Origin of the sequence: Acinetobacter sp. YH12145 (assembly GCF_013418335.1) — a bacterium.
GTDB lineage: Bacteria > Pseudomonadota > Gammaproteobacteria > Pseudomonadales > Moraxellaceae > Acinetobacter > Acinetobacter amyesii.
Window position 1 is genome coordinate 1 of record NZ_VPCE01000008.1, and the last position, 115,343, is coordinate 115,343.

Here is a 115,343-nt window from a genome sequence, read left to right on the forward strand (position 1 = left end):
TCCATGCACGTGTAGCAGTTCTTAACAGATTTACGGAATTAGGTCGACCACTTACCCAAGTTACGCCTTAAATTTGGCTCAATTAGGGGCGCTTTGCATTTCAAATCTTTGTGCAACAAAGCCGTTTGTCATCCTCATATTTGGTTTGTAGATTCAATTGATTTAAAACAAGATATAAAAAATAAAACAAACGAATTTGAAATTCTAAGACAGGATGAAGGTGATTTTGAATATTTTAATGATGGTTTCACATACACTATAACTGGGCCTGAAATAAGCACTAAAACTATATTATGGAAAGATATTCAAAGTATAGATGTCGTACGCCAAGATCTTGGAACCATTGATGAGATTCAACTCTATATATTGTGTTCAAATACAATCATTTATATTACGGAAAATACACCAGGTTATTACTATTTCATTGATCAACTGCATCAGAATTTTCCAGAAATAGATGAAATTTGGCAAATTTCAATCATTGCAGATGATTCAGGGCAACCATTCAATATCTTAAAAAAAGGCAATGGTCATTGATATGAAAAGCTATTTAGCCGTCTACGACATTGGCGCATAATTTGCTTGTTTCTAACTAATTTTTTACTGTTTGATATAACAAATTAGGAAGTTGAAGTGACTACAGGCTACTTACGCGGGCAAGACTTAATTGACCAGATCCAACAACAGGATTATTCCAGAGACCTAATTGGATATCATGGCGATGTACCTCAAGTCGTATGGCCTAATCAGGCACGTATCGCAGTGCAGTTCGTGTTGAACTATGAAGAAGGTGGAGAAAACCACATCGAACATGGGGATGCAGGATCAGAACAATTCTTATCCGATATTATTGGAGCGGCCAGTTTTCCTGCCAAACATATGTCGATGGACTCGATGTATGAATATGGCTCCAGAGCCGGTTTTTGGCGGATTCATGCAGAATTTAAAAAACGTGATTTACCCATGACGATCTTTGGCGTTGGTATGGCTCTAGCGCGCAATCCTTATATCGTCGATGCGATCAAACAATCCAACTATGATGTGGTTTCACATGGTCAACGCTGGTTACATTATCAAGATATGCCGATAGAGCTAGAACGTCAGCACATGGATCAAGCGATTAGTGTGCTTGAAGCTTTATTTGGAAAGACACCTATTGGCTGGTACACAGGGCGTGACAGTCCCAACACACGTCAGCTATTGGCTGAATTTCCGCAAATCAAATATGACTGCGATCACTATGGTGATGACCTGCCTTTTTGGAGTCGTTTGACAAATGAAAATGGTCGAACCCGTCCACATTTAATTATTCCTTATACACTTGAAAGCAATGATATGAAGTTTTGTTCACCGGGTGGTTTCAACAGTGGTGAACAATTTTATCAATACCTTAAAGACGCATTTGATGTGCTATATGAAGAAGGTGAAAGCGCGCCAAAAATGTTATCGATTGGGATGCATTGTCGTATTTTAGGGCGACCAGGCCGTTTTAAAGCACTACAACGATTCTTAGATTATGTGCAATCACATGAAAAAGTGTGGATCTGTCGCCGTGGTGATATCGCGGAACATTGGTATACACATCATGCAGTCTAATAAAAAAATATTTGGATAAAGAGGAGCTTAGCTCCTCTTTTTTTAGGCCTGTACTTAGGTAACTGACATCATAGACCTAGGTTGGCACTGATATTGCAAAACTAAATTTGAACAATCATTCAATAATTTTAGGCGATTTTATAGTGCAACTTGTTGAATTTAATAAAGCATCCGAAGCAGATGTAAAAACTTTTTTAAAGCACTGTGTGCAAATTGAAGGCTGGGCAGAACACATTGTAGCGCAGCGTCCTTATACCTCTGTCACGCAAATCACAGAGCAAGCAGTAAAAGCCGCAAATGCTTGGACTTGGGATGAAATCAAAAATGCTCTAGATAACCATCCACGGATTGGTGAAAAAAAGGCACAGGCTGAATTAAGTAGTTTGGAGCAACAATTTTCAAATCGAGAACAGTCTGAAATTTCAGCAGATGAAGAAACTCAGTTTGCATTGCTCAAAGGCAATATCGCGTATGAGAAAAAGTACGGATATCTCTTTTTAATCAAAGCTTCTGGCCTCAGTAGTGAAGATGTACTACAGGCGCTGCAATATCGATTATTGAATGATCCTGAAACCGAAAAACGAATTGTTCATCATCAACTGGCTGAAATTGCCTTATTAAGATTAAAACAGGAGCTTAGCGCATGATTAGCTCACATATTTTAGATACCAATCTAGGCAAACCCGCAGCGAATGTCAGCATTCAATTATTTAATGCGGAAGGTAAGTTACTAGGTTCAGCCCAAACCAATGCGGATGGTCGCGTTAATGATTTTGCGCTGAAGGACTTTACAGCAGGTGCTTATAGCCTTGAATTTGCGACAGCTGAATATTTTCAGACTTTAAATACCGAAACCTTTTTTCCAAAAGCTGTGATTCATTTTTATGTAAAAGATGCCTCGCAGCATTTTCATATTCCTTTACTCATCAGCCCATTTGCATATTCAACGTATCGTGGCAGTTAAGAGCAAAGTTAAAAAAATAGGGGATATAAAAATGACAGAACAAGATAAAACAGTTTCACCAGAACATGAATATTTAGGCGCAGCAAAAAGCCTTGCCTATGGTCTACAGCATGTATTAACCATGTATGGTGGTATTATTGCTCCACCATTGATTATTGGTACAGCCGCGGGACTTGAACCTGCGCAAATCGGTTTATTGATTGCGGCAGCGCTTTTTGTCGGTGGCTTGGCGACCATACTACAAACTGTAGGTGTGAAATATATCGGTGCAAAATTACCCTTAGTTCAAGGGGTTTCATTTGCAGGTGTGGCGACGATGATTGCCATAGTAACCGCAGGCGGTGGGCTTTCTGCTGTTTATGGTGCGGTGATTGTTGCATCTCTAATTGGCTTTTTCCTAGCACCTTATTTTTCAAAAATTATTCGTTTTTTCCCACCGATTGTGACTGGCTGTGTGATCACTGTGATTGGTCTTTCATTGCTGCCTGTAGCGGTACGCTGGATGATGGGGGGAAACAATAAAGCACCAGACTGGGGAAGTGCTGAGAACATCAGCTTGGCATTTTTGACTTTGGGTATTGTGATTGCGCTGAACTTAACCCGTAATGCAACCATCCGACGTTTATCTATTTTGTTAGCCATCGTTTTTGGTACGGTGCTGGCTTATGCCTTTGGCTTTGGAGATTTTTCTAAAGTTGCAAATGGTAACTGGATTCAATTTCCAAGCTTCTTTGCTTTCGGTATGCCAACTTTTGAGTTAAGTGCCATTATTGCCATGCTGATTGTGACTTTAGTGATTATGACTGAAACCACAGCAGACATTATTGCCGTTGGGGAAATTGTTGGTACTAAAGTGGATGCTGAGCGCATTACCAATGGCTTACGTGCAGATATGCTATCTAGTGCAGCAGCGCCAATTTTCGGTTCATTCATGCAAAGTGCTTTTGCACAAAATGTCGGTTTAGTAGCGATTACTGGCGTGAAAAGTCGCTTTGTTGTTGCAGCGGGTGGAATGATTTTAGTCGTATTAGGCGTTCTACCAATTATGGGGCGACTGATTGCAGCGATTCCTGTCCCTGTATTAGGTGGTGCTGGTTTAGTTTTGTTTGGAACGGTTGCGGCAAGTGGTATTCGTACCTTGGCGAAAATTGACTATAACGAGCAAAAGAACCTCATCATTGTTGCGACTGCGATTGCAGCAGGGATGATTCCAATTATCGATCATTCGTTCTACGCAAACTTCCCGAAATGGGTGCAAACACTCTTTCATTCAGGCATTAGTTCGACTTGTTTGATGGCGATTATTTTAAATATTGTGTTCAATCATTTGAATTTATTTAAAAATAAAGAAGTGACAATGAGCAAAGATCAGGTTAAAAAACCAAGCATGGCGATAGATGTGCATCATTAATCATGGCAGATCTTGGGTCTTGAACCATACGATGATTCATAGAATATAGTTTGTATAGAATAAATAAAGCCCTTTGAATTGAGGGCTTTTTTAATGCGTTATGTTTAAATTAAATAATATCAAGAGATGAAATTAATTATGTATTAACAATTGGTTAAGTGATTTTTAGTCTATTTAACTGTAAGTGTTTAAGCTAAAAATACATTAATTTGAAATGTGAATAGGCGTTGGGAACTGGAACACATCACAATTATGTCCAATGCCAATACGATCGATGACGGCAAAGCTGCTTGGTGCTTCGAGTGTCAGGAGAGGATGATGCCATGTTCCTGCACGATAGTTGACTCCTTGGCTACCATCAGTGATGAAAGCACATAGCTGTGTAAGATCAGGGCTGTGATCATCCAACGCAGGTGCAACTACCACTAAAAAAGCCTGCGCTTGCATTGGAATAAACGCTTGTGAGCCGTTGGGATGACGCTCCAACATCGAAATCGTAAAAGGCAATTCAGTGGTTTTGATATTTCTAAAGATGCTAATTCCAGCAACCGCATCACCTGAAATTTCTGTTTCCACGAGGGCATGATATCGCTCTGTATGTGTGTCATTGATGTGGAAAAAATCATGTCCAGTTGTGCAAATGACCTCTCCAAAAGGCGCAAAGCCTTCAATACTGAGAGCTTGTATTTTTATGCTGTGTGTCATGTTTAGATATCTTATAGGGCATTTAATTAAAAAAATTGAAACCAAACACATAGGAAGCACGAAGGCTTCCTATGTGATTAACACTGCAATTAAGGATGCATTTTCCCCCATAACCGTATGCGACTAATCCCCCCGTCAGGAATCATATTGATGCGGATATGCGATATTTTTTCATGCTTTAAAATCTCACTGACAAAGCAATGAATATGATCCATCTGCATGTCTTGTGCATCGAGTAAAAACGGCCAGAACATACTTTGCGGAATCAGTTGAGGGTCAGTGGCATCTTCTACATAGATCGCTTGTATGGAAACCTGCGCAGGGAAGTTGCCTTTAAAATGGGCAGTATCAATATCAATTTTCTCTATTGCACCAGATTGACCCAAAGCCAAAATGCACCAGTCAAAACCTGGTGCACGACGACGTTTCGTTTCCCAACCATCTCCCATATTGATGCCACGGCCAGGGTTAATTAAGTTTCGTGGATGTCCAAAATGAGCATCACTATAAGCAATAACACGTCCACCATTTTCTAGCGCAACGAGGTCTAATGTGCTCGTATTGTCTTGAATTTGAACCTGAACTTCACCATAGACTTTAAATCGAGCAATACCACCGTCTGGATATATATTTAAACGTACATGGGTAAAAACCTGATCATTTGAGACGGTCAATATATGGTGTTGGCTCGGGCCCAATACTGTATTGTCTAAGATATTGACCCATGCTGCCTGTGCTAGCTCACCACTCGGTGCAAAACAAGCTTCAACTGATGCGGAAGCTGGATAATTCCCTGTAAAGAATGTTGTATCAATATCTAAGGCTTGAATTCGGCCAGCAACACCGAGTTGGATGATTGCCCAATCATAACCTGCATGGCGCTTACGACGCGTTTCCCAACCATCCATCCATTTGCCATGCTCATCAAATTTGTCTTCGACAAAGATAGGTGCATAAAATTGAAGCATGCGTTTTGCTTCTGCAAAAAAATCATCTGAACATTCAAGTATTTTTGCACCAATACGGTCATCTGCTAAATTTGTAAGTGTCTGTAATTGTGCAGGAATATCAAAACTTGGTGCGAGTAAAGTCGCCATATATAAAATCCATTCACTATTTTCATTTAAAACATATGCATTTTGCTTTTAGTGTTAAAAATTTAACATTTGATAAAAACAAGCATTTACACGTGTTTAGAAGCACAGCCTGTGCCAACTTTAGAATTTTTTATTGTTTGTTTGAAAAAATGGCATGCTTTTCGCTTTTTAGGAGAAAGATATTTAAAAAAACACAGGGGAGTTATAGATGGACATTACAATTATTGGTGCGGGTATGGCGGGCCTAACGACTGGGATCGCTTTGAAAAAATTTGGACACCAAGTAACCATCTATGAACAGGCAGAACAAATTTTACCTGTTGGAGCCGCCATTTCTTTATGGTCTAACGGTGTCAAATGTTTGAACTATTTGGGGCTAACCGAACAAGTCGAAAAGCTCGGTGGCAAGATGGATCATTTAGCCTATATCGATGGCTTAACTGGTGATGTTATGACGCAGTTTAGTCTGTTTCCTTTAATCGAAGAAGTTGGACAACGACCTTATCCCGTTTCACGTGCAGACTTACAAAATATGCTCATGGATGAATTTGGTCGTGAGAAGATTCATCTAGGCAAAAAAATGGTGAGCTTCTCAGAACAAGATGATCAGGTGATCACCCGTTTTGCCGACGGAAGTGAGGTTCAGGCTGATTTATTGGTTGGCGCCGATGGTACACATTCATTGACACGAGCGTATGTATTAGGGGAACAAGTTGAGCGCCGCTATGCAGGTTATGTCAATTGGAACGGTTTAGTCGATATTTCAGAAGAATTTGCTGCGGCAGATCAATGGACGACATTTGTAGGAGAAGGTAAGCGCGTTTCGCTGATGCCCGTTGCCGACAACCGATTCTATTTCTTCTTTGATGTACCTTTGGCAGCAGGCTTAGAAAATGACCGCACACAATATAAGGCCTTATTTAAAGAATACTTTAAAGGTTGGTGTGAACCGGTTCAAAAGCTAATTGATGCTGTAGATACCCAAAAAACCAATCGGGTAGAAATTCATGATATTGAGCCTTTTGCAGATTTCTACAAAGGCCGTGTGGTGATCGTGGGTGATGCAGCACACAGTACAACGCCGGATATTGGACAAGGCGGCTGCCAAGCAATGGAAGACGCAATTTATTTAGCCCGTTCTTTGCAAATCAATACTTTAGGGTTGCAAGATTCATTGCGTCGTTATCAAAATAAACGTAATGAACGTGCCAATGAATTGGTTCTGCGAGCGCGTAAGCGTTGTGATGTGACCCATATGAAAGATGAAAGTGTGACGCGTGAATGGTATGCAGAACTGCGTAAGGAACAAGGCAATCATATTATGAAAGGCATTATCAGTAATATTGTAGGTAATCCATTGGATTAAAAAAATAAACTAATAAAACTTTAGCTTTCAGCAGCCAGTACGGTTTATTTGTACTGGCTTTTTTTATGAAAGTTTTGCGACCCCAAAACTTAAATAATGGTTTAGGGGTTCAAAGATTTTAAATTGATCTTAATTTCTTCCATTTTTTCCACCAAAAGATTAATCATGATCTGAGAAATTCGAGAGGTTTGGCGTTTCGATGCGACACATAAAGCGATGGTCAAACTGTGTAAGCCTTTTTCACGGATTGGTTTAAAAATAATCTTTTTATTCTCAAGCAGTGGCAAAGCATCCATGTATGACATCACACTGATGCCTAATTGTTGCTGAACCAATGACAATATCATTCTAATGTCATTACATTCGATCTTTTGAATCGGACTAAACTTATGATGTTTATATAAAGTCTGTACATATTCACTAATAATGAGTGGTTCACTCGGTAAAATATGCCGTTCATTTAACGTATCTGAAAGATAAATTTTATCCATCCCACCCAAGGTATGATGCGGTGACATTACAAAGCCCAACGGAATTTCTATAAAGGATAAAATCTCTAATTGGCTATGGCTTTTTGGATTTAAGATAATGCCAAAATCTAATTCTGCATCGACGATTTTTCTGGATATATCATCACTGCTATTCATGCTGATGTTGAGGTTGATCCACGGATAAGTCTCAGCCATCTTTTGAATACAGTCGACGACAAAACTGTCATTCAAAGCTGCAATAAAGCCCATTTCAATGTTTCCACGGTTTAAGCCTTGGATTTCATCAAATCGAGTTCGTGTCAGTTGATATTCTTTTTGCCACTTTAATAAATCGGCATAAAGTAATTCACCCGCGAGCGTCAGTTTTAAACCCTGAGGTAATCGTTCAAATAGGGCAACCCCGAGTTCTTCCTCAGCCAAAACGATTTGTCGATGTACTGCCGAGACTGAAATAAAAAGTTGTTCAGCGGCTTTGCGTAGACTCCCAGTCCGTGCAACCGCCATAAAATATTCAGAAAATCTAGAAAAGGTAATCGACATACAGGCTTCAATCTCTATCGCGTCATCAGCGAATCATAATGTTATGTATTTTAAGCGATATTCATGCCAGCTTTATCAAATCGTGCAGCGCACAATGCTTAATGTTCTAAAAAATAGAACAATCTATGCAAATCATTCTAATAGACAGAAATGTGTTTAGAATTTAATTTCGACTTAGAAAATAAGGATTTAGCAAAATTTAAATAGCGCTAAATGCTGAAGAAATATTGAAAATGTCGAGATATACTATGAATGCCATTCCTGTACTCAATTTATTTACCCAACCTCAGTGCAGTACATTTGATGCCAACGACTGGAATATTTTGGCGCAGCATTGGTATCCCGTTGCACGTGTAGAAGATGTTTCAATTGAACCGCAACAAGTGCAATTACTCGATGTAAAAATGGCGTTATATCAAACTGAAAGTGGAAAAATTCATTTGGTTCGTGATATCTGTCCACATCGAGGGGTGCCATTAACTAAAGGCTGGGTCAAGGGTGAAGACATTATTTGTCCATATCATGGTTTACATTATAACGGCGCAGGAAGGTGTGTAAAAATTCCTGCACAGCCAGAGCTGACACAAATTTCAGAGCGTTTTTCATTAACTAAATTTCCAGTTGTATTGAAATATGGATTAGTGTGGACCAGTTTATTTAACCGAGACGAATCTACGGCCAATTTTCCAAATTTAGACACGTGGGATACCGAGCAGCACCAATCGATATTGCCACCTTATGTAGATATTGGTGGTTCAAGTGGACGTCAGCTCGAAGGCTTTATTGATGTTGCACATTTCGCATGGGTGCATCATGAGAGCTTTGCAGACCGTGAAAACCCAAAAGTGCAAAAATATTCGACAGTGCGTACAGACTATGGACTACATACAGAATATCTCAGTGATGTGAGTAATTATCCGCATGGCTTACAACATTTAGCGCCAGAAGATTTTTTATGGAAAAGAACATTTGATGTCTATCTGCCATTTTCAGCAATTTTAACCATTGATTTTCCTGAAAATGGGGTGTTGAAAATCTTAAATGCCTGTTGTCCTGTATCGCATAATAAAACCCGTTTATTTGTGCCTTTAACTCGTAATTTTGATACCACAGGAGATTTACAAGCGGTCTATGATTTTAATGCACAAATTTTTGCTGAAGATCAGGACATGGTGGAAAGTCAAAAACCTGAGGAATTGCCACTGGATATCAGTATGGAGGCGCATTTCGAAGCAGATCGCTCATCCACAACGTATCGTCGCATATTAGCCGAATGGGGGCTAAGCAAACGTTATACCGTTTAAATTTTATATTCGAATAATTTTATATTTGAAGTATTCATGCAAAAAAGCGACTCAATCGAGTCGCTTTTTGAATTTGTAGGCTAAGGATTAGTTTACACGTATCCATGTTTGGCTGCGTCCAAGCGCAGATACACCAATATAGCCACGACCATTTAAGGTCTTACCGTCATTCGACATTTTGGCATTGAAGCTATAGGTTTTACCATTTTTCGGGTCAGTAATTTTACCGCCATCATAGGTATTTTTACCGGTATTTTTCAAACCATTCACGATTTGTACACCGAGTAATGGTTTATTGTGGAATTTACCAACACATTTTTGGCAGTTTTCTGCTTCACCCGGGGTGAGTACATCAACGATTTTTGCAGATAAAACGCCATTTGAGGTTTCGTTAAATTGAACTACGGATAAAGGTTTTTTTGTTTGGTCATCGATGGTTTTCCATTTAGTACCATGCAATGGATCAGCAGCCAATGCTAAGCTAGACACCAGTGATAAACCGATTAGGCTAAGAGTTGTTTTTATCATTTTAGAACCTCTATTGAACATAGTAAGAGATGTGCATCCCTGATCTTCCAAAGGGTGGATACACAAGACTTGGAAAATTACAAAGCATCAGCCTTGCTTTCTTCAAGGACTATATTCACAAAAAAATAAGTATATATTGTGGATTTTATATACTGATTTTGAATATCTAGAATCTGGATCGTGTAGAAAAATAGAATAAATGTTGAGCTTTGTTTATAACATTTGGGGTTTGTATCACTTTTATAAATATCAAACGCAATTTGATTTAAAAAAATTGGAGCTACAATCCGCAAAAAAGCAGGAGCTAAAAGGCTCATTTAAGCTTTCATTTTTTATTGTAATCATGGTGAATTAGATTAATTTGATTTTAAAATATAACGCTAAAGAGCTATGTATAGCATTCATATTTTAGAATTAAATAAAATCATTTCATTCATAGATTAGAACTCGTTAAGCTTGTGCTATGAATAATACGAAAATGCGGCTTGATCACTGAACTGGATTAAGTGTGTATAGGAATAACGATGAAAAATTTTAACAACAAAGTCGCAGCCATTACTGGAGCAGGTTCAGGTATTGGACAGCAGTTAGCTATTCAACTGGCTCAAGCAGGTGCGAATCTAGCATTAAGTGATCGGAACCTTGACGGTCTTGCACAAACGTCTGAAATGATTAAGCACACCGGTGTGAAAATAACTCAGACCCAGTTAGATGTATCTGATCGTGCCGCTGTCGAGCAATGGGCGGCTGCAACCCAAGCTGAATTTGGTCAGGTCAATTTGATCTTTAATAATGCGGGTGTCGCGCTAGCCAGTACAGTAGAAGGTATGCATTATGATGAAATTGAGTGGATTATGAATATCAATTTCTGGGGCGTGGTATATGGGACAAAAGCATTTTTACCGTATTTAAAGCAAAGTGGCGATGGACATATTGTGAATATTTCCAGCTTATTTGGTTTGACTGCTCAACCGACGCAAAGTGCCTATAATGCCACGAAGTTTGCAGTACGTGGTTTTACAGAATCTTTACGTCAAGAATTAGACTTGGAAAATGTCGGAGTGAGCGCTACCTGCGTGCATCCGGGTGGAATTCGAACCAATATTGCAAATAGCGCACGTATGAGTGACAGTATTCGCGCGTTGGGTATGAATCCAGATAGAGCCACGAAAGCCTTTAATAAAGTGCTGAAAACACCGCCTGAAGTTGCAGCAAAAGTGATTTTAGATGCAGTGAAACAGAATAAACGTCGTGTTTTAATCGGCAATGACGCCAAAATCATTGATTTAATTCAGCGGATTGCACCTACACGATATGCCCAAGCCATAGATCTGCTCAGTGGTAAGAAAAAACGTAAATAATTCAAAGTTGAATAAAAAGGGATGATGCAACATGATCCCTTTTTTTTGTTTTTGTTTTTGTTTTTGTTTTTGTTTTTGTTTTTGTTTTTGTCAAAATATATATTTGAAAATGTATTTCTAAAATGAATTAAGCGGTGCTAGAGAAGACGCTATTTTGAAATCACAAAAATTTAGCATAAGTTCAATTGATTAAAAATTTTGAACTATTTAGAAGTAAAATATGAGAAAAATTGATATTTAAATAAAAAATGAACACTTCACAACAAAATATAAGACTATTTTAGCTTGCTAACAGAATTGTATTAAAAAAGTCCTAAGGATTGGACTACACAGGTGACTTAAATGGAATTAAGACATTTAAAATATTTTGTCATGGTTGCACAAGAACTTAATTTTAGCCAAGCGGCCTTAAAACTTTATACGGCTCAGCCTTCTCTTAGCCAACAAATCAAAGACCTCGAAGAGTTTATTGGCGTACAGTTATTTATTCGCTCTAAACGTAAAGTTGAACTGACCGATGAAGGAATTGTGTTTTTAGAACATGCCAAAAACATTTTAGAAAGTGCCGATAAAGCAGTTGCAATGACGCGCCAAGTCAAAAAAGCCAAAGACCAAAAAATCACCATTGGCTTTGTACCAGTTGCTGAAATGAAAATTTTCCCTTTTATTATTCCGAAACTCACAGAGATGTTTTCTGACTTAAAAGTTGAACTTTTGAGCTTAAATGACACGCAAATCGTCAGTGATTTACATAATGGGCGTATTGATATCGCCATTTCTAGGGCAGATGTTAATAACCATGAAATTTCGAGCCAGTTGATATTTGAAGAGCCTTTGATTTTCTTGATGAATAATCAGCATCCATTTGCAAATCAAAATATAATATCAGTCAAATCTTTAGAAGAAATAGATTTTATTATTCCGGCTGAGGAAGTGTCGTCAGTTTTGCATCATAAGATTTTAAAATTTGCAGAAGACAAAAAGATCAACTTAAAAATCATCCAGCGCGCCAGTAATATTTTATTCAACATTAATTCAATCAATATCACACAGTCGTGTACGATTTTACCGAGTTATATTGCAGATATTGCTTATGAAAATATTATTGTCAAAAAGTTAGATACGGACCTTCCAACAATTAACTTATATATGAGTAAGCGCAGTACAAATACATCACCTAGTGTGCAAGCATTTATAAATTTAATTAACGATTTTTTTCATTTGAAGTTTGATTGAAGTTTATCATTTAGTTAAGTGATTCTATTCAATAAATAATCTTCTCAGGGGGGTAAAAACCTTTAGATTTACGCTGATGATAAAGTTTATGTTGGTTCAAATTAGATGGTTTTTTTTAAACTAAGGCTAGGTGGCGATTACTTCATCATAAAAATTGAATCTTTGCGTTGCTATGCTTATTTGCCTAAAGGGTTCACTGGATTGCCAAAGTTGTAGAGCTTTTATTGACTGCTGTGGGATTAGATGTTCAAGAAGCTTTTGAAATCGCTCATCGAGAATTGCCTGAATTAACCGAAGTCTAAATGAAAGCATTTAGTTGTAGATTAAACAAAGAAGATGTAATTTTCCATCTTCTTTGTAGTAGTAATGCGTTTGGATATTATGAACTTTTAGAATCTTGAGCCGTTGTCATCGGCGCTTGTGTAGTTACACGTTTGGTCAAAATGACATGTGCCGCAACACCAATACAAATCCCCCAAAAAACTGAGCTTAGCCCTAAAAAATGCATACCTGAGGCTGTCGCTAAAAAGGTGATCAGCGCTGCATCACGATTGGCTTCATTTTTCATCGCAACCGACATATTTGTTCCAATCGCTCCTAATAACGCTAGACCTGCAAGTGCAGCGACCAACTCTTTAGGTAATAGGCTAAATAACATGACAATGCTGCCTGCAAATAAGCCGCCTAAAATATAAAAAATACCATTGGCAATACCGGCTATATAGCGTTTTTCTTTCAGTTCATGTGCATCTTTGCCCATACACATGGCTGCGGTGATAGACGCTAAAACAATAGTAATGCCTCCGACACATGCGACAACGAGCGAGGCAATACTGGTCGCTGTGATAATCGGCTTAGCTGGTGTGTCATATCCACTGAGTTTCATGATCGCCATCCCCGGAAGGAATTGACCACTCAGACTGACTAAGATTAAGGGAATCGCCAAATTTAAAGTTGAGTTCCAAGTCCAAATTGGGGCAATAAACTGCGGTATAGCGAGTTGAAAATTCACATCAACAGGATTAATTTTGCCTAATGCAAAACTCAAAACGACTCCAGTCAGTAAGACCCAAATCATCGCGTAGCGTGGCGATAGTCTTTTCGAAATAAGAAAGACCAATAACATGCCAAAGACAATGATCGGCATACTATCTGTAGCAGTGAACAGTCCAAGTCCAAACTGAAATAAAATACCTGCCATCATCCCCGCAGCGACATCTTGAGGAATCCATTTTAAGAGTTTGTCAAAATAACCAGTGATGCCGATCAAAAAAATAACAATAGCGGACGTGATATAAGCTGCTATGGCTTCATTCAGTGAAATATTCGGAAAGAGGGTGACTAAAAGCGCCGTACCAGGCGCTGACCACGCGGTAATCACCGGGGTTTTATATTTAATAGAGAGATAAATACCCGCCAGTGCTGCGCCAATAGAAATCCCCCAAATCCATGAAATCATCATGGCTGGGGAAACTTGGGCTTTTTGTGCGGCTTGAAAAAAAATAATCAATGGGCCTGAATATGAGATCAGCACGGCTAAAAATCCTGCAACCGTCGCTGAGATCGACCAATCTTCTTTTAATGTTTTTAACAGGGGTGCCATCGCTTTTGCCTCCATGCGACTATGTCAATGAGCCTGTTGAATTTAACCAATGATTTTTAGAGATTAACCTTGATCTCCACCACCAACAGGGACGACTGTTCCTGTCATATAAGATGAATCATCGGATGCCAAAAATAGGATGGCATTGACTTGTTCCTGAATTGTGCCATAGCGCCCCAAGAATGTACGGTCAATGGTTTGATCGACTACATCTTGCATCCATTGTTTTTCATGATCTGACAATGGGTTGGCGTTTCTTGGTACTTTCCGTGGTGGTGCTTCTGTGCCACCTGTGGCTACGGCATTGACTCGAATACCTTCTTTTGCATGCTCAAAAGCGAGTGCAGCGGTTAAGCCATTGACCCCACCTTTTGACGCTGAATATGGCACACGGTTAATACCACGGGTTGCAATAGAAGATACATTCACAATCGTCCCTTGCTGATTTTTAATCATTTCAGGTAACACGGCTCGGCAGCACCACATAGTTGGAAATAATGAACGATTAACTTCCTTAATGATTTCTTCTTCTGAAAACTCTTGGAAGGGCTTCATCCAAATCGCACCTCCGACGTTATTGATCAAGATATCAATTCGGCCATATTTTTCAATGGCTTGGGTAGCAACTGATTGAGCGCCTGCATATGTTTCAAGATTGGCTTTAACAATAATGGCATCGCCATTATGGGCTTGAATATCGTTCAGTGTATCTTCAACAAAATCTGAGAGATCTGCCAATACCACTTGAGCGCCTTCTCGGGCCACTTGTAGTGCGACGCCACGACCGATACCTTGTGCGGCACCGGTTACAATCACAACTTTATTGCTAAATCTGGCTTGTTCTGACATTAAACTATTCTCCCTTAATTCGCTGAGAATTTTTCAAACAAGAAGTTTGCAGGTTTAACGCCTTCTGTATCTAACCAGCCACGTACAGCTTCAACCATCGGCACAGGACCACAGAGATAAATATCTACATCGCCGTTGTTTAACCAATCTTTTTCAACATGACTGGTCACATAGCCTTTACGTTCATGCTGTGACTCAGGGTGAGCGACCACAGTACGGTATTCGAACCAAGGGAGTTTGCTTTGTAATTCATCGAGCTTGTCTTTTGCCACGATGTCAAACTCATTGGTTACGCCAAATACAAGACGAACAGGTTGTTCAGAACCTTTTTCTTCAAGCACTTGTAACATGGACATAAACGGCGCAATACCTGTACCACCTGCAAGCATGACCACTGGGCGGACGACATTACGCAGATAAAAACTACCGAAAGGTCCTTTGAAGGTCATTTTGTCGCCGGCTTTCGCATCGGCACTTAGGAAAGTACTCATTTTTCCTTCAGGGACATTACGAACCACGAAGCCTGTTAAACGATTGCCCGGCTTTGAACTAAACGAATACGAACGAGTTTCTTCAGTCCCCGGAATGCCGACATTGACGTATTGACCTGCCAAGAAGTTAATGTCAGGTTGACCTTCATCCAGTTGAATATCAAAGGTAATCGTAGAATCCGACATATTTTCAACACGAGACAATGTGCCTTGAAACTCATGAATTTCAGTTTTACACACGTCAGATGATGCACTAATTTGGAAAACAGCATCTGAACTTGGACGACATTGGCAAGCTAAAATATAACCTTGCTCAGCTTCTTCGGGGGTTAAAGCATCTTCGATATAAGATTCTTCAGGCATGTCGTAAGTACCCGACTCACAAAATGCACGGCATGTCCCGCATGCGCCATCACGGCAATCTAGAGGGATATTGATTTTTTGACGATAGGCTGCGTCGGATAGGGTTTCACCTTGAGCAACACTAATAAAACGAGTAACGCCATCGTCAAATTGAAGTGCAACATTATGGTTTGACATGGCTGAATATCCTTTTGAAAATCTGGTATAACGTGTCCTTTCAGCCAAATATCCTTCTGGCTGAAAGTAAAACCTTGCTTAGTAAAATAAGCTTTTAGAGGTGATAAATATCAATAACTTGGTTGATATAATCGTTTTTCAGAACAACATATTTGCTAAGGATTTTTGGCTGCTCGCCTGAAAAATCAATTTCATAACGTGACATGCCAAAGTAGCTATAGTTGGTTTTATAGCGGAAACTTAAGGTGTTCCAGTTAAAACGCACCGTTACTTTGTCACCATCACGTTCAATAATCTCGACGTTATTAATGTTGTGGCTGGTTCGGGTATCTGGCATCGTGGCAGATGAACGCTCAGTTTTAATGCGGAAGACACGGTCTTCTAAACCTTGGCGGTCTGGATAATAAATCAAAGAAATCTCAGACTGCGCATCTTCCGTTAGGCGGTCATCGTCATCCCAAGCCGGCATCCAAAATGATGCAGATGGGGCATAGCACTCTAGCCACTCATCCCACTTTTCATCATCTAAAAAACGCGCTTCGCGGTAGAGGAACTGAGATACAGCTTCAATGCTTACGCTGTCTAAATGTGCAGTTGCATTCATGCGACATCTCCTTGTTCATTTGCGACTTGTTCTGCCAATTCTTTTTCTTCAGCGATGGCATGTTTCATGGTTTTTAACCAATATTGATGCTGAGCAAGGTAAAGACCTTCATCTTCGGTTTTGATGCCACTTAATAGTGGTTTTAATCCAATTTCATTGGCTGCATCATCCGGTCCATGAATCCAGTGTTTTGAACCACGGCACATGTCGTTCCATTCCAGTTCAATCCCTGCATAACCTGCTTGGCAGGCACGGAATTCTTCTAAATCATCGGGTGTTGCCATGCCTGAGGCATTAAAGAAGTCTTCATATTGACGAATACGACGTGTACGTGCTTCTGGCTCTTCACCAACAGGGGCTATACAATAAATCGTAACTTCAGTTTTATTGACAGAAATCGGGCGTAAAACACGAATTTGTGAACCGAATTGATCCATCAAATAAACGTTTGGATAAAGACATAGGTTACGTGAACGTTCAATCATCCATTTCGACATCGGCGCGCCAAATTTTTCGGTATATTCATCGGCTTTGCTAAAGTTTGGACGATCTTCTGGGTTAGCCCATTGGGTCCACAACAACATGTGACCACTGTCAAAACCATAAGAACCACCGCCTTGCTTACCCCAAGAACCCGCACTCATGGCACGAATATTATCTGCTGCTTGCGCTTCTTTACGGTGCTGAGTGGTCGCTGCATAGTTCCAATGCACGGCTGAAACGTGATAACCATCTGCGCCATTTTCAGCTGTCAGTTTCCAGTTACCTTCATAGGTATAGGTAGATGAACCACGTAAAACTTCCAAACCGTTTTCAGATTGACCTTCGATCATGTCGATAATTTTGGTGGTTTCACCTAAGAATTCTTCAAGGCTTGGCACATCAGGATTTAAGCTACCAAATAAAAAGCCTTTATAACTTTCAAAGCGCGCGACTTTTTTCAAGTCATGTGAACCATCTTGGTTAAAGCAATCTGAATAACCAGCTTCAGCAGGGTCTTTAACTTTGAGCAATTTACCTGAGTTATTAAAAGTCCAACCATGGAATGGACAGGTGTAGGTTGCTTTGTTGCCTTTTTTATAACGACATAACTGTGCGCCACGGTGTGAGCAGGCATTGATCATGGCATTCAGTTCACCATTACGGTTACGTGCAATGATGATCGGCTGGCGACCGATATGAGTCGTGTAATAATCATTGTTATTTGGAATTTGGCTTTCATGCGCCAAATACACCCAGTTACCTTCAAAAATGTATTTCATTTCAAGATCAAATAACGCTTGATCAGTAAATACTGAGCGGTGCAATTTAAATTCACCAGTGTCAAAATTATCGACAAGAAGTTCATCAATACGATCTAGATGGCTGGTGTTAATTACAGGAATACGTGGCATGTCCATTCTCCGACTGTCCAATGAGGGGATAGTCACCGAGTTGTCAAACTTGGATGAGACAGCTCGGCTTCCTTAGATTGAGTAATTAAGCGCTAGCGCGTCGACGATCTACTTCAGTATTTGGTGCAGCAGCTTGTTCTTCAACTAACTCAACATTAAAGCTAATGTGCTTAAACGGTTGGTTTAGACCACGACGTGCAATTTCAGCTTCGTCTGTGATATCAACAGCAGTTGCCACCAGACCATCACGAGTTGCAAAGGCAAAGTCGTCCCAAAGGTATTTATCACCTTCGATGTTGAATTGAGTAGTTAGCTTGCGGTAACCCGGTGCAGAGATAAAATAATGAACATGTGATGGACGGTTACCATGACGGCCTAATTTGTCTAAAACAAATTGAGTTGTACCTTCTGGAGGGCAGCCATAACCAACGGGCATCGTAGTTTGTGCAACATATTTACCGTCTTGGTCAGAAAGAATCGTACGGCGAAGGTTAAAGTCAGATTGAGACTTATCAAAGAAAGAATAGTTACCTAGGCTGTTGGCATGCCAAATTTCAACTTTAGCGCCTTCAATGATGTTGCCTTCGGTATCTGTTACTGTACCTTCAATAAACAGTGTTGGAATTTTATCGGTTTCCGTACCATCATCCATACGAGCAAAGCCCACTGATTCAGGTGCGCCAGCCACATATAAAGGGCCTTCAATGGTACGTGGTGTACCACCTGTAATACCTGCTTTCGCATCAGCTTCATCGGCACGTAAATCTAGATAGTGCTCTAAACCTAAACCAGCGGCTAAAAGACCCAATTCGTTCGCTTGACCCGCGTCTGTAAAATACTCTAGACCTTTCCATAGTTCAGTTTGAGTAATATCTAGATCTTCAATCGCTTGGAATAAATCACCCAATAAACGTACCACAACTTGCTGTACACGTTGGTCAACAGGCCCTGTCGCTGTATCTACGTTCATTTGTTTAACCAGAACATCAATCTCTTGACTGTTCATACTATATCTCCTTAAGTATGCATTTAAGTTTGGGTGGCTATCACTCGATAAAAGAGGTCTTTGGCTGCCACGTTCCTTGTTTGGTTGTCTAACAATACTTTTTAAGTTGTTTCGTGTAGCGGTTGAAGCCTCTTTCAGGTAATGCGCTGCACGATGTTTTTGATCTGTTGGATGGGATTAAATTTGCTTAATCCTGTCTATGTGATATACCTTAAAAGAATAAAATCTTCACGTCGAAGATCAAATTTGCATTTTATTATACTTAATAGGTATTGATGGCCATGGAACTAAGACACTTAAGATACTTTGTCGCAGTGGTTGAAGAGCAGAGTTTTACCAAAGCGGCAGAAAAACTATATATAGCTCAACCACCTTTGAGTCGGCAGATTCAAAATTTGGAACATGAGCTTGGAATTCAGTTATTTGAACGAGGTAGCCGTCCGCTTAAGACTACAGAAGCAGGTCAGTTTTTTTATCATCATGCTTTAAAACTTTTGTCTAATGCAGAAGAAATTAAATCAATGACGAAACGAATCGGTTTAACAGAACGGACCGTGACAATCGGTTTTGTGAGCTCTTTATTGTTTGGTTTACTTTCGAATATTTTGTATTTATTTAAACAACAACATCCACATTTAAAAATAGAAATGGAGGAAATGGCGACCACTGAACAAATTAAAGCATTAAAAGAAGGTCGTATAGATGTCGGCTTTGGGCGTTTGCGTATTTCAGACCCCGCGATCAAACGGGTTTTACTGCGTGAAGAACGCTTAGTGGTAGCCTTACATGCTAGTCATCCATTGGCACAAAAAAAGGAAGGGGTATATCTCGCAGATCTGATCGATCAACCATTGATTTTTTACCCAAATCACAACAAACCAAACTTTTCGACCCAGGTGCGTGGCATATTTTCAGAGTATGGTTTGGAACCTAAAAAAGTACGTGAAGTACGTGAATTACAACTGGCACTAGGCTTTGTTGCAGCTAATGAAGGGGTTTGTATCACTCCAATGAGTGCCCAAAGTGTGCAATTAACACATTTAACCTTTGTTCCTATCTTAGATGAAGCCGCGATTAGCCCTGTATTTATGGCTGTGCGTCATATGGATGAGAGCGAAGATATTCGTGGTTTATTTGATAGTGTTTATCAAGTATATGATTTGGAAGCGATTCCTTATGATCGTGCTGTGTTTTGAGTATGCTGTCGCTAGACGTTCAGATGAACTGCACATATGAAATGATCTATTTAAATAAAGCGGAATCAAGGGATTAATTTGTATTCAACTTTTTAGGTATACAAACATGCCTAATCGGTTTTGGACATTAAGCACCGACTTATTCATTGTGAAAAGCGAATTTTACAAGCTTCACAATTAGGAGGTGGGCTATGCAAAACCAGAAAATTAATATTAATACCTTGGTTGATGAAGCCAAATTTACGCCATTTCATTGGGGTGTTTTGATTTGGTGTCTTTTGATTATTATTTTTGACGGTTATGACTTGGTGATCTATGGCGTTGCCTTACCGTTGTTGATGCAAGAGTGGTCATTATCTGCGGTACAAGCCGGCTTACTGGCAAGTACGGCTTTATTTGGCATGATGTTTGGTGCCATGTGTTTTGGCACACTGTCCGATAAAATTGGTCGTAAAAAAACCATTATGATCTGTGTCGGTATTTTTAGTGGTTTTATCTTCTGCGGCGCTTTTGCAAGTACGCCAGTCGAGTTTGGTATTTTACGCTTTCTTGCCGGTCTAGGCATCGGTGGCGTTATGCCGAACGTTGTGGCATTAATGACAGAATACGCGCCAAAACGTATACGCAGTACCTTAGTTGCACTGATGTTTAGTGGTTATGCCATTGGTGGTATGGCTTCAGCGTTATTGGGAGCTTGGTTAGTGCCAGTATATGGCTGGAAAATCATGTTTTATATTGCGATTATTCCATGTCTTGCACTGCCTTTAATCTGGAAATTCCTCCCTGAATCATTGATGTATTTAACTTCAAAGCATCAAACAGATACGACTCGAACGATTGTCTCAAAAATTGCCCCTGAACAAGTCCTCACAACAGATACTCAATTTGTACTCAATGAGGTTTCTGAAGAAGACAAAGCACCATTAAAAGCATTATTTCAACAAGGTCGTAGTTTCAGTACGTTCATGTTCTGGATTGCATTTTTCATGTGCTTATTGATGGTTTATGCACTTGGAAGTTGGTTACCAAAATTGATGATTCAAGCCGGCTATTCGCTTGGTGCAAGTATGATTTTCCTCTTTGCACTGAATATTGGTGGAATGGTAGGGGCTATTGGTGGTGGTGCTTTGGCAGACCGATTCCATATCAAGAAAGTACTGAGCATCATGTTCATGTGTGGCGCATTGGCTTTAATCTTACTGGGCTTTAACAGTCCGCAAATGGTTCTGTATACCTTAATTGCTGTAGCAGGCGCAGCTACCATCGGTTCACAAATCTTACTTTATACCTTTGTCGCACAATACTACCCAACCACTGTACGTTCTACAGGTATGGGCTGGGCATCGGGCATTGGACGAATTGGTGCAATCGTTGGACCGGTACTTACTGGTGCGCTGTTAACCATGAATTTGCCGCATCAAATGAACTTCTTGGTGATTGCTATTCCCGGTGTCATTGCTTCTTTAGCAATATTTATGGTGAATTTACAAGCGTCAGTAGAGGCATCTACTCAAGGTCAATCACGAAAGATCAATACACAAGCCATTAAAAATCCAGCGAATTAAGCCGGTATTTAAAGATTTAACATTACCCCAAAATTTTAGTTTCCAGGCCCTGATGCACAGCATGAAGACTAGTGGGAAATTGTGACAAAAAATAAGGAAAGGGCATCGCCCAAATCGAGGTCAGGATGAAAACTCAAAAGCTAAATTTAGTCAAAAAAACCTTTAAAATGAAACCGATGATACTGGCTTGTGCAGCCGTGTTCCCCATGTGGACACACGCGGCTGTCAGCGAAGCTGAAGTTGAACAGTTGCGTGATGAAGTCAAAGCATTAAAAGCCATGATGCAGCAATATGTTCAACAGCAAAACACTTTGTCGAGTGAAATCAAAGACGTAAAACAACGACCTGTAGTTGCTGCACAGACTCAAACACCGAGCCTGAGTTTAAATACCAAATCGGGCGCTGAGTTTAGCTTGTATGGCAATGTGCGTGCAGATGCATCTTATCAGGCAGAAGGCGGCAGCTTATCTCGCCTGTATAACCAAATGAATAGTGTTCCGCTAGAAGGGAATGCTGAAAGTTCAGATCGTTTAAAAGCAACACTTGCTGCCACACGTTTAGGCCTAGACTTTAAAACGCCGACTCAAGTGGGCGATGTAGGCGGTAAAATTGAAGTCGACTTTTTGGGTGCAAATGATGGACTGAGGATTCGTCATGCCTATTTAACTTATGGTGATTGGTTGGTGGGGCAAACATGGTCTAACTTTGCTGTACCTGATTATATGCCTGAAACTATTGATGCATTGGGCTATGTTGGTGGTGCTGTTAAACGTACACCGCAAGTTCGCTATAGTCACAAATTTAGTCCTGAGACAAATCTTGTGCTTGCAGCAGAAGATTCTAAGGATGACAGTTCAAATATGCGTTTGCCTGCATTAACAGCGCGGTTAAACCATAAAATGACAGATACACTCATGTTGAGCGCACGTGCGATGGGTGCTGAAAAGAAAACGGATACGGATACAGAAACCGCATGGGGACTTGGTCTGGGCGCAAAGCTAGATTTGACGGATAAAACAGTGCTCAAAGCGGATTATTACCATGTCAAAGGCGACAGTAGTTTTGTGTCATGGACCAACCAAGGTTTTGTGACCAATGCGGATAAAGACATCATCGCCACCAATGAATTTGACTCGATTACAGTAGGTTTAACTCAACAAATTTCAGCACAATGGCGCGGAACATTGGGCTATGGTTATATGAAAGCAGATAACAATGCAGATTATGTCAACTCATTAGTCGATAAAACCAAGGCCAATAAAAACTTGTGGCAAGCATGGGCAAATGTATTTTACAGCCCTGTTAAGCCGATTAGTTTAGGTCTGGAGTATGTCTATGGTGAACGTGAAGCTTTTGGCGCCGCACCAAATGGCAGTACTAAGGGGGAAGATAACCGAATTAATGCGGTCGCGATGTACAACTTCTAATGCTATTACAGAGAATAGTTTAATTTAAATTGCCTTAGAAATTTCAATATCAATTTAACGAGAGCGTGATTGGAAGTATGTTCAGGTTTTGACATCTGACTTTCCGACAATCTTTCAATGCGTACTCTTAATCAATACACGCCCTTGATCTTCTCAGATTGAGGGCTTTTATCTTATTTAGAAACTTTTATTTTTTGACTAAAAAATATAATTATCTGTTTTATTTCATTTAACAAATCATTTGAATATAAAAATACGAAGAAGAATATTGATAAAAATCATGAATTTTGAAATATTTTGATACATACATGATGATAAAACACACTACAATCCTTGCCGTCAAATTCGTTTCACTTAGAAGACGCAATCATGGATGTCCCTCAATTTTCCAAATATAACAACACGTCACTTAAGCTTTTAAGCCTGATGATGCTTACTGCAATGGCACAATATAGTGTTGCAGATAGCAATGTATTACCTGAAATCACCATTAACGTTGAACAAAGTTCAATGGATGAAAAAATAAAAAAAGCACTGACCAAAGTAAATGGTGCAACCAATGCGATCGTTGCAGCAGACATTCAAGATGTACCCAAGCGAACAAATGCTGATTTATTTAAAAATCAACCGGGGATATACGCGGCATCTTCAGGAAATGAAGGGGTGAAACTGTCGATACGTGGCTCGGGGATCAATCGTGCACCGGGGGCGCATGCTTCAGGGTTGTATGTAACCTTAGATGATTTGCCATTTACAGGGCCAGGAGGAACACCTTATGAACTGCTTGAGCCGCTGTGGGTAGACCATATAGAGGTTTTACGGGGGGCTAATGGTTTAACACGTGGTGCATTAAGCTTGGGTGGTCTAATTAACTATGCTAGCCCAACTGGAAAAAATGCAGCTAAATTGTCAGTGCACCATGAAATGGGTAGCCATGGTTATCAAAAAAGTGAAATTAGCTCAGGACAACAAATTGGCGACTTAGACTATTATCTTTCCTTAACGCAAAGTGATGATGACGGTTTTCAAGATCATGCTTCAAGCCAGAGCAAAGGTTTATCGGCCAATGTGGGATATAAAATAAACCCTAACCTAGATACACGTTTTTATCTGCGTTACCGAGAAACTAAACACCAAACACCGGGACGTCTAACCCAACAACAGATTGAACAAGATCCAAAACAAGCAGTAGCCCAAAATATCTCGCTGAATAATAATCGTCCACAGTCAGGAAGTCTTTGGTTGGCGAATAAAACCAATATGACTTTGGACTCCGGTGATCGCTTACAGTTGGGTCTGGCCTATCATCATTATCCGATGGATTTGCAAGAAGGGTTATATAGTACTGATGTAAACTATGACGATATCAGTACCTTATTTAACTACCAATTTGACCGAACCTTGTGGGGGCATGAAAGTCAAAATACTTTAGGTTTCCGTAGTACCACGCATTTGCCAGATGGTCAGGTCGTTGAACGCTTGCGTGTAGCGCAAGGCGCCTATGCTGCGGGTACAGAAACGCGGCATTATACCTATCAAGGTGGTGACTATGTTTTATATTATGCCAATGCCTTGGCACTACACCCACAGTTTTGGCTCGATAGTCGAGTTGCATTGGCGTACACCCATCGTGAAAGTGAAGTGACATGGCCTGTGCAAAGTCATAAAGAAAATATTCGTGAATGGAATGTCCTGCCATCGCTAGGTTTTCGATATCAAATCCAACCTGAAACACAGCTCTTTGCCAATGTCAGTCGAAGCTTAGAAGCACCACATCCTTGGGCTTTAATTTGGGGTTCGGATCAAAAGTTCCCCGACGAAAGTGGCGCAGCGACGGGACGCCAAAATGCTCCGATTCATTTGAATAGTCAGACAGCGAATACTCTTGAACTAGGTGGGCGTGGTCAACATGCACTGGGTGAGTGGAATATTGCATATTACTATTCACAGGTTAAAAATGAACTGTTGGCTGTTGAAATCCAACCAGAGCCTAATCCGATAATTTACGAATCGAATGCTTCAGACACCGTTCATCAGGGGATTGAAGTCGGTTTAAACAGTTCACTTTGGCAAAATGATACATATGGACAGGTTCAACTAAAACAAGCCTATACCTTGAATGATTTTCACTATAAAAATGATGCGGTATTTGGAAAAAATGAGCTTGCAGGTATACCAAAACACATCTATCAGGCTGAACTGAAATACGAACATCCTTTAGGCTTTTATGCTGCGGTGAATACACTTTATGCCGCAAAGGTCGCAACCGACTATGCCAATAGTTTCTACGCAAAAGATTGGCAAATTTGGGGAGCATCGTTCGGCTATATTCAACCGCAAAAACAGTATATGGCTTGGTTGGATTTCAGAAATATGGCTAATAAAAAATATGCATCTACCGTGACACCGGGCTATAACGATGCCGGCAAAGATCCTGCGCGTTTAACACCGGGTGAAGGTCGGGCGGTATATGCAGGACTGACGTATCATTTTAATTAAGCATCTTATATTCAAATACAGCGAACAATTAAAAAGCCTTATGCTGCGGATTTGATAATAAAAAAGGGAGCCAATCAGCTCCCTTTTTTTAAATCTTTGATTGAGTTGTTAAGCAGTACGAGGCATATCTTGAATACGTCGCCATGGCTGAGCTTCTTCAATTTCATACGCCAGTTCAATCAAGGTTTTTTCATCACCGACATCGGCTGAAATTTGCATACTGATTGGAAGTCCGTCGTTTTGCGTTTCTCCCATAGGAATCGACATACCCGGCGCACCCACCACATTTTGAATAGGTGTAAATGTTACATAGTTCTGTATACGCTCAAATAACTGGTCAAACGGTAATTGAGGTGACAAATAGCCAATTTTAGGTGTGGTATGTGCAAGTACAGGCGATAGCAAAACGTCATAATGCTTAAAGATTTCACGATATTGTTGCTGCATTTTCTTTAATCGATACAGAAATAGCGGGGTTTTATAAAAGTTTTTTTTATACAACTTCGATAAACCAACGGTTAAGTGATCTAACTCTTTGGGGTTAAAGTCAGCGCCAAAGATTTTCTTGCCAAAGGTACTCAGTAAAAAGGACAACATCCCCCAATATTCACTAAAATCTTCAACAAAGCTTAAGGAAAAAGGTAATTGAAGTTCTTCAACATGATGACCTAATTTTTCTAAGAGTGCTGCGCTATGCATTAAGGTTGCAGTTGTTTCGCTATCTATTTGCCCTGTAATCGATTGCGGGACTAAACCTATGCGTAATCGACGTTTAGAAGGTCCATGAATCATGCCTATGCGTGGCAGCTTTTTATTGTAATAACTTGACTCCATTCCTGCATAGAAATGCGCAGTATCTCGTATGCTACGGGTTAAGACACCTTCACTGATGATATTAATCGGAAGAGAGCCAGCTGCTTCACTGTCATAAGTACGTCCACGGCTAGGCTTTAATCCAATCAAACCGCAGCATGCAGCAGGGATACGAATCGAACCACCGCCATCATTGGCATGTGCAATCGGCACTACACCGGCTGCAACGAGAGCTGCGGAACCGCCAGAAGACGCGCCGCAGGAATAACTTAAATGCCACGGGTTATAGGTGGCTGAGCCATCTTTATATTCGGTACTGGCATTTAGACCAAATTCAGGGAGCTTAGATTTTCCTAATACGACAAAACCTTGATCTAAGATTTGTTGGCTAATTTGAGGATTACGATCGGCTGGTTTTGAACCTATGGCCTTTGAACCATGGCGTGATGGCAAGCCTTGATAATCTAGATTATCTTTAAAGAAAAAAGGGACGCCCGCAAATAGACCATGATCAACATATTGATTTTGCTCTAAAGCACGTTGAAAACAGTCCAGTTCAATGGCATTTAGATGCGGATTGACGTGTTCCGCACGTGCAATGGCCGCTTGTGTTATTTCTTGCACGGAGGCTTCTTTAGATTTGATGAGCAGTGCAATCCCCACAGCATCCAGATCTGTGAGTACATCCGAACTAAAGGCATGTATGCGTTGACTGTGTTTTTGATCTTCCATGAACGAACCCATTTGTTTTTTGAATTTTGGTAAATGTTGAATGAAATCGGTGTTATCTCAACAACAAATATATGTATTTGAACAATATCTGTTTGAGCATAATAATGACAATAAAAATTGTCAAATATTCATCTGATCTGAGGAAAGTGCAGAGATTATACTAAGGAGGGCATCTAAAGCCTGTTGAATATCATCCTTCCATGCAAAGGAACAATTTAAACGGATATATTGAGTTTTGGCTTCTGATACGTTAAATAAACGGCCTGGAGCAACACCGATCTGCTGTTGAATTAAGGCTTCATAGACCGCCATGCTTTCAATATTTTCTGGTAGTTTTAACCAAAGAAAATAACCACTTGGATGATATTGTAATTTGCATCCAGTCGGTAGGCGGCTTTCTAAATAACGGTAAAACTGTAATTTATGTTGCTGTAGACTTTTTCTTAAGACCCGTAAATGTTTTTCATAATGATAATTTGAAATAAATTCCACCAAGGCATTTTGCAATAAGGTATTGACGGAAATAGTACTCATAAGCTGTAAGTGTTGAATCGCTTGAGAGTATTTACCCGCATGCACCCAACCCACTCGAAATGCAGCACCTAACGTTTTAGAAAAAGATGAGCAGTGTAAGACCATATTATTTTGGTCAAAGTATTTCATTGAAACGGGTTTCTTGGATGCATAATGCATTTCTTCATACACATCGTCCTCAATTAAATGCACATGATATTGGTGTAATAACACGGCAATTTTTTGCTTGATTTCATCACTCACTGTGAAGCCCACAGGATTATGCGAATTCAGCATCAGCCAACAAATTTTGACGGGATAAGTTTTTAAAATATGTTCAAATGCGGTTAAATCAAATCCGTCTTGTGGATGTTCAGGTAAGGTCACCACTTTAAGGCCTAAGCGCTCTGCAGCTTGCAAGGCGCCATAGAAAATATTTTGCTGTAACACAATATAATCACCCGGTGAGGCAATGGCCTGTAAGGAAAGATTCAGTGCATCCATACAGCCTGAGGTAATCACAATATCCTCTGGATCTGTGGCAATGCCTTGCATGCAATAACGCTGTGCAATCAACTTACGAAGGGCTAAATTACCGGGTGGAAGATTATCAATGGCATCGTAACTTTTGGGATTTCGGGAAATTTGCCCCATGATTTGGGTTAACTTTTTAGAAAAAACAATGTCTTGAGCTGGAAAGGCTGATCCCAAGGGAATGATTTTTTCATCTTGTATTGATTTTAAATACTTAAATACTAGCGAGTTAATTTCAACAGGAGTGTTTAAGGACACGATCTGAGTTTGTTCAGCCTCTATTTCGAGTAAACCTTGCGCCACATAGTAGCCTGATTTTTCACGTGCATAGATTAAGCCACGCGATTCCAACTCCTGATAGGCATTCATGACCGTGATCAAACTAAAACCGGACAACTGCACTTGTTCACGTAAAGACGGAAGTTTTTCGTGCGCTTTTAAAGTGCCATTTTCAATCAGTTGACGTAGGTGCTGAGCGAGCTGTTCCGATTTATACATAGTCATCAACAAGTCAAGATTCTGTTATAAATATATCAGTAAAAGAAACTTTACATTATATTTTTATAACAGATGAGTCTGTACTGTTATATGTTTTTTCAAATTCACTGTATCTAGTTTTAAGCTTGATTTTTTTATAAGGTGCATTGACCACAACACTTGTGGCGTCAAATGGTAGGGAAGTTAGGGAGTTGAGTATGTTTAAAGCCAGTGAATTAGAACTGTTACAACATTTACTGGTGGATGTTCCATTGACAGATTCAACGCTGCATCTGCTGCAACAACAGCATACTAATTTAGAAGCGGTGCTGTTACGTAGTCGAATTTTGCGCCAAGTACAGCAAGTGGGCTATGTCAGTATTTGTCAGGAGCATATGCACGCCAAGGCTGAAAATGCGGCTTTCTTATTTGCACCATTTATCCTAGCAAATTTGAATCAGAAGGTGATCTACGCTACACCGCAAAGCCCTGAAAATGTTGCGATATTGAATCGTTATTATCATGCTGAGGCTAAACTTAGCGCATTTAAAGTTGATGATGTTTTATCGGGACTAAATGTCTACATTGAGCTACATAATGAACAACTATCGCCAGCAGAATACTTCTATTTTAGTTTGATCAATAGCTTATGTAATCCGAAAGTTTCCAGAATCATTTGTATTACACATCTAGATATCGACTTAGAAAAATTAAAACAGCTCGCTGAATTTTTAGATGTTGAAATCCATGTCTTGGCGGATAAAGCTGAACCGATTGATTTTGATCTAAATAAAATCAATATGTTAAAGCTGCTATTTAAAGACAAAGATCAGCAATATATCGATTTATGCCAAAAGTTTTCGTTTATCAATGCGAAAATTTTACAACGATTAGGTTTATATGAATTTGACCGTGCGCAAGTCTTGGTAGAAGACATGTTTTATTCAGAACACATCTTTGAAAAAATGTCGGTATACGGTGAATATATTCAAACGCATCTACAGCACCAAGTGAAAAAGCAGAGTCCTGCATAAGCGATAAAGATGACTAATTAAGTTTATAGCTGTGAATTGATCACTTTAAAAATGCAAAAAGCTTGTAAATCTAGACTTACAAGCTTTTTTTAAATTCAAATTTAAACCAATTTATTTGGCCTAATGATCCGATTAATACTTTATGAACTGATCATGAGCAAACATGAAATGTAAGATATACATGCAATAGCGAGTTGCAATAAGTGAATAGATTATCGCTTAAGGTAGATAGGAATTATCTGCACCAACAACAAACGCTACACCAATACAGAATAAAAGCACATAGATCGAGAACCAAATAATGGCACGTTTAAAGGCCTTATCTGAAATTTCACTGTCTGCATATTTTTGCGGTTTTTTAGGCTCTTGATTGCTCATAAGATGTACTCTAAATCCCTAGTGGTTATAGGTGATTATTGGGGTATATCGCCTGAAAGCATAGATACAACATTCATCTAAATTTCTATAACAGTTATAGTTTAGAAGAAGCCATCCTGACTTAATCCATTAATAAACTATGATATTGGTCGGTTCTTTTTCTCAAAAAGTCCCAAACCAGTTTAATACGCGGCTCATGCTGTAAATCGACTAGGGTCAGCATCCAAAAGGTATGCACAAAACGAACATCTTGCGCCAAGACTTGTTCTAATTCGGGTTTTTCCTCGGCCAAAAATTTGGGCAATATTGCCAATCCTGCACCCGCACTCACGGCAATTTGTTGTGCCAAAATACTACTACTTCTAAAGTTGGCATTGAGCTGAATAGGTAAGCGCTCTAAACAATACAGTTCGGGGCTATAGACTAGATCATCTATATAGTTCACAAAAGTGTGTGATTTTAAATCTTCTAATGTATGAATGGGTTGCGTGTTTTTTAAGTATTCTTTACTGCCATAAATCTTTAAACAATAGTCTGCCAGTCGAGTAATAATATAAGGTCCTGATTTCGGTCGATCGATGGAAATAACAATATCTGCTTCACGATGTGAAAGTTTGATCATTTTCGGGACAGGAATAAGGTCGATAGTCAATAGAGGGTATTTTTTGGACAATTCTGCCAAGAGCTGTGTCAAAAATGCTGTTCCAAACCCTTCGGGTGTGCCAATTCGCACACGACCTTGCATAGGTTGGTTAGGTTTTTCGATTTGTAAAAAAGCCTGTTCCATTTGTTCAACGCGAGGAACCAGTGCCAAACCTTCTAAAGTGAGCTCATAACCTGTGGCTTCACGTTTAAATAATGGTGTGCCTAAAGCCAGTTCTAGCGCATGTATACGTCGAGAAACCGTACTGTGCTCAACACCGATAATACGGGCGGTATTGGTTAGGGTTTTCGCACGAGCCAAAACCAAAAAATACTGTAAATGATCCCAGTCTACTTTCATTGTTATTGTCATCCCTGTGCATATTTGCACATCAATCGTGCGTGAATCTCTATTGGTAGTCAAAATTTTCTTTGCTAGTTTGAAGTGAATTGGAAAATATAAATATAAGGCTTTTGGATATTTTCTAAGTCAGTACAAAACAATAAGTGCCTATGGAGAGGTCATGAACACAATGTCAAATATTCAGTCAGCGACGGCTAAATTATTAATTAACGGTAAATTTGTAGAGTCAAACACTACAGAGTGGCAAGACATTCTAAATCCTGCAACTCAAGAGGTTTTGGGTCGTGTTCCAATGGCGACTATGGAAGAAGTGGATGCAGCGATTGCTTCAGCGCAAGAGGCGTTTAAAACTTGGCGCTTAACACCCGTACAAGCACGTATGCGCATTATGTTGAAGCTACAAGATCTGATCCGTAGCAATATGAAAGACATTGCCCGTGTACTGACTGCTGAGCAAGGAAAGACACTTGCAGATGCTGAAGGTGATATTCAACGTGGTTTAGAAGTCGTTGAGCATGCGTGTTCGGTTGGCACACTTCAAATGGGCGAATATATAGAAGGTGTTGCACGTGGTGTGGATACCTATACCTTGCAGCAACCTTTGGGTGTATGTGCAGGAATTACGCCATTTAACTTTCCTGCGATGATTCCACTGTGGATGTTCCCAATGGCCATCGTCTGTGGAAATACCTTTGTTTTAAAGCCATCTGAACAAGATCCATTATCGACCATGATGCTTGTCGAACTTGCGATTGAAGCCGGTATTCCAGCAGGTGTATTAAACGTAGTGCATGGTGGTAAAGACGTTGTTGATCGTTTATGCACACATCAAGCTATTAAGGCCATTTCATTTGTAGGCTCTACAGCCGTTGGTACACATGTATATAACCTTGCAGGACAGCATGGAAAACGTGTGCAGTCGATGATGGGGGCCAAAAACCATGTGGTGGTAATGCCGGATGCCAATAAAGAACAAACTTTAAATGCCCTCGTTGGTGCAGCATTCGGTGCGGCAGGTCAGCGTTGTATGGCTTTGTCGGTTGCTGTCATGGTTGGTGAAAGTAAAGAATGGGTCAATGAACTGGTTGAAAAAGCCAAAACGCTGAAGGTCAATGCAGGGCATGAGCCGAATACCGATATTGGCCCAGTTATTTCACCTCGCGCAAAAGCACGTGTACTGGATTTAATTCAAAGCGGTGTAGAGCAAGGTGCGGAGTTGCTGCTGGATGGTCGTGATGTTCAAGTCATTGGCTATGAGCAAGGAAACTTTGTCGGAGCAACGATTTTTAATCAAGTTTCAACCGATATGCGCATCTATACCGAAGAGATCTTTGGACCCGTATTAGCCATTATTCATGTCGATACTCTGGAGCAGGCGATTGAATTGATTAATGCCAATCCATTTGGCAACGGTGTTGGACTATTTACACAAAGTGGTGCAGTCGCGCGTACATTCCAAAGTGATATTGATATTGGTCAAGTGGGTATCAATATTCCAATTCCTGTACCAGTTCCTTTCTTTAGCTTTACAGGATCGCGTGGTTCAAAACTGGGTGACTTAGGTCCATATGGTAAGCAAGCAGTTCAGTTCTATACACAAACTAAAACCATCACCAGTCGTTGGTTCGAAGATACACAAGAAAAAGGTGAAGTGAATACCACCATTAACCTACGTTAATTTAGGAGTTCAAGGATGAATATTGCCTTTATCGGTTTAGGAAACATGGGCGGAAAAATGGCCCAAAACCTACTCAAAGCAGGTTTTACGGTTTACGGTTTCGACTTAAGCGAAATTGCGATTCAGCATTTTACTGAAGCAGGTGGCATCGTTTGCCACAGCCCACAAGATGCAGCGAAACAAGCAGATGTTCTGATTAGCATGTTGCCTGCTGCCAAGCATGTCAAAGAGGTGTATTTGGGTGAAGATGGTGTGTTGGCGGTAATGAAAGCAGGAAGCTTATGTATCGATAGCAGTACCATTGATCCGCAAACCATTAAGGATATAGCCGAGGCGGGTGCTGCACATCAGATAAAAATCTGTGATGCACCTGTTTCAGGCGGAACTATTGGTGCTCAGGCAGGTACATTAACCTTTATGGTCGGTTCAGATGATCAAACCTTTGAAAAAACCAAAGCGGTATTGGGCCACATGGGTAAAAACATTGTGCATTGTGGTGATGTGGGTGCAGGTCAAATTGCGAAAATTTGCAATAACTTGATTCTTGGTATTTCCATGGCAGCCGTTGCTGAAGGTATGGCGCTCGGTGCGCGTCTAGGGATTGATCCTCAAGCCTTAGCAGGTGTGGTGAATAGTTCGAGCGGACGTTGCTGGAGTTCGGATGTATGTAATCCATGGCCGGGTATCTCAGCAAATGCACCTGCGGGACGTGGCTATACCGATGGTTTTGCAACGCAGTTGATGTTGAAAGATCTAGGATTAGCTGTAGAAGCCGCAGGACAAGTCAAACAGCCGATTATTTTAGGCGGACTGGTTCAGCAAATGTATCAACAGCTATGTTTACAAGGTAATGCACACTTAGATTTTTCAAGCATCGTGCAGCAATACTTACCTAAGGACGCTGAATCACATTGAACACCAATCTAGCCTAGGGATGGCTAACAATACAAACACTCGTGTCGGAATAATAATAAATTGAGACTGAGGTAGAGAAGATGTCGAATTATCAAGATGTTGCAAAGGCATTTGACTTAAATCATGCTGCCAAAGAAATGCTATCAGGCTCTTTAGAGCAATTAAATGCATGTTATGAATGCTGCGACCGTCATGCGATTGATCAAAATAAGGTCGCACTATATTGGCAAGGTAAAGATGGGCGGAAAGAACAATATACCTTTGCAGAGCTGCAACAGTGGTCGAGCCAATTTGCCAATTTTTTAAAGTCACAGGGTGTGCAAAAGGGTGATCGTGTATCGGGTTTATTACCCCGTACAGTTGAATTACTTGTGGTGATTTTAGGGGCTTGGCGAATAGGTGCTGTATATCAACCGCTATTTACCGCCTTTGGCCCCAAAGCCATTGAACATCGTTTACACCTTGCACAAAGCAAATTGGTGATTAGCGATGTTGGTAATCGCAGTAAATTAGATGAAGTTGCACATTGTCCCCAAATCGTTACTGTTGCAGATCGAGCGGGTCAAAGGATTCAACAGGGAGATTTAAACTTTTGGGATGAAGTCAAAGCACAGTCTACAGATTGTGAAATTGTCCTACAGAGCATCAATGATCCATTTCTTTTGATGTTTACTTCAGGTACTACAGGTCCTGCAAAACCTTTAGAAGTCCCGCTCAAAGCCTTAATCGCTTTTGGTCAATATATGAAAAATGCGGTAGGGCTACGTGAAGATGATTCGTTTTGGAATATTGCCGATCCGGGTTGGGCTTATGGTTTGTATTACGGAATCACTGGGCCACTTTTACTGGGACATGCAACACTCTTTTACGAAGGTGGTTTTAGCATTGATAGTTTGTGTCAGATCGTAGATGACTACAAGGTGACGAACCTTGCAGGCGCACCGACAGCGTATCGGATGATGATGGCAGCTGATCCTGAACAAATGGCAAAACTCAAAGGGAAATTCCGCGTCGTCAGTAGCGCTGGTGAGCCGCTTAACCCTGAAGTGTTCCGCTGGTTTAAACAAGTTTTAGATGCACCGATCTTTGACCATTATGGTCAGACTGAAGTTGGTATGGTGGTGTGTAATCATCATGGCTTACAACATGATATTCGCGCAGGTGTCGCAGGTTATGCCAGTCCGGGATATCGCGTGGCGGTTGTTGATGAACAAGGGCAAGAGCTAGCTGCAGGAACGCCGGGAGTGCTTGCCGTCGATATCAGTCAATCACCGATGATGTGGTTTGGTGGCTATAAAGAAAGTCGTAAGTCACCCTTTGTAAAGCATTATTACCTCACGGGTGATACCGCAGAATTACACGCAGATGGCAGTATGAGCTTCGTTGGTCGTAATGATGATGTGATTACAACATCCGGTTACCGTATCGGGCCATTCGATGTAGAAAGCGCTTTACTTGAGCATGATGCAGTGATTGAAGCTGCGGTCATTGGTGTGCCTGATCCAGATCGGACAGAAATCGTAAAAGCTTTTGTGATTTTAGCTGAGCATGTCACAGCGTCAGAAGAATTAGCGGAGCAGCTGGGGCAATTTGTGAAAAAGCGCCTATCTGCACATGCTTATCCACGATTGGTGGAGTTCGTTCAAGAACTACCGAAAACTCCAAGCGGAAAAATTCAGCGCTTCTTATTAAGAAATCAAGAGATTGCAAAACAATCCACGCAGCATGCAAGTTAAATGACGTAACGATTAACCCTTAATTAATGCCGAACAATCAGGATCAGGAATCAAGCTTTCATTCAATTCTAGTCATTTTCAAACTGGATGAAAGCAATTGATTGATGTACAGGAAGATAAGATGCAATTTACCGAAGAACAATTATTAATTCAGGACATGGCACGCAGTTTCGCACAGGAACAAATTAAACCTCAAGCGGCTGAATGGGATAAAAACGGTACCTTTCCCAAAGCGGCTTTAGCGCAGATGGGTGAACTGGGTTTATTGGGCATGCTGGTATCAGATGAATGGGGTGGTTCAGACACAGGTAATCTTGCTTATGTTATGGCTTTAGAAGAGATTGCCGTGACCGATGGGGCAACCTCAACCATTATGAGTGTACATAACTCTGTAGGCTGTGTTCCTATTGCTAAATTTGGCACAGAAGAACAAAAGCAGAAATATTTAGTGCCTTTAGCACAAGGCAAAATGATCGGTGCATTTGCATTAACTGAGCCGCATACAGGTTCAGATGCTGCTGCCATTAAAACTCGTGCAGTTAAAGATGGCAATGAATGGGTGATTAATGGTGCTAAGCAGTTTATTACCTCTGGTCATAATGCAGGGGTCATTATTGTCTTTGCTGTGACTGATCCAAGTGCAGGGAAAAAAGGCATGAGTGCTTTTATTGTCCCAAGAGAAACACCTGGTTATGAAGTGATTCGTTCTGAAGAAAAGCTTGGATTACATGCCTCAGATACCTGCCAAATCGCACTCACAGACGTGCGAGTGCATGAAAGCCTAATGTTAGGAAAAGAAGGTGAAGGTTTGAAAATCGCCTTATCAAATCTAGAAGGCGGTCGTATTGGTATAGCGGCGCAAGCAGTTGGTCTTGCACGTGCAGCATTAGAAGAAGCAACCCGATATGCCAAAGAGCGTATTACTTTTGGAAAGCCGATCTTTGAACATCAGGCAGTTGCGTTCCGATTGGCAAGTATGGCAACAGAAATAGAGGCCGCACGCCAATTGGTCTATCACGCGGCACGTTTAAAAGAAGCAGGACAGCCTTGTTTAAATGAAGCGTCTATGGCCAAGCTTTTTTCGTCTGAAATGGCTGAGCGTGTTTGCTCCGCAGCATTACAAGTCTTTGGAGGCTATGGCTATCTCAAAGATTTCCCGATAGAGCGTATATATCGTGATGCACGTATTTGCCAAATCTATGAAGGCACAAGTGATATCCAACGTTTAGTAATTGCTCGCAGCTTATAACGTGGTCATTAAGACATTTAAAACGACAAGGCTTCAGACGAAGCCTACTTATAAATATTGAACATATATAGGGATATCACATGCAATTTGAAACGATTCTGCTCGAAAAAAACAATGGTGTTGGACTCATTACTTTAAATCGTCCTCAGGCCTTAAATGCGTTAAATAGCACATTAATTCAAGACCTTAATTTGGCGTTGGATGATTTAGATCGAGATCCTGCCATCGGTTGTATGGTTATTACAGGTTCAGAAAAAGCCTTTGCCGCTGGCGCAGATATTAAAGAAATGGCTGAACTGAGTTTTCCGAATATTTATTTGGATGATTTTTTTCATCTGGCAGATCGAATTGCTCAGCGCCGTAAACCTCTAATCGCAGCTGTCAGTGGTTATGCGTTAGGTGGAGGCTGTGAGTTAGCGCTCATGTGTGACTTTATTTACTGTGCCGACAATGCAAAATTTGGTTTACCAGAAGTGACATTGGGAGTAATCCCAGGGATAGGTGGGACACAGCGTTTAACGCTTGCTATTGGTAAGGCCAAAGCCATGGAAATGTGTCTGACTGCGAGACAAATGGGCGCAGCAGAAGCAGAGCAGAGTGGTTTAGTTGCTCAAGTCTTCCCTAAAGAGGCGTTGGTCGAAAAGACCTTAAAAGCTGCTGAAAAAATAGCCGAAAAATCTGTAGTCGCAACCATGATGATCAAAGAGTCAATTAACCGTGCATTTGAAGTCAGTTTGCAAGAAGGTTTACGTTTTGAACGTAGAACATTCCATTCGATTTTTGCAACTCAAGACCAAAAAGAAGGCATGCAAGCATTTGTTGAAAAGCGCCAAGCCAATTTTAAAAACAATTAAAAATAAAAAAGGATGATACGGATATGAGTACAAATAACTTAATGATTGAAGAACATGGACATTTAGGCCAAATCAGTTTAGATCGCGTGGCAAGTTTAAATGCCTTGTCTTTGGAAATGATTCAAGGGATTCAACAGCAATTAGGGCTATGGGCTGATCAAACTAATATTCATGCTGTACTTATTCGCTCAAATAGTCCCAAAGCATTTTGTGCAGGTGGAGATATTCGCTATCTCTATGATAGTTATATGAATGGTAAAGAAGATCATCAAGCTTATTTTCAAGCTGAGTATGAAATGCTGAATACCATTCGTGCGTATGAAAAACCCATTATTGTCATACTCGATGGCTATGTACTTGGCGGTGGATTTGGCTTAGCCCAAGCATGTCATGTGCTTGTCAGCAGCGAAAAATCTAGATTTGCCATGCCTGAAACTGCCATTGGATTTTTCCCAGATGTGGCTGCGACACACTTTTTATCACGTTTGGATGATATTGGTGTGTACATGGCAACTACGGGCGATCAAATCAGTGCCAGCGATGCGTTATACCTAGATTTGATTGACTACCATGTTCCGAGTGAGCAACTTGTTCAATTAGAAGAAGATTTAAGAAATTCTAAGCAACTCAGCAAGGAAAATATTGAACAATTGATTGCGAAATATATTACTCGACCAGCGGAAAGTGAACTCAGTCAAAATGCAGATTTAATTCGTAAGCATTTTGGTTTTGAGAGCATTGATGCCATTGAAAATAGTCTTGAAAATGAACAGCATAATGATGCTCAAGCGTGGGCGTTAAAAATACGCAATACCTTGGAACAACGGTCTCCAATCGCAAAAAGGATCAGTTTACAGCTCCAACATTTAGGTCGAGGTCTTTCACTGAAGCAATGCATGCAAATTGAACGACATTTACAAGACGTTTGGTTTCAACATGGCGATATTGTTGAAGGTGTGCGTGCATTAATTGTGGATAAAGACAAACAGCCAAAGTGGCAACAGTCCAGTCCGACTTTAGACAAAATAATGGAGGAAATATCTATTTAATCAGTAGGTTTATATTTTTAACGGTTCAAACCCTTGGTCAATATTCATATTTGATTTTATGTTCGATATGAACCAGTGACTCAGCGTAAATTAAACACATATAAGATCTAAAAGTATTGATTTTCATGAAGAAAATCATCATACAAATCAAGCATCGTGAAAATGCAACGTAGAAATATCTTGCAGAATAAGGAAGATAACAATGCAAAATGTACAGGGAAACACAGCTCCACCAGCTAAGTCCTCGCATCGTTTAGCGGGTATTTCCAGCATGGTGGGTACAACCATCGAATGGTATGACTTTTTTATCTATGGTGCTGCCGCAGCACTCATTTTCAATCGACTTTTTTTCCCAAATCTTGATCCCTTAACTGGCGTATTGGCAGCATTTGCTACCTATGCTGTAGGCTTTATTGGTCGACCACTTGGTGGAATTGTTTTTGGTCATTTCGGCGATAAAATCGGTCGTAAATCAATGTTATTGGTCACACTAATGTTGATGGGTATTCCAACGGTGATGATTGGGTTGTTACCGACATTTGAAACCATTGGTTATTGGGCAACGGTCTGTTTAATTATTTTAAGATTTATACAGGGCATGGCCATGGGTGGAGAATGGGGCGGAGCAGTCCTCATGGCGGTAGAGCATGCGCCAGCGGGTAAAAAAGGCTTTTGGGGAAGTTTACCGCAAGCCAGTACAGGTGGTGGTTTATTGCTCGCTTCGGTAGCTTTAGGCTTAGTCTCAATGTTACCTGAAGAAGCGTTATTTAGCTGGGGTTGGCGTCTACCATTTTTAGCCAGCATTATTTTACTGGCTGTAGGTTGGTATATTCGTGTAAAAGTACCTGAATCACCAGACTTTGAAAAAGTTAAAGCGCAAACCGAAACAATTAAAGTTCCAGCAAAACAGGTATTGAAGAATCATCCTAAGCAGTTGATTACGATTATTTTATCTCGAGCTGCTGAAAATGCTTGGTTCTATTTGGCATCGACATTTGCTTTAGCCTATACCACCACACAGCTGAATATTCCTAGACAAGACATTTTGTTTGCAACGATTTGTGGTGCTGCAGTCATCATGGTCATTACGCCAATTTTTGGGCATTTGTCTGATAAAGTTGGGCAAAAAAACATGTTTAGATTTGGTTTATGCGTATTGGCTTTATACAGTTATCCATTTTTTGCGATGTTAAATACCAAGGATCCTGTATTGGTTTGGACGGCCATAGTGATTGGTATTGGTGTGGTTTTTCCTTTGATGTATGCGCCGCAGTCACAGTTATTTTCACGCCAATTTCCAGCAGAAATACGCTATAGCGGTATTTCAATCTCAGTTCAATTTGCAGGCGTGCTAGGTGGTGGTTTAGCACCATTAATCGCGACGAAATTGCTAAGTATTGGTGATGGAAGCCCTAATTTAATTATTGCCTATATTTCAGGCTTTGCTGTGATTGCGATTATTGCATCTTCATTTTTAAAGCCAGATCAAATAGAGCAAAAGACTAAAGTATTTAGTAGTGAGGAAATCAAATCTTCCTAAATCAACAATCAGGAAAACAGTAGACTGATTTAAATATAGAAATACATATTTACAGCCATAACAACAATTGTTATGGCTTTTTCTTGTCTAAGGATTGTGGCAGGACAAACTTATTTTTAGCGAAGCTTAGGAACATAGCAATTTGAATACAGTTGATGTGCAAGAGCTGTGAATTATCATCTTTGTAAATAAATTTGAAGCATTTCGTATAATGTATATTATGTTAAATAAGATATCCAAGATTGCGCCCTACATAACTCAGCCGTTGGCGCAACTTCACTGGAGAGATTAATATTATGGTGAATCTCTCCAGTGAAGTATCCTAATGAACATAATATACGTTATGCCGAAATCTGGTACGCTATGTGATGATCTAGCCGGACAAACAATAATTTTAGTATCGTATTCTTCATCATGATCTAATTCTGATTTTTGCAACTGCTCTAGCACTGTCTCCAGCAGATCGCGCATGTATATATATAATCATCATTGGTTAAAATGCCCTTTTTTTTCCATAGCTGAAAGTTTTTATAGGTCTATTAAAAACGGATGTTACAAACCACTAAAGCTAATTTGTTTGCAAAAAAATGATCAATTTTAAAGTAATAAATAATACCCATTACAATAAAAAATTTTATAAATAAATTAAAATATATATCTATATTTATGTTTTGCAAATCCAAGCAATACAAAACCAAGAAGAATATAGAAAATATAGTTAACAAAACTATAAGTATTATTTTTCTTAATTTTATCACTAAGTTTCTATAGAATAACAACCTTCTATATCTTATTGCATATTTTCTATATAAATCTTTTGATTTCATAATATTAAACGCATTTTTTTAATTATTAATTTTTTTAAACCATATTTAAAATAATTATTTTTCTAAACTATTTAACAATTTATTATAAATAAAAGATGAATATTCAGGAAAAATATTCATCTTTCATTATGTCATATAATATTTTTTAAATATTCCCAAGGAAAAATCCCTTGATTATGACCATCACTAAAACAGATCTGTACACCATAACCTTGGCTATTCAATTCGGTAACCTGTACATGATCGACCAATGAAATCGGTAACTTCTTAATCTTGTTATAACGACAAAATGCACAAGGACATGCATTTCGCAGTTGATCATGACTCAAAGTGATGGTCTTTTCTTCCGACCAAATAAAATGGATGAGATCTCGCTCAACATCAAACTGGATATCTGTCGGTTTTGTTTGCGAATTATTCTGCATGGGCTTGCTCCAAAATTAACCCTAAACCAATACGAATCGCTTTACGCACTTCAGGGTCTGGGTCATCTGCATGCTCTTGTAATAATTGTTCGGCACGACTACCCCCAATTTCGCCCAATGCCAAAGCGACTTCTTTACGGAGGTTACTAATTTTAAAGTCAAAATTATGTGCCAGGCCATCCAAAGCCTGTTTGGATTTAATGAGTCCTAAACTACGCACCACTGCAATACGCACTTGCCAATAGGTGTCATACAACAGTTCAACCAAATTTTCTTCAAGTGAGGCTAATTTTAATTTTCCAATGGTTAATGCAGATTCAACGCGCAATTGCCAATCGTGTGAGGCTAAACCATAGGCTAAGGCATCTATAACTTCAGGATGTGCCTGTTTTACATAACCTAACCCACCTGTTGCAATACGACGAGTCTCTAAATCTGGGTCGTTGCGTGCAATTTGACTTAAACTACTAACGGCTTGTTCTTGCTGTAACCAACTCAATGTACTCACCGCTTCACGGCGTACCAATACATCTGTGTGATGAATATGTTTTTCAATTTCTTGATAAAAACTAAGATCACGTAAAGGTTTTAAGGCTCTTAAAATGGCAACTTTGACCGCAGGTTCTTCTTTAGCCAAATAGCCTGCTAAAACCTCTGCAGATTGAGCTTGTTTAACTTCACTTAAACTTTGCGTCGCTGCTGCAACCACTTCAGCATCTGGATCTAATAATGCTCCTGCCAAAGCATTTAAACTGTGTGGATCTTCCCAACCTTCAAGTCGTTTTGCCGCTTCTAAACGTACTAAAGACGCTGGGTCATGTGTCAATGCATAATGCAACCAAGGTAATAAATCTTCCCGCTCTTCATCTGCAATATTCATTAATGCGATAAACCGTCTTTTTTCATCCTCTTGATTGAGTTGCTCAAGAAAATCTAAATCATCTTCATCTATATTGTTTAATTCTGGGTATTGGAACTGCATGGGGTTTATCCTTCTACAACTGCTTTTTTGGGAATCCCCAAAGGATTTAATCGATTCATATCTTCTAAAATTTCACGCTTTAAAGCATGCATACAATGTTTCTTTAATTCGGTAAATTCTAGTGAAGTAACAATGTCAATGTCTCTAGGACGAGAAAAATTCAGTGGAATTTCCTCAATAATTCGCCCTGGACGATGGCTCATGATCAGCACACGATCTGCTAAAAAAAGTGCTTCATCTATGTCATGAGTAATAAACAGCACTGTGGTTTGAATATCCTGCCAAATATCAAGCAAGAGTTGCTGCATACGAATACGTGTTTGCGCATCTAATGCACCAAAGGGTTCATCCATCAATAAAACTTTGGGCTGATTAATCAATACACGAGCAATTTCAACCCGTTGCTGCATCCCCCCTGAGAGTTCCGCAGGAAATTTCTGTTCAAAACCTGTTAGTCCAACTAAGTCGATCATGTGCTGTGCTTGTTTTTGGCGTTCCGTTGCTGAAATACCTTTCATTTTTAAGCCAAAAGCCACATTTTCAATGATGCTTTTCCAAGGAAATAAAGTGTGATGCTGAAATACCAAGCCCCGATCAGGATGCGGTTTAGACACTGTTTCAGAATCGACTAGCAATTCACCAGCGCTATAGGGCAAGTGTCCTGCCAATGCACCAAGTAATGTCGATTTGCCACAACCCGAAGGTCCTAGTAAGCACACAAACTCACCTGCTTGAATATGTATATCGACCTGATTTAAAGCTTGAAAACGCTGCTGACCTTGTCCTAAGTGTAAGGACAACTTACGAATGTCAATTTCACCAAGTTTTTTCAGAGATTGATTCACATGTTCAGTCATTAGGCTTTCCTTAATTGATACCAGGGAGTAAATTTTTTTCCAATCCAACGTACTAAGGCACTACTCAACATGCCTAAGGCACCAATGAGTAACATTCCAACTACGATGCTGCTGTAATTTTGTAGCGTGAAAGACTCCCAAGTGAAATAACCAATGCCTAACTGACCTGAAATCATTTCAGCCGTAACTAAACAAAACCAGCATGTCCCCATACCAATGGATAGACCTGTAGTGATATTTGGTAAAGCACCCGGAATCACCACTTCTCTTACAATGGCAAATTCAGATGCACCGAGACTTTTTGCAGATGCAATCAATCGAGGATCTACTGCTTCCACCCCATGAATGGTATTCAATAAAATTGGAAAGAGTGCCCCAATAAATGTGATGTAAATCATGGAAGCTTCTGACGATGGAAAAATTAAAATTGCCAATGGAATCCAAGCCACCGCAGGAATTGGACGCAAGACCTCAAGCGGTGTTAGAAAAAAAGCGGCCATTTTCTTATATTGACCAATCAGCAAGCCCAAAGCCACGCCAATCACACCCGCTAAAGCAAAACCAATCAGTACCCGTAACATACTGGCTTTTAAATGCGCCAAAGCCGTCGGTAGTTGAAAAAATTGAATAATGGCTTGAACGACTTCAACCGGTGTCGGTACATTGCTAAAATTCACAATACCCAGATTAATTTTAAATTGAGCCAACGTTTGCCAAAGCAATAAGCACAGCAAAAGAGAAACAGTCCCCAATATAAATTGACTCAATTTTGGATTTTTAAGTGCATCCCATTTTACGGAAATGGCTGGATGCAACGCCTTTTCCTGATTTTCAACTAAACTTCCCATAATGCGTTTCCTCATTGTTGGCGATTAGGCTAGACAATGTGATTGCCTTATTTCACAAGTTGTTGAACAGCTTTAAAATCATAGACTTTGCCGCTGTGGGTTTGCGCAAACTTAGTGGCATCATCTTTGAGCAAAAAGGCCTGAATCTGTCCCGTTTGATTGGTTGCGAACCACGCTAAATTTGACAGTAGCTTGATGTCGCTTTGGAAATCTTGGCTATACACAACACGGGTTTGCTGACCCGCTTGTTGAATTTTCTTTAAATCTTGGAATGCATGTTCAGCCGTTTCATAACTACGCACTTGTTTTTCACCTTTGACCCAAATTTGCGTCACATGCTTAAAGGTTTGAATTGGCTCACCTGTTAAGGCATCCTTGGCAATCAAAGGTGATTTGCCATAATTGGCTAATGACTTGGTATAATCGAGCTTAGATGCTGAAAATGCATCTTTAATGTATTGCTCTGAAATAAATTGATTGACATCAATTTTTCCGTCATTCTTACCTAATATTTTTAAGGTATCGACTGCGGTTTGCGTCGCCTGGCGATATTCAGGTTTCCATGTTAAATCTCGGGTTTGTAACCCCAATGGTCCATGAAATAAATATACAACTTCGGCAGGAATACCGGTTTTATCCGCAATGAGCTGACTATATTTTTCAGGTTCTTTTTGTAGCAATTGATCTGCCTCAATGGTCGCTTGCAGATAGGCTTTAATCACTTCAGGATGTTTTTCTGCATAGTCTTTAGTAACAATCGAACCATGAAAAGTCGGTGCATTCGCCTGCGAGCCATCATAAATTTTTCGTACGATACCTTGATATGCAAACAACTCACCAAAAGGCACAAAGTCTGCATGTGCGGCAATCTTATTGCTCTTTAATGCAGGACCAGCAACTTCAGGTGCTTGCGCGATAATTTTAATGTCTTTATCCAGCTCCCAGCCTTGTTCTTTGGCGACTCGTAGCAATAACCCATGTGCGGTCGAAGCAAAAGGTACAGAAATCGTTTGCCCTTTCAGTTCTGCAATCGAATTCACCTTAGATTCAGTCGGCACAACGATGGCGTTACCACTTCCCGTAGTACTCCCAGATAGAGGATTTAAAAATAGACTTTGTTTACCTGCCTTTTGAAAAGCCGCCAAATTATTGACCGCAGGAAAATCTGCCATTGCGCCAATATCCAATCGGTCTGACACCATTTCACTGGTTAATGGAGCACCTGAAGTAAAGTTTTTCCAATGAATGTCATATGTCACATTCTTATATTCACCATCTTTGGGCAAATATTTATCGAGTAAATTCAGTTCACGGATCAGTAAACCACCTGTTGCACAGTTAATGGTTGTATCTTGTGTACCAATGGCAATACGAACCGTTTCAGCTTTTGCCGATGAGCTATTTGCATTGGTTTTATCTGTACTTTTACTGTCACAAGCGCTTAGTCCCCCTACAACAGCTAGACTGACTATGGTACTGATTAGCGCTTTTTTTCTAGTTAATTTAGACATGGATGAGTCTCTTTTATTTTAATAAATACGGGATGTTGACGTGTATCGCATCAGTTGGGCAATCCTTTTCACAAGGCATGCAGTACCAACATTCATCAAATTGCATAAAAGCTTTATTGGTTTCAGGATCAATCGCCAACAAATCCATCGGGCAAACATCTACACAGACCGTACAACCTTTATCAGCAATACATTTATCTTCATCGACCAAGACTGGAGCTATAGTTCGATGTGAAACTTCTTTAAATATCAGTGCCATTTTTATATTTCCGTATCTTGAATATTTTAAAATTTAGTCTGCAAGCGCCAATTGCTGTTTTTGGATACGCAGTTGGTCATATGAGTTTTGTTCTGCTTTTTCAATTGCGACCACATAGGGTTCAATCGGCTTTTTGAAGCTCGTCATATTGCCCTGTGCATCTTTTTTCAAATGGGCATGACAGAACCAATCGTCATTATTTTTTTCTGGAAAATCCGCACGGTAGTGATACAGTCCCCAACGGCTTTCCGTACGATAGAGTGAAGCTCGAGCCGCCATTTCTGCGCAGTCTCGAATCACAGACACTTCGGCAGCACGCATGAGTTCATGTGGGTTTGAAGCAGAAATTTGAGCAATGTCCTGCTTAATTTCTTCAAAACGACGTAAACCAATTTCCATTTTTTGACGTGTTTTTGGCGGTTGCAAATAGTCATTTACAAAGCGGCGTAACTTGTATTCCACTTGGTCTGAAGGTACGCCTTGTTTACGGTTTAATGGTGCAAAAATCCGTTCACGCTCTGCATCAATTTCCGCTTGATTGAGTTCTGACTCTTCAACATCTAGGACATATTGCGCAGAATTTTCACCTGCAAACCAGCCATAAGTAAATGCACCCAACATATAGTTGTGTGGTACTGCCGCCATATCACCAGCGCTGTATAGACCTTTCACCGAAGTTTCTGCTTTTTCATTGACCCATACACCTGAAGCACTGTGACCACTACAGAAACCAATTTCAGAAATATGCATTTCCACCATGTCAGAACGATAATTGGTGCCACGCCCTTCATGAAAACGGCCACGGCTTGGTCGCTCATTGGTATGTAAAATTTCTTCAATAGTTTGAATGGTTTCTTCTGCTAAATGATCAACTTTTAAGAATACGGGGCCATTACCGCTTTCAAGTTCCTGGTAAAACTCCCACATCATCTGACCACTCCAGTAGTCACATTCAATGAAACGCTCACCTTTACTGTTTGCGGTATAACCACCTAGTGGTCCTGTCACATAGGCACAAGCAGGTCCGTTATAATCCTTAATCAGTGGGTTAATCTGAAAACATTCCAAATTGGCAAGTTCAGCACCTGCATGGTAAGCCATGGCATAGCCATCACCAGCATTGGTTGGATTTTCATAGGTTCCCATCAAATAACCTGAAGATGGCAAACCTAAACGTCCCGCAGCACCACAACATAAAATGGCAGCTTTGGTTTTAATGACATAAAAATCACCGCTACGACAGTCAAAACCAAGTACACCATTGATTGCACCTTGTTCGTTTTTAAGCAGTTTGGTGGTCACGATACGGTTATTAATTTTGACCTGCGCACGCTTCATTTGACGGTACAGGACTTTTTTAACATCATGTCCTTCAGGCATCGGCAACACATAAGCACCCATGTGATGCACTTTTTTTACAGCAAATTCACCTGTTTCATCTTTTTCAAATTTGATGCCCCATTGATCCAACTGCTGAATGGTTTTAAAGCTATTTTGTGCATAGGCATAAATGACGGTTTGATTGACCACACCATCATTGGCGATGGTAATTTCCTTGGTATATTGCTCAGGCGTGGCATAACCTGGAATCACCGCATTATTTAAACCGTCCATCCCCATTGAAATTGCACCACTGCGCTTTACATTGGCTTTTTCAATCAATAAGACCCTTAAATCAGGATTGGCTTGTTTGGCTTTGATTGCAGCCATCGGTCCTGCGGTTCCCCCGCCAATCACCACAATGTCATATTCTAAATATTTAGTTTCCATGATATTTCCTTGATCCCGATTAACGAAAAATACGTAATTGGTACTGGAAGCTTTCGCCTGAGAAGTACAAATATTCGTAGTCAATCGGATGTTCGTGAGCATCGTGTGTGAGTCGTTCCACACGTAAAATAGGTGTATGAATGTCCACTGAAAGTAGCTGTGCTAATTCATCATCTGCCTGTATGGCATCAATGTTTAAGTCGGCATAACCCAGTGGTATAGATAAGTCTTGTTCAATGGCGGTGAAAATATCGCTAACACGTAAATCCACCTGTTTGTTTTGAAGTTGTAAGCCAATTTCTGCAGGTAAATAAGTCAACTCATAAGACACAGGTTCGTTATTCAGCAAACGTACCCGTTTAATTTCAGCCACTTGACTACGCACAGCCAATTTCAATTTGGAGGCGACTTTGAGCGGTGCTTCAATGAATTCGATCGACAACACTTCATTTAAAATGTGATGCCCACTCGATGACATGGCTTCTGCAAAGCCTTGAAGCTGTGTGATGTTTTGATAGGCTTTCGGCTTACTGACAAAAGTACCTTTGCCATGCACTTTAAAAATCAAACCATCCTGTGAAAGCTTATGCAGCGCCTGACGAACGGTAATTCGGCTCACTAAAAACAACTCTGAAAGCTCATTTTCTGATGGCAATTGACCCAATGCTGGGTATTCACCTGATTGAATTTTTTGTTGCAACTGCCCTTTGATTTGTTCATACAATGGCAACTGGCTATTTTTACTGCTTGGCTCAGACATCGTTTTCAACTTGTTATAACAACTTGAGCAAACAATAATTAATTAGACACAGAAATTGAAATATTAAGATTTGATTTATTTATGAAAAATAAAGCTGAATAAACTCAGTAAGTTATTATTCTTAAAATGAATTTGTTTTTGTTAAAAAAATATAAGATATAGAATCTAAATAATGGTTCATGAACTATTGAAATTAAAACCCGTGAGTAAAAATATTGAAAATTATTTTGTGAATCTAGCTTTATGTGAATGTAAGTTAAATAAGATATTATGCAAACCTAATTACTATAATGACCTACCGTCTGGCTTACATAATTCTCTGATTCTTTAATTGGCACAAAAACTATTCTTATTTTCTCACATTGATCACTTGTTTAATGCTTTGATTCCAAAAAATTGTCACATGACGCTACACATTGGTACATTAAGCAAGATCGAAAAAATCTGTCCGTTATTTAAATCAAATAGTGAACATACTTTTTAGAAAAATTAAAATCCAATCAATGCATGGCTGAATCAGGTGCAACGCTGTATATCAAAAGCGGACATTTGCAACATGCTAGAGACGTTTGGACACATTAATTGAATATGTAAATAGCTTACATATCTTGCTTTAAGACATGATCTGCCTGAAAAATTTGATAAGTTAAACGTTCCGCTGTGTCATGGGGTAAAGGTTCTACCACTTGTAGACTGTTGAGACAACGCTCGGTTAACTCAATGTACTGCGCCGTACCATGACGTTTCCAAGCAATTTCTTGATCGGTTAAGGCTCTCACCACCCGTGCAGGACTGCCCAATACCAGCATATTATTAGGAATCTCTGCCTTTGCCTTAACTGTACTGTTGGCACCTATAATCACATTTTCCCCAATCACAGCTTCATCGAGAATCACACTATTCATGCCAATGAGGGCATTCTTGCGTACCACACAGCCATGCAAAATAGCACCATGCCCCACATGACCATACTCTTCCACCAAGGTCACACTGTTTGGAAAGCCATGAATGGTACAAGAATCTTGTACATTGGCATTTTTTTGAATATGAATACGGCCAAAATCAGCACGTAAGGCAGCAAAAGGTCCAATATAAACCCCTGCCTCAATAATCACATCGCCAATCAACACGGCGTTTGGGTGTACAAAAGCCTGAGGATCGACCACTGGAATCACGCCATCAATGGCATAGCACGGCATTGTTATATCCTTATTGTTAATTTTAAATTAGACGCTAATTTAATAGCTCAAATCTGGCTGTTTTAAACCACCAAAACGTTTATAAAACTGTGGGTGTGCAGGCGGCATACTGCCTTCAGCCGTACGTGCAACATTTAAGAAAAACTCATCGCCTGCCATAAATACCGCCTGATACAAATTGGTACTTAAATTACGTGCAATTAACGACAGCCAGTCCGTCGGTAACAACTCAAATGGTAAATTTGGATCTTTAAGTAAAATACGACGGAACTGATGAATCAATAAGATACGAATTTGAAAGGCTTGGACGGCATCTATTTCTTCATCTTGCTCGACAAAATAGAAAAACTCACGAAAATCACTAATGAATTTTTCATAGCGTTGATGTAATTCTTGAATGGGCCAATTCACAACCACCATACGTTTAATCGTAGGATAAGATTCTTGCCAAAGTTCTAGGGTTTCGGCACGAAACACCACCACTTGATCGGTCATTTGATGACTAAGTAATAAATTTTGCAGCTTTTGTTGATCACAGCCTGGATAAGCCATGACATTAGTTGCAATATTGGCAAACCCTAACCACTCAAGCTCTTTCTTTAACACCAATTTGTTTTCAAGTTCAACTGAGCTCAGTAGCACCAAGTCCCACTTTTTATCCCAATCTTTATGACTAAAGCCATAGATTTTTTGATCGGCCATGATAAAACGCTGACGACTACTTTCCGTAATACGGTAATAACTGGTGCGCCCAATTTTCTCTGAACTGAGCCAGCCATTTTGTACCAAACGAAAGACCGCAGTACGCACTGAACGTTCATTCAAGCCAAATACGTCCATTAGCTGAATTAAGCTCGCAAGACTGATGACACCTCCACGGTGATAAATGCTATCACCAAAAATGGTCATGACCAATGAAGTCCCACTGAGCGCTTCACGTTGAATAAACTCATCAATAATTTGTTTTAATTTAGGATTCATTGCGTTTTCATTTACCTGTGAATTGCCTGATGAGCCTAGTCATCAGGCATGTTCATTTAAGCGGATTGTCGAATATCAAACACGCGCTGCGCTTTGCCTTCAGAGCGAGGTAAACTCCCTTCATTCAGCACTTCAACACTCACACTAATCCCCACCATAGTTTTAATTTGTGATTTCAATTGGTTTGCAAGCTGCGTCGCCAATTGAGGACTGCTATCTTGACGCATTTCAGTGCGAATATGCAATGAATCCAAGTGTCCTTGCTTACAAATATGAATCTGATAATTCGCAATTAATTGTGGAATTTGCAAAATTTGCTCTTCAATTTGCGATGGGAACACATTCACACCACGAATAATCATCATGTCATCACTGCGACCGACAATTTTATCCATACGACGCATGGTACGTGATGTGCCTGGCAGTAAACGTGTCAAGTCACGGGTACGATAACGAATCACCGGCATGCCTTCTTTGGTAATTGTCGTGAATACCAATTCACCCAGCTCACCATCTTGCACCACTTCGCCTGTTTCAGGATTGATAATTTCTGGATAGAAATGATCTTCCCAAATGGTTGGGCCATCTTTGGACTCTAAACATTCCATTGCCACCCCAGGACCCATGACCTCAGATAAGCCATAAATGTCTAAGGCATCAATACCTAAACGCGTTTCAATTTCTTTACGCATTTCATTGGTCCAAGGTTCAGCACCAAATACACCGGTTTTAATAGAACAGTCTTTGGCTGAACCAAACTTTTTCTCAAGGGCTTCAATGATATTCAAGCAATACGATGGTGTCACCATGAGTGCTGTTGGTTTAAAATCGTGAATTAACTGCGCTTGTTTGTCTGTTTGCCCGCCTGACATTGGAATGACAGTAGCACCCAAACGCTCTACGCCATAATGTGCACCTAAGCCACCGGTAAATAAACCATAACCATACGACACTTGAATGGTGTCTTTACTGCTTAGCCCTGCAGCCCGCAGCGATCGTGCGACTACGTCCGACCAGATATTGATGTCATGTTGGGTATAGCCAACCACCGTCGGTTGACCTGTAGTGCCCGATGAAGCATGTACGCGCACAATTTGCTCTTGAGGCACCGCAAACATGCCAAATGGATAATTGTCACGTAAATCTTTTTTGGTGGTAAAAGGGAATTTTGCTAAGTCCTCAAGATGTTTAAAATCATCTGGATGTACACCTGCTTCATCAAACTTTTGCTTATACACCGTGCTGTTATAATAAGCATGATTGAGCGTCTTTTTTAAACGCTCAACTTGCAGTTGACGTAATTCATCTACAGATGCGGTTTCGATGTGTTCCATTGCATTTTTATTCATTGTCTTACTCCTTACGCAGTCATCGCGACAGCTTGTTTTATGTCAATCAATTACGTCCTGAATTGATATTTTCGAGTATTAAGGCAACACCTTGCCCAACGCCCACACACATGGTGCACAGCGCATATTTTCCTTGTTGAATTTTCAGTTGATGCATTGCGGTAAGGACTAAACGTGTACCACTCATGCCAAGTGGATGGCCCAAAGCAATGGCACCACCATTTGGATTGATACGTGCATCATCATCCGCTAAACCCAGTTCACGAATCACAGCTAAAGCTTGTGCTGCAAAGGCTTCATTGAGTTCAATCACATCCATTTGCTCTAAAGTTAAGCCCGTTTGTGCTAAAACTTTACGCACTGCAGGTACAGGCCCAATACCCATATAACGTGCTTCTACACCAGCACTTGCAATCCCTAAAACTTTCACTTGGGGAGTTAAACCATGCTGCTCAGCAAAGGCGTTATTACCTAAGAGTAAACATGCAGCACCATCATTGACACCTGATGCATTGCCTGCTGTGACCGAACCTCCTTCTTTACGAAATGGTGCTTTAAGTGCATTTAAAGCCTCTAGTGTAGTTTCTGCACGTGGATGTTCATCTAGAGCAACACGCACTACACCTTTTTTGCTTTTAATCTCAACTGGTAGAATCTCACGCTCAAAGCGACCTTCAGCCTGTGCTTTTGCTACTTTTTGCTGACTGTTGTAGGCAAATTGGTCTTGATCGGCACGGCTGATATTGTATTTTTCTGCTACGTTTTCAGCAGTTTCAGGCATGCTGTCGACGCCAAAATTGGCTTTAAATAGCGGATTTATAAAACGCCAACCAATAGTGGTATCAAAAATTTCAGGTGTACGGCTAAATGCACTCGTCGGTTTAGACTGAACAAAGGGCGCACGTGACATGCTTTCCACACCACCCGCTAATACAAACTGCGCTTCACCCGATTTAATCGCACGTGAAGCAAGCCCCACTGCATCTAAACCTGATGCACATAAACGGTTCACCGTAATGGCAGGTACACTGTCAGGTAAACCGGCAAGCAAGCTTGCCATCCGTGCCACGTTACGATTGTCTTCACCCGCTTGGTTGGCACAGCCGAGAATCACTTCATCGACCTCCGTCCAAGGCAAATTTGGATGTTGTTGCTTCAAATACTGAATCGGCAATGCAGCCAAATCATCAGTACGAATACTACTTAAACCACCGGCATAGCGCCCAATTGGGGTACGAATCCCATCAAAAATAAATACATCTTGCATCATTTTATCCTTAACTGGCAGCGCGTAATGGCTGCTGCGTTGACACGTTTCCTTGTGCCGCTTTTTTTAATAAATATAGATTAGGACGATAACGCTCTTCACCATAAATACGATACAGATTTTGCAAAGTCTGTAAAATAATGTTGTATCCTAATTCTTGTGCCCATTGGAATGGTCCTTTAGGATAATTCACAGCAAATTTCATGGCTGCATCAATGTCTTGTTCAGACGCAATTTGATGTAAAACGGCCTCGCATCCTTCATTGACCAACATGGCAATAGTGCGCAGTACATATAATCCTGGATGATCCTGAGACCAAATCGGAATAATATTTAGACCGATAAACAACTGTTCAATCGTTTTTTGATCTATCGCTGTACATGCTGGTGAAGCTGTAACTGCAATGGCTTTGGCTTGTGACCAATCGCCATGCCAATCCATCAGTACCACTTTTTGTGTTGCATAATCAATCTCGGCAGATTGCCCCATTGATAAACGTAAAGACACATCACCGATGAGAATTTCAGCCGTAGGCGCCGCTTCAATACGCAGATGAATATGTGCAGATTGTTGCAATAGTGCGATTAAACCATGTGAATGTGACCAATCACCTTTGACCACCACCTCAATTTTTTCAGGTGATTTACTGTAAATCACAGGGAGTTGATACACTTTTTTAGAATGTTCCGTTCGATAGTCATAAAAACCCTGTTGAGTTTTGCGACCAAAACAGCCTGCTTCCACCAATTCCTTTTGAATCAAGGATGGACGGTAACGCGGTTCATCAAAAAAGGCATCATAGACACTCTGTGTGACAGAAAAGTTAATGTCTTGGCCAATTAAATCGGTCAGCTCACACGGCCCCATCGAAAAGCGTCCACATTCACGCATGATAAAATCAAGTTGCTCAGGCGTGGTCGCATTTTCCTGCAGGGCACGAAATCCTTCCGCATAATAAGGACGTGCAATACGATTGACGATAAACCCTGGGGTGGATTTGGCACGTACTGGCACTTTTTTCCATGCTGTCATCAAGCTGACTAAAGCATCAGAAATTGCTGGGTCTGTTTTTAAGCCTGCAATCACTTCCACTAACTTCATCACTGGTGCTGGGTTAAAGAAATGCAAACCGACCACGCGTTCTGGATGTGGAATATTGGCAGCAATCGCAGTAATCGAGATTGAAGATGTATTGGATGCAAAGATCGTCTCAGGCGAGCAGATATCAGCAAGCTGTTGAAATAGCTTTTGTTTAACGTCTTTGTTTTCTACAATCGCTTCTACAATCAGTTGGCTGTCTGCTAATTCGTGTAAATCCGCTGCCACGTTTAAATTGGACAAGGTCAGTTGCAAGAGATCAGCCGCCATTTTTCCGGCATCTACACGTTTTTGTAATTGCTGTTTTAGTGCAGCAAAAGCGCTTTCTACACGTTGTGGATCGACATCATACACATGGGTCGGATGGCCATGCATGGCCGCCAATTGTGCAATGCCGATGCCCATGGTACCGGCACCAATCACTGCCACAGGGGCATGCTGTAAATGAAGTTCTGCCATGATTTAGCATCCTGTATATTGTGGTGTACGTTTTTGCATAAAGGCTTGTACGCCTTCACGATAGTCACTGCTACGCCCTGCTAAACGCTGTAAATCACGTTCTAAAATCAATTGCTCATCGAGGCTATTAGCTGCTGCAGCATGAATGGCTTTTTTAATCAATGACAAACCATAAGTGGGTTGTGTCGCTAAATGTTCTGCCAATTTGCTGGCTTCGGCTTTCAGTTTTTCGTCTTCAACCACTTGCCAAATCATGCCCAATTGTTGTGCTTGCTCAGCTGGAATCTTATCGCCAAGCATAGCCAAAGCCATTGCTTGTGCACGACCAACCAAACGTGGCAAAAACCATGTTCCACCCGAATCTGGAACTAAACCTAAACGACAAAAGGCTTGAATAAAGGATGCTGATTTTGCAGCCAGTACAATGTCACACGCCAAAGCAATGTTGGCACCTGCACCCGCTGCTACACCATTCACTGCACACAGCACTGGTTTCGGCATTTCAGTAATCAGTTTGATCAGTGGGTTATAATACATTTCAATCGAGCGGCCTAAATCAGGTGCATCGGCATTTGGATCAACCACGCGGTCACTTAAATCTTGTCCTGCACAAAAACCTCGACCTTCCGCAGAAATCACCACTGCACGAATCTCAGCATTTTTTGCCCATGCTTTGAGAACTCCTGAAACTTCTTGATGCATGATTTCATTAAAGCTATTGAGTTGCTTTGGACGATTAAACGTTAAATAACCGACTGCATTTTTTTCTTCGACAATAATTGTTTGGTAATCCATTACACACCTCTAAATGCGGGTTGTCTTTTTTCTAAGAAAGCTTGAATGCCTTCCTGACGATCTTGGGTTGCTGCCAACCACACAAAATGTTGACGCTCGAGTTTTAAACCCTGGCTTAGGGTCACTTCATGAATACTTTTTAGCGACTGTTTAATCACACGAATCGCTAGGGGTGCTTGCTTGGCAATTTTTTCTGCCAATTCAACGGCATATTGCACCGTTAAAGCTGTTGGGCAAATTTGACTGCTGATCCCGTGTTGCAATGCGGTCTGGGCGCTGATCATTTCACCTGTCATTGCCCAACGCATACACAGTTGCTGACCGACGAGACGTGCCAAACGCTGTGTTCCACCTGCACCGGGCAACATGCCTAAACCAATTTCTGGTAAAGCAAATTGTGCATTTTCACCACTCAACACAATGTCACCATGCAATGCCAACTCAAAACCTGCGCCTAAGGCATAACCGTTGACGGCCATAATTAAAGGCTTTGAAAACTCATCAATCCGCTTCCACAACTGTGGTCGTTGATCCTGTTGAATGCTGACCACATCAAGTTGGGCAAGCTCATTCAAATCCGCACCTGCAGCAAAGCATTGTGAATGACCTGTAATCACGACTGCATGCACTTCACGGTCTGTATCTAAGGTTGTTAAATAATCCGCGAGCTCTTGCAATGTGGCATTGTTTAAGGCATTGCGCTTTTCAGGGCGATTCAGTTCAATGAGCACCACACCGGTTTTTGGAGAACTACTTTTTAGATATTGCATGTCCATACTTTCATTCCACACGGCGTTATTCATCAAAACTTAAGCGTACATTGGCAGTGGTTGGACGGGCTTGGCAGCTCAAGACATAACCTCTTGCAACTTCATCCTCTTCAAGACTGTAGTTGATGGCCATCTCGACTTCACCTTCAAGTACCTTACACTTACAGGTGGCACACACCCCACCTTTACAGGCATAAGGTAAATCTGCACCTGCACGTAATGCGGCATCGAGGATGCTGTCATCTTGTTTTGATACCTCAATGATCAACTCACGACCATCTAAAATAATGTTGACCTTTTCTTCACTACGTTGCGCAACTTGTTGTGCTGATGCTTTTGTAGTCGTACCTGTATTAAAACGTTCTGTATGAATCTTGCTGCGCTCAATCCCTAGCGTCGGCAAAATTTCCTCAACGGCCGTCATCATCTCTTCTGGACCACAGGCAAAGCAGTGATCAGTATCTGTACGAATCAAACCGGCTTTGGCCAACTGCTGGAGCTTTTCAGTATCAATACGACCGTTAAAGATCTCGCTGTCATTCAATTCACGTGAAAAAATATTCACCAATTGCAAACGCTGATGAAAGCGATCTTTAAGATCCATGATTTGTTCAGCAAACATGGTTTGTTTCCATGAACGATTGCCATAAACCAGTGTAAATGTGGCATCTTGCTGACGATTCAGCACTGATTTCACGATGGATAAAATTGGCGTAATTCCACTGCCTGCAGCAAAGCCTAAATAATGTTGTCCACCGACTTTTGCTGCTTTTTGAAAAAAAACCCCTTGAGGTGGCATCACCTCTAACACATCCCCTGCTTTGAGGTTTTCATTTGCCCATGTTGAAAATTGACCTTGATCAATTTTTTTAATGGCAATACTCATATCTTCTTGCACATCGCTACAAATCGAATAGCAACGACGAATTTCACCTTGCTCTGTGAGATGGCGAATAGTCAGGTGTTGACCTGGTTGATATTGAAACGCTGAGGTTTGTTCATCTTGCACAGCAAAAGAAATACAAATGGCATTTTCCGTTTGCGGCTGGATTGATTTAATGGTTAAGGGAATAAATTGACTCATTGTTAAAATCCTTCTTTTATTTTATTGCTGTGCTGTTCAGCGCACATCGATGTCCATTAGATTAAATACATTTAAAGTAATCAAAGGGTTCTAAGCAGTCTTGGCAGCGGTATAAGGCTTTACATGCAGTAGAACTAAACTCGCTTAACAGCTGTGTATTTACACTGCCACAATGTGGGCAAGCCACACCATCCGTCAGCGCCACATGCGTACCACACAGATGAGATGAACCTTGTGGTGGTGCAATACCGTATTCGCGTAGCTTTTCTTTACCTGATTCACTCATCCAATCCGTGGTCCATGCCTCAGATAAATCCACCACCACTTTGACAGGGTGAATGTCATGCGCCAACAATGCTGTTTTGATTTCGTCTTTGAGTAAATCAGTGGCAGGACAACCGCTATAGGTTGGGGTCAAACGCACCACAATCTCTTGGCTTGCATTGATTTCTACACCACGAATCATGCCCAAATCCAAGACCGATAACACCGGAATTTCTGGGTCAGACACCTGTTGTAAAATCTCCCAACATTGCTGCTCAACGTGTTGAATTCGGTTCATGTCACTCACTCCCTGTGAACGCTGTGATTACCACACCATCTCTGGATAGCTGCGTTGTAAATATTGCAACTCGGCAAGGACATAACCTAAATGTTCAGTATGCAAACCTTGCTTGGCTCCGCTACGGTAGGCTCCCTCTTGTGGTAGTTGTAGCTCGAAACGCGTTAATTCCGATTGAATAAGTTCTAACCATTTCGCAGGCAATATTGTTAAGTCAGGAACAATACCGGCTTCTACCAATTGTTTTTCATCGTTAGTCAGTGCAAATAGCTCTTCGGTGAAACGCCACAATTGATTTAAACCATGTTGCACCTTGTCATGTGCTTCTTGCGTACCCAGACTTAAGCGCTCCATCCAAGCTGTTGAAAAACGTTGGTGATATTTCACTTCTTTGAGAGACTTAATCGCAAAGGCAGACAGTTCGGCATTGTTGCTATTGCTTAACGCGGCAAATAACAAGGCATGATAATGATCCATTAACCATTGACGTACAATGGTCTGTGCAAAGTCGCCATTGGGTTGTTCACAGAGCAGTAAATTGCGATATTCACGCTCAGTTCGGAAGTACGCTAAACGATCTTCATCACGTCCTAAACCTTCAATACTCCCTGCCAGTGAAAGCGCAGTACGTGCCTGACCTAATAAGTCCAAGCCAATATTCGCAAGTGCAATATCAAGCTCAAGTTCAGGTGCATGGCCACACCATTCCGCTAAACGATGTGACAAAATCAGTTGGCTGTCACCAATGTGTAATAGAAATTCGGATAAAACTTTATTGGTCATGCTGTGATCCTCCAATTACATATGCTCAATGCCGTGTGGAATGTTGTAAAAGGTTGGATGACGGTAAACCTTATCCAAATGTGGTTCAAAAAACTCCGCTTTTTCATCTGGTTGTGAACAAGTAATTAACTCAGATTTGACCACCCAAATACTGATACCTTCGTTGCGACGGGTATACACGTCACGCGCATTTTGTAAGGCTATTTCATCATCCGGTGCGCGTAAGCTACCCACATGTCGATGGCTTAAACCTTGTTTGCTACGTACGAAGACTTCGTATAAAGACCAATTGTTTTTGTTATCCATGATTAAACTTCCTGTATGTCATTGATGACTTAAATGCTTATGCAATTTTGCGCGTATCATTGAATTGCTGTTGTTTTTTGGCATAGCTTGCTGCTGCATCACGAACCCATTTGCCGCCTTCCCATGCTTTACGACGTGCTTCAATACGTTCATGGTTGCATGGACCTTTACCTGCGATCACATTAAAGAATTCAGTCCAATTCACTTCACCAAACTCATAATGACCGGTCTCTTCATTCCACTTCAGGTCTGGATCTGGCACAGTTAAACCAAGCTGTAAAACTTGTGGCACGGTGTTATCCACGAATTTTTGACGTAAGGCATCATTACTAAACAGCTTAATTTTCCAATTCATGCTTTGTTCACTGTTCGGTGAATTGTCATCACTTGGACCAAACATCATCAGTGCAGGCCACCAAAAACGATTGACTGCATCTTGCGCCATTTGTTTTTGTTCAGGTGTGCCTTCTGCTAAACGCATCATGGCTTCAAAGCCTTGACGTTGATGGAAACTTTCTTCTTTACAAATACGCACCATGGCACGAGCATAAGGACCATACGAGGTACGGCACAAAGCAACCTGATTGACAATTGCCGCACCATCGACCAACCAACCAATGGCTGCGACATCTGCCCAACTTAAGGTTGGATAATTAAAGATTGATGAATACTTCATGCGACCTGCAATCAGTTTATCCATCATATCGTCACGATCTGCGCCTAAGGTCTCAGCTGCGCTATAGAGATATAACGCGTGACCTGCTTCGTCTTGTACTTTGGCAAGTAATACCGCTTTACGTTTTAAGGTGGGCGCACGGGTAATCCAATTGCCTTCTGGCAACATACCAATCACTTCAGAATGTGCATGTTGTCCAATTTGGCGAATTAAAGTTTTACGATAAGCGTCTGGCATCCAATCCTTTGGCTCAATCGATACATTATTGACAATGTTGTCATCAAATCTTTGTTGTTGCGTGTTCATGTTGTCTCACTTATCCCAAGTGTCGTTAGATTTAAATTAATACGATACAAAAAATAATTCAATTGCTTTTTATTGGTATCATATAAATATTTTTAACATCTATTAATAAGATATTGTTTTTATTTAATTAATATTTTTTTCATACAAAAAAATAATTTTTTCAACAAGGAATTTGATTGACAATCTGTTTTTTTGAATGCAATTTATGAAACACATATTATAAATTTAATATTAATAACGTATCATAAATGGAGTTATATCGATGTTGGATCTTGAGCAAAATTCACAAGACAATACCATTTCAGTGGATGGCAAATATGAGCCATCGGAATCTTTACTGCGCTTAAGTTCATTGGTTCTTGGACAAGAACACGTTGCATCAGCAGACTTACGTACAGTATTTCACGCCATTTCAGGTCAAGCCATTTACCAAGTCAGTAGTCATGGCATTGACACTCAAGCCGTGGTGCAATATGCCAAAACGCATGGTTCAAGTGTTGCCAATTGGACCTTTCATCAACGTGCCAATGCATTAAAGCAAATTGCACAGTACTTATTGGAACGTAAAGAAGACTACTATGCCCTTGCCGCAGCAACGGGCTGTACCCGTAAAGATGCGTGGATTGATATCGAAGGTGGTATCGGTACATTATTTGCCTACTCAAGTTTAGTCCGCCGTGAGCTGAGCGATGAAAAAGTTTGGATTGAAGATGATTTTATTCAACTGTCTAAACACGGTTCATTTGGTGCCAAGCATTTACTGAGTCCCAAAGCCGGCGTAGCAGTACATATCAATGCCTTTAACTTCCCGATTTGGGGCATGTTGGAAAAAATTGCACCGACTTTATTGGCGGGTGTGCCGTGTATTGTAAAACCTGCAACAGAAGGTGCTCAGTTGACCCATGCGGTGGTGAAAGCCATTCATGAAAGTGGTTTCTTGCCTGAAGGTGCATTACAGCTGATCTGCGGTCAAACCTACGATCTCTTTGAACATTTAAATGAACAGGACACCGTGACATTTACTGGTTCTGCCTCAACGGGACAAAAATTACGTGCACATCCGCATTTAAATGCCTATTCCATTCCATTTAGTATGGAAGCTGATTCAGTCAACAGTGCCATCCTGACAACCCAAGCCTCAGATGAAAGCATTGATTTGTTTGTCCGTGAAATTTTCCGTGAAATGACCACCAAAGCCGGACAAAAATGTACCGCGATTCGCCGAGCATTTGTCCCTACGGCTTTATTAGAGACGGTGCAACAGCGTTTGATTGAGAAGCTGAAAAAAGTCGTGTTGGGTGATCCAAGCCAAGAAGGTGTGACGATGGGTGCTTTGGCGAGCTATAAACAAAAGCTCGATGTTGCAGAAAAAGTCGAAATATTGGCACAAGATGCTGACATTATTTTTGGCAGTCATTTACGCCAAGATATCACTACAAATGGTTCATATTCTGAAAAATCAGCCTTATATCCACCTGCAGTTTTGCTTTGCCGTCAACCGCTTGATGCACAGTACGTCCATCAGGTTGAAGCGTTTGGCCCGGTGGTGACACTGATGCCGTATAGCACAGAAAGCGAGTTGGCAACCTTAGTCGCAAAAGGTGAAGGCAGTCTTGTGGCGTCCATTGTACGCAATGCGGATGAAAATATTGAAAGCTTAGTCGCAAAAATTGCACCATGGCACGGTCGCCTGCATATTCTAGATACCGAAAGTTCACGTGAAAGTACAGGTCATGGTTCACCCCTACCACTTTTAGTCCATGGTGGACCTGGGCGTGCGGGTGGTGGTGAAGAATTAGGAGGCTTACGTGCAGTCAAACATTATATGCAACGTACAGCATTACAAGGCTCACCAAATGTGTTAACCCAAATTGGTCATCGCTGGACAGCAGGTGCACAAGTCTTTGAAGATCGCGTGCATCCATTTAAAAAGTCATTTGATGAACTGCGTATTGGTGAGCGTTTACTAACAGCACGACGCACCATTACCGAAGCAGATATCGTTAATTTTGGTGGTTTGAGTGGCGACTATTTCTATGCACATATGGATAAAATTGCCGCTGCAGAATCATTATTTGGTGAACGCGTTGCGCATGGTTACTTTATTGTGTCTGCCGCAGCGGGTCTCTTTGTCGATGCTGCAGCAGGCCCAGTCATTGCCAACTATGGTATGGATAATTTACGTTTTGTTGAGCCGGTCAAAATTGGTGACACCATTCAAGTGGAACTGACCTGCAAGCAAAAAACACCAAAAACCTTGCGTGATCCTGAACAAAAACCACACGGCGTGGTGGTTTGGGACATTAAAGTGAAAAACCAACGCGGTGAATTGGTGGCAACCTATGACATCTTAACGCTTGTCGAGCGTGATGTATAATTTCGACTCAACCAAAAAAGGAATCAATATGATTCCTTTTTTTTATTTCATAGATATATCTGTATCTTTTTTTGTAAATAGCATTGACGAATAATGAATTTCAACCTAAATTCTATTAATGATACTTTTTAAAACTAAAATAAATAATAAATGTATCAAATATATTTCAATAATAGCTTTGCACAGGAAGTTGCAAAATGAATGACAAAACAATGGTTATAGAAACAGTTGGTTGCATCAAGCAACCTGCCATTTTAATCAAAGTAGGTAGTTATATGGACATGAATAAAAGGAATTTCGCATGAATAATTCGCAAATAGAAATGAATACACCAGAACTTGCACTGGATATCCCGGAACAATCGAGTACACAGAAAATTGCTTTAGCAACCATCGTTGGTACCACCATCGAGTGGTATGATTATTTTATTTATGCTGCTGTTGCAGGTTTAGTTTTTAACCAACTTTTTTTTACACCTGCCGGACCTGCTTTCGGAACCCTATTAGTCTTCGCCTCGATTGGTATTAGTTTTATTTTCAGACCCTTTGGTGCCTTTATTGCAGGTTACTTTGGCGATAAATTAGGACGTAAAGCTGTACTCGCTATGACTTTGCTTTTGATGGGTGGGACGACGACCATGATTGGTTTACTTCCAACCTATGAGAATATTGGTATCGCAGCTCCGATCATTTTAATTTTATTGCGTATTTTACAAGGTATTTCTGCAGGTGGTGAATGGGGTGGAGCTGTATTAATGGCTGTTGAACACGCTCCTACCAAAAAACGTGGCTTATTTAGTTCATTTCCACAGTTAGGTGTACCACTAGGTTTGTTACTTGCATCCTTTGTTCTGGTGATTATGACCGCTTATGTTTCTCCTGGTGACGCATTTTTAGAATGGGGATGGCGCGTACCATTTTTACTCAGTATTATTTTATTTGGTTTAGGCTATTGGATTCGTCGCTCAGTTGAAGAAAGTCCAGTGTTCGAACAATTAAAAGAGCGTAAAAGCACAGCAAAAAAACCAATACGGGAACTATTTTCTGAGTATAAAAAACTTATTTTAACAGCTTCCCTTCTTACTGCTGGTACAACTTCACTTGGTTATATGACAGCAGGCGGTTTCATTCAAAGTTTTACTACTAATCCAAATGGCATGGCGTTAGATCGACCAACAATTTTGAGTTTAGTCTGTACTTCTGCAGTCATTTGGACATTCTTTACTTGGCTTTCAGCAGTCATGTCCGATAAATTTGGTCGAAAACCTATTTATATTTTAGGTTCAATCATCCAAATTTTAACTGCACTATTCTTATTCCCATTGGTTAGCACTGGTGAATATGTATACATTATGCTTGGTTTAGCAATACTCGCTATGGGAATTGGAATCACCTATGGTGTGCAAGCTGTTTATTATTCTGAACTCTTTCCTGCATCTATTCGATTCTCTGGTATTTCGATTACTTATGCACTGGGTTCAATCATTGGTGGTGCATTTGCTCCCCTGATTGCTGCAGCTTTAATCACTAAAGCTAACGGCATTTTCTTGGTAAGCACCTATCTGACGGTTATGGCTGTTATTGCTTTCATTGCAATCTGTGTACTTAAAGACCGCACAGGTATTACACTGGAACCAACCGATGAAGCTGAGAATGCACAAAAGAAATCGCCATTTGTTTGGAAATAATCTTAGCGTTTAGATTTTTAAAATGACTTGCACATGATGTCATTAAAAATAAGACTTGACTCGGACTTTTCAATCCGAGTTTTTTCTTGACTGATGCTTATAAATTTCTGCATATACTAACAGTCAAAAGAAGTATAGGCTGACTAACTAAAAATGAATTGTTTAAATTAATTATTTTATGAATGTTAATTCTTCTTTTATTAATTTTACGCTTATAAATCTCATACCCAAGATCTTATCTAGAGTGTTTCTTTGTTTTTAAGAAATTTAAGTCTTGCAAAATGGCTTCGGAAATAAGTTAAATATTGAATATGAATCACATTTCAATTTCAAACCCTCTTATTTTCAACTCGCTCAGGTTATAATCATAGTCTCCCAAAATACGATTGATCTAATATGAGCACCTCCAATGACCCTTTACACGGCAAAAAACTTGCTGACATCTTGGATGAATTATTGGATTACTACGGCGGTTTTGAGGGCTTAAGCCGTAAAATTGAAATTAGATGTTTTTGCATAGATCCAAGCGTTAAATCATCACTACGATTCTTACGTACTACACCTTGGGCACGTGAAAAAGTAGAAAGCTTATATTTGTATGTCTTACGCCAAAAAGCCAAACAGAAAGCATAACGATTAATACCTAAGCTCAAATAATCTTGTATAGCAGTTTGTGTTTTAAGATAAAATGAAACTGCTGAATCCTTCTAGCTATTCCTTGCACGCAGTATTTTCGCCTCAGATTTAATTCGATCCCTATTATGAGCAATCCTTTTTCCCAGCATCCTCAAATTGGTGTAGTTACTACATTTTCTGAATTGATTCACAGTCATTTCGAAGGTCAAATGAATGCGCTTTGCTGGCAACGCAGCTTACAAGGCGACTTTAAAGAAATAGTCGAAAAACTCGAACTCATTGAAAATATTACTGAAGTTTCTATAGATGATCTGATGGAATTAAAGCTCTCAGTGCAAGGTCATTTAGCTAGAGAAATCATTTTAAATGACATGCAACAATTAACAGCATTTGGTGCATCACCCTCGCTGAATTTGCTCAAATGTTATGAACGCGATGATGAATTTGATTTCATCTCAACCGATGTTTATTCTTTCCATGTCGATCGATCACCCATCGCTACCGATACCTTTTTATGTACGTATTATGGTGCTTCTAGTGATATTGTGCCAAATGATCAAGTCACACAAAAAATCTTAATTCCTCAAATACGAGAGCAACTCAAAGCTTTATACGATGGCCCTGACTCAGAGTTTGATGACTTTTTAAAGGAATATTTTTTTGATTTACATTATCAACTCAAAGACAATGCTGTGCCTGTAAATTTAGGCAATGGTCATCTATGGCGTTTAGCGGTGGATCATCCTACACAGCCAGTTTTACCTTGTGTGCACCGCGCACCTGTTGAAAATGCAGGTGAATATCGGCTTATGCTGATTTGCTGATTTTAAATATTGATAAATCCTGAGTCCATACGATCCATTCTGTCTAATGAATGAACCGTAATTGAGATCGAGCTGTATTAAGGCAGCGGTAAAGCACTGGCAGTAGCCAAATATCTGTTTGTGCTTGGTAGTTTTGTACTTTGGCAAATGCAGATTCAAAACTACTGACATTTTCGGCAAACGTACTTTGTAAGGCCGTCGAAATACCGACAGCTAAGCCTAGACGTATAAACGCCGTAAAATATAAAGACATGATTTTTCCCACTCATTTATTAAAAAAAGTGGCGGGAATGTTTTAGGCTACCCCGCCATTAGCGGGGCATAAACAGGAGGAGGTGTTTGCAGTAAGAGATCAGGCGCTTGATAAAGATTCGTCCAAACAAATTTTGGCAAATATTCAAAGGCCTGATGCGCAATAAAAAGAATCGATTGTTGATTTTGCACAATCAAATGCGTCATAGACGGCAAATGATCTTGATGATCTTCACCGAGTTGCAGATCACTAGCGGTATTTTTGACTGGTTTGCTACTGGATTCAGATGCTTGATGCAACGAATGCTGTGGATTGGTTTCACTGCTGACGCATAAGGTATTTTGATGATGACCAAAATGATAGCTTTGAACAACTTGGGTTTGCTCTTCATGCACACAGAAAGCGGCTGCCACGTTCCAAAGGCTTTGGAACATGAACAATCCGACTAAGACTGTTATCCATGTCGCAGAACGCATATTGTATCAATCAAGAAAATTTTAACGATTATAAAGCTTGGAGTCGGTCGAAGGTCAAGTGAATCTTTGAATTTGTCTTAAAAATGGATTGCCATAGAGATATAACGTAACGCATTCGCTTTAATCCCCTGACACGGCACATTCTAAAGACAATCCATTGGTTCATGATTACGATTTTTATCAGCGAAACTTTTTTAATTTAGTTCGGAATCATTCTTCAACTTAGCTTTTCTTGTCACAACTAAGCCGCAGAGCACCACCAATGTCGTAACACCTAAAGATAATGAAGTTTCATAACTGTAGGCTGGAGATAAAAACATATAGATCAGCACACTTAAGATCACCAAAATGACTGCCCATGTCAGCCATGGAAATAGCCACATTTTAAACGCAACCTCAGTTCCATTTTTTTCGATTTGTGTTCTCAATTTAAGCTGTGAAAATGCAATCACTAAATAAACCAATAAGGCAATTGAACCTGTTGTAGACAGTAAAAATCCAAATACTTGGCCTGGAAATAAATAATTGACTGCACAGCAAATTAAGCCCACTACAGACGATGCAAATACAGCAATAGCAGGTACACCAGAGGCATTAATTGATGTGACCCATTGAGGTGCTTCTTTGCGTGTCCCCAATGAAAATAGCATCCTTGATGAACTATAAAGTGCAGCATTCATACAACTTGCAACCGCAATAAAGACCACACTATCAATAATCAATTTTGATTGAGGGACATTTAAACTGACCAAGACATATTGGAAGGTGCCTAATTGTTGTAATTGCGGTGAACGCCAATCTACCAGTGCAACCGTTATAAAAATTGAAACCACAAAAAATAAGATGACCCGATACAGTACTAAATTGGTTGCACGTTTAATTTTTTGTTCAGGATCTTTTGATTCTGCTGCAGCGATAGACAGTATTTCTACACCAAAGAATGAAAATGCTGAAATCAATATTGCTGAAAGTACACCACCCAGGCCATTTGGCATAAATCCATCATTTTTAAACAGATTTTCTACACCACTTACATTAGGTGCTAAGGGCCAAAACCCCAATATGGCGGTGAATCCAATGGCGATAAAAATTACAATAGCCAAGACTTTTATCAGAGAAAACCAAAATTCAAACTCACCAAAACTCCGAGTACTAAAAAAGTTCGCTAAACTGAGAAGCACAATAAAGAATGTCGCAAATACAGCACTTGATATTGAAGGAAACCATGCATGCAGAATTTCTGCACCAGCGATTGCTTCAATTGGAATAACCAAAACCCAAAACCACCAATATAGCCATCCGATGGTAAAGCCAGCCCAAGGCCCAATGGCTTTTCTTGCATAGGTTGAAAATGAGCCGGTGTCAGGTTGAGCTACAGCCATTTCTCCCAACATTCGCATGATTAAAAAAACCAAAATACTGGTAGTAATATAAGCAAGAACGGCGGCAGGCCCTGCCTTTGCAATCGCAGCAGATGATCCAACAAACAGTCCAGCACCAATTACACCACCAATACTGATCATTGTAATATGCCGATTAGATAGCCCTGCACCCAGTTTTGCAGTTGAATTATGTGTGGCTAAGCTATCATCATGCATCGATTAGATTCCCTGTCTGCACGGTCAGTCGTACAAATCATTATTTCCAAGATCATTAGGAATAAAAAAGGGAAAACGCTGTGTTCTCCCTTGTTTTGTAACAATTTAATCTAGAAAGTGAGTTTTTCATAGTTCTAATCAAAATTTTACAACTCATAATATTGCCATTTTTTCATCTAATTCACTGTTATTACTTATATAATTTATATTTATTTAAAAACTTATTTGACCATTTTCTAGATACAAAATATGGGCTTTTAAATAATCTAACTCATCGCCATGATGCGTAACATATATCATCGGCAGCGCCAACTGTTCTTTCACCGTGTTTAAAAATGGCAATATTTGATCTTTCAGCCTGCGGTCCAGTCCTGTCAGCGGTTCATCTAACAGCAGCAGATCAGGCTGTGACAGCAATGCGCGTCCTATGGAAACGCGCTGCGCCTCACCGCCAGAAAGTTCATGCGCCCGCCGTTTGAGCAGTGGCTGTAACTCAAGCAGATTAGTCACTTGCTCAAATTTAAATTTCGCATTTTCCTGAGCGCCTAAGTTCTCCGCATATTGCAGATTTTGCTGCACATTCATATGCGGAAAAAGCCATGATTTTTGAAAAATCAGCGCAATACTGCGTTGATGCATCGGCACGTTAATCTTCTGCGCCGTATCGAACACATCACGCTGATTCAGCGATATATAACCTTGCTGCGGCTGCAGCAAACCAACCAAATTTTTCAGCAGCGTCGACTTGCCGCTGCCTGATGGCCCCATAATGCCAAGCAGCTGTTCTTGCATCTGCAGCCGAGCCTGCAATTGAAAATCTGCATATTGAAACTGAAAATCACACTGAAGCATGGCCGGCTCCGAGTTTTCGCTGATAGCGCTGTAAAATATAATAATTGGCAATCAATGCGCCAAAAGCCGCCAGCAGTGAAAGGATCACTAAACGCATTGCGGATTCTTCGCCATTGGGCTGCTGTATCAGCGAATAGATAGCAATTGGAATGGTTCGGGTTTCATCAGGAATATTACCCACAAAGGTAATGGTTGCGCCAAATTCGCCTAAACTTCGGCTAAATCCTAAAATGCTCCCGATTAAAATGCCCGGCAATGCCAGCGGCAGGCTAATTGATGCAAATACCCGTAACGGATGCGCGCCTAATGAGCCTGCAACCTGCTCCAGCTGCTGATTAATCATTTGAAAAGACAAACGGATCGGCTGCACAATCAGCGGAAATGACACAATCATGGATGCTAAAACGGCGCCTTTCCAATTAAAAGCCAGTTGAATGCCCCATTCATTGAGCAGCTTGCCGATCCAGCCATTTGAACCAAACAGCACCAATAGCAGATAACCTAAAACCACCGGCGGCAGCACCATCGGCATTTGTAACAGCGCTTCGACTAAAAATTTCAAATGAAACTCATAGCGCGCCAGCACCCAAGCCAGCCCAATAGCAAATGGCAAGCAAAATACAGTGGCGCAAACGGCAACCTTAGCCGACAGAAACAAGGCGCTCCACTCTTCTGGGCTGAGCATGCTTTAGCCTTTCACACCAAAGCCATAATGCTTAAAAAGCATTTTGCTTTGCGCATGGTCTTTAAGATAACGGTAAAATTTCACGGCCTCAGGTTTAGCTGCGCCTTGATGTGTTAAAGCCAATGGATAAATGATCGGTTGATGAGTATGATTTGGAAAAATCCCGGCTATTTTAACTTTAGAACTGATCAGCGCATCGGTACGGTAAACAATCCCCGCTTGGCACTCACCGCGTTCAACAAAAGCCAAAGCCGATCGTACATCATCTGTCCCGACAATCCTTCCATTCAAACTTGATAGCCAACCCAACTTGGTTAGGCTTTGTTTGGTATATTTTCCAGCAGGTACAGACTCCATTTGCCCTGTACATAAGTGACCTTTGAATGCCTTGGCAAAATTAAACTGCGGCACGGCTTTAAATTGCATATTCACCGCTTTAGGCGTAATCAGCACCAAATCATTGCTTAGCATGTTGAATACTTGCTTTGCAGGTATTTTCTGTTTTTGCACCAAATAATTCATCCAGTCCACATCTGCTGAAAAATACAAATCACTTGGCGCACCGGCTTCAATCTGTTTGGCTAAAGCAGATGACGCGCCAAATACCGGTACAATTTTGATGTCTGGATTCTGTGCCTGATATTGCTTTGCAATATCGCTGATAGCATTGCTTAAACTGGCTGCAGCATAAATTTTGACTGTTTCCGCCTGAGATGCGCCAGCAATGAAGCTCAGTCCTACTGCTAAAATAAATTTGAATCGCATAGCAAACTCCTAATGCTGAATAAATACGCCTTGAAGAATTTGTCCTGCTTGCACAGACTGCCCTGCAGGAATCCGAACAATGCAATTAGCTTGCATTAAATTGCTCAACATATGCGACTGCTGTTTAGACAGGCTGGTTAGTTGAAGCTTGCCTTGCTTATCAAAGTGCGCCGACATTCTTAAAAACCGCTCACGTGCATCTGCTTTTAGGTCATGTGTCATGACTGCGCTGAACCAGTCCAGCGCAGGTGTTTGACCTTGTAGGGCTTTCAATAATCTATCTGTATAAATTTGCATGCCGACATAGACTGCAGCGGGGTTGCCCGGCAGTCCGAGTAAATAACAGGAACTGCTGTCAGGACGTCGATATTGTGCAAACAGCATCGGTTTGCCGGGTTTTTGTTTCACTTTCCAGAAAATTTGCTGAAAACCGATGTCCAAGGCTGCCGGCCGAACAAAATCATAATCACCGACAGATACGCCGCCAGTCGTTAAAATTAAATCAAAGCTGTCTTTTAAACGGTTGAATAAATCTAAAACCGCCTGTTTTTCATCTGCAATATGAATCACTTCAACTTGGACGTGCTGCGACTGAAACCATACTAAAATCAGCGGCGCATTGGCATCAAATATTTTACCAGCACGGTAATCTTCTATATTTTGCGCAACTTCATCACCTGTAATGACCACCGCAATTTTCGGATAGGCAAAAACTTCGCAGTGTGAAATACCAGCCATACTGAGCGCTGCAATTGATCCAACCGTCAGCTTTTGACCACGCGCTGCTAAACATTGTCCAAATGAAATTTCCTCACCTGCATCTCGAATATCTGCATGCGGGCTTAAGGCTGCAGTCAGTTCAATCTGCTGTCTATCCGCCTTTACAATTTCTTGCCGCGCTACAGTTGCCGTGCCTTCAGGTATCGGCGCGCCGGTAAATATGCGGACAGCTTGCCTTGCTTTTAAGCTTATTTCAGCCGTTTGCCCTGCGCGGATTTCTCCAATCAGCTTAAATTGCGCGCCGGGTTTAATTTCACCCGCTGCGCAAATGGCATAGCCATCCACTGCGCTTTGCGCAAATAAAGGCAGCTGAATTGGTGAATGCACATCTGCCGCCAAATAACGGCCTAAAGCGTGCTGAAGCGCCAAAGTTTCATGCGCTAAACTTTGCGTATGTGTCTGAATCAGCGTAAGCGCTTCGTCCACTGAAATCAGTCCAGCCTCGGCCCCGCAGCCTGCGTGCAATACGGCTTGGTTCATTGGTAGCCTCCTGCATGCGGAATATCCTTCTGCACATCAAATAGATGCACCAAGGCAGGTAAAATGGCAATCAATGATTCTTTTGCGCCTTGTCTGCTGCCCGGCAGTGTAATGACTAAACTGTCATCAATATAGCCGGCAACACCGCGGCTGAGGGCCGCATAAGGGGTGCGTTTCTGCCCAAAACTGCGTGAAGCCTCCATCAAGCCCGGAATTTCACGTTTTAGCAGTGGCTGTATTGTTTCTACAGTTAAATCTTTTGGCCCTAAACCCGTACCGCCAACCGTCAATATCAGCGGGTATTGATTTTTTTGCTGCTCAATCAAGGTAAGCAGCTGTTCAGGACTGTCTGGTATCACTTGATAGCTGATGTTGCTGAAGTTTGCTTCTTCTAAAATTTCGAGGACATTTTGCCCCGCAGTATCTGGTTTTTTACCGGCAGCAACTGTATCTGAAAGCACAATAATCGAAGCCGATAAGCTTTCTTTTAATACACGGGTAAAATGTGATTTACCGCCTTTTTTCTTTTGCAGTTTCACTTGATCTAAGCATAAATCTTCAGGTTCACAATGCGGTTTCAGCATGTCATACAGCGTTAAACCGGCAAGACTGACCGCAGTCAAAGCTTCCATTTCCACACCCGTTGGACCAATGGTTTCAACCACTGCACTGATTTCGACATGCGCCTCAAATAATTCATACTCCACATCTGCACGGTAGATCGGCAGCGGATGACAGAGCGGAATAAGTTCATCTGTACGTTTAGCGCCCAAAATACCTGCAATACGTGCGGTTTTCAGCGCGTCGCCTTTTTCTGTATTGCCATTACGCAGCAGTTCAATGCAATGTGGCGGCGCATGCAGAATTCCAGTTGCAATGGCTGTACGGTAACTTTCCGCTTTCATGCCCACATTTTTCATTGCTTTGTCCTTATCTTATTCATTTGCATCTGCAGTATTAAATTTGGAGTTTTATAGGTGCCATTGGTAAATATTGGCGTTCAAATGCATGGTCTGATGGCTGTTTTGATGTGCATGTTCACATGACTCGCCATGAATATGAGCATGCTGCGCTGCATGACTTGTCGCCTTGGGCACATGATCTTTACGAATACAGCAGCCCTCTACATATTGGCTGCTGCCGTCCATATAAAACTCTTCTTTCCAGACAGGCACTTCATGCTTCACCCGCTCAACCGCTTCTTCGCAGGCAGCAAAAGCCTCACGTCGGTGCGGCGCATAGGCCATGGCGATAATGGCGGTATCACCGACCTGCAGCGCGCCAATACGGTGTACAACCCGTACATATGACACGCCGTATTTGGCTTGAATTTCTTGTTCAATTTGCCGGATCATTTTTTCCGCCACAGGCGCATAAGCGGTATATTTCAAAGCTTTTACCGCTTTGCCTTCATGGTGATTGCGCACCGCGCCTATAAATACACCTATACCGCCGCATTCAGGAAATGCCTCAATGCTGTCAAAATCAGCTTGGCTGAATACTGTATCTTGTATGCGTGAAATATGCTTGAGCTCCATATTCAGCCTCCCGCCACAGGTGACAGCAGCACAACGGTACTGTCCTGCATCAATGCGGTTTGTCTTGGCACAATGTCTTCTCCCATAGCACAGGCGCAGCGCTCAAGCATGCTGAATGATTCTGGAAATTGATTTGCAACTTGCTGCAAAACCTCTGCAATTGACTGCTGTGCCAAGCAAGTCAGACTCAAATGCGCTGGCAATAGACGCTCAATAGCGCCAAAAGATTCAATTTTGATGGTGATTTGAGTCATCTTTAACCTCCAATCATATGCATGCTGATTTTTCTAGATGGGCTGGATTGGGCAGTTATGGCATGAAAGCCTTGCTCCTTCTGCCAAATATAACTGCCTAATTTTTGCTGCAAAGCCATTGCATCGAGCGGCATTAACTCTGTTGTTTTACTGCTTTTCAGCTGCTGAATTTCATGGCTGAGATTTAAACCTTTTCGGGCAAACAGGCAGTTAAAAAACTCGCCTTGCGCATTCAGTCTCAAACGGTCGCAGCTGCCGCAAAAAGAATTGCTGATGGTTGAAATAATGCCTATAGGCAAGCCGTTGATTAAGTATGATCTGGCTGGCGATGTGCCTTGACCGTGCAGTGTTTGCACTTCAAAAACAGTATTGAGTTTATCCAGTATGTCTTGTTCGGTAACGACCGCAGCTTTAGACCAGTTTTGATCACCATCCAGCGGCATAAACTCGATAAACCGCAGTTCGAAACCTTGTTGCAGCGCCCATTTTGTTAATGGAATGATTTGCTGTTCATTTAGAGCTTTCATTAACACGGTATTGATTTTTATTTCAAAGCCCGCTTGCTGAGCCGCTTCAATCCCGTCTAGTACAGGCTGTAATTGTTTTTGTGTCAGCTGGAAAAATTGCGCTTCATCCAAACTGTCCAAGCTGATATTTATGCCATCTAGGCCAGCTTGTTTTAGGGCCTGTGCATATTGCTTCAGATAATGTCCATTGGTGGTCATGGAAATACGTTTAAGGCCTAGCTTTCTGAGGTGCTGCAGCTGTTCAATAAAATGTACAACGCCTTGACGCATGAGCGGTTCACCGCCGGTGATCCGGATTTGATCAATCCCGCGCAGCACCATAAACTCACAAAAATTGTAAAGTGATTCAAAACTAAGAAGATTATGTTTTTTCATCCATTCAGGATGTTCAGGCATACAATAGACACATTTAAAATTACAGCGGTCTGTCACTGAAATGCGCAATTTGCGTTTTTCACGGCCAAACTGATCCTTAAAAATGGTCGCTGGCTGTAATTGTGTCATGCTGTTCATGTTTATCTTCCATGGTGCTGTCATTTGCCCTGTCTTAGCTCAGTACAAATTTTGCGCCCTCTTTTCTTGCAGTAAAAATTGCAAGAAGTGTTCCAACTTTGCGCTTTTTTAAATATTTATTTCAGAGGATTTGGTTTGTTTTTTTGACAGACAAAATCAATAACTTATAAATAACTAATAGCAATTAAAAATATAAATTGCCGTTAAGCCCATTATCTAAGGTATAAAAGCAGTCTGTTTTATCTCTAGATATCATGCTCAAAAGCTTCATATTGGCTGTAGATTTTCTCTCTGGGTTCAAAAACAGCACATTAGGCTCATTATTTGAAATGAAAGCTCCGCAAAAGGTACAGCTTTTAGAGAAAATTCAGCTGACGGTGCTGCTGCAGCTCATCTAGAGAGTTAATGCTGTGAAAAAAGAGTGCATTATTTTGAAAACGTGCAACTTGCATGTGCATTTTACTAAAACACCCCTTCAAACTGCGCTGTTTTTGATCAAGATGGGCTTGCAGCATTGTGAGACTGCTTCGTTTCAGCAAACAAAATGGATACAGCGCTTTGCCATTAATTTCTACAACTGCCACTTCACACAAGGGATCCCGCTGCATGGCCTGATGCAATCTCGAAAGCACTTTCTTCGGGATATAGGTCACATCGCACGGGACAAACAAAACATAATCAGACTCAACATGTGACCACGCGCTTTTCATCCCCATCAATGGCCCTAAAAATCCGGCTTCATCATCTTGATAAAAGCGGATCGAGGGAATGAGCCGTTTATAAATCGAATGATCGCGATGGCTGTTGATCCAGACATTTTCAGCCCGTGATTTCAACTGCTGATGGATCTTAATCAGCTGAATTTCATTATCAAATTTTTGCAGCACTTTATTCATGCCGTTCATTCTGCGGGCCTGACCGCCCGCCAAAATAACCAAGTCTGTTTCTGGATAGCCTATTGATTTGGTGATTTTCTTCATCATTCTGCGTACTCCGTCTGACAGGCTTTAATTAAGCCTCGAATTTCTGATAAGCACGAACCGCAATTGCCGCCAGCCTTTAAACATGTAGTAACTTGTTTTTCATGGGTAATATTCTTTTCTTTAATGGTTTCGATAATGGTATTTTTACCGACTTTAAAGCAGCTGCACACCAGCGGACCTGCACTGTTGGTCATGTTCATCGGCTGACCTGCAAGCAGCGCTTTGCGGTGCATTGCGCTTAGTCGTTCACGCTTAAACATGCCAGCAATCCAATCACGGTCTGGCAGCATAGAGCGTTGCGCAATATATAGACTGGCAATTAAATGCCCATCTTGCAGCACCACGGTATGACTCAAATCGGCAGTTTGATCTTCCAAATTCAGCCATTCAAAGCTTTCATCGGTAAATGGCAGTAATGTTTTCAGCTGCTGAACCGTGTTTCTAAATTTTTTACGATCTGCCAACTCATAACGTGTCGCTTTCGCTGTTTTAATTTTGGTCCACCACACCGTGTTTTGAATGGTGGTTTGCACCATTTGCTCAAAGCCGTCACGTACATACAGTACACCTTGCCACTGTGTATAAAACGGCTGTACAAATACAGGTGTATGTTTAAATTCAGGCTCACCAGATAGTGCATCGACCACAGGATTCACCACTTTGCCAATACGCGCATCCGATGCGACTTGGTCATTCCAATGAATTGGCGCAAAAATTTGACCGCGTCGAATTTTACTGCTGACCTGTGCACGTAAAATACATAAGCCCCAGTTAGATTTCACCTCAACCAGTTCACCATCTTTAACACCAAACTTCAGTGCATCTTGCGGGTGTATTTCACAAAATGGTTCGGCGATATGTGTACTCAAGTTTGCAGATAAACCCGTACGGCTCATGGTGTGCCATTGATCACGAATACGGCCTGTGTTTAAAATTAAAGGATATTCGCCACAGACCTGATGCACAGGGTTAATTGCGGCTGTCGCCACAAATTTAGCTTTGGCATCCGCATGGCTGAATTGGCCTTGGGCAAACAAACGGCTAACAGCATCATCGGCTTGATCAGCTTGCCATACAGGCCATTGGGTTGGCGCAAATTGGTTATAATCTTCTAAACTTAATTCAGTTAGGCCTTGAAGATTAAAATAACGAAAATGCTCTGCCGAAGCTCTTTGCGCTAAGGGTACATTTTTATACGCAGATAATTTTGCATGTTCTATAAATATCTCATGACTATTTTTAAAGTCAAAACCTGAAAACCCCATCTTTTTCGCAACTTGTGCAATAGACCACCAGTCTGCTCTGGCTTCACCCGGTGCATCTAAAAAAGCAGTTTGACGTGAAATACGGCGTTCAGAATTGGTAACGGTTCCGTCTTTTTCACCCCAGCCCAATGCAGGTAAAAGCACATCTGCATATATTGCTGTGTCTGTGTCTTTGCAAATATCCGACACCACTACAAACTCGCATTGCTCTAAGGCGCGTTTGACTTGATCTGCATCTGGCAAGCTAACTACAGGATTAGTAGCCATAATCCAGATGACTTTTATTTTGCCGCTTTCTACAGCCTGAAACAGATCAACTGCTTTTAATCCCGCTTTATTGGCAATAAATGGACTTTGCCAAAACGCTTGTACTAATGCCTGATGCGCCGAGTTATCGACATCTAAGTGCGCTGCCAGCATATTGGCTAAACCGCCAACTTCACGCCCACCCATTGCATTGGGCTGACCTGTCATTGAAAACGGCGCCGCGCCTAATTTTCCGATTTTGCCAGTCAGCAAATGGCAGTTAATAATACTGTTGGCTTTGTCTACACCGCGCGAAGACTGATTAACCCCCATAGAAAATAGCGACATAACTTTGTCAGTTTGCGCAAATTTTTCAAAAAATAGCTGTAATTTTTCTAAAGAAATACCTGTGCGCTCAGCAACTGCTGTCATAGAAGCTTCTGTTTTACTTTGCTCCAGCGCTTGCGCTAAACCTTGAGTATGTTTGGCGATAAAATCTACATCACCATGGTTGTTTTGTACTAGATACTGCAGCAAACCGTTGAACAGTGCGACATCTTGCCCCGGTAAAATTGGCAAATGCAAATCTGCAGCCTCACAGGTACTGGTAAAGCGCGGATCAATGACCACCACGAACAAATCACGTTCTTCTTTGGCTTTCATAATGCGCTGATACAGCACGGGATGGCACCATGCTGTATTGGATCCGACCAACACCACCATCTCTGTATGCTCAAAGTCTTCATAGCTTGCTGGTACAAGGTCTTCACCAAATGCACGCTTATGTGCCGCCACAGCCGATGACATGCAAAGCCGTGAATTGGTGTCAATATTTGCAGTACCTAAATAGCCTTTGACAAATTTGTTAACGGCATAGTAATCCTCCGTCAGCAGTTGGCCCGACACATAAAAAGCGATGCTTTCACGTCCGTAAAGATCTATACATTGCTGAAATTTTTCGGCAATCAGTGCTGTTGCTGTGTTCCAATCTGTAGCCTGACGAGTATGAAATGGTGATGTTTGACGCCCAAGCATCGGCTGTAAAACACGTGTTTCTAATCCAATCGTATCGGCTAAGTTACTGCCTTTAATGCACAGCTTGCCATAGTTTGATGGATGGTTCGCATCGCCAGTCACGCTCACTTTTTGCCCTAAAGCTGTCTGTTCAACTGTTGCGCTCACGCCGCAGCCGACACCGCAATATGGACAAGTGGTTTGCGTTGTTTTAATTTTATTTTCTGTGGAGCTATGCAGTTCCACTATCGGGATGCTATTCACTTCTGCTGGCTCCTTTTCCAATTCTAACGAGGTATTGCAATAATTTTTAATATTAGACTACTTGCATAAGTAGATTTTTAATCAACACTTAATTCATATAGGAAGTTCCCTCTCCTTTTAAAGGATGAGGAACATAGTTCCGCAAGTGGGAGAGGATTTATATGAAAAGCCCCCTCATCCTAACCTTCTCCCAGTGGGAGAAGGGACTTTCAAAATTAAAGACGCATCACCCTGCTTTCTTTAATGCAAAATCCTTACCAAACAGCAATTTGTTTCGGATACTTGAAATTGGAGTTTGATCTGAAATCAATTCTGCATACCATGCACCGTCTTCAGTATCGCCAAACAGCACAGCGCCAATCACTCTATCTTTTTGAATAATAATGCGTTTATAAATCTGACGTTTTTCATCATTCAAAATAATGTCTTCAAAATCTTCTAACGGTTCAAAGTTGCCTGCAGAAAAAACATCACAGCCGCTGACTTTTAACTGCGTCGGAACCGTAGGCGCTTTGAAGGTTAAGCTGCCATGTTCGGCCAAATGCGATGCACAGATGAATGCCTGTCCCCAAAGCGGTTCAACTAAACCAAAGGTTTGGCTTCGGTGTTCAATACATTCACCCACCGCATAAATACTCGGATCAAAAGTTTGCATGGTGTCATTCACCATGACACCGCGGCCGCAGCGCAGTCCTGCACTTTGCGCAAGCTCAATATTCGGACGAATACCCACCGCAAAAACCACAAGATCTGCATTTAAAACAGTACCGTCTTGCAAACGCAGCTGCTTCACATGGCCATCTTCACCCATCAACTCTTGGGTATTTGCTGCGGTCATGATTTTTATACCTTTTTGTTCAATCGCATGATTGAGCATTAAGCTGGCTTTTTCATCTAACTGACGGTCCATAATACGATCCATCAAATGCAGTACGGTAACATTCATGCCACGCTGTTTCAGGCCATACGCAGCCTCTAGGCCAAGTAAACCGCCGCCAATCACCACTGCATTTTGCTTAGATTTACAGTAATCCAGCATGCGGTTTACATCATAAATATCACGGAAGCTGAGAACACCTTTTAAGTCAGTTCCCGGTATAGGCGGAATAAATGGCTTAGAACCTGTCGCTAAAATCAGACGGTCATAATCGATGACCAAGCCTTTTTCTGTGTATACCTGCTTGCGCGGACGGTCTATGCGTACCGCCGCATCACCTGCTACAAAACGAATATTTTTGTCTTTATACCAAGCATGTGAATGCAGCATGATATCTTCAATGGTTTTATCACCTGAAAGCACAGGTGAAAGCATAATTCGGTTGTAATTACCCCAAGGTTCTTCACCAATGACCGTAATTTCATAACGCTCTGGCGCCATATCCAGCAGATCTTCTAAGCAACGCATACCTGCTAAGCCATTGCCGACCAAAACCAGTTTCATCAACTCAGACGATGGCGCGTTATTGGTAATATAGGTTTTTTGAGCAGTTGGACTAATCAGCACACGGCCATTTTCAATTTTGCTTGGAAAAACCAAGAGTTTTTGGTCTTTATCTTCTAAGCAGCGTCCAGTAGCAAGGCTGAAATGCTGTTTATAAATGGGTGATGCCACAACACGCTCACCCTGCAAGTCACCAATAATACCGCGGGACATAACATAGGCTTGGCTAAATGGGTCCTGATTGCTCAGCGCATAAACCCGCTTTTCTTCACCGACACGGAATATCGCAATTTGCTGATTTTCAATCAGTGCGCCCACACCTGTATTTGGCGTAATATCATCTAATGCACAAACATCAAACCAGTCTAAATCATTTATTTCTTTTAAAATTGTCATATTCTTGATCCTTTTTAAACTTCTTTTAGATCACTATCTTTTCATTTTCGCCTTAGCGAGAAACCGAATAAGGATGTAAATCAAATAAAAGAAGTTTTAAATTCGTTATTCTCTTAAGCTTCAACCACTGGAATGCGTGTCGTATCGCGTTCAGCTTCTGTTTTGGGTCTGATTTGACCGCGAACGGATGCAAACTGAATATGCGGATCATTTTGCTGTTCTGCTTTTGCATTCACGAAAGTCACAAAGCGTTTACGTACTTCAGGATCTTCTACAGCAGTACGCCATTCATCTTGATATGTACCCACAACATGGCTCATACGGCGTTCAAGTTCAGCCGCTACGCCAAGCGAATCATTCACAACGACATCTTTCAGGTAATCTAAACCGCCTTCCATGTTGTCACGCCATACAGAAGTACGCTGCAAACGGTCAGCTGTTTGAATGTAGAACATAAAGAAACGGTCAATGTATTTAATCAAAGTATGGGTATCTAGGTCTGATGCCAAAAGCTCTGCGTGACGCGGCTTCATGCCGCCATTGCCGCATACATAAAGGTTCCAGCCTTTTTCTGTCGCAATCACGCCTACATCTTTACTTTGCGCCTCAGCACATTCACGGGTACAGCCCGACACAGCCATTTTCAGTTTGTGCGGTGAGCGAAGGCCTTTGTAGCGGTTCTCTAAAAAAATCGCCAAGCCGACTGAATCGTCCACGCCATAACGGCACCAAGTACTGCCGACACAAGATTTCACCGTACGCAGTGATTTGCCGTAGGCATGGCCAGACTCAAAACCAGCAGCAATCAATTTTTCCCAGATTTCAGGCAGTTGATGCACTTGTGCACCAAACATATCAACACGCTGACCGCCTGTAAGTTTGGTATATAGACCATATTCTTTGGCAATTTGACCCACGGCAATTAATCCGTCCGGAGTAACTTCACCGCCAGCCATACGAGGTACTACTGAATATGAACCGTCTTTTTGAATATTGCCGAGGTAGTAGTCATTACTGTCTTGCAAGCCCGCATGGCTTGGTTTAAGTACAAAGTCATTCCAGCATGACGCTAGGATATTGGCTGCCGTCGGTTTACAGATATCACAGCCTAAACCATGGCCATGCTGTTGAATCAGGTCATCAAAGGTTTTGATTTCGTTCACACGTACCAAGTGATAGAGCTCTTGGCGTGAATAAGCAAAGTGTTCACATAAATGGTTATTTACCGTTACACCTTGACGCTGAAGCTCCGATTTAAGTACTTGAGTGACTAATGGCGCACAGCCGCCGCAAGCTGTTGCAGCTTTAGTACATTTTTTCAATGCGCCTAAAGAAGTCGATCCGTCAGCAATGGCTGAACAAATATCTGCTTTAGAGACGTTGTTACATGAACAAATCGTTGCGCTGTCTGGCAGCAGATCGACACCGCTTCCGCCCGATTTACCTGCAGATTGTGCATAGCCAGGCATGATTAGGCTTTCTGGGCTTTCTGGAACTTCTAAGCCATTCAGCATCATTTGCAGCAGGTCATTGTATTCTTTAGCACAGCCCACCAATACTGCACCTAGCAGCTTAGTTTTCTCTGCATTCACGACAATTTTTTTATAAACCTGAGCTGCTTCATCTGCATAGAAATAGCTTAAAGAATTTGGTGTCATTGCATGCGCATCGCCTACAGATGCAACATCAACTCCCATCAGTTTCAGCTTGGTGCTCATATCTGCACCAGCGAAAAGCGTGCAGTTTTGTTCCATCACATGCTTTGCTGCAATACGCGCCATGTCATAGCCCGGCGCAACCAGGCCATAAATTTTATTTTGCCAAAGCGCACATTCACCAATGGCATAAATGTCAGGGTTTGAAGTTTGGCAATAATCGTTAATTACAATACCGCCACGCTCACCAATGGCTAAACCACTTTGGCGCGCTAATTCATCGCGTGGGCGGATACCTGCAGAGAATAAGATGATGTCGGTTTCCAGTTCAGAACCATCACCAAACTTCATTACATGCTTCGCATTTGCACCGTCTTCAATGCAAGATGTTGCTTTTTGCGTATGGACTTTAACACCTAGATTTTCAATTTTCGAGCGTAAAACTTTACCGCCTAGATCATCAATCTGAACTGCCATTAAGCGTGGTGCAAATTCAACAACATGGGTTTCTAAGTTTAAATCACGCAGCGCTTTTGCTGCTTCTAAACCCAATAAACCGCCGCCGATCACCACACCTGTTTTAGCATTGAAGCTTGCGGCACGGATGGCATCCAAGTCTTCAATGGTACGGTACACAAAGCAGTTTTCACGCTCATTGCCTGGAATTGGCGGCACAAATGCATATGAACCTGTTGCGAGCACCAGCTTGTCAAAAGAAAGAATATCACCGTGATTGGTCGTGACCGTTTTATTGCGCTGATCAATTTCAACCGCTTTGGTGCTCAGGCGCAAATCAATACCGTATGCATCGGCAAAGTCGCTGCGGCATAGGGTTAAATCTTTAGCCGATTTACCGCTGAAGTATTCGGTTAAATGCACACGGTCATAGGCTAAGCGCGGCTCTTCAGCCAAAATGGTTAATTCAACATCATCACCTGCGTGCTCTAGTACAGATTCGATAAATTTATGGCCTACCATGCCATGTCCAATCATGATGATTTTCATATTCTTACTCCGCAATATTTTTTTGTTTGCCCCTAAAGCGCTATGTTTTGTTTAGAGGCAACTTTTCAGTATTAGTTTTGAGCTTCAGCTAAATTTCGTTCATTCACAGCTTGTTCAAATAAGCGTTGTTCTTTTTCTTTATGCTCTACAGAGAAGCGGATCATCAGTACACAGCTGGCTGCAATCACCACCAAGCCGCCAAGCACCATTAGCGTGGTTTGAATATCCAGCATGCCTTTGAGTAAGAAGCCTGCAGCCACCGCACCGACGTTACCGCCTGCGCCGATAATGCCTGCCACGCCGCCTAAAGCATCACGGTCAATGAATGGCACCAAGGCATAGGTTGCACCACAAGCCATATGGGTGAAGAGTGCAAAGACTGTCATGGCAAGAATGGCGAAGATTGGCGTGCTCATTTGCGAGAACAGAATTAAAAACAGACCTTCTAGCAAAATCATCGCAAACAGAACTTTGGTACGGCCATCTAAGCCTTTAGTTGTCGCGACTTTGTCTGAAACAATACCGCCGAGCGCGCGGGCAAACAGTGCCAATAGACCGAAGATACCTGCTGACATGCCGGCTTCTTTTAATCCGAATTGGAAGTTGTCGACGTAATACAGCGCAATAATGTTGTGAATAAAGATTTCAATACCGAAGCATGCTGCGTAAGCGCCAAATAAAATCCATACGCGATAGTTACGTGCAGCGTGCATGAGAATGGCTACACCGCCTTTTTTGTCTGAACCGACCGAAACACCTTGTTCACGCAGTTCTTTAAAGCCACCTTGTGGACAGTCTTGGGTAAATTTCCAATACAGCGCGCCTACGATCAGCATCATCACACCCGGTACAATCAGCGCAATGCGCCAGCCCATCGCTTGCTCTACACCAAACATAACGAGTGCGCCAAGCAGTAAAGGCATTAGGGCTTGAGTTGCACCGCCGCCTGCATTGCCCCAACCGGCTGTTGCAGCATTGGCTGTACCCACAACATTAGGCGCAAACATAATGCTTGTATGGTATTGAGTGATGACAAAGCTTGCACCGATCGCACCGATCAGCAAGCGGAAGAAAAGAAAGGATTCATAGCTGTTCGCAGAAGCGACACCAAAGACTGGAATACTGCCGACAATTAATAATGCTGTATAGGTTTTACGCGGGCCGTATTTATCACATAAAGGCCCGACAATCAGGCGGACTAAAATCGTGATCGCAACAGCGGCAATATTAATATTGGCAATCTGATCTTTCGTAAGGTGAAATTCACCTGCAATAACGGGCATTAACGGCGCACAGGCAAACCATGCAAAGAAGCAAACAAAGAATGCGAGCCAACTCATGTGGAAGGCCCGCATTGCTGCTGAAGAAAAATTAAATAGACTTATTTTTGTGGCTTTTTTGGCATTTAAATTTGAAGACATAACCTTCTCCTGACTGAACTGAACGCATGAATTACTCGGTTATGTCGCTAACACATAACAGAGTCGATCAGAACGGACGTCGTTGGCCGTCTAACAAATTTTTAGAGTCTTCTTTGACTCAATAAGTATTAAGCACGATACGTGCCAAGTTTTTATTTCAATCGTAAATTTCATCTCTATATTTAAGCATTGAGCGCCGATCTATCCGAAAATAAGCGAATTAAGGTAAATAGATAGTCAATATGCCTATAGAGATGCGGCTGAATGTTCAAACGTGGTTCAGCCCTGCACAAGATCAGTGCACGGAAATGGTTCAATTTTAAAATGTGCATATAACCAAGCTAAAATTTAGAAGCAGATTTATATTTTGTATTGCCTTTAGATTTGGCATTTAATTTGCTTAGCAAACTCAATACGTATCTGTTTGGCTCTGTCTGAGTGTTTGCATGCCAAAACTAAAAATAGCCCTGATTGATGATGATCAAGAACGCGCTGAATTTATTCAAGCCTCATTAATTCAGCATGACTTTGATGTGGTCGCCAGTTTTATAATTGATCATTTAAATATGTCATATCTGCAAAATATTCAGGCAGATGTGATTTTATTAGATATGGATCACCCGCATCGCGATGTCATTGAAAGCTGTGTCAGTCAATTTGACTTACCGACTGTTCTGTTCACTAAAAATTCGAGTCGAGAAATTATCCGAAGCGCGATTGATGCAGGTGTCACGGCTTATATTGTCGATGGCATTGACCCTGCACGTTTGAATAGCATTTTAGAAATTTCAATTGAACAATATAAAAAGCATAAAAAACTGCTGAATGATTTGGCTGAAACCAAGTGCAAATTGGCCGATCGAAAAGATATTGAAAAAGCCAAAGTGCTTTTAATACAAATGCATGGATTAACCGAAGATCAAGCATTCAATTTGCTGAGAAAAAATGCCATGAGTCACCGTATGACAATGGGTGAAATGGCGCGCCGACTGCTTGATGCGCAAGCACTGTTACAGTCTCAATTTAAGGAATAAACCATGCAAAAGCTTGAAAAAACAGATATTCAATTGGGGTATATTCCTTTACTCGACTGTGTTGCTTTGCTCTGGGCAGAACATCAAGGATATTTTGCTGAACAAGGGTTAAATGTCACACTGACTCAAGAACCATCTTGGGCAAGTTTACGCGACCGTCTAGCTTTTGGTTTTTTAGATGCTGCCCATTGCTTATCGGCCATGCTGCCTGCGTCTGTGACGGGCAAAGACCATCTCGGCATTCCCTTACAAACCTCTCTTACACTCAGTACTAATTGTGCTTATATTAGTTTGAGTCAAAAGCTGTGCTATGAATTAAATATCCATGCTTTGGATCTACCAAAAAATTCAGCAGAGAAAATCGTATCTGCGGTAAAACAGAATCAAACGATTCAGTTGGCGCATGTTTTTCAGCATTCGATTCATCATTATATTCTAAGAGAATGGCTGGCACTTGCAGACACAGAAATTGCTCAAACGCAAACGTTTTCAACTTTACCACCGCCTTATATGGTCGAAGCAATATCAACGCAACGAATTAATGGATTTTGTGTCGGAGAGCCGTGGAACACGCAAGCTGAAATACAAGGCTATAGTCGTATTATCGTCAATAGCCAAGATATTATTGATCATATTCCAGATAAAGTTTTGGCTTTTACCCATGATTGGGCAGAAAAACATCCTAATACCTTAAACGCAATCAATCTTGCCATCCAAAAAGCGCAAAACGATCTGCTTCAACAAACGTATTTCTCAGAAATATTTTCTTTGTTAAAGCAATATCACATCATCCGTTTTGATTGTTCTGAGCAGATTCACGTCGAGGCTTTTCATCGGATCAAAAGCATTATTCAGAATTTTGGCAAGACCCAAGCACCACAAACGTCAGACTTTGAATGGATGATTCAAAAAATGCAGCAATATGATCAATTGAATATTGAAGATGAAAAGGTTTTTGAAATAGCACAATCTTGTATTTATCAGGATGCTTTGGGCTGAGGTAATTGATATTCCATAAGACCCTATCAACTGAATAGTGGATCTTGTGTTACATCGACCATGAAACCTTGACTTAGTTATGCATCTGCATCGATGGCGCGCAGATCGATATTTTCTTCAACAAAGACTTCACGAATGCAATCCAATATCTTTGGAATGTAATTACTATGATCCATATTGCGCACTGACAAAGAAATTGGACTATAGGCTTCCAAATCTAAGATTGGGATGTACATCAAATTTTTCATTCCAATATCACTGGCACTTTCAGGGATCAGAGAAATGCCCTCTCCCGACGCCACCAAGCCCAAAGCCATATGAATTTCACGCACTTCGGTTAAATGTTTAGGTACAAGTCCTAATTCGGTAAAAATGGATTGGATGAGGGTGGAAAAATTCGGTTTAGGTGTCGTAGGGTAGGCAAAAATTGGTTCATCTAAAATTTGAGAAAGATAAATGCCTTTGTCTTTAAATTCAGCCAAATGATGATTTTTATGTATAGCTAAACGTAGCGCTTCTTTTCTTAATAAAATACGTTTAATAGACGGATCTGTTAATCGCAGTCGTCCAAAACCAATATCGATTCGACCGGTTTTTAAGGCTTCAATCTGATCGCGTGTACCACATTCTATGAGTTCAACATGAATATCTGGGTTGCGTTGTCGAAATAAATAAATAATTTGTGGCAATAATGCGTATAAAAGCGAACTGACATAACCAATGCGGACAGTTTTATCGACGGCATTAATCCGCTGTGCCATGGTTGTGGCCTGGGCGGTATGCGTCAATATCTGCACAGCATGCTCATAAAAGAACATACCTGCTTCTGTGGTTTTCACGGGTCTAGAACCACGCTCAAACAAGGTAATCCCCAGCTCTTCTTCAAGTTTTTGAATTTGGCGGCTCAAAGGTGGCTGAGCAATACATAATTTTTCTGCTGCCTTGGTAATACTTTGCTCTTCAACCACGGTGACAAAGTAACGTAAGTGCCTTAATTCCATTTATATACCTTTTAAGTATCTAAAAATACCAAAATCGCTCTAGTTAAAGATATTACATTAAATTAGGGTATATAAATAGTTGGATAGATAAGAAATACGCAAGATGTATAAGTCGATTGAAACCCTGCTCGTGGAAATCCCAACAATCCGTCCGCACAAGATGGCTGTTGCAACCATGCAAACGCAAACCCTTGTTTTGATTAAAATCACCACCGAAGATGGTTATATCGGTTGGGGTGAAGCGACGACGATTGGCGGTCTAGGCTATGGTGAAGAAAGCCCTGAAAGCATTCGTACCAATATTGAAACTTATTTTAATCCTTTACTGAAAACCCTCACTGGTTTGAATGTTGCTCAAACCATGCAAGCCATTAAACGTAATATTAACGGCAATCGCTTTGCTAAATGTGCCATTCAAACGGCGCTACTCGATATTTTGGCGCAGCGTTTAAATTTGCCTTTAAGCGAAGTATTGGGCGGGCGCTTACGTGACAGCTTACCTGTTCTTTGGGTACTTGCGTCTGGCAATACAGAAAAAGACATTGCCGAAGCACAAAAAATGATTGCGGCAAAACGACATAATATTTTCAAACTTAAAATCGGTTCACGCCCCGTTGAAGCTGATGTTGAGCATGTATTAGCCATAAAAAAAGCGTTAGGTTCGGACATTTCTATACGTGTAGATGTCAACCGTGCATGGTCTGAACTAGATGCCATTAAAGGCATTCAATTGTTACAAGATGGTGGTGTTGATCTGATTGAGCAGCCTTGCGCGATCGATAACATTGACGCGATGCGCCGTTTAACTCGTCGTTTTGATATTGCCATTATGGCAGATGAATCATTGATGGGTCCGCAAACGGCATATCAACTTGCGCGGCACAATTCTGCCTCTGTTTTTGCAGTCAAAGTTGCACAGTCTGGCGGTTTAATCGAAGGCTGTGAGGTTTCTAAAATCGCCAAACTTGCGGGTATCGATTTATATGGTGGAACCATGCTTGAAGGCCCTGTGGGCACTATTGCATCGGCACATGCATTTTCTACATTTGACAATTTAGCTTATGGCACAGAGCTTTTTGGTCCATTGCTGCTAACTGAAGAAATTTTAAAAACCCCACTTCAATATCAAGATTTCGAACTCAAGATTCCGACCACAGCGGGTTTAGGGATTGAAATTGATGAAAACAAAATTGATGACTTACGTCGCAAATAACATTTAGCTAGGAGTGAGAAATGCTTTTCCAAGTACGCATGGATGTCAATATTCCATTAGATATGCCAGTCGAAAAAGCCAATGAAATTAAAGCTGTAGAAAAGGCATATTCACAAGATCTACAACGTAAAGGCAAATGGCGTCATATCTGGCGGATTACCGGTCAATATTCAAATATCAGTATTTTTGATGTTGAAAGCAATGAAGAGTTACACAATATTTTACAAGGGCTTCCCCTTTACCCGTATATGAATATTGAAGTCATGGCTTTAAATCGTCATCCCTCTTCTGTTCGTAGTGATGACAGCTGATGCGATTGGATTCCAATTGTGTAGCAAATGATTGGAATCCATTGATCTGCATTTTTAAATTTGTAAATATTTGAAATAAAAGATTATCTGCCTTGCATGACTGAAGTGGTTAGTCAGGTAAATAGTTTTATCGTTCTTGATGAAGGATCGTAGCATGATTGATAAAAGTACCGCTTCCTTAACAGAAGCACTTTCTCAAATTAAGGATGGATCAACCATTATGGTTGGCGGTTTCGGTACGGCTGGTCAGCCTGCTGAACTGATTGATGGATTGATAGAACTTGGCATCAAAGATCTCATCATCGTCAACAACAATGCAGGTAATGGTGACTATGGACTGGCTAAATTACTCAAAGCTGGTGCTGTCCGTAAGATGATTTGTTCTTTCCCTCGCCAATCCGACTCTTGGGTGTTCGATGAGCTATACCGTGCAGGAAAAATAGAACTTGAGCTTGTACCACAAGGTAATTTGGCTTGCCGTATTCAGGCGGCAGGCATGGGTTTGGGTCCAATTTATACACCAACAGGTTTTGGTACGTTGTTGGCAGAAGGCAAGCCTACACTCAATTATGAAGGCAAAGATTTTGTCCTCGAAAATCCAATTAAAGCTGATTTTGCTTTAATCAAAGCACATCAGGGCGACCGCTGGGGCAACTTGGTTTACAACAAATCAGCGCGTAACTTTGGCCCCATTATGGCTATGGCAGCAGATGTGACAATTGCTCAAGTTTCTGAAGTTGTTGAACTTGGTGCATTGGATCCAGAGCACATTATTACCCCTGGTATTTTTGTACAACATGTTGTTGCTGTTCAACCTGCACAGCTTGAGCAATCTGCATAAATCACGTGAGGAAAGAACCATGAGCTATACCAAATTAACCCGTGATCAAATTGCAGAACGTGTTGCACATGATATTCCAGATGGTGCTTATGTCAATTTAGGCATTGGCTTACCCACTAAAATTTCAAATTATTTACCAACAGACAAAGATGTGTTTCTACATTCAGAAAATGGACTTTTGGCTTTTGGTCCTCCTCCAGCTAAAGGCGAAGAAGACCCTGAGTTAATTAATGCAGGAAAAGAGTTTGTCACTATGCAAACGGGCGGCTGCTTTTTTCACCATGGTGACTCTTTTGCCATGATGCGTGGCGGTCATTTAGATATTGCAGTATTAGGCGCTTTTCAGGTTGCCCAAAATGGTGACTTAGCAAATTGGCATACTGGTGCGCCAGATGCAATTCCTGCTGTAGGTGGTGCAATGGATTTGGCTGTTGGGGCGAAAAAAGTCTTTATTACTACAGACCATGTGACCAAAAAAGGTGAACCGAAAATTGTCGCCGAATTGTCATACCCTGCGACAGGCCTGCAATGTGTCGATCGTATTTACACAGATTTGTGCGTCATTGATGTAACAGTTGAAGGCATGAAAGTGATTGAAAAAGTTGAGGGTCTGAGCTTTGACGAATTACAGTCAATGACCGGTGCAAAGCTGATAGATACGACAGCATAAAGCAAAAAGTCCCTCCTTGATTAAAGGGGGGATTTAGGGAGGATTAATATTCAAAAATTAACTTCCTGTAAATCCCTCCCAACCTCCCGTTAAAAGGGAGGAGCTGAGTTTTTAGGATTTATAAAATGAAAAATGCCTATATTATTGATGCAATCCGTACACCTTTCGGTCGCTATGCGGGCGGTTTAGCAGCAGTACGTACCGACGACCTAGGTGCCTTACCTATTAAGGCACTGATGCAGCGAAATCCAAGTATTGCTTGGGAGTCTGTTGATGACGTGATTTACGGCTGTGCGAACCAAGCCGGTGAAGATAACCGTAATGTTGCACGAATGTCGTCGCTACTTGCAGGTGTCCCTTTCCAAGTTCCTGCTACAACTGTAAACCGACTTTGTGGTTCATCACTTGATGCAATTGCGATGGCAGCCCGTGCAATTAAGGCAAATGAAGCAGACTTAATTATTGCCGGCGGTGTTGAGAGTATGTCCCGTGCACCCTTTGTTATGGGTAAATCGGAAAGTGCTTATGGACGCAGCCAAAAGATAGAAGACACCACCATGGGTTGGCGTTTTATCAATCCAATCCTTAAGCAAATGTATGGCGTGGAAACCATGCCTCAAACCGCTGAAAATGTGGCAGAACAATTCAATATTAACCGTGCAGATCAAGATGCTTTTGCCTTAGAAAGTCAGCGCCGTACAGCTGCTGCACAAGCCAATGGTTTTTTTGAGAAAGAAATCATCCCTGTCGTCATTCCACAGCGTAAAGGCGACCCACTGATAGTCGATACAGATGAGCATCCACGCGGATCGACGACAGCAGAAGGTTTGGCAAAACTCAAACCTGTGGTGAAAGCAGATGGTACGGTAACTGCGGGCAATGCTTCAGGAATCAATGATGGTGCGGCTGCACTACTGATTGCTTCAGATGATGCTGTTAACAGATTTAAGTTAAAGCCACGAGCCAAAATTATTGCAGCAACGGTGGTGGGTGTTGAACCCAAAATCATGGGTTTTGGTCCTGCGCCTGCCATCAAAAAGCTGTTAGCTCAAACAGGTCTAAGCCTTGAACAAATGGATGTGATCGAGCTGAATGAAGCTTTTGCGGCTCAAGCTTTAGCGGTTACCCGTGAACTAGGTTTGGAAGATGGCGCTAAACATGTCAATCCAAACGGTGGCGCTATTGCTTTGGGGCATCCTTTAGGTGCATCTGGAGCTCGTTTAGTGACGACTGCGTTAAATCAACTTGAGGCAATTTCAGGTCAATATGCCCTCTGTTCGATGTGCATTGGTGTCGGTCAAGGCATCGCTTTGATTATTGAACGTGTTTAATCCTCAATAAAAGTCCTCCTTCTCATAGGGGGATTTAGGGGATTTATAAAATTAAGGATTCAAAACATGCCTACATTTATATCCAATGATGCAACGATTAATTACGCAACTTTTGGTGACCACACACAACCTGCGATTGTCTTTTCTAACTCTTTAGGCACAAAGTTCAACATGTGGCAGCCTCAGATAGAGGCGCTGCAGCAGGATTATTTTGTCATTTGTTATGATACACGTGGTCATGGTGCATCTTCTGCCCCTCAAGGGCCATATAGCCTTGATCAATTAGGTACAGATGTCATCCACATATTGGATCATTTAAATATTCAACAAGCCACATTTTGTGGAATATCGATGGGTGGTTTAACAGGCCAATGGCTTGCAATACATCATCCTAAACGCTTTAACCATGTCATTATATGCAATACCGCTGCAAAAATTGGGCAAGAATCAGCTTGGAATGAACGTGCACAGTTAGTCCGTCAACAAGGTCTGAAACCAATTGCAGAAACGGCAGCATCACGATGGTTTACAGAACCCTTTATCCAAGGTAACACGGCAACTGTACAATCTTTGAGTAACGACCTCGGAGCTGGCAGCCCAGAAGGTTATGCAAGTTGTTGTGAAGCTTTGGCTAAAGCGGATTTACGCAATGAAATCTCGTCTATTCACATCCCGGTATTGATTATTGCAGGTCAACAAGACCCCGTAACCACAGTTGCAGATGGTCAATTCATGCAAGAACGCATAGCAAATAGCCAATTATTTGAAATTAATGCATCGCATATTTCAAACATCGAACAGCCAGATGCATTTAATCAGGCTTTGCAGAATTTTATACAGCAATAATAAGCAGCTGAACAAATTCAATGTAATGTTATTAAAATAGAGCCTTGCCATTGTGCAGGGCTTTATTTCGTTTGAAGGCTTATACTCTCATCAATGGAGGTGGTATCGATGATCTTGCTGTGCAATTAGTAGACTTGAAAAATAGGCATATAAATGCTTATTGCGTGCAGCATTGCGGAAATTGGTTTGTGTATAATCCAGAATTTGAATGTTATAGCTTTAAGAAAAAATATCAAGGCGCAAAAGTATGGACATCTCTTTCATACAAAAAAATAAAGACCGTATTGCAGGCCCAAGCTTTGATGAATAATTATACTTTATCTAGAAAATTAACATTAAAAGCACTCCGTAAATGAATATTGATATTGAAAAAGACCGAAGTATTGGAGTCCTTCGGTCTAAAATTTTAACTTCACTTATTCCTCATAGGTGTTTAAGACCAGATATTGAAGAATAGTTTGAAGAATAATCTCTGGGAATTTTAAGCTGCAGGATGATTGAGTTGATCAATGATGCCTTGTGCAGCCAATTCATTTAATTCAGCTTCAGTTTTAAATTGGGACAAAATTTCGATTGTGTGCTGCCCTAACTGCGGCGGTGCATGACGGTATTCTACAGGCGTATCAGATAATTTCATCGGTGATCCAATCACTTTAAAATCATGATTTAAAGCATGTGGAATATTCACAACCATTTGACGATGTTGAATTTGCGTTTCATTTAATGCGTCTTCTACAGAGTTGATTACACCCACTGGCACTTTTACCGCATGAATCGCATCAACCCAAACTTGAGCATCTTGAGTTAGAAAATAAGCACTCAATAATGGAATTAATTCTTCACGGTTCTTCACTCGATCTTGATTACGTAAATAGTTCGGCTGATCTAGCAGTTCTTTATAGCCAATCGCAATACACAAATCTTTAAATTGTTTGTCATTACCACAGGCAATAATAAATTCTTTATCTTTAGCTTTAAAGGTTTGATACGGTACGATATTCGGGTGATTATTTCCCATACGTTTAGGTGCTTTACCCGAGGTCAAATAGTTCATACCTTGATTGGCTAGCGCCGCCACCTGTACATCGAGTAATGACATATCGATATATTGACCGCGTCCTGTATGCTGCCGCGCCAACAATGCCGCCTGAATGGCAATCGTTGAGTACAGTCCGGTCTGAATATCGACCACAGCGACTCCCACCTTTTGTGCGCCACCACCGATTACATCATCAGATTCACCAGTAATACTCATCAGACCTGACATGCCTTGAATAATAAAGTCATAGCCTGGTTCTTCCGCACGTGGACCATCCTGACCAAAACCTGTAATTGAGCAATATACGATATTGGGATTTAGTGCACTGAGCGATGCATAATCCAAACCATATTTTGCAAGTGAACCTGCTTTGTAGTTTTCAATCACGACATCTGCAGTTTGGGCAATTTCACGGACTAGGGCTTGCCCTTCTTCACTGGCAATATCAATGGCTACAGAATATTTGTTACGGTTCGCACATTGGTAATAGCCTGATTCTTTCGTCGCTTGACCTTGCTGATTTGGCATCCAAGGTGGTCCCCACATACGGGTATCATCCCCGACTTTAGGACGCTCAATTTTGATTACCTCTGCACCTAAATCAGCCAATATTTGACCGCACCAAGGACCTGCCAAAACACGGCTTAAGTCCAATACGCGAATTCCTTTTAATGCACCCATAGTTCACTCCAGATGTGCCATAGTATTGAGCTATGGCACAGATATTTTTAGTTATTTTACTGTTGCAGTTTTTGCAGACGCTTTTTGCTCTGCATCAGCAACATGTGTATCTAAACTTGCCAGTTTTTCTTTTTCCGCATCTGAAGAAAGTGATGCTTGCTGTGGGTCATATTGGCGTTCACGGATGAACAAGCCCGGAATAACACCTGCAATAAAGTAAGCAGCACCCATCACAATAAAGGCCATAGTGAACGATCCGCCAGCAGCAATCATACCAATGGTTGCTGGTGCTATGGCTGCGCCTAAACGTCCCATATTGTAAGCACCGCCAATAGCCGTTCCGCGTACATCCGTAGAGAAACTTTCTGCCATATACGTTGCATTTACACCGTATGGAATACCGTATAAGAAACCGAAAGTTACGAGTAAATAGGCGATGTTGGTTGGTGTGTTATAGAAAATGATGATCGGTAAGAATGCTGCCGTAGCTACCGTACCAAACACAAAGGTAATACGACGTCCAAATTTGTCAGCGGCATAGCCTGCTAAAATTTTACCCAGAATCATGGCGGTATATGCACCTACCATATAGCCAGTCATGGCTTTAAAGTTCATGCTGAGTTCAGTTTCTAAATACGTTGGCATCCAGTTGTTGACACCGTAATAACCGAATTGTAGAAATGCAGCGGTCGACATCCAAAAGAAGAACATTTTGCGATGATTGGTATGTCCAAAAATACGTTTATAAATACTTTCAGAAGGCGCATTTTGATTGGCTGCAGCATGTTGCTGTACAGGCTCAAGTTTTAATTCACGGCGTTTTAGCTGCTCAATTTTTGCTTCCTGCCAAGATTTTGGTTCAGGAACAAAACGCATAAAGATCAGGGCAAAAGCAGCAGGAATAATTGTGACATAAAATAGCATCCGCCAGCCGTGGTCTGGAATAATGGCACCCGCCATCAGTGTTGCAACGATATACCCCACGGTTTGACCGGTTTGCAAAGTCCCAAGTACCGTTGTTCGATATTTGGTTGGCACATATTCTGCCATGAGCGTATTACACGCCATGTAAAGAGAACCCAGTCCAAAAGCGCCAATAAAACGTAAAATTAAAAATTGTTCATAGCTTTGGGTAAAGCCTAAGATACAGGTCATGATCGAGAAAAATACGACCGACCAAGCAATGGTTTTCACACGGCCGAATTTATCGCACGCCCATCCACCCGAAATACCACCCAGCGCCATCCCTGCTAAAGAAGAACTACCAAGCATTCCGGCTTGAAATGTACTTAAACCAAATTCAGCCTTTAAACTGGTGAGACTGAATGACAGCAACATGATGTCTACACCATCAATCACCAAGGAAATAAAGGCAAAAATAAAAGCCATTTTCCAAGTGTTGCTGGTAATCCGATGCATCGTGCCCACGTTAGAAGGCAATTTGAGCGTTCCTGCTCCGTTTTGCATTTCGTTATTCATTTCCTTGTTCCTCATTTTCCCAAATGAGTCATCGACATTCCTATGTCTGCACATTTGCCTTTTTTATTCTTTTTATTTCATCACTGCTCAGGCTATTGCACAGAGTTACAAGAGTGTTTCACGATGAATCCTTTATTGATTAAGTTTATTTTTGCATAAAAAGTCTCTAAGGCACTCTATGCAGAGCGCCCTATTGATATTGAATTCAATTAGTTACTAAAAGCCGCGATGCCTGTTTGCGCACGACCTAAGATCAGTGCATGTACATCATGTGTTCCTTCATACGTGTTGACGACTTCGAGATTGACCAGATGGCGGGCAACACCAAACTCATCAGAAATGCCGTTACCTCCCATCATGTCACGCGCAACACGGGCAATATCTAAAGCCTTGCCACAGTTGTTACGTTTAATGAGTGATGTGCCTTCTACAGCAGCAATGCCTTCATCTTTCATACGTCCAAATCGAAGCGCAGCTTGTAGACCCAAGGCAATCTCAGTTTGCATATCCGCCAATTTCTTTTGAATCAACTGATTCGCAGCTAAAGGTCGGCCAAACTGTTTACGGTCCATAGTATATCGGTGCGCTGTATGCCAGCAGAATTCTGCGGCGCCCATTGCGCCCCAAGCGATACCATAACGAGCACTATTTAGACAGGTAAATGGACCTTTTAAACCACGTACTTCTGGAAAAGCATTCTCTTCAGGGACAAAGACATTGTCCATCACAATTTCACCGGTAATCGATGCACGTAAGCCAACTTTACCGTGAATTGCAGGAGCAGATAGACCTTCCCAGCCTTTTTCTAAAATAAAACCACGAATGTCACCAACATTACCTTCAGGCGATACTTCTTTCGCCCAAACAACAAACACGTCGGCAATTGGGCTGTTGGTAATCCACATTTTTGCACCCGTGAGACGATAGCCACCTTCGACTTTTTTTGCACGAGTAATCATGCTACCTGGGTCAGAGCCATGATCTGGTTCAGTTAAACCAAAACAGCCAATGTATTCGCCTGTTGCCAGTTTTGGTAGGTATTTCTGTTTTTGCTCTTCAGAGCCAAATTCATTAATTGGCACCATCACCAAAGAACTTTGAACGCTGGCCATTGAGCGGTAGCCAGAATCCACATATTCAATTTCACGCGCAACTAGACCGTAGCTAACATAGTTTAGACCTGCGCCGCCGTATTGCTCTGGAATCGTTGGGCCAAGTAAGCCAAGTTCGCCCATTTCTCGGAAAATAGATGCATCGGTTTTTTCATGGCGGAATTGTTCGAGTACACGTGGCTGTAAACGCTCTTGACAGTATGCATGCGCAGTATCGCGAATCATGCGTTCTTCTTCAGTTAATTGCTGTTCCAAAAGAAACGGATCTTGCCAGTTAAATTGTACTTTTGGTTTTTTTACATTGACCATTTGATTCATCGCATCCTCTGCTTTTTCGGGCTTTCTTTGTTTTATTTGATGCTATGTGTGAAAAGTGATTCATTCAAACGATTAATTTGCATGTAGATATGCGCCTTTCGCATACCTGAGCTTTGTTCACGGCGTGTTAAGCACTTTAGCCACTGATTTGAACTGCGGATTGCTTTATTTATAGACTATAGTGGTATATGAAAATCATTCTTATATGCCATTTTGTGATACCTATCGATAAAAAGGACTTTATCTATGCGGCGCAATATTCCGTCTTTGCAAAGCTTAATTTGCTTTGAATCTGCTGCAAAACACGCAAGTTATACGCATGCTTCTCAAGAGTTATTTATTACGCAAAGTGCCGTGTCACGCCAAATTCAGCAGCTTGAAGAGTACTTAGGTGTCATGCTATTTAGCCGAACACGTCACGGTGTCGATCTCACAGAAGCAGGCAAGCAATATGCAAAAAGTATTAAACCCTTTTTGCAAGGCATCGAAAAAAGCACCTCAGATATCATGACGCACAAAGGCTTAGGCGGTACTTTAAAGCTGGGCGTTGTGCCAACCTTTGCCACACGTTGGCTGTTGCCAAAATTACATAAATTAAATGCACAGCATCCTGAAATTACCGTGCATTTAGAAACCAGTACCAAACCTTTTTTATTTAATGAAAATGTCTTTGACGCGGCTATTTTTGCAGGAACGCAACAGCAAATTGAGCATTGGCCCGGCATTCAAGCGCATTATTTAATGGATGAAGAAGTGGTTCCCGTTTGTTCACCCAAATTGATTGAAAACAACTTTCCACTTGCGGAAATGACAGATGATCACAGTTTTAATTTAAGCGATGATGAATTGCTTCAATTGCCTTTATTACAGCAAACCACCCGTCCAAGTATTTGGCAAGAATGGTTTCAAGCCCATCAGCTTCAGCATCCCAAACCATTTGATGGTCAGCGACATGAACTATTTTCTATGCTTTCTGTGGCAGCCAGTCATGGCATGGGAATGGCACTGATTCCACAAATGCTGATTGAAGCAGAACTGAGAAAAAAAGAATTGGTGATTGCATCAAATAAAAAATTGCACGGTAGCCGAAAATATTATTTAGTCCACTCGAGCCAAGACAGTTCACCACAAATACAAAAATTTGTCGATTGGGTGCTACAAGAATTGCATCAACTAAGTTGAAGTAATCGCTATATTTTGAGTACAGTAAATTCGCTGAATTATTCGTTCAATACATGCAACCGTACGCATTGGACTAATCAATTAAAATATAAGGCTAAATATCTATGCAAAAAATTGTGGTGTTTTCAGGTGCCGGCATGAGCGCAGAAAGCGGCATCAATACCTTCCGTGATAGTGATGGTCTTTGGGAGCAGCATCGCATTGAAGATGTGGCCACACCTGAAGCTTGGGCACGCGATCCAGCTTTAGTACAGCGTTTTTATAATGAACGCCGTAAACATATTTTAGCCGCAGATCCTAATGCAGCGCATAAATTGATTGCTGAACTCGATGATTTTTTTGATGTACAAGTCATCACACAAAATATTGATGATCTACATGAACGTGCAGGCAGTCACAATGTACTGCATCTGCATGGCAATATTCGTTACGCAAAAAGCTCTGGCCCTCAGGCGCAATATACGCAGGAATTGTTTCCCATTGAAGGTGCAGATTTAAACTTAGACACCGACAAATGCCCTGAAGGATATCCTTTACGGCCACATGTAGTCTGGTTTGGCGAAGCAGTTCCTGCCTATGAAGATGCCAGTTTAAGTGTACAAACGGCAGATATTTTTATTGTGATTGGCACGAGTCTGGCTGTTTATCCTGTGGCTGGATTGATTCACGAAATCCCTGCCAACTGCCGTGCATTTTATATCGACCCGAAAGCAGATTATCAGCGTGTACCTGAGCAGTATCAATTGATTAAAGCTGGCGCGAGTGAAGGAATGAAAAAACTTTTTTTGCAATTGGTTGCGCCATAAAAGCACATTTTGGCATCAGTATCGATCAAAAAAACTAATATTGCCTGCTTCTTTTGCAGGCTTTTTGCTGTTTATAGCCTATCTAACTTTGCATAAGGCCAATAAAACACGGCATACAAGCGTTTGGCATTCAAATTGCTTAATAGTATTACGTTTTATTAAAAAAGTAATATTGGGGCTTGGTCAGTATGGGTTATGTCGCAAGAGAGCTCAGTCCAAAAAGTAAGCTATTGCTTGGCTTAGGATCATTTTTAATTCCTGTGCTCATTTGGTGTGCAGTGAGTTATTTGCCATTTTTATGGCATCCACAGGTGCAAATAACGCAGTCTGGCAGTGTGCCGTATTTTCAGGTCGATAGCCGTGTAGACAAAGCGGTGTTTTATGCCGAAGCACAATCTGCAGTGAATGCAGGTTTAGCACCACCTCAAGGTAAACTGGTCAATCCAATCTATTTACCTGCACCGCACGAAGTAGCAAAAGCATTAGTTACGGCTTTTATAACTCCACCTGCCCAACCTGATGCCCCATGGTTTCATCAAAGCTTATGGCACAGTATTAAAATTGTGTTCAGCGCTTTTTTTATTGCCTCTCTCATCGGTATTCCGCTAGGTATTCTTTGCGGTTTTTCTCAAAAAATATCACAACTGACCGAACCCTTTGTTGAGTTTTTCCGCTACTTGCCCGCTCCTGCTTTTGGTGCATTAGCCGTTGCGATTTTAGGCATTAATGATGCACCTAAAATCGCCATTATCGTGATTGGTACGCTGTTTCAGCAAATTCTAATTATTGCGAATACCACACGGATGGTAGACCGTGGCCTGATCGAAGCAGGTTTTACGCTAGGCACCAATAAATTGAAAAGCTTATTTCATGTGGTGATTCCAGCGGCGCTTCCTGACATTTACCGTGACTTGCGTGTATTGCTGGGCTGGGCTTGGACCTATCTGATCGTATCTGAACTAATCGGCACAACCTCTGGGATTACGTGGTTTATTACTCAACAAGCGCGTTACCAAAACTTTGACAATGTCTATGCCGCGATCCTCATCATTGGGGTGATTGGTTTAGTGTGCGATGTGGTGCTAATGAAACTCGGACAACGTCTATTTAAATGGAAAGCAGGAGCAAAATAATGAACAGCACAGAATTTAATGCCACCACTTATTTCGATGCAATTTATGCGCGCCCTGTCATTTTGGAAGCAAAAAAACTCACACAAAGTTTTAAACACGGCAAGACTGAGCGCACTATTTTAAATCAGTTGGATTTAAAGATTCATAAACGTGAATTTATCTGCGTGATTGGCCCATCGGGTTGCGGTAAATCGACTTTTAGCCGAATTGTGGCTGGGCTTGATCCTTACAGTAGCGGTGAATTGCTGGTCGATGGCCAAGCGATTGAAGGCCCAAGCCCTGAGCGTGGCATGGTGTTTCAAGGCTACACGCTTTTTCCATGGAAAACAGTCAAAGAAAATGTGATGTTCGGCCCTTTAATGAAAGGTGCCAGCAATGCTTCGGCTGAATCCAGCGCCCGCGAATGGATTGATATTATTGGTCTAGAAAAATACCAAGATCAGTACCCGCATGAGCTTTCTGGTGGGATGAAACAGCGCGTTGCCATTGCCCGCGCATTGGTCAATGAACCCAAAATATTATTGATGGATGAGCCGTTTGGCGCGCTTGACCCGCATACCCGCCAAAAAATGCAAAAACATTTAATGGATCTTTGGCAAAACATTGATATCACGATTATTTTTGTGACCCACGATATGGATGAAGCGATTCTATTGGCGGATCGTATTGTGGCGCTCAAAGCCAATCCTGGTGAAATTAAGGAAATTATTGAGGTGAACTTACCACGCCCAAGAAATCCTGAACTCATGCTGAGTCCTGAATTTAAACAACTGCGCGAACGGGTGGATTTCTTGGTACATGCGCAGGAAGACGAGCTCGACCCAGCGATGGAAAACCTACCAAAAATTCCGCGTATGACCCAAGTCAGTACGCAAAAATAACTGGATCAATCCCTCTTCATCTTTAGGACGGCCTAAATGATGTACTACAGCGTTGGACGGCCAACATCATAGGAATTGAAGATGAATGAATCTTATGTTTTGCCACTTGTTGATATATCGAAAATGCAAAGCACTGAATTGTCAGAACGCTTAGAAGTAGCCTCTGCGTTGGATCAAGCCTGTAAAGATGTTGGTTTTCTATATTTAAAAGGTGATCAGTTCAATTTTGATTTTGCGACATCACTGATTCAGGTGGCAAAGCGCTATTTCCAACAAGAAACTGCCAGAAAAATGCAACACTATATTGGGCTGTCGAAAAATCACAGTGGCTATGTGCCAATTGGTGAAGAACAGTTTGCAGGCAACAGCTATGACTTAAAAGAAGCCTATGACATCAATTATGATTACCACGGCGAAACGACGGCATTTCCCTTGCTGAGCCCTACGTTATGGCCAGATGATGCCACATTTAAAAGTACGGTCAGTGATTATTACCACCATTTACGTAGTATCAGCGAACAAATTTTTCAGGCCTTTGCTTTAGCATTGAATGTAGATGAGCATTTTTTTGATTGCAAAATTACCCATCCGACCAGCCAACTGCGTCTAATCCATTATCCCTATAACCCTGAAGTTAAAGATGCCGAAGGTATTGGCGCACATACAGACTATGAATGTTTTACACTGCTCTTGCCGACGGCACCGGGTTTACAGGTACTCAATAAACAAGGTGAATGGATGGATATTCCATTGATTGAAAATACCTTGGTGATGAATATTGGCGACATGATGGAAATTTTGTCGAATGGCAAATATTTGGCCACCAAACACCGTGTTAAAAAAGTCCCTGAAGAACGCTACTCTTTCCCTCTGTTCTGTACCTGTAATTACGACACGATCATTGAGCCTGTACATTCTACTGACGCGCCCAAATATCAGCCCTTAATTGGCGGTGAGCATTTATTTAATCAAACCGCGCAAACCTTTAATTATCTTAAAAAACGTATCGCTTCAGGAGAGCTGAGTCTAAGAAATGCTGTGCCGTTGTCATCATTTGGTATGGATGAAAATACAGAAGTGCAAGGAGCAAGCGCATGAATCTATTTCAAGCTTTAAAACAGCTTCCAGCCAGCCAAGAGGTTTCAGGTCCTATTCCAGACTATTTATATGGTGCTTTTCGCCGTAAAAGCATTAGTTTTTCGAATGGATTAATGGATGAAAAAACCATTGTGTATTGGTTTCAGTCACGTAGTTTCACCATCGATCTACGTTTAAAAAGCCGTGAAAATACGCCAGTGAATGAACGTCAAGGCTGGATTGGCAACACTCTTTGGGATGCTGAACAGCAATTATTGTCTTGGGACGTTAAAGCACACTCAAATTATCAAAATCATGTGCAATGGCCAGAACTTGCAAAACTACATGCGATTGGCAACTGTATTTTAGAATTCTCTCCAAGCAATGCGTATGTCGAAGACTGGCGTCAACAAGTGCATGAAGGGTTATTTTTAGGCCTGCGCTTGAAGTCAGCTTTAGATGTAGAAAGCCATCAGCCATTGCAGATTGATGGCGGTTTAATTATTTGTGATAAGCATGTGGCCTTTGCACGGAGCCGTTTACCTACAGATCAGCAAACTGTTGCCAGCATCGATATATCATCTGCACCTACTATGTATGAAACGGTGATTGAAAGCTTTGAAGTATCCATCGCTGTAGATGGTCTGCATAAGCACTATACAACGACTTCATCTCAGCAAGATCAACCACTTAACTTTGATCATTTCAAAGTTATTGATGAAACACATTTAATGCAAAACGTCATTATTAATGGTCAAGCAATACAGCTGATGTTCGAGGTGGATATTTATGTTCCGCATTATGCATTTCAGCGTCGCACTGATACCACGACAGAAAGTACAGATTGGTTGCAAAATGAAAAACAGCACCTCTTGTACCATGCCGTAGAATGTCTATAGGAAATCAATGTCGTTTATATATTTGCTCATCGCAATCATTGCTGAAGTGATTGCCACGTCCGCCTTAAAAGCCAGCAATGGCTTTACTGAACTAGTACCGATTATTTTTACCGTATTGGGCTATGCCATTGCACTCTTCTTTTTAGGTTTGACCTTTAAATCAATTCCTATGGGATTGGCCTACGCCATGTGGTCTGCTGCCGGCATTGTACTTATTTCTTGTGTGGGCTGGATTGTGTTTAAACAAAATTTAGACCTGCCTGCCATGATTGGTTTGGCCTTTATTTTATTGGGTATTGTGATTATTAATGTTTTTTCTAAAAGCACAGAGCTTTGAAATGTCAGTTTTAAAATGAATTTTTTAAATAATATCTCTGAAATTTTAAAGACTTAAATTGCTTTAAATAAAAATGCTCTAGCTTGCTGTTGCACACTAGAGCATACGCTTCGAATGAATTAACTGTGATCAGTCGGCTTCTATAAAATGCCTTTCACTAGAAAAAAGCATCCAACAATACATAACAGCACCGCAAAACATTTTTTCAGTACTGCTGGTGAAAGCGCATGCGCAGTTTTCGCGCCATATTTAGCCGTAAAGAAACTCATCACACTAATGCCCAAAAAGGCATAGATATGAATAAAGCCAATGGTATTTGGAATTTCAACTTGCTGTTTCATACCAAAAAACATAAAGCCTAATGCACCAGCAATGGCAATGGGTAAACCGCAAGCCGCAGACGTCCCGACCGCTTTTTGCATCACCACGCCATTTGCCGTTAAATACGGTACCGTAATACTACCGCCGCCAATCCCGAAGATGGCCGATGCAACGCCGATACCCGAACCTGCTGCAATTTGTTTAGCTGTAGATGGCAGTGTTTTGTTGGGATGGACTGGCTTTTTTGCACCCATAAACATGGTATAAGCCACCCAAAGTAAAAACACACCGACAATCATTTGCAGATGTAAGCCTGACAGCCAGCCTGCAATACCCGCGCCTGCAAAACAACCAATCGCCATAGGCGGAGCTAAATTTTTAAATACAGGCCAAATCACAGCGCCATTTTTATTATGCGCCATCAATGAACTGATAGACGTCACAACAATCGTAGCCAAAGATGTGCCGAGCGCCAAATGCATAATCACATCGGGACTATAACCCATTTGGCTAAAAACAATATAGAGCAATGGCACAATGATAGTACCGCCGCCAACGCCAAACAGCCCCGCAGCAAAACCTGCAAATGCGCCAATAATTAAGAAAGTAATGAGTTCCACGAAATAGATACTTTTAAAGTGATGTATTGAAGAAGTCTGACTGGTTTAAGCCAACTCCACTTGACCCACAGCATGATAAGCGCGGTTGAAATATACCAAGCTTTCCTCCTGCTGACTTTGCTTGATTGCAACCACACGGCACATAAACACACTGTGCGTACCCACTTCTTGAATCTGTTCAATCTGACAGTCAAAACTGACCAAAGCATCTTTTAATATCGGTGAACCTGTTTCTAATACAGTCCAAGAACCCAATTTAAAACGCTCTTCCGAATTGAATTTGCTTGAAGCAAAAGCATTGGAAATTTGCTCATGCTGTGCGCCTAAAACATTGACAGAAAGAACTTTATTTTCAAGAAAATGCGCATGAGAACGAGATGATTGATTCATACAAACCAGCAAAGTTGGCGGTGTATCTGTCACACTGCATACTGCTGATGCTGTAAATCCATGCATGCCTGCTTCACCCTCAGTCGTAATCACGTTGACTGCAGTCGTCAATAAAGACATTGCATTTCTAAAATCAGTTGCTTCAATCATCTCTTCAATCTCAATGGTCTATATGGCTTATCTCTTTCTCAGGTTTGGGCAATAGCAAATTTAATTTCCTTATTGCCCTTACATGAAATTGAGTCAGCTCGAATTTATGCGGTCAATTCTTGGCGAATAATAGCTGCGCCTGCGCTTAGCGCATTTAGTTTGCCTTGCGCCACGTGGCGAGGTAAAGGCGCCATACCGCAGTTTGTTGAAGGATATAGCTTGTCGGCATCTACAAACTGAAGCGCTTTGCGTAATGTATTTGCTACTTCTTCTGCTGTTTCAACCTGATTGGTTGCTACATCAATGGCGCCAACCATCACTTTTTTACCGCGGATGAGTTCAATCAAATCCATCGGTACACGAGAGTTTTGGCATTCAAGCGAGATGATATCGAGCTTCGATTGCTGCAATTTCGGGAATGATTCTTCGTATTGGCGCCATTCATTACCTAAAGTTTGTTTCCAATCAGTATTGGCTTTAATACCGTAACCATAGCAAATGTGAACTGCTGTTTCGCATTTCAAACCTTCAAGCGCACGCTCTAAGGTCGCAATACCCCAGTCATTGACTTCATCAAAAAATACGTTAAACGCAGGCTCATCAAATTGAATAATATCCACGCCTGCCGCTTCAAGCTCTAACGCTTCTTGATTCAGGATTTTAGCAAATTCCCAAGCCAATTTTTCACGGCTCTTGTAATGACCATCATACAAAGTATCAATCATCGTCATCGGGCCTGGCAAAGCCCATTTGATCGGCTGATTGGTTTGGCTGCGTAAGAATTTTGCATCATCAACAAACACTGCTTTCTTACGAGATACTTCACCGACCACAGACGGTACACTTGCATCATAACGATTACGAATACGCATCGTTTCACGCTTTTCGAAATCTACACCTTCAAGATGTTCAATAAATGTGGTTACAAAATGCTGACGGGTTTGTTCGCCATCGCTGACAATATCAATGCCTGCATGGATTTGTTCATGCAAAGATAATTTCAACGCATCACGCTTTGCATCTAATAATTCTTCGCCTTCAAGTTTCCATGCTGACCACAATTTTTCAGGTTCAGCCAGCCAAGACGGTTTAGGTAAGCTGCCAGCAGTTGAAGTTGGGAGTAAAATGGCCATATTCGATCTTCTATCTCTATTTTCTTTAAAACGGGTGGTTTAACTCACCCGTGTTTCATCTATTTGCGTGATTTAAAATTAAGCTGCGGCTGCATTTTCAATACTAAAATTAGCCGCCCACTCATTCAGAATGTCTTTATATGGCTGGATAAAGTTCTCTTCTGTCCATTTGCCCTGTTTAACCGCCAACTGACCACGTTCAACACGGTCATACACAATACGGGTTAATGAATAATCACCAAAGCTTAAACTTGGTTGATACACTAAACCTGCTGTCGCATTGGTATTGTAAATTTCAGGACGGTAGATTTTTTGGAAGCTTTCCATGGTGCTGATCGCGCTGATCAGTTCGAAATCTGTATAGTCGCTCAGCAAGTTATTTGCTGAATAAAATGCCAATGGTGCAGTCGCATTTTCAGGTTTGAAGTAACGAACGCTTAAGCCCATTTTTGCAAAATAATCATCTGTACGGGAGTGATCATCATTGGTGTATTCCACACCTAAGATCGGATGCACATTTGCAGTACGGTAATAGGTTTTTGTCGTTGAAATACTTAAACAGATGACAGGTTGTTTCTTAAATTCAGCTTTAAATACCTCTGAATTGATCAAGTGTTGATATAGCTTTCCATGTAAATCGCCAAAATCTTCAGGTTTTTCATTGAACTTACAACCGAGTGCTGGTAATACCACGCTGAAGTCATAGTCACGTACATACGATGAAAAACTGTTGCCGATCATGCCTTCAATGCGTTCATTGGTTTTATGGTCGATGATGGTGCTCTTTAAAGTTTCAATAAATGGGAAAGTTTGACCATTGCCTTCCACATCGAGTTCAGCCGAAATGATGTCAATTTCAAGTGAATAACGATCTGCATTTGGGTTGTCACAAGTAGCTAAACTATTGAAACGGTTATTAATCATTGCCAAAGTACGGCGCAGATTCTCTTCACGGTGTTCACCACGTGCCAAATTGGCAAAGTTCGTTGTTAAACGTGTATTGTCAGCTGGTTTATAGTTTTCATCAAAGCAGATACGTTTGATTGAACATGCAAATTTATGACTCATGAAGATTCACTACCCTAAAATTAAAAATAATCAAAATTTCTGTATGAAGTAATTTATACGTGAAACTTAAGATGAATAAAAATGATTTAACCTCAACTCAAAGTGAGATAAATTCATGTTTAAGATTTAAATACAATGAATTTTCTTCAACTATGCATCATTCAACTGGCGATAAAAAAACTGCCACCCAGGTAGCATTTAAATTTTATTTAATATAAATAAGGGCTTAAAAAAAATTCAATGAAAATTTTTTCATTCAAACACACATCTGAAATGTGTCGAATCGTACAGATTGGCTCACTATCTCCACTCTCAAAATTCAGCGGATTTATTCATTAGGGTGAATTTTTCTAACTGTAAAATGAAAAAAGATCAAATCACTAATTGTTTTAATATTGAACCTGTAACACTAATATACTTTTGTCCTGAGCTATAAAGTTCTTAAACCTTGCCATAAATAGATAAATCAAATATGAAATAAGCATATATTCATGTCGTTTCAGCTTTTTAGTCAATATACTGAATATGACTCAACTTGTACTTAGAAAAAACCAGCATATTCGAGCTTTGGTATGTTAAGGAATCGCTAAAATATTCGGTTTATACTTATACCTTCTTAAAATCCTGTCTAATAAATTAGAACGTCAGACACTGACTCTCCCAGTAGGTCATGACAAGCTTTTACTCCACTCTTGCTGTTTCACCATGCTCTGGCGAAGTCATGGAAACATTAATTGAATCAGGTATCGATTTTTCAATTTTCTTTTACAATCCCAATATTCATCCTGTGAAAGAATATGAAATCCGTAAAGAGGAAAATATCCGCTTTGCCGAGAAACATAACATTCCGTTTATTGACTCTGACTATGACACAGACAATTGGTTTGCTCGCGCTAAAGGTATGAAAATGAGCCTGAAAAAGGCATTCGTTGCACGATGTGTTTTGATATGCGCTTCGAGCGTACTGCACTTTATGCGGCAGAACAAGGTTTTAGCTTAATTAGTAGCTCACTGGGAATTTCACGCTGGAAAAATATGAAGCAGATTAATGACTGTGGTCATCGCTCCGCTTCACATTATGAAGGCATAAGTTATTGGGACTATAACTGGCATAAAAATGGTGGCGCTGTGCGAATGCTAGAGATCAATAAAAATGAGGAATTTTACCAGCAAGAATATTGTGGGTGCGTATATTCACTGCGTGATACCAACCGCTGCCGTATGAGTCATGGCCGTGACTGTATCAAACTGGGTGTAAAGTTTTACTCAAATGCCATGGATGAAGAAGCTTGAGTTCTGCACTTCATTATTTGCATTGATATTAAATTGATAATGTTAAGCCCTGAAGAATTTATACTATTCAGGGCTTATTTTTATTTACGTTTCAACTTATTTCAGTTCTTCAACCAAAGCTGGATAGATTGATCCATCGACATCCATTTCAGTTTTATAAATGCCATTAGCAACATTAAATTTATTTACGTGGTAACTAGAGCCATAAATTGAGTCAAAACCAGTTCCTTTTTTAAAGACTTGTTTGTTAGCAGCTAAATCCAGTAAATGTGTCCCGCCAATAAACTGTTCATATTGTGCAGGATCTACGCCGACACGGGTCGACATAATTTTCACTGCATCTGCATGCGTTGCAGGGTCGTTGATGTATTTAACCGTTTTATCCCAAACCTGAATGATTTTTTTCCACTCTTCTTTGTTGGCAGATAAATGTGTCATGTTGACGGTTAATGTGTCGTAAATCAGACCGGGTTTATCTTTCGATGTATAAATGATTTTAGATCCAGCAACAGCTTTCAGCGCTTGATTTGCGACCGGTTGCCACACGGCAATCGCTGCAATATCAGGACTGGCAAATACTTGTGGCAGCTCATTGGTCATAGTGTTGACCAACTTCACATCAGAGGCTTGAATTTTTGCATCATCCAACGCCGTCGCCAAAAGCAAATGATCAACCAAGCCTTTTTCTGTCGCGACACTTTTACCTTTTAAATCGGCAAGGCTATTGATGCCATCTTTAGCAATGATGACATCATTACCCGCAGAATAGTCCGTCGCCATAATCATGACGCCTTTCGTGCCGCCAGAACCCGTAACCAAGTTGTCGCCGTTGGTGACCAAAACAGCATCCAACTGATTTGCTGCAAATGCAGATAGTGAGGCTGAATAATCAAACCATTTAAAGTCTACATTGACACCGGCTTCTTTCAACCAGCCTTTTTCAATAGCAACTTGCCAAGCGACAAAACCAGGCCAGTCGCTATATCCGATCGTGATGGCTTTTGTATTGACTGTGCCTTCTGCTTGCGCGTTTGGTTCAGGTGTTTTGGCCGTATTGTCACAGCCACCTAGTAAGATAGCGGTCACAACGGATGCAGATAAGCAGGCTTTTTTGATCATAGTGCGATTTCCCCGATGGCATTACAGTTAAATTTGGTATTGGTATACAAAAACGATGGTGTATTCGGATTGCTGACAGATTTAGCATTGTGCTTTGCACGATTTGGTCTTTGGTTACCTGCATTAGCATGTGCTTGCTGTTGGTCTGTGATTTGGTCCTTAAACTGACCTTGTGATCGATATAATTGACCCATTTTAAAACTCCTTAATTCTTTGCATTTTGCGGAATTGGCGGCATTACAGCGTCCATCAACTCCAAATGTCCTTTAATCACACCCTTAAGTGCTGAAAAATGCTGACTGATGACTTTTAGCTCTGAACTAACGCCTTGCAGAATCATGACTTCTAAAATCTTGTGGTCATCGAGTTGAATATGCAGCGAGCTCACCACTTGTTCTAAAAACTGCTGCTGTAAATCTAAAAGCTGAATACGTAGCGCCGTACTACTTGCGTCATAAAGTAAGGTAAATGTGCCAACCATCACTTCGTTGCGCTGCTCCTGATCGGCAATCAGATGCTTATTGATCATGTCGACAATGGCCTGAGAACGGCTTTCATAATGCTGATCGACAATTTTTTGATCCAAAGCATCGACTGTTTTTTCAGGCACGGTAATACTGATACGCGCCAGCTTTTGTTTAGGCACTGTTTTTCCTTATTTTTTTTGCTGAATATAGAAACCCGCACGGGCGCTCAGTAACTCAATAAAAAATTGCTTTAATTGATGCAGAAATGTTGCAGATTGATGGCGGTTCATATGCATCTCCTGTTTGAGTAATACAAAATATTTATTTCGTAATATCGATAGAAATGCAGAATCTGTGCCAAGTGAGAAATACAAAAAATGATCGATTATTTTGTTCTTTTAACTTTCTTTTAAATTTTACTGTTCATGATTTGTGCAATAAATGCACTCATCGAGACCCCTTTGCACTATTGCTGCGATGTATTATTTGATGAAAGACTATTTCTAAAGGTCGTTGTTCTTAAACAAGAGCATTGACCGGCATGTAACAAACTTGAAGTTCAATTTATTTCATCAACATTGAACATCATTTATACTGATTGATCTATCTATTCATCACTCAACGCCTATGAAGTATTTCAGCTGCGCGGTCTGTTCTAACCAAATCTTTTTTGCCAATTCACACTGTGTCAATTGTCAGACTGCGCTGGGTTATATTGCCTCTGAAAAGCAAATGGGCTGTTTTGACAAGCATAGCAGTACGTTATGGCTTGCATTAAATCCTGAAATAAAGGGAAAACGCTTTAAACCTTGTCATAATTATCAGCATCATCAGGTTTGCAACTGGATGGTACCTGCTGACAGTGACGAAATTTATTGTGAGTCTTGCCTGCTCACGCATACCATTCCCAACTTAGATAACCCAGACCATATTGTGTACTGGGCACGATTGGAACATGCCAAACGGCGTTTTTTATATTTGATGCAGCAACTGAATACCATGCCGCGTCCTAAACGCAGTCAAGATGACCGTTTTGGACTTCGTTTTGATTTTTTGATGCCAACAGAAAATACACCAGTCATGACCGGTCATGCCAATGGCATTATTACCTTAAATGCCAGTGAAGCAGATGTGATTTACCGCGAAACAACGCGTATAAAAATGGGTGAAAACTACCGTACACTTCTAGGTCATTTTAGACATGAAAGCGGTCATTATTATTTTGATTTGATCAAACATTTACACCCAGAGCTGATTGATGAATTTCGGGAACTATTTGGTGATGAACGACAAGATTATAGTGAAGCTTTGAAACGACATTATAATGACGGTGCGCCACAAAATTGGGCGGATTACTATGTCAGTTCATATGCCAGTACGCATCCTTGGGAAGATTGGGCGGAAACATGGGCGCATTATTTGCATATGATGGACACCCTAGAAACAGCCTACTATGCAGGATTAGTGGTCAAAACCAATAAGTCGGATTTGAATAATTTAGAATTAAAAGAAAACCCGATTGGCGCTCAGGATTTTGACCTACTACTGCAACACTGGATGACCTTGACCTTTAATTTAAATGCGTTGAACCGCAGCATGGGCTTAGATGATGCATATCCATTTACATTGTCGAATCCAGTATTGGATAAATTACGATTCATTCACCACAAACTGCTCAACATGACCTTAAAAAACCAGCAGCACAATTAGATTAAATTTAATACGTGATATTGTTTGAACCTCAGATCAACTTTTCTGTATTACAGCATTCGTACATTAGCTTATAGAAAGGATGTATACGTAGTAATTTTCTTGGATTGAGCGCTGTAACACCTGCCCTATTTTTACTATTTTATAAAGGTTAAAATAACAAAAAATAGATGCCTGTGACCTTTCCAATGATGCCTTTCATGCATTTACCAGCTCGTTTTATGTGTATCATCAGCCTGAGTTTGCTCAGTGGATGCCAATTGGTCAAATTACAAGAAAATCAACTCAGTGCGTCACTAAATAATAAAACAGATAGCATATTAACCCATCAGAAGCTCAGTACATTTAGCCATCAAATCCTGTTAATGGTGAATGAAAGCGACCAATCTTGTTTAAATGCGCTTGAAAGCTGTATTCACAAAATGCGTAATAATGAAACTTTAGATATTGCTCAAGTCTATGCCGCAGCAAGTGAGCTGTACATGGCACGTGCTTTAAGAGCCGATCAAAATCCACAATGCAAAAAAAGCTTAAAACAACACAGCGGAAAATTAGCTTCACGCAAAATAAAAATGTGTATGGATCAACAGCTTGCAGACTTGGATTTCAGTCTGCGCTACAGCTATGTCTATCTATTTAAATCCGCTCAAGCCCCAGAAGAACGCTTATTTGATTTGCGTCAGGGACAAGTCCGCACCTTTTATAATGTGGCTTTATCACGTTTAATCACCTCATCATTTACCCGTTTTGACTATCAGCAAATGCCTGAAAGTTTAATGCTGGGTTCATCGCTTTATCATTTTAACTATGAGCATTATCCTGAAATCAAAAATGCGGACATTGATAAATTACTGTCGAGCTATAATTTTAATTTTTCAGGCTTAAAAACCATTAACCGTCAGGAAGGAATTGGTTCTGAATTTGTCTTAGTCAAAAAAGCCACGGATCTGTCTGCTGCCCAGCCTTTTGTACTAGACCCTGAACAATATTATTCAAATAAACCCAACCCCAATATCCATACAGCACGCTATTTATCTGTCAGTGCGATCGCAGAGCCTGCCAAGACCAATAGCAGCATTAGTGAAATTTTGTCGCCGCAATCAGACTTTAAGGTTGAATTATTTAATCCCTATCAATTTAAAAAGGCAAAAATTGAATCTCAGCCCTATACACTAACAGCCAATTATTCTGTGCCTTATGGACTTTGGTTAGCCGAAAATAAATTAGGACAATCTGGCTATTGGACACTTCTGAATAAGGAAGAACATTTGCGCATGCCACATGTGTTTATGTTAGAGCCATATCAACCCAATAAAAAAATTATTGTTATGGTTCACGGTTTAGCCAGCAGTCCTGAAACTTGGATTGGTTTGACCAATAACATCATGGGTGATCAAAAACTGCGTGATCATTACCAAGTTTGGCAAGTGTTTTACTCAACCAATATGCCAATATTTGAGAGTCGTTTTCAAATCAATACTTTACTCAAACAGGCATTTGCAACTGTTCAGCCCAATACGCCATCGGCTCAGGATGCTGTCATTATCGGACATAGTATGGGCGGTATCATCAGTCGTTTATTGGTTAGCGATGCTGATATTTCCGCTCAAGCTATTCCACTCATGAACTATGAACAAAACACACAGTTACAACGTCATCCAATTATCCGCGATCGTTTTGTCTTTAAACCATTGAAGCCAGTTAGTCGTGCAATTTTCATTGCCGCACCGCATCATGGTACTGACTATGCAGACCGCTGGTTTACCAATTTGGCGAAAAAAATCGTAGTATTGCCTTTAAGTTTTTTAAATGATGTCAATGTTGAAATCCCGAATGCAAAAAATTCAACGATGGGCCTGATTAAGTCTGGGCCAGCAGATTTAAGTCAAAAATCACGTTTTATGCTGTTGTCTGCTGACATCATGCCTAATAAAGATATTCCTTATCATTCTATTATGGGGAATCAGACGCAAAGTAATGAACCGAGCAAAATGTCGGATGGCATTGTTCCCTATACAAGTTCTCATCTAGATGGCGCGGTGTCTGAAAAGATATTCAATGGTGGACATTCCATCCATGAGTCTCCAGATGCCATTTTAGAGTTGCGACGCATTTTGAGAGAACATTTGGACAATGAAGCGTTGAATCAATAACGATCAAATTGCTTTATGTATTTATAAATTATCTTTTAAAAGCAGTGTTTTATTGCTAAATTAGCTTTATATTTTGGGGGCTTTATGACAGAAAAATTATACTTTTGGGCTGAAAGTTTAAAATTTTATAGTTTGGATAATTAAATGAAAAAAGGTCAATCAATAGAAGTTAAAAGGCTAAACTTTTTTATTAGTAAAAACCGACTCATGGGAAATCTATTTTTAGATAAAAAATATAAAATTAAAGATTTTTCCTTTCCATTATAAACATAACGAGAGCATGAAAAATGTTTAAATTTTTAGAGATGTTTAAAAAGAAGCAACCTTATACAATTCCAACTGTTAAGCCAACTACAATACATAAAAAAGACGATAAAACACAGCATGATCTATTTTTAACAGAATTAGAAAACTTATTAGCTTCTTCTAATTTATTCAAAGTTCAGTACATCAAGAAATACCTGAATCTGTACAAAACCTATAAGCCTTTTACAGGTAAAGACCACAATTTGCTTAGCAAGCAACCTTATTTTCTTGAGTCTTTAACGGATGAAGCCCAACAATTTAAGAAAAATGAAATAAAGAGCTATGCAAAAAATATAATTCTATTAGCCAATCGAAGGGCTTATGCAAAAGTAACTCTGAATAGGTTTAAAGAAGACAATTTATTCCAAGAAGTGTCTTTGATCTTTCCTAAAAATGAGCTGATATGTGAAAAAATAATTGCTCAGAAAAGAAAGTATCACAATAAAACGATACCTATCTCAAAAGTTCCCATATTTCCTGTAATCACCTGTATTAAGTGTCCTGCTTGCCATCTTGGTATCATGTATAAACCTTATATAAAAATTTAAGAAATTAATTGAATTTATTAATTATTTTAATGAGTTATTAATTATACTTTGAGATTAATTTATATAAAATAAAATTGCTTAAAGGATTTAAAAATGAGACCTAATTGCCCTGTCTGTAATAGCATTCAAACTAAACTGACTTCCCAAAATAGTATTTTTATACCATTTAGCAATTATAAGTGTAAAAATTGTGGTCATGATTTCGTACTTAAACATCAGAAAAAGAAAGGTGGGTGTTTATGGTCAATTGTTAAATTCACTCTTAGCGCTCTATTCTTAGGGTTCATTTTAATATGGCTATTCAAAGACGAATTACCTCAGCAGTCTAATACTAAAACTCATGATACTTCCGAACAGATGCTTTTATCAGAAAACACCCATTATGAAGATGAAACAAATGGTATTAATGATATGGAACCAAAACAATCCATTAAAGATAGTCTTGATCCTTCTGATACCTTAAGTATTAAAACAGAAATCTGAAAGTCCGAATAAACCTATCTTTAGACTATAAAGTTGCAATAAAAAAACCGCCCTTACAGACGGTCTTTTTTAATTAAACATTAAACCCGATATGTTTACCTGTAGGCAATTCGACATCAATACGAAGTTTCCCACCCATTGCTTCCACATATTTTTTCATGGTTGAGATTTTTAAATCATTACCACGGTTTTCAATTGCAGAAAGCGAAGGCTGTTTTATCCCTAAAGTTTCTGCTAGCTCTTTTTGTGAAATTTCTAACTCTTCACGAATCATGTGAAGATGCTGTTCAAGCATCAGTTC

Annotated in this window: 107 protein-coding genes and 1 pseudogene (1 of these 108 running past the window's edge); 46 read left to right on the plus strand and 62 right to left on the minus strand. The window is 40.9% G+C overall.

The genetic code is table 11. The annotated features are described in order from the left end of the window. Positions 1–93 precede the first annotated feature (93 nt). The 5 genes from FTU80_RS10060 to FTU80_RS10080 all read left to right on the plus strand — a co-directional run bounded on the left by FTU80_RS10060 (position 94) and on the right by FTU80_RS10080 (position 3,971). Positions 94–537 carry a hypothetical protein gene (locus tag FTU80_RS10060; protein WP_180084939.1) on the plus strand — a complete coding sequence of 148 codons (444 nt, stop codon included), beginning with the start codon at positions 94–96 and terminating at the stop codon, positions 535–537. Between the two features lie 96 nt (positions 538–633). After that, positions 634–1,596, plus strand: a complete 963-nt coding sequence (gene puuE, locus FTU80_RS10065) for an allantoinase PuuE (RefSeq protein ID WP_111886081.1) — start codon at positions 634–636, stop codon at positions 1,594–1,596. Positions 1,597–1,739: 143 nt separating this feature from the next. Next, positions 1,740–2,243 carry a 2-oxo-4-hydroxy-4-carboxy-5-ureidoimidazoline decarboxylase gene (gene uraD, locus FTU80_RS10070; RefSeq protein ID WP_078190752.1) on the plus strand — a complete coding sequence of 168 codons (504 nt, stop codon included), beginning with the start codon at positions 1,740–1,742 and terminating at the stop codon, positions 2,241–2,243. Further along, complete coding sequence (gene uraH, locus FTU80_RS10075; RefSeq protein ID WP_111886083.1) at positions 2,240–2,560, plus strand: hydroxyisourate hydrolase; 321 nt, start codon at positions 2,240–2,242, stop codon at positions 2,558–2,560. Before uraD ends, uraH begins: the two co-directional genes overlap by 4 nt. Before the next feature lie 31 nt (positions 2,561–2,591). Beyond that, entirely contained in the window at positions 2,592–3,971 is a 1,380-nt protein-coding gene (locus tag FTU80_RS10080) for a nucleobase:cation symporter-2 family protein (protein ID WP_180084940.1), read from the plus strand. A gap of 204 nt (positions 3,972–4,175) precedes the next feature. Here FTU80_RS10080 and FTU80_RS10085 read toward each other — a convergent pair whose 3' ends face one another. Together FTU80_RS10085 and alc are read right to left on the minus strand one after the other, a co-directional pair. Further along, a complete protein-coding gene (locus FTU80_RS10085) occupies positions 4,176–4,676 on the minus strand; it encodes an ureidoglycolate lyase (RefSeq protein ID WP_180084941.1) in 501 nt (166 codons plus the stop codon). Positions 4,677–4,765: 89 nt separating this feature from the next. Beyond that, positions 4,766–5,773, minus strand: a complete 1,008-nt coding sequence (gene alc, locus FTU80_RS10090) for an allantoicase (RefSeq protein WP_180084942.1) — start codon at positions 5,771–5,773, stop codon at positions 4,766–4,768. Positions 5,774–5,981: 208 nt separating this feature from the next. Between alc and hpxO the strand changes: the two genes are divergently transcribed. Continuing rightward, positions 5,982–7,139 (plus strand): FAD-dependent urate hydroxylase HpxO, encoded by a 1,158-nt coding sequence (gene hpxO, locus FTU80_RS10095; protein ID WP_180084943.1) that lies wholly within the window; start codon positions 5,982–5,984, stop codon positions 7,137–7,139. A 101-nt stretch (positions 7,140–7,240) separates the two neighbouring features. Here hpxO and FTU80_RS10100 read toward each other — a convergent pair whose 3' ends face one another. After that, entirely contained in the window at positions 7,241–8,170 is a 930-nt protein-coding gene (locus FTU80_RS10100; protein WP_180084944.1) for a LysR family transcriptional regulator, read from the minus strand. Between the two features lie 248 nt (positions 8,171–8,418). Between FTU80_RS10100 and FTU80_RS10105 the strand changes: the two genes are divergently transcribed. Then, positions 8,419–9,474 (plus strand): aromatic ring-hydroxylating dioxygenase subunit alpha, encoded by a 1,056-nt coding sequence (locus tag FTU80_RS10105; protein WP_180085089.1) that lies wholly within the window; start codon positions 8,419–8,421, stop codon positions 9,472–9,474. 87 nt (positions 9,475–9,561) lie between these two features. On the opposite strand, the gene FTU80_RS10110 is transcribed toward FTU80_RS10105, so the two are convergent. Next, positions 9,562–10,002 carry a DUF2147 domain-containing protein gene (locus FTU80_RS10110; protein WP_078190743.1) on the minus strand — a complete coding sequence of 147 codons (441 nt, stop codon included), beginning with the start codon at positions 10,000–10,002 and terminating at the stop codon, positions 9,562–9,564. 524 nt (positions 10,003–10,526) lie between these two features. Here FTU80_RS10110 and FTU80_RS10115 point away from each other — a divergent pair. Then, positions 10,527–11,363: an SDR family oxidoreductase gene (locus FTU80_RS10115; protein ID WP_180084945.1), complete on the plus strand. Its 837-nt coding sequence runs from the start codon at positions 10,527–10,529 to the stop codon at positions 11,361–11,363. A gap of 342 nt (positions 11,364–11,705) precedes the next feature. Continuing rightward, positions 11,706–12,599 carry a DNA-binding transcriptional regulator HcaR gene (hcaR, locus tag FTU80_RS10120; RefSeq protein WP_180084946.1) on the plus strand — a complete coding sequence of 298 codons (894 nt, stop codon included), beginning with the start codon at positions 11,706–11,708 and terminating at the stop codon, positions 12,597–12,599. A 379-nt stretch (positions 12,600–12,978) separates the two neighbouring features. On the opposite strand, the gene benE is transcribed toward hcaR, so the two are convergent. The 6 genes from benE to catA all read right to left on the minus strand — a co-directional run bounded on the left by benE (position 12,979) and on the right by catA (position 19,086). Beyond that, on the minus strand, positions 12,979–14,202 hold the full coding sequence (gene benE / locus FTU80_RS10125) for a benzoate/H(+) symporter BenE (protein ID WP_180084947.1): 1,224 nt from the start codon (positions 14,200–14,202) through the stop codon (positions 12,979–12,981). Positions 14,203–14,265: 63 nt separating this feature from the next. Beyond that, positions 14,266–15,051 (minus strand): benzoate diol dehydrogenase BenD, encoded by a 786-nt coding sequence (benD, locus tag FTU80_RS10130; RefSeq protein ID WP_180084948.1) that lies wholly within the window; start codon positions 15,049–15,051, stop codon positions 14,266–14,268. Between the two features lie 14 nt (positions 15,052–15,065). Further along, on the minus strand, positions 15,066–16,082 hold the full coding sequence (benC, locus tag FTU80_RS10135; protein ID WP_180084949.1) for a benzoate 1,2-dioxygenase electron transfer component BenC: 1,017 nt from the start codon (positions 16,080–16,082) through the stop codon (positions 15,066–15,068). A 94-nt stretch (positions 16,083–16,176) separates the two neighbouring features. Then, positions 16,177–16,686: a benzoate 1,2-dioxygenase small subunit gene (gene benB / locus FTU80_RS10140; protein ID WP_180084950.1), complete on the minus strand. Its 510-nt coding sequence runs from the start codon at positions 16,684–16,686 to the stop codon at positions 16,177–16,179. Further along, positions 16,683–18,080 carry a benzoate 1,2-dioxygenase large subunit gene (benA, locus tag FTU80_RS10145; RefSeq protein ID WP_078190863.1) on the minus strand — a complete coding sequence of 466 codons (1,398 nt, stop codon included), beginning with the start codon at positions 18,078–18,080 and terminating at the stop codon, positions 16,683–16,685. Before benA ends, benB begins: the two co-directional genes overlap by 4 nt. Positions 18,081–18,165: 85 nt before the next feature. Further along, positions 18,166–19,086: a catechol 1,2-dioxygenase gene (gene catA, locus FTU80_RS10150; RefSeq protein WP_180084951.1), complete on the minus strand. Its 921-nt coding sequence runs from the start codon at positions 19,084–19,086 to the stop codon at positions 18,166–18,168. A 281-nt stretch (positions 19,087–19,367) separates the two neighbouring features. Here catA and FTU80_RS10155 point away from each other — a divergent pair, with 281 nt between their 5' ends. From FTU80_RS10155 to FTU80_RS10170, 4 genes are all read left to right on the plus strand, one after another. Then, positions 19,368–20,282: a LysR family transcriptional regulator gene (locus tag FTU80_RS10155; RefSeq protein WP_180084952.1), complete on the plus strand. Its 915-nt coding sequence runs from the start codon at positions 19,368–19,370 to the stop codon at positions 20,280–20,282. Positions 20,283–20,473: 191 nt separating this feature from the next. Next, entirely contained in the window at positions 20,474–21,847 is a 1,374-nt protein-coding gene (locus tag FTU80_RS10160) for an MFS transporter (RefSeq protein ID WP_180084953.1), read from the plus strand. A gap of 125 nt (positions 21,848–21,972) precedes the next feature. Beyond that, the gene (locus FTU80_RS10165) at positions 21,973–23,274 is read left to right on the plus strand and encodes a DcaP family trimeric outer membrane transporter (RefSeq protein WP_180084954.1); all 1,302 of its coding nucleotides are present in this window, start codon (positions 21,973–21,975) and stop codon (positions 23,272–23,274) included. Positions 23,275–23,643: 369 nt separating this feature from the next. Continuing rightward, a complete protein-coding gene (locus FTU80_RS10170; protein WP_180084955.1) occupies positions 23,644–25,773 on the plus strand; it encodes a TonB-dependent receptor domain-containing protein in 2,130 nt (709 codons plus the stop codon). A gap of 108 nt (positions 25,774–25,881) precedes the next feature. On the opposite strand, the gene FTU80_RS10175 is transcribed toward FTU80_RS10170, so the two are convergent. After that, positions 25,882–27,318 (minus strand): amidase, encoded by a 1,437-nt coding sequence (locus FTU80_RS10175; RefSeq protein ID WP_180084956.1) that lies wholly within the window; start codon positions 27,316–27,318, stop codon positions 25,882–25,884. Positions 27,319–27,438: 120 nt separating this feature from the next. Further along, entirely contained in the window at positions 27,439–28,863 is a 1,425-nt protein-coding gene (locus tag FTU80_RS10180) for a PLP-dependent aminotransferase family protein (RefSeq protein ID WP_180085090.1), read from the minus strand. A 197-nt stretch (positions 28,864–29,060) separates the two neighbouring features. On the opposite strand from FTU80_RS10180, the gene FTU80_RS10185 reads away from it, so the two are divergent. Then, a complete protein-coding gene (locus FTU80_RS10185) occupies positions 29,061–29,876 on the plus strand; it encodes a hypothetical protein (RefSeq protein WP_180084957.1) in 816 nt (271 codons plus the stop codon). Between the two features lie 219 nt (positions 29,877–30,095). Here FTU80_RS10185 and FTU80_RS10190 read toward each other — a convergent pair whose 3' ends face one another. Together FTU80_RS10190 and FTU80_RS10195 are read right to left on the minus strand one after the other, a co-directional pair. Further along, positions 30,096–30,254, minus strand: a complete 159-nt coding sequence (locus FTU80_RS10190; protein WP_168379604.1) for a hypothetical protein — start codon at positions 30,252–30,254, stop codon at positions 30,096–30,098. A gap of 121 nt (positions 30,255–30,375) precedes the next feature. Continuing rightward, positions 30,376–31,257, minus strand: a complete 882-nt coding sequence (locus tag FTU80_RS10195) for a LysR family transcriptional regulator (protein WP_078193328.1) — start codon at positions 31,255–31,257, stop codon at positions 30,376–30,378. A gap of 163 nt (positions 31,258–31,420) precedes the next feature. On the opposite strand from FTU80_RS10195, the gene FTU80_RS10200 reads away from it, so the two are divergent. The 7 genes from FTU80_RS10200 to FTU80_RS10230 all read left to right on the plus strand — a co-directional run bounded on the left by FTU80_RS10200 (position 31,421) and on the right by FTU80_RS10230 (position 40,281). Further along, positions 31,421–32,938 (plus strand): CoA-acylating methylmalonate-semialdehyde dehydrogenase, encoded by a 1,518-nt coding sequence (locus FTU80_RS10200; RefSeq protein ID WP_180054704.1) that lies wholly within the window; start codon positions 31,421–31,423, stop codon positions 32,936–32,938. Positions 32,939–32,953: 15 nt separating this feature from the next. Continuing rightward, on the plus strand, positions 32,954–33,853 hold the full coding sequence (gene mmsB, locus FTU80_RS10205; RefSeq protein ID WP_180084958.1) for a 3-hydroxyisobutyrate dehydrogenase: 900 nt from the start codon (positions 32,954–32,956) through the stop codon (positions 33,851–33,853). An 80-nt stretch (positions 33,854–33,933) separates the two neighbouring features. Then, positions 33,934–35,589 carry an AMP-binding protein gene (locus FTU80_RS10210; RefSeq protein WP_180084959.1) on the plus strand — a complete coding sequence of 552 codons (1,656 nt, stop codon included), beginning with the start codon at positions 33,934–33,936 and terminating at the stop codon, positions 35,587–35,589. Positions 35,590–35,710: 121 nt separating this feature from the next. Continuing rightward, positions 35,711–36,838 carry an acyl-CoA dehydrogenase family protein gene (locus tag FTU80_RS10215; RefSeq protein WP_180084960.1) on the plus strand — a complete coding sequence of 376 codons (1,128 nt, stop codon included), beginning with the start codon at positions 35,711–35,713 and terminating at the stop codon, positions 36,836–36,838. Positions 36,839–36,918: 80 nt separating this feature from the next. After that, the gene (locus FTU80_RS10220) at positions 36,919–37,692 is read left to right on the plus strand and encodes an enoyl-CoA hydratase (RefSeq protein ID WP_180084961.1); all 774 of its coding nucleotides are present in this window, start codon (positions 36,919–36,921) and stop codon (positions 37,690–37,692) included. A 23-nt stretch (positions 37,693–37,715) separates the two neighbouring features. Then, positions 37,716–38,741 carry an enoyl-CoA hydratase/isomerase family protein gene (locus FTU80_RS10225; protein WP_180084962.1) on the plus strand — a complete coding sequence of 342 codons (1,026 nt, stop codon included), beginning with the start codon at positions 37,716–37,718 and terminating at the stop codon, positions 38,739–38,741. A 202-nt stretch (positions 38,742–38,943) separates the two neighbouring features. Further along, positions 38,944–40,281: an MFS transporter gene (locus FTU80_RS10230; RefSeq protein ID WP_180084963.1), complete on the plus strand. Its 1,338-nt coding sequence runs from the start codon at positions 38,944–38,946 to the stop codon at positions 40,279–40,281. A gap of 958 nt (positions 40,282–41,239) precedes the next feature. Here FTU80_RS10230 and FTU80_RS10235 read toward each other — a convergent pair. The 20 genes from FTU80_RS10235 to paaA form a co-directional block, all read right to left on the minus strand. After that, entirely contained in the window at positions 41,240–41,533 is a 294-nt protein-coding gene (locus FTU80_RS10235) for a DUF971 domain-containing protein (RefSeq protein ID WP_180084964.1), read from the minus strand. Beyond that, the gene (locus FTU80_RS10240) at positions 41,523–42,515 is read right to left on the minus strand and encodes a HEAT repeat domain-containing protein (protein WP_180084965.1); all 993 of its coding nucleotides are present in this window, start codon (positions 42,513–42,515) and stop codon (positions 41,523–41,525) included. Before FTU80_RS10240 ends, FTU80_RS10235 begins: the two co-directional genes overlap by 11 nt. Before the next feature lie 5 nt (positions 42,516–42,520). Next, a complete protein-coding gene (locus FTU80_RS10245; protein WP_180084966.1) occupies positions 42,521–43,372 on the minus strand; it encodes an ABC transporter ATP-binding protein in 852 nt (283 codons plus the stop codon). After that, positions 43,372–44,220 (minus strand): ABC transporter permease, encoded by an 849-nt coding sequence (locus FTU80_RS10250; protein WP_180084967.1) that lies wholly within the window; start codon positions 44,218–44,220, stop codon positions 43,372–43,374. The genes FTU80_RS10245 and FTU80_RS10250 overlap by 1 nt, the downstream gene beginning before the upstream one ends. 47 nt (positions 44,221–44,267) lie before the next feature. Then, the gene (locus FTU80_RS10255) at positions 44,268–45,731 is read right to left on the minus strand and encodes an ABC transporter substrate-binding protein (RefSeq protein ID WP_180084968.1); all 1,464 of its coding nucleotides are present in this window, start codon (positions 45,729–45,731) and stop codon (positions 44,268–44,270) included. Between the two features lie 13 nt (positions 45,732–45,744). Continuing rightward, positions 45,745–45,990 (minus strand): ferredoxin family protein, encoded by a 246-nt coding sequence (locus FTU80_RS10260; RefSeq protein ID WP_078190695.1) that lies wholly within the window; start codon positions 45,988–45,990, stop codon positions 45,745–45,747. A 33-nt stretch (positions 45,991–46,023) separates the two neighbouring features. Next, complete coding sequence (locus FTU80_RS10265; RefSeq protein ID WP_180084969.1) at positions 46,024–47,760, minus strand: fumarate reductase/succinate dehydrogenase flavoprotein subunit; 1,737 nt, start codon at positions 47,758–47,760, stop codon at positions 46,024–46,026. A gap of 19 nt (positions 47,761–47,779) precedes the next feature. Continuing rightward, on the minus strand, positions 47,780–48,520 hold the full coding sequence (locus FTU80_RS10270; protein WP_180084970.1) for a GntR family transcriptional regulator: 741 nt from the start codon (positions 48,518–48,520) through the stop codon (positions 47,780–47,782). Positions 48,521–49,119: 599 nt separating this feature from the next. Continuing rightward, positions 49,120–49,719 (minus strand): gamma carbonic anhydrase family protein, encoded by a 600-nt coding sequence (locus tag FTU80_RS10275; RefSeq protein WP_180084971.1) that lies wholly within the window; start codon positions 49,717–49,719, stop codon positions 49,120–49,122. A 39-nt stretch (positions 49,720–49,758) separates the two neighbouring features. Beyond that, positions 49,759–50,700, minus strand: coding sequence for a PaaX family transcriptional regulator C-terminal domain-containing protein (locus FTU80_RS10280; RefSeq protein WP_111884656.1), 942 nt, complete (start codon positions 50,698–50,700; stop codon positions 49,759–49,761). Positions 50,701–50,756: 56 nt separating this feature from the next. Continuing rightward, positions 50,757–52,049: a phenylacetate--CoA ligase PaaK gene (gene paaK / locus FTU80_RS10285; protein ID WP_180084972.1), complete on the minus strand. Its 1,293-nt coding sequence runs from the start codon at positions 52,047–52,049 to the stop codon at positions 50,757–50,759. Between the two features lie 46 nt (positions 52,050–52,095). Further along, a complete protein-coding gene (gene pcaF, locus FTU80_RS10290) occupies positions 52,096–53,316 on the minus strand; it encodes a 3-oxoadipyl-CoA thiolase (protein ID WP_180084973.1) in 1,221 nt (406 codons plus the stop codon). A 10-nt stretch (positions 53,317–53,326) separates the two neighbouring features. Further along, positions 53,327–54,874, minus strand: a complete 1,548-nt coding sequence (locus tag FTU80_RS10295; protein WP_180084974.1) for a 3-hydroxyacyl-CoA dehydrogenase — start codon at positions 54,872–54,874, stop codon at positions 53,327–53,329. A 3-nt stretch (positions 54,875–54,877) separates the two neighbouring features. Then, positions 54,878–55,669 carry a 2-(1,2-epoxy-1,2-dihydrophenyl)acetyl-CoA isomerase PaaG gene (paaG, locus tag FTU80_RS10300; protein ID WP_180084975.1) on the minus strand — a complete coding sequence of 264 codons (792 nt, stop codon included), beginning with the start codon at positions 55,667–55,669 and terminating at the stop codon, positions 54,878–54,880. After that, positions 55,669–56,439 (minus strand): enoyl-CoA hydratase-related protein, encoded by a 771-nt coding sequence (locus FTU80_RS10305; RefSeq protein WP_180085091.1) that lies wholly within the window; start codon positions 56,437–56,439, stop codon positions 55,669–55,671. The genes paaG and FTU80_RS10305 overlap by 1 nt, the downstream gene beginning before the upstream one ends. A 25-nt stretch (positions 56,440–56,464) precedes the next feature. Then, positions 56,465–57,523: a 1,2-phenylacetyl-CoA epoxidase subunit PaaE gene (gene paaE / locus FTU80_RS10310; protein ID WP_180035206.1), complete on the minus strand. Its 1,059-nt coding sequence runs from the start codon at positions 57,521–57,523 to the stop codon at positions 56,465–56,467. Positions 57,524–57,584: 61 nt separating this feature from the next. Beyond that, positions 57,585–58,085, minus strand: a complete 501-nt coding sequence (gene paaD / locus FTU80_RS10315) for a 1,2-phenylacetyl-CoA epoxidase subunit PaaD (RefSeq protein WP_180084976.1) — start codon at positions 58,083–58,085, stop codon at positions 57,585–57,587. Between the two features lie 27 nt (positions 58,086–58,112). After that, on the minus strand, positions 58,113–58,868 hold the full coding sequence (gene paaC / locus FTU80_RS10320; protein ID WP_078193736.1) for a 1,2-phenylacetyl-CoA epoxidase subunit PaaC: 756 nt from the start codon (positions 58,866–58,868) through the stop codon (positions 58,113–58,115). A gap of 15 nt (positions 58,869–58,883) precedes the next feature. Continuing rightward, on the minus strand, positions 58,884–59,174 hold the full coding sequence (gene paaB, locus FTU80_RS10325; protein WP_078193737.1) for a 1,2-phenylacetyl-CoA epoxidase subunit PaaB: 291 nt from the start codon (positions 59,172–59,174) through the stop codon (positions 58,884–58,886). Positions 59,175–59,211: 37 nt separating this feature from the next. Continuing rightward, positions 59,212–60,156 carry a 1,2-phenylacetyl-CoA epoxidase subunit PaaA gene (gene paaA, locus FTU80_RS10330; protein ID WP_111884663.1) on the minus strand — a complete coding sequence of 315 codons (945 nt, stop codon included), beginning with the start codon at positions 60,154–60,156 and terminating at the stop codon, positions 59,212–59,214. Positions 60,157–60,418: 262 nt separating this feature from the next. Here paaA and paaZ point away from each other — a divergent pair, with 262 nt between their 5' ends. The 4 genes from paaZ (at position 60,419) to FTU80_RS10350 (ending at position 65,680) form a co-directional block, all read left to right on the plus strand. Next, positions 60,419–62,533 carry a phenylacetic acid degradation bifunctional protein PaaZ gene (gene paaZ / locus FTU80_RS10335; protein WP_180084977.1) on the plus strand — a complete coding sequence of 705 codons (2,115 nt, stop codon included), beginning with the start codon at positions 60,419–60,421 and terminating at the stop codon, positions 62,531–62,533. A 301-nt stretch (positions 62,534–62,834) separates the two neighbouring features. Beyond that, a complete protein-coding gene (locus FTU80_RS10340) occupies positions 62,835–64,220 on the plus strand; it encodes an MFS transporter (RefSeq protein ID WP_180023683.1) in 1,386 nt (461 codons plus the stop codon). A gap of 396 nt (positions 64,221–64,616) precedes the next feature. Next, the gene (locus FTU80_RS10345) at positions 64,617–64,853 is read left to right on the plus strand and encodes a VF530 family DNA-binding protein (RefSeq protein ID WP_078193741.1); all 237 of its coding nucleotides are present in this window, start codon (positions 64,617–64,619) and stop codon (positions 64,851–64,853) included. Between the two features lie 128 nt (positions 64,854–64,981). Beyond that, positions 64,982–65,680, plus strand: coding sequence for a DUF1826 domain-containing protein (locus tag FTU80_RS10350; protein ID WP_180084978.1), 699 nt, complete (start codon positions 64,982–64,984; stop codon positions 65,678–65,680). Between the two features lie 43 nt (positions 65,681–65,723). Here the strand turns inward: FTU80_RS10350 and FTU80_RS10355 are convergent, their stop codons facing one another. The 16 genes from FTU80_RS10355 to FTU80_RS10430 form a co-directional block, all read right to left on the minus strand. Beyond that, a complete protein-coding gene (locus FTU80_RS10355) occupies positions 65,724–65,933 on the minus strand; it encodes a hypothetical protein (protein ID WP_180084979.1) in 210 nt (69 codons plus the stop codon). Positions 65,934–65,980: 47 nt separating this feature from the next. After that, positions 65,981–66,409 carry a cation efflux protein, CzcI-like gene (locus FTU80_RS10360; RefSeq protein WP_218949034.1) on the minus strand — a complete coding sequence of 143 codons (429 nt, stop codon included), beginning with the start codon at positions 66,407–66,409 and terminating at the stop codon, positions 65,981–65,983. 194 nt (positions 66,410–66,603) lie between these two features. Then, positions 66,604–68,007: an amino acid permease gene (locus tag FTU80_RS10365; RefSeq protein ID WP_180084980.1), complete on the minus strand. Its 1,404-nt coding sequence runs from the start codon at positions 68,005–68,007 to the stop codon at positions 66,604–66,606. Between the two features lie 213 nt (positions 68,008–68,220). Next, positions 68,221–68,859 carry an ATP-binding cassette domain-containing protein gene (locus tag FTU80_RS10370; protein WP_180079119.1) on the minus strand — a complete coding sequence of 213 codons (639 nt, stop codon included), beginning with the start codon at positions 68,857–68,859 and terminating at the stop codon, positions 68,221–68,223. Next, positions 68,846–69,544 carry a molybdate ABC transporter permease subunit gene (gene modB, locus FTU80_RS10375; RefSeq protein ID WP_180009449.1) on the minus strand — a complete coding sequence of 233 codons (699 nt, stop codon included), beginning with the start codon at positions 69,542–69,544 and terminating at the stop codon, positions 68,846–68,848. The genes FTU80_RS10370 and modB overlap by 14 nt, the downstream gene beginning before the upstream one ends. A 3-nt stretch (positions 69,545–69,547) precedes the next feature. Then, a complete protein-coding gene (gene modA, locus FTU80_RS10380) occupies positions 69,548–70,309 on the minus strand; it encodes a molybdate ABC transporter substrate-binding protein (RefSeq protein WP_180084981.1) in 762 nt (253 codons plus the stop codon). Between the two features lie 9 nt (positions 70,310–70,318). Next, the gene (locus FTU80_RS10385) at positions 70,319–71,569 is read right to left on the minus strand and encodes a molybdopterin molybdotransferase MoeA (protein WP_180084982.1); all 1,251 of its coding nucleotides are present in this window, start codon (positions 71,567–71,569) and stop codon (positions 70,319–70,321) included. Then, positions 71,566–72,489: a bifunctional molybdenum cofactor biosynthesis protein MoaC/MoaB gene (gene moaCB / locus FTU80_RS10390; protein WP_180084983.1), complete on the minus strand. Its 924-nt coding sequence runs from the start codon at positions 72,487–72,489 to the stop codon at positions 71,566–71,568. Before moaCB ends, FTU80_RS10385 begins: the two co-directional genes overlap by 4 nt. A 51-nt stretch (positions 72,490–72,540) precedes the next feature. Further along, complete coding sequence (locus FTU80_RS10395) at positions 72,541–73,107, minus strand: molybdenum cofactor biosynthesis protein MoaE (RefSeq protein WP_180084984.1); 567 nt, start codon at positions 73,105–73,107, stop codon at positions 72,541–72,543. A gap of 2 nt (positions 73,108–73,109) precedes the next feature. Further along, complete coding sequence (locus tag FTU80_RS10400) at positions 73,110–73,361, minus strand: MoaD/ThiS family protein (protein ID WP_180084985.1); 252 nt, start codon at positions 73,359–73,361, stop codon at positions 73,110–73,112. A 2-nt stretch (positions 73,362–73,363) separates the two neighbouring features. Further along, positions 73,364–74,401, minus strand: a complete 1,038-nt coding sequence (moaA, locus tag FTU80_RS10405) for a GTP 3',8-cyclase MoaA (protein WP_180023673.1) — start codon at positions 74,399–74,401, stop codon at positions 73,364–73,366. A 356-nt stretch (positions 74,402–74,757) separates the two neighbouring features. After that, entirely contained in the window at positions 74,758–75,381 is a 624-nt protein-coding gene (locus FTU80_RS10410; protein WP_373685210.1) for a molybdenum cofactor guanylyltransferase, read from the minus strand. Beyond that, positions 75,381–78,173 (minus strand): nitrate reductase, encoded by a 2,793-nt coding sequence (locus FTU80_RS10415; protein WP_180084987.1) that lies wholly within the window; start codon positions 78,171–78,173, stop codon positions 75,381–75,383. The genes FTU80_RS10410 and FTU80_RS10415 overlap by 1 nt, the downstream gene beginning before the upstream one ends. Before the next feature lie 226 nt (positions 78,174–78,399). Next, the gene (gene nirD, locus FTU80_RS10420) at positions 78,400–80,010 is read right to left on the minus strand and encodes a nitrite reductase small subunit NirD (RefSeq protein ID WP_180084988.1); all 1,611 of its coding nucleotides are present in this window, start codon (positions 80,008–80,010) and stop codon (positions 78,400–78,402) included. Between the two features lie 113 nt (positions 80,011–80,123). After that, positions 80,124–82,670 (minus strand): nitrite reductase large subunit NirB, encoded by a 2,547-nt coding sequence (gene nirB / locus FTU80_RS10425; RefSeq protein WP_218949036.1) that lies wholly within the window; start codon positions 82,668–82,670, stop codon positions 80,124–80,126. Between the two features lie 71 nt (positions 82,671–82,741). Further along, positions 82,742–84,091, minus strand: coding sequence for an MFS transporter (locus FTU80_RS10430; RefSeq protein ID WP_180084989.1), 1,350 nt, complete (start codon positions 84,089–84,091; stop codon positions 82,742–82,744). Positions 84,092–84,537: 446 nt separating this feature from the next. On the opposite strand from FTU80_RS10430, the gene FTU80_RS10435 reads away from it, so the two are divergent. After that, complete coding sequence (locus FTU80_RS10435; RefSeq protein ID WP_078193761.1) at positions 84,538–85,125, plus strand: ANTAR domain-containing response regulator; 588 nt, start codon at positions 84,538–84,540, stop codon at positions 85,123–85,125. A gap of 3 nt (positions 85,126–85,128) precedes the next feature. Continuing rightward, complete coding sequence (locus tag FTU80_RS10440) at positions 85,129–86,124, plus strand: ABC transporter substrate-binding protein (protein ID WP_078193762.1); 996 nt, start codon at positions 85,129–85,131, stop codon at positions 86,122–86,124. A 77-nt stretch (positions 86,125–86,201) separates the two neighbouring features. On the opposite strand, the gene catM is transcribed toward FTU80_RS10440, so the two are convergent. Then, positions 86,202–87,125 (minus strand): cis,cis-muconate-binding transcription regulator CatM, encoded by a 924-nt coding sequence (gene catM, locus FTU80_RS10445; protein ID WP_078193763.1) that lies wholly within the window; start codon positions 87,123–87,125, stop codon positions 86,202–86,204. A 103-nt stretch (positions 87,126–87,228) separates the two neighbouring features. On the opposite strand from catM, the gene FTU80_RS10450 reads away from it, so the two are divergent. The 7 genes from FTU80_RS10450 (at position 87,229) to FTU80_RS10480 (ending at position 92,693) form a co-directional block, all read left to right on the plus strand. Continuing rightward, on the plus strand, positions 87,229–88,338 hold the full coding sequence (locus FTU80_RS10450; RefSeq protein ID WP_180084990.1) for a muconate/chloromuconate family cycloisomerase: 1,110 nt from the start codon (positions 87,229–87,231) through the stop codon (positions 88,336–88,338). A gap of 20 nt (positions 88,339–88,358) precedes the next feature. Beyond that, positions 88,359–88,649: a muconolactone Delta-isomerase gene (gene catC / locus FTU80_RS10455; RefSeq protein ID WP_180084991.1), complete on the plus strand. Its 291-nt coding sequence runs from the start codon at positions 88,359–88,361 to the stop codon at positions 88,647–88,649. Positions 88,650–88,803: 154 nt separating this feature from the next. Beyond that, positions 88,804–89,490 (plus strand): 3-oxoacid CoA-transferase subunit A, encoded by a 687-nt coding sequence (locus FTU80_RS10460; RefSeq protein WP_180084992.1) that lies wholly within the window; start codon positions 88,804–88,806, stop codon positions 89,488–89,490. A gap of 19 nt (positions 89,491–89,509) precedes the next feature. Next, positions 89,510–90,160 carry a 3-oxoacid CoA-transferase subunit B gene (locus FTU80_RS10465; protein ID WP_180084993.1) on the plus strand — a complete coding sequence of 217 codons (651 nt, stop codon included), beginning with the start codon at positions 89,510–89,512 and terminating at the stop codon, positions 90,158–90,160. A gap of 125 nt (positions 90,161–90,285) precedes the next feature. Continuing rightward, positions 90,286–91,491: a 3-oxoadipyl-CoA thiolase gene (gene pcaF, locus FTU80_RS10470; RefSeq protein WP_180064067.1), complete on the plus strand. Its 1,206-nt coding sequence runs from the start codon at positions 90,286–90,288 to the stop codon at positions 91,489–91,491. A 66-nt stretch (positions 91,492–91,557) separates the two neighbouring features. Continuing rightward, positions 91,558–92,337 carry a 3-oxoadipate enol-lactonase gene (gene pcaD, locus FTU80_RS10475; protein ID WP_180084994.1) on the plus strand — a complete coding sequence of 260 codons (780 nt, stop codon included), beginning with the start codon at positions 91,558–91,560 and terminating at the stop codon, positions 92,335–92,337. A 71-nt stretch (positions 92,338–92,408) separates the two neighbouring features. Next, positions 92,409–92,693 (plus strand): hypothetical protein, encoded by a 285-nt coding sequence (locus FTU80_RS10480; protein ID WP_257221490.1) that lies wholly within the window; start codon positions 92,409–92,411, stop codon positions 92,691–92,693. A gap of 125 nt (positions 92,694–92,818) precedes the next feature. On the opposite strand, the gene FTU80_RS10485 is transcribed toward FTU80_RS10480, so the two are convergent. From FTU80_RS10485 to FTU80_RS10495, 3 genes are all read right to left on the minus strand, one after another. After that, positions 92,819–94,057, minus strand: a complete 1,239-nt coding sequence (locus FTU80_RS10485; RefSeq protein ID WP_180084995.1) for a CaiB/BaiF CoA-transferase family protein — start codon at positions 94,055–94,057, stop codon at positions 92,819–92,821. A gap of 51 nt (positions 94,058–94,108) precedes the next feature. Next, positions 94,109–95,536 (minus strand): MFS transporter, encoded by a 1,428-nt coding sequence (locus tag FTU80_RS10490; RefSeq protein WP_180084996.1) that lies wholly within the window; start codon positions 95,534–95,536, stop codon positions 94,109–94,111. A 209-nt stretch (positions 95,537–95,745) separates the two neighbouring features. Beyond that, positions 95,746–96,966, minus strand: coding sequence for an acyl-CoA dehydrogenase (locus FTU80_RS10495; protein ID WP_180084997.1), 1,221 nt, complete (start codon positions 96,964–96,966; stop codon positions 95,746–95,748). Between the two features lie 246 nt (positions 96,967–97,212). Here FTU80_RS10495 and FTU80_RS10500 point away from each other — a divergent pair, with 246 nt between their 5' ends. The 7 genes from FTU80_RS10500 (at position 97,213) to FTU80_RS10530 (ending at position 103,281) form a co-directional block, all read left to right on the plus strand. After that, positions 97,213–98,148, plus strand: a complete 936-nt coding sequence (locus tag FTU80_RS10500) for a LysR substrate-binding domain-containing protein (protein ID WP_180064227.1) — start codon at positions 97,213–97,215, stop codon at positions 98,146–98,148. 104 nt (positions 98,149–98,252) lie between these two features. Next, positions 98,253–98,954 carry an NAD-dependent deacylase gene (locus FTU80_RS10505; RefSeq protein WP_180084998.1) on the plus strand — a complete coding sequence of 234 codons (702 nt, stop codon included), beginning with the start codon at positions 98,253–98,255 and terminating at the stop codon, positions 98,952–98,954. 188 nt (positions 98,955–99,142) lie between these two features. Then, positions 99,143–100,087 carry an ABC transporter permease gene (locus FTU80_RS10510; RefSeq protein WP_168377501.1) on the plus strand — a complete coding sequence of 315 codons (945 nt, stop codon included), beginning with the start codon at positions 99,143–99,145 and terminating at the stop codon, positions 100,085–100,087. After that, positions 100,087–100,968 (plus strand): ABC transporter ATP-binding protein, encoded by an 882-nt coding sequence (locus FTU80_RS10515; RefSeq protein WP_180084999.1) that lies wholly within the window; start codon positions 100,087–100,089, stop codon positions 100,966–100,968. Before FTU80_RS10510 ends, FTU80_RS10515 begins: the two co-directional genes overlap by 1 nt. A gap of 81 nt (positions 100,969–101,049) precedes the next feature. Beyond that, entirely contained in the window at positions 101,050–102,066 is a 1,017-nt protein-coding gene (locus tag FTU80_RS10520) for an isopenicillin N synthase family oxygenase (protein WP_180085000.1), read from the plus strand. Then, the gene (locus FTU80_RS10525; protein WP_180085001.1) at positions 102,063–102,944 is read left to right on the plus strand and encodes a hypothetical protein; all 882 of its coding nucleotides are present in this window, start codon (positions 102,063–102,065) and stop codon (positions 102,942–102,944) included. The genes FTU80_RS10520 and FTU80_RS10525 overlap by 4 nt, the downstream gene beginning before the upstream one ends. Before the next feature lie 7 nt (positions 102,945–102,951). Continuing rightward, positions 102,952–103,281 (plus strand): multidrug efflux SMR transporter, encoded by a 330-nt coding sequence (locus FTU80_RS10530; RefSeq protein ID WP_168377505.1) that lies wholly within the window; start codon positions 102,952–102,954, stop codon positions 103,279–103,281. Between the two features lie 140 nt (positions 103,282–103,421). Here the strand turns inward: FTU80_RS10530 and FTU80_RS10535 are convergent, their stop codons facing one another. The 4 genes from FTU80_RS10535 to FTU80_RS10550 all read right to left on the minus strand — a co-directional run bounded on the left by FTU80_RS10535 (position 103,422) and on the right by FTU80_RS10550 (position 106,963). Then, on the minus strand, positions 103,422–104,222 hold the full coding sequence (locus FTU80_RS10535) for a sulfite exporter TauE/SafE family protein (protein ID WP_180085002.1): 801 nt from the start codon (positions 104,220–104,222) through the stop codon (positions 103,422–103,424). 45 nt (positions 104,223–104,267) lie between these two features. Continuing rightward, a complete protein-coding gene (locus tag FTU80_RS10540) occupies positions 104,268–104,762 on the minus strand; it encodes a flavin reductase (RefSeq protein WP_180023652.1) in 495 nt (164 codons plus the stop codon). Between the two features lie 104 nt (positions 104,763–104,866). Continuing rightward, positions 104,867–105,895 (minus strand): methionine synthase, encoded by a 1,029-nt coding sequence (locus FTU80_RS10545; protein WP_106984404.1) that lies wholly within the window; start codon positions 105,893–105,895, stop codon positions 104,867–104,869. A gap of 78 nt (positions 105,896–105,973) precedes the next feature. Further along, positions 105,974–106,963 carry a putative oxygenase MesX gene (locus tag FTU80_RS10550; protein ID WP_180085003.1) on the minus strand — a complete coding sequence of 330 codons (990 nt, stop codon included), beginning with the start codon at positions 106,961–106,963 and terminating at the stop codon, positions 105,974–105,976. A 624-nt stretch (positions 106,964–107,587) separates the two neighbouring features. On the opposite strand from FTU80_RS10550, the pseudogene FTU80_RS10555 reads away from it, so the two are divergent. Next, a pseudogene (locus tag FTU80_RS10555) lies at positions 107,588–108,256 on the plus strand (epoxyqueuosine reductase QueH). A 96-nt stretch (positions 108,257–108,352) separates the two neighbouring features. Here the strand turns inward: FTU80_RS10555 and FTU80_RS10560 are convergent. The 3 genes from FTU80_RS10560 to FTU80_RS10570 are packed head-to-tail and all read right to left on the minus strand — an operon-like array spanning position 108,353 to position 110,021. Next, entirely contained in the window at positions 108,353–109,375 is a 1,023-nt protein-coding gene (locus FTU80_RS10560) for an ABC transporter substrate-binding protein (RefSeq protein ID WP_180085004.1), read from the minus strand. Continuing rightward, on the minus strand, positions 109,372–109,569 hold the full coding sequence (locus tag FTU80_RS10565) for a hypothetical protein (protein ID WP_180085005.1): 198 nt from the start codon (positions 109,567–109,569) through the stop codon (positions 109,372–109,374). Before FTU80_RS10565 ends, FTU80_RS10560 begins: the two co-directional genes overlap by 4 nt. Before the next feature lie 11 nt (positions 109,570–109,580). Next, the gene (locus FTU80_RS10570; protein WP_078190923.1) at positions 109,581–110,021 is read right to left on the minus strand and encodes a CopG family ribbon-helix-helix protein; all 441 of its coding nucleotides are present in this window, start codon (positions 110,019–110,021) and stop codon (positions 109,581–109,583) included. A gap of 448 nt (positions 110,022–110,469) precedes the next feature. On the opposite strand from FTU80_RS10570, the gene FTU80_RS10575 reads away from it, so the two are divergent. The 4 genes from FTU80_RS10575 to FTU80_RS10590 all read left to right on the plus strand — a co-directional run bounded on the left by FTU80_RS10575 (position 110,470) and on the right by FTU80_RS10590 (position 115,042). After that, positions 110,470–111,552, plus strand: a complete 1,083-nt coding sequence (locus tag FTU80_RS10575; protein WP_180085006.1) for a putative zinc-binding metallopeptidase — start codon at positions 110,470–110,472, stop codon at positions 111,550–111,552. 200 nt (positions 111,553–111,752) lie between these two features. After that, positions 111,753–113,705, plus strand: coding sequence for a triacylglycerol lipase (locus FTU80_RS10580; protein ID WP_257221491.1), 1,953 nt, complete (start codon positions 111,753–111,755; stop codon positions 113,703–113,705). Positions 113,706–113,992: 287 nt separating this feature from the next. Next, a complete protein-coding gene (locus tag FTU80_RS10585) occupies positions 113,993–114,559 on the plus strand; it encodes a hypothetical protein (RefSeq protein ID WP_180085008.1) in 567 nt (188 codons plus the stop codon). Positions 114,560–114,652: 93 nt separating this feature from the next. Then, positions 114,653–115,042, plus strand: coding sequence for a hypothetical protein (locus tag FTU80_RS10590; RefSeq protein WP_180085009.1), 390 nt, complete (start codon positions 114,653–114,655; stop codon positions 115,040–115,042). Positions 115,043–115,115: 73 nt separating this feature from the next. Here the strand turns inward: FTU80_RS10590 and FTU80_RS10595 are convergent, their stop codons facing one another. Then, positions 115,116–115,343, minus strand: partial view of a helix-turn-helix domain-containing protein gene (locus tag FTU80_RS10595; protein ID WP_180085010.1) — the 3' portion only. Its footprint extends 75 nt past the window's final position; the window shows 228 of its 303 coding nt (coding positions 76–303); its start codon lies beyond the right edge, outside the window; its stop codon occupies positions 115,116–115,118.

What these genes read in the sequence shown, in the direction of transcription:
- FTU80_RS10260 (WP_078190695.1), bottom strand. Translation starts at nt 45,990, where the DNA reads ATGGCACTGATATTTAAAGAAGTTTCACATCGAACTATAGCTCCAGTC.
- FTU80_RS10215 (WP_180084960.1), top strand. Translation starts at nt 35,711, where the DNA reads ATGCAATTTACCGAAGAACAATTATTAATTCAGGACATGGCACGCAGT.
- FTU80_RS10575 (WP_180085006.1), top strand. Translation starts at nt 110,470, where the DNA reads ATGAAGTATTTCAGCTGCGCGGTCTGTTCTAACCAAATCTTTTTTGCC.
- alc (WP_180084942.1), bottom strand. Translation starts at nt 5,773, where the DNA reads ATGGCGACTTTACTCGCACCAAGTTTTGATATTCCTGCACAATTACAG.
- FTU80_RS10360 (WP_218949034.1), bottom strand. Translation starts at nt 66,409, where the DNA reads ATGCGTTCTGCGACATGGATAACAGTCTTAGTCGGATTGTTCATGTTC.
- nirB (WP_218949036.1), bottom strand. Translation starts at nt 82,670, where the DNA reads ATGAAAATCATCATGATTGGACATGGCATGGTAGGCCATAAATTTATC.
- FTU80_RS10265 (WP_180084969.1), bottom strand. Translation starts at nt 47,760, where the DNA reads ATGGAAACTAAATATTTAGAATATGACATTGTGGTGATTGGCGGGGGA.
- FTU80_RS10280 (WP_111884656.1), bottom strand. Translation starts at nt 50,700, where the DNA reads ATGAATCCTAAATTAAAACAAATTATTGATGAGTTTATTCAACGTGAA.
- paaE (WP_180035206.1), bottom strand. Translation starts at nt 57,523, where the DNA reads ATGAGTCAATTTATTCCCTTAACCATTAAATCAATCCAGCCGCAAACG.
- FTU80_RS10430 (WP_180084989.1), bottom strand. Translation starts at nt 84,091, where the DNA reads ATGTCTTCAAATTTAAATGCCAAAAAAGCCACAAAAATAAGTCTATTT.
- FTU80_RS10155 (WP_180084952.1), top strand. Translation starts at nt 19,368, where the DNA reads ATGGAACTAAGACACTTAAGATACTTTGTCGCAGTGGTTGAAGAGCAG.
- FTU80_RS10185 (WP_180084957.1), top strand. Translation starts at nt 29,061, where the DNA reads ATGTTTAAAGCCAGTGAATTAGAACTGTTACAACATTTACTGGTGGAT.
- mmsB (WP_180084958.1), top strand. Translation starts at nt 32,954, where the DNA reads ATGAATATTGCCTTTATCGGTTTAGGAAACATGGGCGGAAAAATGGCC.
- FTU80_RS10080 (WP_180084940.1), top strand. Translation starts at nt 2,592, where the DNA reads ATGACAGAACAAGATAAAACAGTTTCACCAGAACATGAATATTTAGGC.
- FTU80_RS10100 (WP_180084944.1), bottom strand. Translation starts at nt 8,170, where the DNA reads ATGTCGATTACCTTTTCTAGATTTTCTGAATATTTTATGGCGGTTGCA.
- FTU80_RS10385 (WP_180084982.1), bottom strand. Translation starts at nt 71,569, where the DNA reads ATGAACCAAGCCGTATTGCACGCAGGCTGCGGGGCCGAGGCTGGACTG.
- pcaF (WP_180064067.1), top strand. Translation starts at nt 90,286, where the DNA reads ATGAAAAATGCCTATATTATTGATGCAATCCGTACACCTTTCGGTCGC.
- FTU80_RS10170 (WP_180084955.1), top strand. Translation starts at nt 23,644, where the DNA reads ATGGATGTCCCTCAATTTTCCAAATATAACAACACGTCACTTAAGCTT.
- FTU80_RS10510 (WP_168377501.1), top strand. Translation starts at nt 99,143, where the DNA reads ATGGGTTATGTCGCAAGAGAGCTCAGTCCAAAAAGTAAGCTATTGCTT.
- FTU80_RS10355 (WP_180084979.1), bottom strand. Translation starts at nt 65,933, where the DNA reads ATGTCTTTATATTTTACGGCGTTTATACGTCTAGGCTTAGCTGTCGGT.
- FTU80_RS10545 (WP_106984404.1), bottom strand. Translation starts at nt 105,895, where the DNA reads ATGGCCATTTTACTCCCAACTTCAACTGCTGGCAGCTTACCTAAACCG.
- paaZ (WP_180084977.1), top strand. Translation starts at nt 60,419, where the DNA reads ATGTTGGATCTTGAGCAAAATTCACAAGACAATACCATTTCAGTGGAT.
- pcaD (WP_180084994.1), top strand. Translation starts at nt 91,558, where the DNA reads ATGCCTACATTTATATCCAATGATGCAACGATTAATTACGCAACTTTT.
- FTU80_RS10230 (WP_180084963.1), top strand. Translation starts at nt 38,944, where the DNA reads ATGCAAAATGTACAGGGAAACACAGCTCCACCAGCTAAGTCCTCGCAT.
- FTU80_RS10530 (WP_168377505.1), top strand. Translation starts at nt 102,952, where the DNA reads ATGTCGTTTATATATTTGCTCATCGCAATCATTGCTGAAGTGATTGCC.
- benC (WP_180084949.1), bottom strand. Translation starts at nt 16,082, where the DNA reads ATGTCAAACCATAATGTTGCACTTCAATTTGACGATGGCGTTACTCGT.
- FTU80_RS10560 (WP_180085004.1), bottom strand. Translation starts at nt 109,375, where the DNA reads ATGATCAAAAAAGCCTGCTTATCTGCATCCGTTGTGACCGCTATCTTA.
- paaA (WP_111884663.1), bottom strand. Translation starts at nt 60,156, where the DNA reads ATGAACACGCAACAACAAAGATTTGATGACAACATTGTCAATAATGTA.
- FTU80_RS10085 (WP_180084941.1), bottom strand. Translation starts at nt 4,676, where the DNA reads ATGACACACAGCATAAAAATACAAGCTCTCAGTATTGAAGGCTTTGCG.
- FTU80_RS10340 (WP_180023683.1), top strand. Translation starts at nt 62,835, where the DNA reads ATGAATAATTCGCAAATAGAAATGAATACACCAGAACTTGCACTGGAT.
- FTU80_RS10195 (WP_078193328.1), bottom strand. Translation starts at nt 31,257, where the DNA reads ATGAAAGTAGACTGGGATCATTTACAGTATTTTTTGGTTTTGGCTCGT.
- paaB (WP_078193737.1), bottom strand. Translation starts at nt 59,174, where the DNA reads ATGGATAACAAAAACAATTGGTCTTTATACGAAGTCTTCGTACGTAGC.
- hpxO (WP_180084943.1), top strand. Translation starts at nt 5,982, where the DNA reads ATGGACATTACAATTATTGGTGCGGGTATGGCGGGCCTAACGACTGGG.
- FTU80_RS10225 (WP_180084962.1), top strand. Translation starts at nt 37,716, where the DNA reads ATGAGTACAAATAACTTAATGATTGAAGAACATGGACATTTAGGCCAA.
- FTU80_RS10395 (WP_180084984.1), bottom strand. Translation starts at nt 73,107, where the DNA reads ATGGAGCTCAAGCATATTTCACGCATACAAGATACAGTATTCAGCCAA.
- FTU80_RS10250 (WP_180084967.1), bottom strand. Translation starts at nt 44,220, where the DNA reads ATGGGAAGTTTAGTTGAAAATCAGGAAAAGGCGTTGCATCCAGCCATT.
- FTU80_RS10240 (WP_180084965.1), bottom strand. Translation starts at nt 42,515, where the DNA reads ATGCAGTTCCAATACCCAGAATTAAACAATATAGATGAAGATGATTTA.
- pcaF (WP_180084973.1), bottom strand. Translation starts at nt 53,316, where the DNA reads ATGCAAGATGTATTTATTTTTGATGGGATTCGTACCCCAATTGGGCGC.
- FTU80_RS10525 (WP_180085001.1), top strand. Translation starts at nt 102,063, where the DNA reads ATGAATCTATTTCAAGCTTTAAAACAGCTTCCAGCCAGCCAAGAGGTT.
- FTU80_RS10275 (WP_180084971.1), bottom strand. Translation starts at nt 49,719, where the DNA reads ATGCCGTGCTATGCCATTGATGGCGTGATTCCAGTGGTCGATCCTCAG.
- paaD (WP_180084976.1), bottom strand. Translation starts at nt 58,085, where the DNA reads ATGAACCGAATTCAACACGTTGAGCAGCAATGTTGGGAGATTTTACAA.
- modB (WP_180009449.1), bottom strand. Translation starts at nt 69,544, where the DNA reads ATGCTCAGCCCAGAAGAGTGGAGCGCCTTGTTTCTGTCGGCTAAGGTT.
- FTU80_RS10220 (WP_180084961.1), top strand. Translation starts at nt 36,919, where the DNA reads ATGCAATTTGAAACGATTCTGCTCGAAAAAAACAATGGTGTTGGACTC.
- FTU80_RS10165 (WP_180084954.1), top strand. Translation starts at nt 21,973, where the DNA reads ATGAAAACTCAAAAGCTAAATTTAGTCAAAAAAACCTTTAAAATGAAA.
- FTU80_RS10550 (WP_180085003.1), bottom strand. Translation starts at nt 106,963, where the DNA reads ATGAGTCATAAATTTGCATGTTCAATCAAACGTATCTGCTTTGATGAA.
- FTU80_RS10490 (WP_180084996.1), bottom strand. Translation starts at nt 95,536, where the DNA reads ATGAATAACGAAATGCAAAACGGAGCAGGAACGCTCAAATTGCCTTCT.
- FTU80_RS10115 (WP_180084945.1), top strand. Translation starts at nt 10,527, where the DNA reads ATGAAAAATTTTAACAACAAAGTCGCAGCCATTACTGGAGCAGGTTCA.
- FTU80_RS10565 (WP_180085005.1), bottom strand. Translation starts at nt 109,569, where the DNA reads ATGGGTCAATTATATCGATCACAAGGTCAGTTTAAGGACCAAATCACA.
- paaG (WP_180084975.1), bottom strand. Translation starts at nt 55,669, where the DNA reads ATGGATTACCAAACAATTATTGTCGAAGAAAAAAATGCAGTCGGTTAT.
- FTU80_RS10585 (WP_180085008.1), top strand. Translation starts at nt 113,993, where the DNA reads ATGTTTAAATTTTTAGAGATGTTTAAAAAGAAGCAACCTTATACAATT.
- benA (WP_078190863.1), bottom strand. Translation starts at nt 18,080, where the DNA reads ATGCCACGTATTCCTGTAATTAACACCAGCCATCTAGATCGTATTGAT.
- catA (WP_180084951.1), bottom strand. Translation starts at nt 19,086, where the DNA reads ATGAACAGTCAAGAGATTGATGTTCTGGTTAAACAAATGAACGTAGAT.
- paaC (WP_078193736.1), bottom strand. Translation starts at nt 58,868, where the DNA reads ATGACCAATAAAGTTTTATCCGAATTTCTATTACACATTGGTGACAGC.
- FTU80_RS10410 (WP_373685210.1), bottom strand. Translation starts at nt 75,381, where the DNA reads ATGAAGAAAATCACCAAATCAATAGGCTATCCAGAAACAGACTTGGTT.
- benE (WP_180084947.1), bottom strand. Translation starts at nt 14,202, where the DNA reads ATGGCACCCCTGTTAAAAACATTAAAAGAAGATTGGTCGATCTCAGCG.
- FTU80_RS10160 (WP_180084953.1), top strand. Translation starts at nt 20,474, where the DNA reads ATGCAAAACCAGAAAATTAATATTAATACCTTGGTTGATGAAGCCAAA.
- FTU80_RS10200 (WP_180054704.1), top strand. Translation starts at nt 31,421, where the DNA reads ATGAACACAATGTCAAATATTCAGTCAGCGACGGCTAAATTATTAATT.
- FTU80_RS10520 (WP_180085000.1), top strand. Translation starts at nt 101,050, where the DNA reads ATGAATGAATCTTATGTTTTGCCACTTGTTGATATATCGAAAATGCAA.
- FTU80_RS10500 (WP_180064227.1), top strand. Translation starts at nt 97,213, where the DNA reads ATGCGGCGCAATATTCCGTCTTTGCAAAGCTTAATTTGCTTTGAATCT.
- FTU80_RS10175 (WP_180084956.1), bottom strand. Translation starts at nt 27,318, where the DNA reads ATGGAAGATCAAAAACACAGTCAACGCATACATGCCTTTAGTTCGGAT.
- modA (WP_180084981.1), bottom strand. Translation starts at nt 70,309, where the DNA reads ATGCGATTCAAATTTATTTTAGCAGTAGGACTGAGCTTCATTGCTGGC.
- FTU80_RS10245 (WP_180084966.1), bottom strand. Translation starts at nt 43,372, where the DNA reads ATGACTGAACATGTGAATCAATCTCTGAAAAAACTTGGTGAAATTGAC.
- FTU80_RS10495 (WP_180084997.1), bottom strand. Translation starts at nt 96,966, where the DNA reads ATGAATCAAATGGTCAATGTAAAAAAACCAAAAGTACAATTTAACTGG.
- FTU80_RS10465 (WP_180084993.1), top strand. Translation starts at nt 89,510, where the DNA reads ATGAGCTATACCAAATTAACCCGTGATCAAATTGCAGAACGTGTTGCA.
- hcaR (WP_180084946.1), top strand. Translation starts at nt 11,706, where the DNA reads ATGGAATTAAGACATTTAAAATATTTTGTCATGGTTGCACAAGAACTT.
- moaCB (WP_180084983.1), bottom strand. Translation starts at nt 72,489, where the DNA reads ATGAAAAATGTGGGCATGAAAGCGGAAAGTTACCGTACAGCCATTGCA.
- FTU80_RS10305 (WP_180085091.1), bottom strand. Translation starts at nt 56,439, where the DNA reads ATGCAATATCTAAAAAGTAGTTCTCCAAAAACCGGTGTGGTGCTCATT.
- FTU80_RS10440 (WP_078193762.1), top strand. Translation starts at nt 85,129, where the DNA reads ATGCAAAAGCTTGAAAAAACAGATATTCAATTGGGGTATATTCCTTTA.
- nirD (WP_180084988.1), bottom strand. Translation starts at nt 80,010, where the DNA reads ATGACAATTTTAAAAGAAATAAATGATTTAGACTGGTTTGATGTTTGT.
- FTU80_RS10460 (WP_180084992.1), top strand. Translation starts at nt 88,804, where the DNA reads ATGATTGATAAAAGTACCGCTTCCTTAACAGAAGCACTTTCTCAAATT.
- FTU80_RS10365 (WP_180084980.1), bottom strand. Translation starts at nt 68,007, where the DNA reads ATGCATGATGATAGCTTAGCCACACATAATTCAACTGCAAAACTGGGT.
- FTU80_RS10400 (WP_180084985.1), bottom strand. Translation starts at nt 73,361, where the DNA reads ATGACTCAAATCACCATCAAAATTGAATCTTTTGGCGCTATTGAGCGT.
- uraH (WP_111886083.1), top strand. Translation starts at nt 2,240, where the DNA reads ATGATTAGCTCACATATTTTAGATACCAATCTAGGCAAACCCGCAGCG.
- FTU80_RS10540 (WP_180023652.1), bottom strand. Translation starts at nt 104,762, where the DNA reads ATGATTGAAGCAACTGATTTTAGAAATGCAATGTCTTTATTGACGACT.
- FTU80_RS10255 (WP_180084968.1), bottom strand. Translation starts at nt 45,731, where the DNA reads ATGTCTAAATTAACTAGAAAAAAAGCGCTAATCAGTACCATAGTCAGT.
- FTU80_RS10485 (WP_180084995.1), bottom strand. Translation starts at nt 94,057, where the DNA reads ATGGGTGCATTAAAAGGAATTCGCGTATTGGACTTAAGCCGTGTTTTG.
- catC (WP_180084991.1), top strand. Translation starts at nt 88,359, where the DNA reads ATGCTTTTCCAAGTACGCATGGATGTCAATATTCCATTAGATATGCCA.
- FTU80_RS10295 (WP_180084974.1), bottom strand. Translation starts at nt 54,874, where the DNA reads ATGGCAGAACTTCATTTACAGCATGCCCCTGTGGCAGTGATTGGTGCC.
- FTU80_RS10235 (WP_180084964.1), bottom strand. Translation starts at nt 41,533, where the DNA reads ATGCAGAATAATTCGCAAACAAAACCGACAGATATCCAGTTTGATGTT.
- FTU80_RS10370 (WP_180079119.1), bottom strand. Translation starts at nt 68,859, where the DNA reads ATGCTTCAGTGTGATTTTCAGTTTCAATATGCAGATTTTCAATTGCAG.
- FTU80_RS10505 (WP_180084998.1), top strand. Translation starts at nt 98,253, where the DNA reads ATGCAAAAAATTGTGGTGTTTTCAGGTGCCGGCATGAGCGCAGAAAGC.
- FTU80_RS10350 (WP_180084978.1), top strand. Translation starts at nt 64,982, where the DNA reads ATGAGCAATCCTTTTTCCCAGCATCCTCAAATTGGTGTAGTTACTACA.
- FTU80_RS10580 (WP_257221491.1), top strand. Translation starts at nt 111,753, where the DNA reads ATGCATTTACCAGCTCGTTTTATGTGTATCATCAGCCTGAGTTTGCTC.
- FTU80_RS10450 (WP_180084990.1), top strand. Translation starts at nt 87,229, where the DNA reads ATGTATAAGTCGATTGAAACCCTGCTCGTGGAAATCCCAACAATCCGT.
- FTU80_RS10110 (WP_078190743.1), bottom strand. Translation starts at nt 10,002, where the DNA reads ATGATAAAAACAACTCTTAGCCTAATCGGTTTATCACTGGTGTCTAGC.
- FTU80_RS10180 (WP_180085090.1), bottom strand. Translation starts at nt 28,863, where the DNA reads ATGTATAAATCGGAACAGCTCGCTCAGCACCTACGTCAACTGATTGAA.
- FTU80_RS10345 (WP_078193741.1), top strand. Translation starts at nt 64,617, where the DNA reads ATGAGCACCTCCAATGACCCTTTACACGGCAAAAAACTTGCTGACATC.
- FTU80_RS10270 (WP_180084970.1), bottom strand. Translation starts at nt 48,520, where the DNA reads ATGTCTGAGCCAAGCAGTAAAAATAGCCAGTTGCCATTGTATGAACAA.
- benB (WP_180084950.1), bottom strand. Translation starts at nt 16,686, where the DNA reads ATGAATGCAACTGCACATTTAGACAGCGTAAGCATTGAAGCTGTATCT.
- paaK (WP_180084972.1), bottom strand. Translation starts at nt 52,049, where the DNA reads ATGAATAAAAATGCAATGGAACACATCGAAACCGCATCTGTAGATGAA.
- benD (WP_180084948.1), bottom strand. Translation starts at nt 15,051, where the DNA reads ATGTCAGAACAAGCCAGATTTAGCAATAAAGTTGTGATTGTAACCGGT.
- FTU80_RS10210 (WP_180084959.1), top strand. Translation starts at nt 33,934, where the DNA reads ATGTCGAATTATCAAGATGTTGCAAAGGCATTTGACTTAAATCATGCT.
- FTU80_RS10190 (WP_168379604.1), bottom strand. Translation starts at nt 30,254, where the DNA reads ATGAGCAATCAAGAGCCTAAAAAACCGCAAAAATATGCAGACAGTGAA.
- moaA (WP_180023673.1), bottom strand. Translation starts at nt 74,401, where the DNA reads ATGAACAGCATGACACAATTACAGCCAGCGACCATTTTTAAGGATCAG.
- FTU80_RS10590 (WP_180085009.1), top strand. Translation starts at nt 114,653, where the DNA reads ATGAGACCTAATTGCCCTGTCTGTAATAGCATTCAAACTAAACTGACT.
- FTU80_RS10435 (WP_078193761.1), top strand. Translation starts at nt 84,538, where the DNA reads ATGCCAAAACTAAAAATAGCCCTGATTGATGATGATCAAGAACGCGCT.
- FTU80_RS10515 (WP_180084999.1), top strand. Translation starts at nt 100,087, where the DNA reads ATGAACAGCACAGAATTTAATGCCACCACTTATTTCGATGCAATTTAT.
- catM (WP_078193763.1), bottom strand. Translation starts at nt 87,125, where the DNA reads ATGGAATTAAGGCACTTACGTTACTTTGTCACCGTGGTTGAAGAGCAA.
- FTU80_RS10105 (WP_180085089.1), top strand. Translation starts at nt 8,419, where the DNA reads ATGAATGCCATTCCTGTACTCAATTTATTTACCCAACCTCAGTGCAGT.